Raw genomic sequence first — 93,587 nt, 5'->3', positions numbered from 1 at the left:
GGCTCAAAGGCCGGGCTTTTCATTCAAGCAACTGCAATCAAGCGCCGTATACCGGCAGCTTCTTGCAGATGGCCTTGACCTTCTCACGAACAGCATCAATCACTGCTTCGTTGTTCAGGTCAGCCAGGATGTCGCAGATCCAGCCAGCCAGTTCCTTGCACTCTGCTTCTTTGAAGCCACGAGTGGTCACAGCCGGAGTGCCGAAGCGCAGGCCGGAGGTGACGAACGGCGAACGTGGGTCGTTCGGTACCGAGTTCTTGTTCACGGTGATGAAGGCTTTGCCCAGAGCGGCGTCAGCGTCTTTACCGGAGATGTCTTGCTTGATCAGCGAGAGCAGGAACAGGTGGTTCTCAGTACCGCCGGACACCACGTCAAAACCACGCTCGATGAACACGCCGGCCATGGCCTTGGCGTTTTTCACCACTTGCTGCTGGTAGGTCTTGAACTCAGGCTGCAGGGCTTCCTTGAAGCAGATCGCTTTAGCGGCGATCACGTGCTCCAGCGGGCCACCCTGGCCGCCTGGGAATACGGCGGAGTTCAGCTTCTTCTCGATCTCGGCGTTGGCGCGAGCCAGGATCAGGCCGCCACGTGGACCGCGCAGGGTCTTGTGGGTGGTGGTGGTCACGACGTCAGCGAACGGAACCGGGTTCGGGTAGACGCCAGCGGCGACCAGACCGGCCACGTGGGCCATGTCGACGAACAGGTAGGCGCCCACTTTGTCGGCGATTTCGCGGAAGCGTGGGAAATCCAGGATCTGCGAGTAGGCAGAGAAACCGGCCACGATCATTTTTGGCTTGTGCTCAACGGCCAGGCGCTCAACTTCGTCGTAGTCGATCAGGCCGTTGCCGTCGATACCGTACTGAACGGCGTTGTACAGCTTGCCGGAGGAGGAAACGCTGGCGCCGTGGGTCAGGTGACCGCCGTGGGCCAGGCTCATGCCCAGGATGGTGTCGCCCGCTTGCAGCAGGGCCAGGTACACGGCGCTGTTGGCTTGGGAGCCGGCGTGTGGCTGGACGTTGGCGTAATCGGCGCCGAACAGTTCCTTGGCGCGGTCGATGGCCAGCTGCTCAACGATGTCGACGTACTCGCAACCACCGTAGTAACGCTTGCCCGGGTAGCCTTCGGCGTACTTGTTGGTCAGAACCGAACCTTGAGCCTCCATTACCGCAGGGCTGGTGTAGTTTTCCGAAGCGATCAGCTCAATGTGCTCTTCCTGGCGCACGGCTTCTTGCTCCATGGCGGCAAAGAGATCGGCGTCGTACTTGGCAATAGTCAAATCACGGCTGAACATGGCGGTCCTCAAGGATCGGGGGCAGAAAAGAAGCGCATTCTAACCCAATGGGTTTTAGATGGCATATGAAAGGACATCATGTCGCGGACAAGCGGGGCTCATCTGGGGATGGGTGGTGTTTGTGCGGCCCCCTTCGCGAGCAAGCCCGCTCCCACATTCAATCGGGTTCCTTCAGGGGGAATGCGGTCGAGTGTGGGAGCGGGCTTGCTCGCGAAGAGGCCATCAGCATCACAGCAGGATTTCAATCGAACATGAACAGCGCATCATTACTGAACTGCGCCTCAAACCGGTTCGCCGGCATCGGTCGCCCGAACAGGTAGCCCTGAACCTCATCGCAACCGTGCTCCCGCAGGAAGTCCAGCTGCTCATGGGTTTCCACACCCTCGGCGATCACCGCCAGGTTCAGGCTGTGGGCCATGGCAATAATCGCCCGGGCGATCTGCGCATCCTGTTCACCCGACGGCAGGCCGTCGACAAAGGTGCGGTCGATCTTCAGCACGTCGATGGGGAATTGCTTGAGGTAGTTCAGCGATGAGTACCCGGTGCCGAAGTCGTCTACCGCAATGCTCAGGCCGAGGTTTTTCAGGCTGGCGAGAATCTGCATCGCCTCGTTGACCTCGCGCATCAGGATACTTTCGGTCAGCTCCAGTTCCAGGCACGCCGGCGGCAGGCCAGTGTCCTTGAGGATGGTGGCGATGCGCTCGCCCAGTTGCCCGTCGGAGAACTGCCGGGCCGAGATGTTCACCGAGACCTTGGGCACCCGCACCTTGTTCTGGTGCCAGGTCTTGAGTTGGCGGCAGGCTTCGCTGATTACCCAGTCGCCCACGTCCACCACCAGCCCCAACTCCTCCAGCACCGGGATAAAGTCCCCCGGCGGCACCAGCCCGCGACGGGGATGGCGCCAGCGCAGCAGGGCTTCGGCGCCGGTCAGGCGTTTGCCGTCGCCGCTGAACTGCGGCTGGTAATACAGCACGAATTCATTCTGTTCCAGAGCGTGGCGCAGGTCGCTTTCCAGCTCCAGACGCTCCAGGGCGCTGGCGTTCATGTCGGCCTGGTAGAACTGGAAGTTGTTCTTGCCGCGTTCCTTGGCGTGGTACATCGCCGTGTCGGCGTTCTTCATCAACTGGCTGAGTTCGTTGCCATCCTGCGGGCTCAGGGCGATGCCGATACTGGCGGTCACGAAGAACTCGCGGCCTTCCAGCACGAATGGCTTCACCAGGCTGGCAAGAATCTGCTCGGCCACGTGAATCGCACGGTTCAGCGCCATCTCACGGTTGACCCGCGGTTGCAGGAGCAAGGTGAACTCGTCGCCACCCATGCGTGCCACGGTGTCGTCTTCGGCCACGCAGCCCAGCAAGCGGGTGGCCATTTCCTTGAGCATGCGGTCGCCGGCGGCGTGGCCCAGGGAATCGTTGATCGGCTTGAAGCGGTCGAGATCGAGGAACATCAGCACCACCCACGACTTTTGCCGTTCCGCCGACTGCAACGCGGTGTGCAGGCGGTCCTGGAACAGCGTGCGGTTGGGCAGGTGGGTCAGGGCGTCGTAGTAGGCCAGGCGGTGGATCCGCTGTTCGCTGGCCTTGCGCTCACTGATGTCACTGAAGAAGCACACGTAGCTGGCCAAGTCGCCTTCGTCATCGAATACGGCGGTAATCCCGACCCAGGCCGGGTAATGCTCGCCGTTGCGGCGCTTGAGCCACACTTCGCCTTCCCAGGTGCTGTGCTGGTGCAATTGCTTGAGCACATAGCGCAGGTGGGCTTCCTGCTGTTCGTCGACGGTGAGCATGTTCGGCAACTGGTCGAGCACGTCCGCCACCGCATAACCGCTGACCCGGCTGAACGCTTCGTTGGCCTGCACGATATAGCCGGCCGGGTCGGTGATCAGGATCGCCGAAGTCGAGTGTTCGAATACCGTGGCCGCCATGCGCAGGTCTTTTTCCGCACGGCGTTGCTGGCTGATGTCGCGACCCACGCCGAGGATGCCTTCGAACGCGCCGTGCTCGTCCCACACCAGCACCAGGCGCAGTTCGATGGGGACCTTGCGCCCGTCGGCCCGCAGGCAGTCAAACAGGAACAGTTGGGTCTGCACGTCGTTGCGCAAGGCCGCCAGGGATTCAGGTTGGTCCAGGGCGCGGCTGACTTGCTCTACCAGGCTGTAGATGCCCGTGAGTTGCTGCGGGTTGGCGATGGTCGATTGCCAGCCGTTTTCGAAGATCCAGTCCACGTCGTAGCCCAGCACCGCGTTCACCGAAGGGCTGACGTAGTTCAGGGCCAGCTTGCTGTCGGTGGAGAAAATGACGTCGCTGATACTTTCGGCCAGCATGCGGTAGCGCTGTTCGCTGTCGCGCAGGGATTCGCTGGCTTCGATCTGGTCGGTGATGTCCTTGGCCACGCCGATGATGCGCGTGACCTGGTCGGTCTTGTCCCGGGCCAGGGCCTGTTCGCGGATATCGAAGCGTCGCCATTGGTTGTTGCGGTGGCGAAAGCGCAACTGGCACTGCAGTTGGCTCAGGTAGCCGGCCTGGCGCTGTTGCAGGCGCAGGTCGTGGTAGTGCTCGGCGTCTTCGGGGTGCAGCAGGATTTCCCAGAAATACTCGCCCATCTGCTGCAACTCGGGCTTGTTGTAGCCCAGGGTGTGGCCCAGGTGGTGGTTGCTGAAAATCATCCGCTGGCTGATCACGTCTTGCACATACAGGTGATCGGGCACGGTGCGCACCACGTCCGACCAGAAACCCTCGCGCTCCACCAGCGATAATTCGATCAGCTTGCGGCTGGTGATGTCGCTGATGCTCAGGATCACTGCCTTGAAGTCGTCCTGCTGTTCCGGCAGGCGCATCACCAGCCACAGGTATTGGTCGTTGCCTTCAACGTCGCTGAGCTGGATTTCCAGTTCGAGCTGTTTTTGTTGGGTCAGTACCGCGTCGATCACCTGATTGCCGATGGCGGTGGGGCTCGACGGGCAGGCGTCGATCAGGCGCTCCCAGGCTTGTTCGCAAGAGGCGACATTCAGCAGGCGCACCGCCACCTGATTGACCTCGGTGATGCGTAGCTCCTTGAGCAGTTGCTGGCGTTGCTCCGGGTTGTCTTGCAATAACTGTTGCAGTTGCTCGCAGGTTTGCAAGTGGGTCTTGTCGAAGAACGCGCGCAGGCCCGACAGGTCGAGCACGCACAGGGCCACGCCGGTGCCTTCGAAAATATCCTGATAGCGTCGGCGCCCCTCGTGCACCTGGCGCTGGCGGCGGCGCATGTTCAACAGCACGATGACCGGGATCAGCGAGAAGGCCAGGCCCAGCAGGCATTTGCCGATAAACGCTGGCAGCAGTTGTTCCAGCACGGCGGCGCGGTCGAACAGGCCACGCAGTTGCCAGTCGCTTTTGCTCAGGGGCGTGACCAGTACACTCTTGTTCAATTCGTCCGGGGTCAATGCCGAGGCCCATTGGGCCGGCATACCGCTGTCACGGCTGACCACGCGGTGGTTGAGGCGGTTTTCGATGACCCACATCGGCCGCTGGCCCTGGCCGTCCTGGCGGGTCAGGTTGGCCAGGTAATTGGGCGCCAGGCGCAAGGCCCAGTACATCTTGGTGCCGCCGCTGGGCTGGTGCAGCAGCAGGTAGATGACAGTGCCATCGTTGTTGTTGCTCAGGTAATAGGACTGGGCGTGGCTGCGCTTGACCAGCTCTTCGAGCCAGGCGCTGTCCTGGCTGTCACTGGCGCTGTCACTGATCATCGCGCCGCTGGGGGCGAGCAAGGCGACGCTGCGCAACTCCGGCAGGGAGCGTTGCAGGGTGCGCATCAGGATTTGTTGCTGTTCGGTGTCCCGCGGCGGCTCGACGATCGGCAGCAGGTTCAGCGCGATCTGCGCACTGAGGGCCATGTTCAGGCTGATCTGTTCGGCCAGGTCGGCGCTGTAGTCGATGGTGTATTGCTGCTGGTTTTTCTGGTTTTGCTGCAGCTGGTCCAGCAGTTGCCAGAACAATAACGCGAGCAGCAGCAGCACCAGCGTCGCCAATGCGCCCTTCAGGGTTCCGTGCAGGGGCGCTCCCGGCGCTATATGAGCGGCGCGCAGGGGAGTTGGCGGCGTTACGTTGGACAAACTGTGATCCTGCGGTTTGGCTGGACTGGCGCGCGACGTGCACTATAAGCCGGACGCCCGGAGGGCGGCTAGCATGCCTTGTGTTGTGGCAAAGTGCCAGCCCCGCTTGGCTGGACTGCCCATGCGCATTCAGGTAGCTTTGCCGGTTACGCGAGGGCGTTCCAGCCCCAGACAATCAGGCATCTACCGTACGCAGGCATTGATAGACATCAACGGCCCGCGCGGCGCATGGCCTGGCACGGGTTTCGCCCGCTTAATTCATCAGTCACTGACGCTAGGTTCACCATGGCTCAATACGTCTTCACCATGCATCGGCTGGGAAAAGTTGTTCCGCCGAAGCGGGAAATCCTGAAAAACATTTCTCTGTCCTTCTTCCCGGGCGCCAAGATCGGCGTGCTCGGCCTCAACGGTTCGGGTAAATCCACCCTGTTGAAAATCATGGCCGGCGTCGACACCGAGTTCGACGGCGAAGCCCGCCCGATGCCCGACCTGAACATCGGCTACCTGCCACAGGAACCTATCCTGGACCCGACCAAGACCGTGCGTGAAGTGGTCGAGGAAGCGGTCAGCGTGATCAAGAACGCCCAGGCGCGGCTGGACGAGGTCTACGCGGCCTACGCTGAAGAAGATGCCGACTTCGACAAACTGGCGGCAGAACAGGCCAAGCTCGAAGCCATCCTGCAAGCCGCCGACGGTCACAACCTGGACCGCCAGCTGGAAGTCGCCGCCGACGCGCTGCGCCTGCCGGCGTGGGACGCCAAGGTTGAACACCTGTCCGGTGGTGAAAAGCGTCGTGTGGCCCTGTGCCGCCTGCTGCTGTCGGCCCCCGACATGCTGCTGCTCGACGAACCCACCAACCACCTGGACGCCGATTCCGTCGCCTGGCTGGAGCACTTCCTCCACGATTTCCCGGGCACCGTGGTTGCGATCACGCACGACCGGTACTTCCTGGACAACGTTGCCGGCTGGATCCTCGAGCTCGACCGTGGCGCCGGTATCCCTTACGAGGGCAACTACTCCGGTTGGCTGGAAGCCAAGTCCGACCGTCTGGCGGCCGAATCCAAGCAGCAGTCGGCCCATGAAAAGGCCATGAAAGACGAGCTGGAATGGGTGCGTAAAGGCGCCAAGGCACGTCAGTCGAAATCCAAGGCCCGTCTGGCGCGTTTCGAAGAGATGCAGTCCCAGGAATTCCAGAAGCGTTCCGAGACCAACGAGATCTACATCCCGGCCGGTCCGCGCCTGGGTGACAAGGTCATCGAGTTCAAGAACGTCTGCAAGGGCTACGGCGACCGCGTGTTGATCGACAACCTGTCGTTCTCCATGCCTAAAGGCGCCATCGTTGGCGTGATCGGCGGTAACGGTGCGGGTAAATCCACCCTGTTCCGCATGCTGATGGGCAAGGAACAACCGGACTCGGGCACCATCGAAGTCGGCGAAACCGTGCAACTGGCCTGTGTGGATCAGAGCCGCGACGACCTCGACGGCAGCAAGACGGTGTTCCAGCAGATTTCCGACGGTTCCGACCAGATCCGTATCGGCAACTACGAAATCCCGTCGCGCACCTATGTGGGCCGCTTCAACTTCAAGGGCGGCGACCAGCAGAAGTTCGTCAGGGACCTGTCCGGTGGTGAGCGCGGTCGCTTGCACCTGGCCCTGACCTTGAAAGAAGGCGGCAACGTCCTGCTGCTCGACGAACCGTCAAACGACCTCGACGTTGAAACCCTGCGTTCCCTGGAAGAAGCCCTGCTGGACTTCCCGGGCGCCGCCATTGTGATCTCTCACGATCGGTGGTTCCTTGACCGCGTGGCCACTCACATCCTGGCGTACGAAGACGATTCCCAAGCGGTGTTCTTCGAAGGCAACTACACCGAATACGAAGCCGATCGCAAGAAACGCCTCGGCGAAGCAGCTGCCCAGCCGCATCGTGTACGGCACAAAAAACTGGCCTGATTCGGGTTGGTGGTATGAAAAAGCGGAGCCTTCGGGTTCCGCTTTTTTTTGCGTGTTTTCAGGTGGACCGCGTCGTCCGCATCGCAGGCAAGCCAGCTCCCACAGTTGACCTCATTGTCTTGGATGTGATCGATCAAATGTGGGAGCTGGCTTGCCTGCGATAGCGGGTTAACTGTTGGTGCAAGGCCTGGATTGAAATCCTCATTAAGGTGCAAAAACCGCCTGTATTTATATCTAGTGCACCATTTAAATTCACAAAAGCGACATTTCGCCCTGTCACGGTGCGACATGAATTGATAAAGTCCGGGACAAATCTCCTTTAATGACAATAAATTTGCCGAGACTTTTCATGATCGAATCCGTTGAATCCTTCCTTGCCCGCCTCAAGAAACGCGACCCCGACCAGCCGGAATTCCACCAGGCCGTGGAAGAAGTCCTGCGCAGCTTGTGGCCGTTTCTTGAAGCCAATCCCCATTACCTGACCTCGGGCATCCTGGAGCGCATCTGCGAGCCGGAGCGTGCGATTGTATTCCGGGTGTCGTGGGAAGATGACCAAGGCAAGGTACGAGTCAACCGCGGGTTCCGGATCCAGATGAACAGCGCCATCGGCCCGTATAAGGGCGGGCTGCGCTTCCACCCATCGGTAAACCTGGGCGTGCTGAAATTCCTCGCCTTCGAACAGACCTTCAAGAACTCCCTGACCTCACTGCCCATGGGCGGCGGCAAGGGCGGCTCGGACTTCGATCCCAAAGGCAAGAGCGACGCCGAGGTGATGCGCTTCTGCCAGGCGTTCATGAGCGAGCTGTATCGCCATATCGGCTCGGACGTGGACGTGCCCGCCGGTGATATCGGCGTGGGCGCCCGAGAGATCGGCTTCCTGTTCGGCCAGTACAAGCGCCTGAGCAACCAGTTCACCTCGGTGCTGACCGGCAAGGGCATGAGCTACGGCGGCAGCCTGATCCGCCCGGAAGCCACTGGTTTTGGCTGTGTGTATTTCGCTGAGGAAATGCTCAAGCGCAACGGCGAGCGTGTCGAAGGTAAGCGTGTGGCCATTTCCGGCTCCGGTAACGTCGCCCAGTACGCGGCGCGCAAGGTCATGGACCTGGGCGGCAAGGTGATTTCCCTGTCCGATTCCGAAGGCACCCTCTACTGCGAAAGCGGTTTGACCGAAGAGCAATGGTCAGCGCTGCTGGAGCTGAAAAACGTCCAGCGCGGGCGCATCAGCGAACTGGCTCCGCGTTTCGGCCTGGAATTCCGTGCCGGCAAAGCACCGTGGGAACTGGCCTGCGACATCGCACTGCCCTGCGCCACCCAGAACGAACTGGACGCCGAAGCGGCGCGCACCCTGTTGCGCAATGGCTGCGTGTGCGTGGCCGAAGGCGCCAACATGCCCACCACCCTGGAGGCTGTGGATACCTTTATCGAGGCCGGCATCCTGTTCGCGCCGGGCAAGGCGTCCAATGCCGGCGGTGTGGCGGTGAGCGGGCTGGAGATGTCGCAGAACGCCATGCGCCTGCTGTGGACCGCTGGCGAAGTAGACAGCAAGCTGCACAACATCATGCAGTCGATCCACCATGCGTGCGTGCACTACGGCGAAGAGAACGGCCGGGTCAACTACGTGAAGGGCGCCAACATCGCAGGCTTCGTGAAAGTCGCGGACGCGATGCTCGCCCAGGGCATCGTTTAACCCTCGGGTTCGATGCGCAGGATTTCGATCAACTGATCACCGACGGGGCGCCTCCACAGCACCTCGTCGCCCACCTGTGCACCCAGCAGCGCGCGGCCCAGGGGCGAACCCCAGTTGATCAGGCCCACCGTGGCATCGGCCTGGTCTTCACCCACCAGTTGAATACGCTGCTCTTCGTCCTGTTCATTGGCGAAAGTCACCCAACTGCCGATCTGCACCTTCTCGGTAGAGGTCGCTGGCGCCACTACCTGAGCGCTTTGCAGGCGCTGGTTGAAGTAACGCAAATCCCGCTCAAGGTCGGCCTGGCGCTGTTTATCAGCCTGCTCGCCGTTGGCGGACTCTTCGCTGTGCTCGCTTTGTAACTGCGCCACTTTGGCCTGCAACTGCGCAAGCCCACGGGCAGTGAGGTGATTGGGCTGCTCGCTGACCTGGCGTTCCACCGGCTGGCTGGCCTGGGCAGCGGCGCTGTCTTCGTTGACGAAAGCTCGACTCATGGCGTTCTCCTGCTATGGAGTTTGGGCCATGGTCGCAGGGGTTAAGTTTCGCTGGATGTCTGAAAGCGACCTATTGCGAGCGATAGGCCCGTGCGGCGTCGCGGTCCTTTTCCTGCTGCCAGGCGCGTTCGCGGTCGTCCCAGTGGCGGTTCTTGTAGTCGTTCAGGTCTTCGTTCTCGCGCATGGCCTTGCACTGGCGAAAGCCATCATCCCAGCCTTCGGCATAGGTACGGTCTTTCAGGTAGCGAGGGACGTTCTTGCGGAATTCCCCTGTGATCACCCCGGCGGCCTGGCGGCCGCTGCTGCATCCGTCGTCGTAGCCGTCGGCGAAAGCGGGTGGGTAACCCTTGGCCAGTAAGTCTTCATGGGTTGATTGGCAACCCGATAGCAGGGCCAACAGGCCCAGCACTACAGCGTACCGCCACATCGCTTGCTCCCTGGCCGTTGAACGGCTGATGGGGGAAGTGTAGGAGTGGATTCGTTCGGGGTATGTGAAACGGATGTGAGAAATCTGTGTGACGCTGCTTCTTCGGGCGATCACGCATCCCCTGTTCAGGGTATTGGGATATTCCAGAGAGGGTGAGGTGTCTGGTTTTGGGGCTGCTGCGCAGCCCAGCGGGAGCAAGCTCCCTCGCCACAAGGTTATTTTGTGTGGTTCAGTCTGGTGTCAGCGCGGCGTGCTCTGCGAGTTCTTGCTGGATGAACGCTGCAATCATCGCCCGATAGACGTGCTCTGTGACGTCCGGGTTTGCGCCTACGGTGTGAGAGAGATCGCGAACCTTGGCAATCACCTGCTCAACCCGCTGCGGGGCTTTCACGCCGTCACTGTCTTTTTTGAAGCGCGCAGCCTGGGAAACGAAGCCGCCCCGTTCGGCCAGCAGCGTAACGATCTGGTGATCAAGGCGGTCGATGTTTTCCCGGACTTGCTCGAGGCTGGTGCAATTAACGGCCATGTGGGTTGAAGCTCCTTTTAGTGATCGTTCCCACGCTCTGCGTGGGCATGCCGCCCTGGACGCTCTGCGTCCGCTTTTAAAGGTCGTGACGCGGAGCGTCACAGGATGCATCCCCACGCGGAGCGTGGGAACGATCTACGGCTCAGGGATTAATAGTGATACCACTTCACTTCCAGCATCACTTCGTTCACCGGTGTCGCGAGGTGGCTGTATTCCCGTTGCGCACTCAGTCTCAGCCCCAGGTTGCGCGACAATTCCCACTGTTGATTCAGGCTGATACTGCGCCGCACCTCGCCATTGGTGAAGAAGTCACCCTTGGCTTCCAGGCTCAGGTTGCCCAGCGGGTTTCTCCACAGCACGCCAGTGTTGAAGCCAGCCGCCGGGGAGATGGCTTCACCGAAGTCACTGTTGTGTTCCACGCGCACGGTGCCAAGGGCGAAGCCGAGCATGTCGTCGCGCAGTTGCCAGGTGCCGCCGGCGCCGCCATTGACGTGGCTGACCAGGGTCTCGTCGTCATGCTTGCCCGGTACGCGCTCAAGGCCTCCGGTCACTTGCCACGACCAGGGTTGCAGCAGTTCGTTGCGCGGGGTCAGTGAGCGAATGGTCGCCAGGTCCAGTTGCTGTAACTGCCAGTGGTTGCCTTCGTACTGGCGCAGTTTCATTTGCAGGATTTCGATCTGCGCGCCCAGGGGGAAGCCTTCGGCGTTGTCATTCAGGTCGTGGTAGGCCATGCGCAGGCCGTATTCGCCGAAGGCCTTGTCGCCCCGGGTGCCGATGCCGGCTTGCCAGGTGCGGGATTCGTGGCCGTCTTCGGGCAGGCCGGGGCGTTCGATCTTCAGGTCCGGCGCCGGGTTCTGGTTGATCGCCCGCAGCAGTTCGAAGCTGCGCTGGGAACGTTCGGTGTCGCGCTCCAGGCCGTTGGCGCGGTAGCGGCCAAGGCGGTAGGCGGCGTCGATGATCAAGGCCTGGCGGTCTTTGGCGATGGCCTTGAACGCCGGGTCCTGCAGTTGTTTCTGGTCGTCGCTGATCTTCAGCACCCATTGCTGCTCGTCGCTGTCCAGCGGCTTGGCGCGTTCCAGCAGCTCCCGTTCACGGGAAGGGCGGTAATCGATTTTCTCCACCAGGCCGGCTTCTTTCACGGCTTTTACCGTGTCGGTAGGGATCGCGGTCAGCGGGAATTGCTCGGTCAGCCGCAGGCTTGGACGGGCTACTTGCAGCAGCTCCAGCAGGCGATAGGAGCAGTTTTCGTCGAAGAAGAAGTAGTCGAACTGGATCTGCTTGAGTTCCCACACGTGCTCGACCATGCGCTCGGTCTCGACCTGAGTCAGGTTCAGGCGGTATTCCCACAGGTCGCGGTTCTCCAGGCTACGGTATTCCGAGAGCTTTTCCTGATAGGGCACCAGCGCGAACAGGCCGGGATAGCCGCCCATCAGGCCCTTCCAGGCGTAGAGGATGCTGTTGTCCGAGCCTTCGATGTAGGCGCCAAAGTTGATCGCGTAGCTGAGCAGGGCAGTGTTGTTGCTCTGCACGTCAGCCTGGTCGATACGCAGCAGGGTATGGCCAAACATCGACGACGGGCTGTTGAGGTAGGCCGCCGGGAAGATCATTACCGCGCTGTGGGGGGCGACGTCCTTGAACCATTGCTTGAACTCCTTGCAGTCCAGCGCCGGCAAGTCCGTCAGGTGCAACTGGTCCTTGAGCCAACGGGTACGTGCCGGGTAGACGCATTGGGCGTGCTTTTCGCCGAGGCTGGCCGGGGCATACAGCGCCTCTACCGTGGCCTTCAGCTCCTGGTCCGGATGGTGGGCACCATCGGGGGCGAGGAAGAATTTCTTGTCGCTGACATAACTGCGCCAGCCTTTGAACTTGCCGGACTCGTAATGCCCCAGCGAAAGCCAGAAGGGGTCGTTGGCCAGTTGCTGCAAACGTTGATCATCAAGGTGCGGCGCCGCATATAGCGGGGCGCAGGCGAAGAGTGCCAGGTAGGCAAGGCGTTTGAGCATGTGGGCAACTTAAGTCGAGATAAAAAGACCCAAAGGGGAGGCAGGTCCAAAAATAATAAAACCCGTGCCCCGAAAGGCACGGGCGGGTCGAGCTTAAGCCTGGGTAGCGTATTTCGCCAGACGGGTGTCGCTTTTCAGTACAGCCAGGGTGTTGTTGTGCACGTCATCAGCAGTTACGTCAGCCTTGCTGAAGATTTGCTGGAAGTGCTCGTGAGTCACGGCGGCAAAGTGCTCGCGGTCTTCAGGAGCAACGCCCAGTACCACGGCGTAGGTAGTCAGCGCTTCGCCGTTACCCTTGGCCATGTCTTCGGACAGCTCGTTCATCATGCCATTCATGGCAATCCACGATTTGCCACCGTAGGTCAGCTTGCTGTTGGTGTTGCAACCGTTGGTGCCCGAGGTCATGCCGAAAGTGGCGTTACCCGAGGTACCGTTGGTGGTGGAGGCCAGGAAGTGCGCCGGAGTGCCGCGTTGGCCTTCGAACAACATGTTGCCCCAACCGCAGTTCGGGCCACCTGGCGCTTCAGCCATTGCATTGAGGGAGACGACGGTGAAGAGAGTACCGAGAAGGATCCGTTTCATAGCTTTGTTCTCTTTGTGTGCAAACCAATGGACAAGGGTTCAGGTGCCTGACAGCACCCTAGGGGTCGGTTATTAGTCCAACCCGCAGCAGGTTGGAGTTTAGGCACGATCCAAGGGTTCCGTGACTTTTTGTGAAACAAGCCGGAAACACTCGGTTTTTTTGCAGCCCCGAACACGGGTCTATGCTTTCCCTAAGCCGTCCTTGCCAGCCGGCCCAACCCGGCGCCAGAATGCCGTTATCTGCCCCGCCTGATGTAAGGAAGCCCGATGCCTGATCCTGTTGCTGCCAGCTTGCGTCTAGCGCCCGAAGCGCTGACTCGTCCTTTTTCCGCTGAACAGTTCAGCTTCTCGACCACCAATGATTTGGAGCCCTTTCGCGGTGTGCTTGGCCAGGAACGTGCGGTCGAAGCCTTGCAGTTCGGCGTGGCGATGCCACGCCCCGGTTACAACGTATTTGTGATGGGTGAGCCCGGTACCGGGCGCTTTTCGTTCGTCAAACGCTACCTCAAGGCCGAAGGCAAGCGCCTGCAGACCCCGGCCGACTGGGTCTACGTCAATAATTTCGATGAGCCTCGCGAACCCCGCGCGCTGGAGCTGCCTGCGGGCGGTGCTGCTGCGTTCATCTCCGATATCAACGGCCTGATCGACAACCTGGTCGCGACCTTCCCGGCCGTGTTTGAACACCCGACCTATCAACAGCGTAAAAGCGCCATCGACCGCGCCTTCAACCAGCGCTACGACCGTGCCCTGGATGTCATCGAGCGCCTGGCCCTGGAAAAGGACGTGGCGCTGTACCGTGACAGCACCAACATTGCCTTTACCCCGATGCTCGACGGCAAGGCCTTGGACGAAGCTGAGTTTTCGCAGTTGCCGGAAGCTGACCGCGAGCGCTTCCACACCGATATTTCCGAACTGGAAGAACGCCTCAACGAAGAACTCGCCAGCCTGCCCCAGTGGAAGCGCGAGTCCAACAACCAGATGCGCCAGTTCAACGAAGAAACCATCACATTGGCCTTGCAGCCATTGTTGGCGCCGCTGTCCGAGAAGTATGCGGAGAACGCGGCCGTTTGCGGTTACTTGCAGGCGATGCAGGTCTACCTGCTGAAAACCGTGGTCGAGCAGTTGGTGGACGACGCGAAAACCGATGCCCAGGCCCGCAAGTTGCTGGAAGAGCAGTATTGCCCGAGCCTGGTGGTGGGCCATCCGGTCAACGGTGGTGCGCCGGTGGTGTTCGAGCCGCATCCGACCTACGACAACCTGTTCGGCCGTATTGAATACAGCACCGATCAAGGCGCGCTCTACACCACTTATCGCCAATTGCGCCCGGGTGCGTTGCACCGTGCCAACGGCGGTTTCCTGATCCTTGAAGCCGAAAAGATGCTCAGCGAGCCGTTTGTGTGGGACGCCCTCAAGCGTGCCCTGCAATCGCGCAAGCTGAAGATGGAATCACCGTTGGGCGAACTGGGCCGCCTGGCCACGGTGACCCTCAACCCGCAAGTGATCCCGTTGCAGCTCAAGGTCATCATCATTGGTTCCCGCCAGCTGTACTACGCGTTGCAGGACGCGGATCCGGACTTCCAGGAGATGTTCCGGGTGCTGGTGGACTTCGACGAAGACATCCCGATGGTGGATGAAAGCCTGGAGCAGTTCGCCCAGTTGCTGAAAACCCGCACCTCGGAAGAAGGCATGGCGCCGTTGACCTCGGATGCGGTCGCGCGGCTGGCGACCTACAGCGCGCGGCTGGCGGAGAACCAGGGGCGCTTGTCGGCGCGTATCGGTGATTTGTTCCAACTGGTCAGCGAGGCGGACTTCATTCGTCACCTGGCGGGCGATGAGCGCACCGACTCCGGGCACATCGAGCGTGCACTCAAGGCCAAGGCCACGCGCACCGGGCGGGTGTCGGCGCGGATTCTCGACGACATGCTCGCCGGGGTGATCCTGATCGACACCGCCGGTGCGGCGGTGGGCAAGTGCAACGGGCTGACAGTGCTGGAAGTGGGGGACTCGGCATTCGGCGTGCCGGCGCGGATCTCTGCATCGGTGTACCCGGGCGGCAGCGGCATTGTGGATATCGAGCGTGAAGTTAACCTCGGCCAGCCGATTCACTCCAAGGGCGTGATGATCCTCACCGGTTACCTGGGCAGCCGGTATGCCCAGGAATTCCCGTTGGCGATCTCGGCGAGTATTGCCCTGGAGCAGTCCTACGGGTATGTCGACGGCGACAGCGCCTCCCTGGGCGAGGCGTGCACCTTGATCTCGGCGCTGTCGAAGACGCCGCTCAAGCAGTGCTTTGCCATCACCGGCTCGATCAACCAGTTTGGCGAAGTGCAGGCGGTGGGCGGGGTCAACGAGAAGATCGAAGGCTTCTTCCGCCTCTGTGAAGCCCGTGGGCTGACCGGCGAGCAGGGGGCGATCATTCCCCAGGCCAACGTCGCGACGCTGATGCTCGACGAGAAGGTGTTGCAAGCCGTGCGCGACGGGCAATTCCACGTCTACGCCGTGCGCCAGGCCGACGAGGCCTTGAGCCTGCTGGTGGGTGAGCCTGCGGGTTCGCCCGACGAGGAGGGGCAATTCCCCGAAGGCAGCGTCAATGCGCGGGTGGTGGAGCGTCTGCGGGCGATTGCCGAGATGATCAGTGAGGATGATCTGAAGGAAGCCGAGAAGGAGCTGGCGCAGGAGGCGTTGGCAGAAGCAAAACCGGTGTAATAACTACCGAAGGGGCCTGTTTTCAGGTCCCTTCGGCATATTTTTGACGCCGTCGTGACGGCAGTCGTCCGTTGGTCCCCCGGCCTTGGTTTGTACCGGGTTTCTTCTATTCTCAGCTCAAGGGATATCCACAGGAGTCGCTGGATAGAAACAGTCTTGCCCTGCGAGGCTGAATACCGGATCTACCGAGGGTCGCCGCCATGTCGCGCAACCTCTGCCTCACCCGCCAGTGCCTGGGCCTGGTTACTCGTATCGAATGTTCCATTCGCCCTCTCGCGGGGGATACCGGGATGTGGACCTTGTTGTTTGCTGCCGGAATGACCGGTGAACAGCCTTCCACCATCAAGTCCCAAGGCCCGTTTCACGGACCTTTCGTGGCACAAACCATCCTTGATTCGATTGTCGAAAGCCTGACCCTGCACGGGTACGAACTGGCGGACGACCCGCAGATCTGGTGCCTGCACTTGCAGGCGCACTTGCGACAGCTCAATGGCGGGCGGCAGACGGTGCTAAGCGATATCCGCTGACCGCACTCCCCGTAGCAGCTGTCGAGCGCCAGCGAGGCTGCGTCGGCCGCACCGCCGACATCGTGTCTGACTCAGCGCCCCGTTCGCACCCGACGCAGCCTCGCTGGCGCTCGACAGCTGCTACGGGGGCGGGGGGCTATGGCTTGGGGGCAGGGGCCGCCTCGGGTTTGTCCAGCTTCACCTCAAACCCATATTGCACCGTGTCCAGACCGGTGCGCTGGTAGGTTTCCAGCGTGGTCGGCTGGCCATAAAAGTAATGCACATCGAACAGCGCCGTGCCGTACTCCTCGGCCCGGTGGCTGACGCCGAGAATTTCTTTCAAGTAGTTGCCGCTGGCATCCTTGGCATAGAACCGCCAGCTATCCGACGGGAACAGCTTCTGGTCGACAATCAGCGCGTTGTCCTTCAGCTCCAGGCCCTTGGGCAGTTGCCCGGCCGTGAGGCTGCCTTTTTCGATGGTGGCCAGGAACAGTGGCATTGACCCGACGGCAAACCCGGGGTTTTCGGGGAACAGGTTCAGGTCATAGGTGATGGTGCCGCGCCCCGGGTCGACCTCGTAGGCTTCGGCGGGCAGTTCGATCGGCTCGCCGAGCTTGCCTTCGTCGTTGGCGGTGAGGAAGGTCACGGGGGCATCGCCGCCGCCCCGGTCTTCGCCCAGCAGGTCGTCGTTGAAGGTGTAGGGGTGATCGAACTCGATGTGTGCTGCGCTGGCGTCATCCACCGATTGGTTGATGGTGACGCTTTTCTTCAACTGGTCTTCAGAAAGCGTGGCGTCCTTGAGCCAGTCCGAAGCCTGGTCGTCATACACAGTGACGGGCATCGGCAACGGTTGTACGGTCTTCTCCAGGCTGTTCTTGTCGAAGCGCCGTACGGGCAGGTCCAGGTCCTTGCGGGTCACCGTCGCCTGGGAAAAGTCGAGGACGCTGACTTGCACGTTGTCGATCAGGCCGTTGAAGTACACCTTGGTGTAGTGGCTGTTCTGCTTGTGTTCGAAGGCTTTCTGTTCGTCTTCCAACTGTTTTTCAAAGGCGTCGGACCAGGCCTTCTGCTTTTGCATTTCGGCCAGTTGTTTCTCGTAAAACGCCAGTTGGGCGGCGTTCTCGTTGATTGAGCCCGAGCGCGAGAGAAATTTCCCGGTGGTGTCGCGAGCCTGCACCAGCAGCGGGTTGGGCGATTCATCCACGACTTCCGGTGCCAGCGGGGCGCTGTTGGTCAGTTCGATTTCGGCGTAGTTCTTTTCGAGGGTCAGCAGCGTGACCGTGACGTTGTCTTCAGTGCGTTTGCGGCCCACGTCCTTTTTCGACAGGTCGAAGGTGAAGACTTTACGCGGCGCGATGACTTCCACCTTGCCCTTGAGTGTGACGGGCTGCGGCTGGCTCTTGTTTTCAGTCTCAATGCCTTCGATGAACGGGTAGGTCACCGTCAGGTCATCGGGGTTGGTCAGGTTTGAGCTGGTGGGGCTCAGTTGGATACCCGGGTCGGTTTCCGACCATTCCGGCTGGAAGGGGATGACCTTGTTGTTGCTCAAGGTCACTGACTGCCATTCCAGGCCGTGGGGGAAGGGGAATTGGTCGGGCATGTTGAAGTTGAACGGGAAGATCGGCTGCAGGTCCGTCAGGTAGTCCGAATGGGACGCCTTGCGCAGGACAAACAGGCCATTGATGTAGGTGTCCACCAGGGCCTGGGGCGTGGGGTAATGCTTGAGCAGTGCCAGGGCGTCTTCGCTGTACTCGGCCTCGATGGGCTTGGTGGCGAGCTTGGCGCGTGCCCGCTCCAGCAACAGCAGCGAGCCACCGAGTTCGGACACGGCGTCCTTGAGCTTGGGGTCCTGGATCGCGTCCAGGGACTGTTCGAACTTGGCGGTTTTCTCTTCAAGGCTGGCTTGCTTGTGTTCATCGCTTGGGGAGCAACCGCCGCCCACCAGCAACGCCGCGCACAGGCCAATGCTGGCCAAAGGGGATCGCACATCCATTATCTGAGTTTTCCTGTCCGACATCATCGAGCCGAGTTGATGAGCTCGACACTAGCAGAAAAAATCTTTTACAGATGCCGTACAGATCAGTTTTATCGACGGTTTCTGGCGTTTGGGTGCGGCTGGTATACTCGCCGCCATTTTTAGCCAAGCTGTGTGAGATTCAATGGAACGCTTTATCGAAAATGCAATGTATGCCTCACGCTGGCTGTTGGCGCCGATCTATTTCGGGTTGTCCTTGGGGCTGCTGGCACTGGGGCTGAAGTTCTTCCAGGAAGTGTTCCATGTGATTCCCATCGTGTTCACCATGAGTGAGTCGGATGTGATCCTGGTGCTGCTGTCGTTGATCGACATGGCGCTGGTGGGCGGCCTGCTGGTGATGGTGATGATCAGCGGCTACGAGAACTTCGTCTCCCAGCTGGACATCGACGAAAGCAAAGAGAAGCTCAACTGGCTGGGGACCATGGACTCTTCGTCGCTGAAGATGAAGGTCGCAGCGTCCATCGTGGCGATTTCGTCGATCCATTTGCTGCGGGTCTTCATGGATGCCAAGAACGTCGATCCCGAGCATTTGAAATGGTACGTGATCATCCACATGACGTTTGTGGTGTCGGCGTTTGCCATGGGTTACCTGGATAAAGTTACCAAGCATTAATTGCCGCCCGACGCTCCCCGTTGCCCGGGTGCAGGGCTCATCAAGGGCGTGGCTTGTGTGCTAGTCTGCTCGCCCTTTTAGTTTGGACGACACCTGTGTCGTCCTACAGCGGAGCCTTTCCATGTCCGAAGTTAATCTGTCCACCGACGAAACCCGCGTGAGCTACGGCATTGGCCGTCAGTTGGGCGACCAGCTGCGCGACAACCCGCCACCGGGCGTCAGCCTGGACGCGATCCTGGCTGGCCTGACCGACGCTTTCGCCGGCAAGCCTAGCCGTGTGGACCAAGAGCAAATGGCCGCCAGCTTCAAGGTCATCCGCGAAATCATGCAAGCCGAAGCTGCTGCGAAGGCTGAAGCGGCTGCTGGCGAAGGCCTGGCTTTCCTGGCTGAAAACGCCAAGCGTGACGGCATCACCACCCTGGCTTCCGGCCTGCAATTTGAAGTGCTGACTGCCGGTGACGGCGCTAAGCCGACCCGTGAAGATCAGGTACGCACTCACTACCACGGCACCCTGATCGACGGCACTGTGTTCGACAGCTCCTACGAGCGCGGCCAGCCTGCAGAGTTTCCGGTTGGCGGCGTGATCGCCGGCTGGACCGAAGCCCTGCAACTGATGAATGCCGGCAGCAAATGGCGCCTGTACGTGCCGAGCGAACTGGCTTACGGTGCTCAAGGCGTTGGCAGCATCCCGCCGCACAGCGTTCTGGTGTTCGACGTCGAACTGCTCGACGTTCTGTAAGACCTTACCTGCAGGAGCGAGCCTGCTCGCTCCTGCAGTGTTTTGCGCGGTTGCTCATGGATGAAACTTGCCATTGAGATCCGTCACTGGGCGCAACGCCCGGGCATAGCAGAACAGAAACAGATTTCTCACCACTTCCTTCAGCACACCAGGTTCACTGGAACTCAGGCCATTGACGTCCAGGTCGCCCTGATCCTGCAGTTCGCTCAACGCTTCTTCTTCCAGCACTGCGCAGACTTCCCCGGTTTCCCGATGGAGGATTCGCAGGTAAGGGTGTGGACGGTCCAGCCAGGCATCGATCAAATAAGTCATGGAAGCATCTCCTTGATGGGTTTCAATGAGAATAATTCTTATTCGTAGAATAGCAAGTCCCTATTGGCGATTTCCGGACTTTTCTGTGTGGATATTGTTTTTGATCAAAAGGCCTGGCCTTTTGCCGCCAGTGCGGAAGTGACGCGGGGGAGGGTGAAGCGCCATCCCGTGCAGGGCACGAGATGGAGGCCGCCGGTTCAGACCTTGCGGACGAACTCGGACTTGAGTTTCATCGGGCCGATACCGTCGATCTTGCAGTCGATATCATGGTCGCCATCGCACAGGCGGATGTTCTTGACCTTGGTGCCGACCTTGACCACCAGTGATGTGCCTTTGACCTTGAGGTCCTTGATCACGGTGATGGTGTCGCCGTCCTGCAGGACATTGCCCACAGAGTCTTTCTTTACGGATTCATCGCTGGCAGCCTCGGCTTCGCCACCGACGGTCCACTCATGGGCGCATTCCGGGCAAATCAGCTGGGCGCCGTCTTCGTAGGTGTATTCGGAATTGCATTTCGGGCAGGGTGGCAACGTGCTCACTAAAGCTCCTTTGGTTTCAGGATGGCTAAAAAGCGCACATTATATAGGGTTTTAGCCGGGCAGGGTGCAGCAACGCCAGAGAACGCTGTGGGAGCTGGCTTGCCTGCGATTGCATCACCGCGGTGTGACAGACAAACCGAGGTGCCTGCATCGCAGGCAAGCCAGCTCCCACATGAAGCAGAGCAGAATCAGTGAGTGCGGGCGACCGCGAACTCACTCAGCTCAACCAGGGCGTCCCGGTATTCGCTGGCTGGAAGGGCTTCCAGGCATTGGATGGCACGAGCGACGTAGTCACGGGCCAGTTGCGCGGTGTATTCGAGGGAGCCCGAAGCTTCCACGGCTTCGCGGATGCTTTCCAGGTCTTCGATCCCGCCTTTCTGGATCGCCTTGCGCACCAGGGCGGCCTGTTCCGGCGTACCTTCGCGCATGGTGTAGATCAGCGGCAAGGTCGGCTTGCCCTCGGCCAGGTCGTCACCGACGTTCTTGCCCAGGGTTTCGGCGTCGCCGCGGTAATCCAGCAGGTCGTCTACCAGTTGGAAGGCTACGCCCAAGTGATCGCCGAAGGTGCGCAGGGCTTCGCTCTGCTCGGGCGTCGCTTCGCACAGGGCCGCGGCGCTGTGGGTCGAGGCTTCGAAGAGCATCGCGGTTTTGCCGCGAATCACTTCCATGTAGGTCTCTTCGGTGGTGCTGGCGTCGCGAACCTTCGACAGTTGCAACACTTCGCCTTCGGCGATGATGCGCGTGGCCTGTGAAAGAATCTTCATCACCGGCATCGAGCCCAGCTCGACCATCATTTCGAACGAGCGCGAGTACAGGAAGTCGCCCACGAGTACGCTCGGCGCGTTGCCCCACATCGCGTTGGCCGTCTCGCGACCACGGCGCATGCCGGACATGTCGACCACGTCGTCATGCAGCAGGGTGGCGGTGTGCAGGAACTCGATGGTCGCGGCCAGCAGGCGCAGATCATCGCCTTCACGGCCCAGGGCCTTGCCACACAGCAACACTAATAAAGGACGCAGGCGTTTACCGCCGGCCGACGTAATGTAGTCGCCAATTTTGGAGACCAGCGGCACTTTAGAAGTCAGCTGCTTCTTGATGATGCCGTCGACGGCGCTAAAATCGTCCGCCACCGCGCGGTAGAAAGCTTGGGGTTGCATCAGCGACAGTCGCTCCAGAAGGGTTGCGCGGCATGCTAGGACCCGCGTCCCCTAGTGTCAAGGCGCGATAGACGGCCACTTGCAACACCTCCATAGCTTGCGTACAATCGCGCACCCTGAACTTCCTGGGCAGCACCTGCCTTACGCAATTGCATTCGGGACGTCCATCCCATGCAGCCATGCCAGCCAATACCTCTTCTTATAAAGCGCTGGGTGAGCAGGATTATCGGAGAAATACCATGTCGTACGCAGTAATTGTTACTGGTGGCAAGCAATACAAGGTCGCCCCAGGTGAATACCTGAAGATCGAGAAGCTGGAAATCGCTACTGGCGAATCCGTCACTTTTGATCGCGTTCTGTTGGTCGCCAATGGCGATGACGTGAACATCGGCGCTCCAGTTGTTGCAGGCGCTACCGTTGTGGCTGAAGTGATCTCCCAAGGTCGTCACGATAAAGTCCGCATCATCAAGTTCCGTCGTCGTAAGCACCACATGAAGCGTATGGGCCACCGCCAGTGGTACACCGAGATCAAAATCACCGGTATTCAGGCTTAATTTCAGCCTAATTCCTCACTAGGAGAATTGACTCATGGCACACAAAAAAGCTGGTGGTAGTACCCGTAACGGTCGCGACTCAGAAGCCAAACGCCTTGGCGTGAAGATGTATGGCGGCCAGGTTATCATTCCGGGCAACATCATCGTGCGTCAGCGCGGCACCCAATTCCACGCCGGTTACGGTGTTGGCATGGGTAAAGATCACACTCTGTTCGCTAAAATCGACGGCGTGATCAAGTTTGAAGTAAAAGGCGCTTTCAACCGCCGTTACGTGAGCATTGTCCCGAAGACTGAAGTCGTCGCGGCATAATTACGTAGTTGCTGGAAAAGCCCTGTCTCGCGACGGGGCTTTTTCGTTTGTGGGGTGAGTCTCTTGCAAAGCTGTTTGTGATGGGCGAAAGCAGTGGATTTGCGGTCGTTGCTTGAGGTCGCTGCGCTCATTTTTGCAAGAGTCTTATGTCTTGGTTTCTTAAGCTCGTCCGTGTGGCGAGAGGCGTTTTGTTATGAAGTTTGTTGATGAAGTTTCGATCCGAGTAAAAGCTGGCGACGGCGGTAACGGTTGCATGAGTTTCCGTCGGGAAAAATTCATCGAAAACGGTGGTCCTAACGGTGGTGATGGTGGTGATGGCGGTTCGGTCTACATGATCGCCGACGAAAACCTCAACACCCTGGTGGACTACCGTTACACCCGGCACTTTGATGCCGAGCGTGGCTCCAACGGCGGCAGCACCGACTGCACCGGTAAAAAAGGCGAAGAGCTGGTACTGCGGGTTCCGGTCGGCACCACCGTGATCGACTCCGCAACCCAGGAAGTCATCGGCGACCTGACCAAAGCCGGTCAGCGCCTGCTGGTGGCTCATGGCGGCTGGCACGGCCTGGGCAACACCCGTTTCAAATCCAGTACCAACCGTGCACCACGCCAGACTACGCCGGGCAAGCCTGGCGAACAGCGTGACCTCAAGCTGGAAATGAAGGTACTGGCAGATGTGGGCCTGCTGGGCTTGCCGAACGCCGGCAAAAGTACATTCATTCGCTCGGTGTCTGCTGCCAAGCCGAAAGTCGCCGATTACCCGTTCACCACCTTGGTGCCAAACCTGGGTGTGGTCAGTGTCGATCGCTGGAAGAGCTTCGTGGTGGCGGACATTCCGGGCCTGATCGAAGGTGCTTCCGACGGCGCGGGTCTGGGGATTCGTTTCCTCAAGCACTTGTCCCGTACCCGTTTGCTGCTGCACCTCGTCGACATGGCGCCGTTGGATGACACCAGTGCGCCGGACGCCGCTGAAGTGATTGTCAGCGAGCTGACCAAGTTCAGCCCGTCTCTGGCAGAGCGTGATCGTTGGTTGGTGCTGAATAAGTGCGACCAGATCCTCGAGGAAGAGCACGAAGAGCGCGTCAAGGAAATCGTTGATCGCCTGGAATGGACGGGGCCTGTGTACGTGATCTCGGCCATTGCCAAAGAAGGCACTGAGCGCCTGACTCGCGACATCATGCGTTACCTCGAAGACCGTGCCGACCGCCTGGCTGCCGACCCTGTCTACAAGGCAGAGCTGGCCGAGCTGGATCAGCGCATCGAAGACGAAGCTCGTGCCCAGTTGCAGGCGCTGGATGACCAGCGTGCCCTGCGTCGCAGTGGCGTCAAGTCGGTCCATGACATCGGTGACGACGATTGGGACGAAGAAGACGTGGATGATGAAGATGGTCCGGAAATCATTTACGTGCGCGACTGATTCGTTGCAGTAAACTTAAGCGCCGCTCAATCGAGCGGCGTTTTGGTATCTGGAAATCGGTAGTCACGAATAACGTTATGGGCGGCGCTGGGTCGCGCGGCCCTCTATCTAAGGTTGAAGATGATGCGGAGCAAGGTGACAGGTGCGCAGCGTTGGGTCGTTAAGATCGGTAGCGCGCTGCTGACGGCGGATGGCAAGGGGCTGGATCGTGCGGCCATGAGCGTCTGGGTGGACCAGATGGTGGCCTTGCATGAGGCTGGCGTCGAGTTGGTGCTGGTGTCGTCCGGGGCGGTTGCCGCCGGTATGAGCCGCCTTGGCTGGACCGCGCGACCCAGCGCGATGCACGAGTTGCAAGCCGCTGCCGCCATTGGTCAGATGGGCCTGGTGCAGGCCTGGGAGTCCAGCTTTGCCGAGCACGGTCGCCATACGGCGCAGATTCTGCTGACCCATGACGACTTGTCCGACCGCAAGCGCTACCTGAATGCTCGTAGTACGCTGCGCGCCTTGGTTGAACTCAAAGTGATCCCGGTGATCAACGAGAATGACACCGTGGTGACTGACGAGATTCGCTTTGGCGACAACGACACCCTGGCGGCCCTGGTGGCTAACCTGGTTGAGGCCGATTTGCTGGTGATTCTCACGGATCGCGACGGCATGTTCGACGCTGATCCGCGCAATAACCCTGAGGCGCAGCTGATTTACGAGGCGCGTGCCGATGATCCGGCGCTGGATGCGGTGGCTGGCAGTGTCGGTGGTGCCCTGGGGCGTGGTGGTATGCAGACCAAGCTGCGTGCGGCACGGCTGGCGGCGCGTTCTGGTGCGCATACCATCATCGTTGGCGGTCGGATTGAGCGGGTGCTGGATCGACTCAAGGCGGGCGAGCGCATCGGTACGCTGCTGTCGCCTGAGCGTGGCATGCTGGCGGCGCGCAAGCAGTGGCTGGCAGGGCATCTTCAGACGCGCGGTACCCTGGTGTTGGATGCTGGTGCGGTTTCAGCGTTGTCCCAAGGCAACAAAAGCCTGCTGCCGGTGGGTGTAAAACTGGTCCAGGGCAGCTTCCGCCGTGGCGAGATGGTGGTGTGCGTGGCGCCGGACGGTCGCGAGATTGCCCGTGGCCTGGCCAACTACAGTGCCCTTGAGACGCAGAAAATCATCGGGCAATCGTCTGATGCGATTGTCGGTCTGTTGGGTTACATGGCTGAGCCGGAGCTGGTTCACCGGGATAACCTGATTCTGGTTTAAGTAAAAAGGAATTCTCGATGCGCGTGATGAAGGGGTTGCTCGGTTTACTGCTGGCGATGCCGTTGCTGGCATCGGCCGAAGAGATTGGCCAGGTGTCGACGGTGTTCAAGTTTGTCGGCCCCAATGACCGGATTGTGGTCGAGGCTTTTGATGACCCGAAGGTGGATGGCGTGACGTGCTACCTGTCCCGTGCCAAGACGGGTGGGGTGAAAGGTGGCCTGGGGTTGGCTGAGGATCGCGCTGAGGCGTCGATTGCTTGTCGTCAGGTGGGCGCGATTCACTTCAAGGGTGAGCTGAAGGACGGGGATGAGGTGTTCAAGGAGCGCACGTCTCTGGTGTTCAAGACCATGCAGGTGGTGCGTTTCCTCGACAAGAAGCGCAATACCCTGGTGTATCTGGTCTACAGCGATCGCTTGATCGAAGGCAGTCCGCAGAACGCGGTGACGGCGATTCCGATCTTGCCGTGGCCTACTGCGCAGTAAGTCTCAAGTAGGGCCGGCATGCCGGCTCTTTTTTTGGCTTGCTCAAATTGCAGGCAATAAAAAACCGACCCTGAGGTCGGTTTTTTAACAAGCTTATCGCTTAGGCTGCAGCAGCAAGGTTCAGAGCCTTGATGTGGCCATTCAGACGACCTTTATGGCGAGCAGCTTTGTTCTTGTGGATGATGCCTTTATCGGCCATGCGGTCGATAACTGGCACAGCCAGAACGTAAGCAGCTTGAGCTTTTTCAGCGTCTTTTGCGTCAATGGCTTTAACTACATTCTTGATGTAGGTACGAACCATGGAACGCAGGCTGGCGTTGTGGCTGCGACGCTTCTCAGCCTGTTTTGCACGTTTTTTGGCGGAAGGTGTGTTGGCCACCGTCGAGCTCCTCGAAAGACTTTTTAGGAAATAGCAAACAAAATAGGCCGCGAATCATGCCGATGAGTTGAAGTCTTGTCAAGGGCGTGTGATGCGAACTGCTGAGTGGTCGATCTTAAGAGGCGGGTGATTTATTTCCGGCGCTTGACCTGTAAACTCGCGAGCTTTGGCTCTGTGCTTGTTGCAGGCGCGGAGTATCGCATATGTGGGCCGTTTGTTCGCCTGCTCTTTATCTATAGGCAAAAACTCTTTCAATGAACCTGCTCAAATCGTTGGCCGCTGTCAGCTCTATCACCATGATTTCCCGGGTCCTGGGGTTTGTGCGTGACACGCTGCTGGCACGCATTTTTGGCGCCAGCATGGCCACGGATGCCTTCTTTATTGCCTTTAAACTGCCCAATCTGCTGCGGCGGATCTTCGCCGAGGGGGCTTTTTCTCAGGCCTTCGTGCCGATTCTGGCGGAATACAAGGCGCAGCAAGGGGAGGAGGCAACCCGCACCTTTATTGCCTATGTTTCGGGTTTGCTGACGTTGGTGCTGACGTTGGTGACCATCGCCGGGATGCTTGCCGCGCCCTGGGTGATCTGGGCCACGGCCCCCGGTTTTGCCAATACACCGGAAAAATTCGCCCTGACCACTGACCTGTTGAGGGTGACCTTTCCTTATATATTGCTGATTTCCCTGTCGTCCCTGGCCGGGGCGATCCTCAATACCTGGAACCGTTTTTCGGTGCCGGCCTTCGTGCCGACCCTGCTTAACGTCAGCATGATTATTTTCGCGCTGTTCCTGACGCCGTATTTCGATCCGCCCGTGATGGCCCTGGGTTGGGCGGTCCTGGCCGGTGGCCTGGCGCAACTGCTGTACCAGCTGCCGCACCTGAAGAAGATCGGCATGCTCGTGCTGCCGCGCCTGAACCTTAAAGACACCGGGGTCTGGCGGGTGATGCGCAACATGCTGCCGGCAATCCTGGGGGTTTCCGTCAGCCAGATCTCGCTGATCATCAATACCGCCTTTGCCTCGTTGCTGGTCTCGGGCTCCGTATCGTGGATGTACTACGCCGACCGTCTGATGGAGCTGCCGTCCGGCGTACTGGGCGTGGCGCTCGGCACCATCCTGCTGCCAACGCTGTCCCGCACCTATGCCAGCAAAGACCGCCACGAGTACTCGCGGATTCTCGACTGGGGCCTGCGCCTGTGCTTCGTGCTGGTGCTGCCGTGCGCCGTGGCCTTGGGGTTGCTCGCTGAGCCGCTGACGGTTGCGCTGTTCCAGTACGGTCAGTTCACCGCGTTTGACGCCTCGATGACGCAGCGTGCGCTGATCGCCTATTCCGTCGGCCTGCTGGGCATTATCGTGATCAAGGTGCTGGCCCCCGGCTTTTATGCTCAACAAAACATTCGTACGCCGGTAAAGATCGCGATCTTCACCCTGGTGGTTACACAGCTGCTCAACCTGGCGTTTATCGGTCCGCTGAAGCATGCGGGGCTGGCGCTGGCAATCAGTGTGGGTGCCTGCATTAATGCCGGGCTGCTGTTTTATCAGCTACGCAAACAGAAAATGTTCCAGCCTCAGGCAGGCTGGGGTTCGTTTGGGCTCAAGTTGGTGGTGGCGGTGGGCACGATGGCCGCAGTGCTACTGGGGCTGATGCACTTCATGCCTGCCTGGGATCAGGGCCATATGCTGGAGCGCTTCATGCGCCTCGGTGCATTGGTGGTCGCTGGCGTGGTGGTGTACTTCGGCATGTTGCTGCTGATGGGCTTCCGTTTACGGGATTTCAATCGCAAGTCGCTGAGCTAGAGACTTTTCGTCGATAAGGCGGTTGTTTTATCGATTCGCGCAAATGGCCTGCGCTGTTGCCTGTCGTCCGGGGCCGGGTGTGGTTATAATCGACCACTTTATGAGCAAGAAGCGCGTTATGCAGCTGGTTCGAGGTCTCCACAACCTGCGCCCCCAGCATCGGGGCTGCGTCGCCACTATTGGCAACTTTGACGGTGTTCACCGTGGCCACCAGGCTATCCTGGCCCGTCTGCGTGAGCGTGCGGTTGAGTTGGGCGTGCCCAGCTGCGTGGTGATTTTTGAACCACAGCCCCGTGAATTCTTTACCCCGGAGACGGCGCCGGCGCGTCTGGCCCGACTTCGGGACAAGCTGCAATTGCTGGCTGAAGAAGGCGTGGACCGTGTCCTCTGCCTGGCTTTCAACCAGCGCTTGCGCAGCCTCAGCGCCGCCGAGTTCGTCGACCGTATCCTGGTGGATGGTCTGGGCGTGCAGCACCTGGAGGTCGGCGATGACTTCCGTTTCGGTTGCGACCGGGTAGGGGATTTCGATTTCCTGCAACAGGCCGGCGTTACCCAGGGTTTTACCGTCGAAGCCGCGCAAACCGTCGAACTGGACGGCCTGCGCGTGAGCAGTACCCAGGTGCGTAACGCCCTGGCCGCTGCCGACTTCGCCTTGGCCGAGCGTTTGCTCGGTCGCCCGTTCCGGATTGCCGGGCGGGTCCTGCACGGCCAGAAGCTGGCGCGCCAACTGGGCACGCCAACCGCCAACGTGCAGCTCAAGCGCCGTCGTGTGCCACTGACCGGGGTTTACCTGGTGAGTGTCGACATCGACGGCCAATCGTGGCCCGGAGTCGCCAATATAGGCGTCAGGCCCACGGTTGCAGGTGATGGCAAAGCCCACCTGGAAGTTCACCTTTTGGATTTTGCCGGTGATTTGTATGACCGGCGTTTGACGGTGGCTTTCCACCAAAAGCTGCGTGAAGAGCAGCGTTTCGCCTCCCTGGAGGCGTTGAAAACGGCGATCAATGCGGATGTCGCCGCCGCCCGTGCACTAGCCGCACCTAGCGCCCATCGCTAATGAAGAGCCTTAAATGACCGACTATAAAGCCACGCTAAACCTTCCGGACACCGCCTTCCCAATGAAGGCCGGCCTGCCACAGCGCGAACCGCAGATCCTGCAGCGCTGGGACAGTATTGGCCTGTACGGAAAGTTGCGCGAGATTGGCAAGGATCGTCCGAAATTCGTCCTGCACGACGGCCCTCCTTATGCCAACGGTACGATTCATATCGGTCATGCGCTGAACAAGATTCTCAAGGACATGATCGTTCGCTCGAAAACCCTTTCGGGCTTCGACGCGCCTTATGTCCCGGGCTGGGACTGCCACGGCCTGCCGATCGAACACAAAGTCGAAGTGACCTACGGCAAGAACCTGGGCGCGGACAAAACCCGCGAACTGTGCCGTGCCTACGCCACCGAGCAGATCGAAGGGCAGAAGTCCGAATTCATCCGCCTGGGTGTATTGGGCGACTGGGCCAACCCGTACAAGACCATGGACTTCAAGAACGAGGCCGGTGAAATCCGCGCCTTGGCCGAGATCGTCAAGGGCGGTTTCGTGTTCAAGGGCCTCAAGCCCGTGAACTGGTGCTTCGATTGCGGCTCGGCCCTGGCTGAAGCAGAAGTCGAGTACGAAGACAAAAAGTCCTCGACCATCGACGTCGCCTTCCCGATCGCCGACGAAGCCAAACTGGCTGAAGCCTTCGGCCTGGCGAGCCTGGCCAAGCCAGCCTCCATCGTGATCTGGACCACCACCCCGTGGACCATCCCGGCCAACCAGGCGCTGAACGTGCACCCGGAATTCACCTACGCCCTGGTGGACGTCGGTGACAAGCTGCTGGTGCTGGCTGAAGAGCTGGTCGAGTCGTGCCTTGCCCGCTACAACCTGCAAGGCTCGGTAATCGCGACCACCACCGGCTCCGCGCTGGAACTGATCAACTTCCGTCACCCGTTCTACGACCGTCTGTCGCCAATCTACCTGGCCGAGTACGTTGAACTGGGCGCTGGCACCGGCGTGGTTCACTGCTCGCCTGCCTATGGCGTAGACGACTTCGTGATCTGCAAGCAGTACGGCCTGGTCAACGACGACATCATCAATCCAGTGCAAAGCAACGGCGTCTACTCGCCGTCCCTGGAATTCTTCGGTGGCCAGTTCATCTTCAAGGCCAACCCGGCGATCGTCGACAAGCTGGCTGAAGTCGGTGCGCTGCTGCACACCGAAACCATCACCCACAGCTACATGCACTGCTGGCGTCACAAAACCCCGCTGATCTACCGCGCCACCGCGCAGTGGTTTATCGGTATGGACAAAGAGCCGACCAGCGGCGAAACCCTGCGCAAGCGTGCGATCAAGGCGATCGAAGACACCAAGTTCGTTCCGGCCTGGGGTCAGGCGCGCCTGCACTCGATGATCGCCAACCGTCCGGACTGGTGCATCTCCCGCCAGCGTAACTGGGGCGTGCCGATCCCGTTCTTCCTGAGCAAGGAAAGCGGCGAGCTGCATCCACGTACCGTCGAGCTGATGGAAGTGGTGGCCCAGCGTGTTGAACAAGAAGGCATCGAAGCCTGGTTCAAGCTGGACGCCGCCGAGCTGCTGGGCGACGAAGCGCCGCTGTACGACAAGATCAGCGACACCCTCGACGTGTGGTTCGACTCCGGTACCACCCACTGGCACGTATTGCGCGGTTCACACCCGATGGGTCACGAGACCGGCCCGCGTGCCGATCTGTACCTGGAAGGTTCCGACCAACACCGTGGCTGGTTCCACTCCTCGTTGCTGACCGGCTGCGCGATCGACGATCACGCCCCGTACCGCGAGCTGCTGACCCACGGTTTCACCGTCGACGAGAACGGTCGCAAGATGTCCAAGTCCTTGGGCAACGTGATCGCGCCGCAAAAGGTCAACGACACCTTGGGCGCCGACATCATGCGCCTGTGGGTTGCCTCTACCGATTATTCGGGCGAGATGGCCGTGTCCGAGCAGATCCTGCAGCGCAGCGCCGATGCCTACCGCCGGATCCGTAATACCGCACGTTTCATGCTCTCGAACCTGACCGGTTTCAACCCGGCCACCGACATCCTGCCGGCCGAGGAAATGCTCGCCCTGGACCGTTGGGCCGTGGACCGTACCCTGTTGCTGCAGCGCGAGCTGCAAGAGCACTACGGCGAATACCGCTTCTGGAACGTCTACTCGAAGATCCACAACTTCTGCGTGCAGGAGCTGGGTGGTTTCTACCTCGACATCATCAAGGACCGCCAGTACACCACTGGCGCCAACAGCAAGGCACGCCGTTCGGCGCAAACCGCGCTGTACCACATCTCTGAGGCGCTGGTGCGCTGGATCGCGCCGATCCTGGCGTTCACCGCCGATGAGCTGTGGGAATACCTGCCGGGCGAGCGTAACGAGTCCGTGATGCTCAACACCTGGTACGAAGGCCTGACCGAATTGCCGGCTGACTTCGAACTGGGCCGCGAGTACTGGGAAGGCGTGATGGCCGTCAAGGTTGCCGTGAACAAGGAGCTGGAAGTGCAGCGCGCGGCGAAGGCCGTAGGCGGCAACCTGCAGGCCGAAGTCACGCTGTTTGCCGAGGAAGGCCTGACCGCCGACCTGGCCAAGTTGAGCAACGAACTGCGCTTCGTCTTGATCACGTCCACCGCCAGCTTGGCACCGTTTACTCAGGCTCCGGCGGACGCCGTGGCGACTGAAGTCCCGGGCCTCAAGCTTAAAGTGGTCAAGTCGTCCTTCGCCAAGTGCGCCCGTTGCTGGCACTGCCGTGAAGATGTCGGCGTGAACCCTGAGCATCCGGAAATCTGCGGTCGTTGCGTCGACAACATCTCTGGCGCTGGCGAGGTTCGTCACTATGCCTGAAGCCAGTCGTTTTGGACGCCTGGGCTTGCTTGTGTTGAGCGTGCTGGTGCTGGTCATTGACCAGCTCAGCAAGGCTCACTTCGAGGGCGCCCTGGAGATGTACCAGCAGATCGTGGTGATTCCTGACTACTTCAGCTGGACCCTGGCCTACAACACCGGCGCTGCGTTCAGCTTCCTGGCTGACAGCTCCGGATGGCAGCGCTGGCTGTTTGCCCTGATCGCCGTAGTGGTCAGTGCCGTGCTGGTGGTCTGGCTCAAGCGCCTGGGGCGCAACGACACTTGGCTGGCCGTCGCTTTGGCGCTAGTGCTGGGTGGCGCATTGGGCAACTTGTACGACCGTATTGCGCTGGGCCATGTGATCGACTTTATTCTGGTGCATTGGCAGAACCGCTGGTACTTCCCGGCGTTCAACTTTGCCGACAGCGCCATCACCGTCGGTGCAATCATGCTGGCGTTGGATATGTTCAAAAGTAAGAAAACCGGAGAGACCGTTCATGACTGAACAGGTATTGGCTGAGCAACGCATCGGCCAGAACACGGAAGTCACTTTGCATTTCGCATTGCGCCTGGAGAATGGCGACACGGTCGACAGCACCTTCGACAAGGCCCCGGCGACCTTCAAGGTCGGCGACGGCAACCTGCTGCCGGGTTTCGAAGCGGCACTGTTCGGTTTCAAGGCCGGCGACAAGCGCAACCTGCAGATCCTGCCGGAAAACGCCTTTGGCCAGCCCAACCCGCAAAACGTGCAGATCATCCCGCGTTCGCAGTTCCAGGACATGGAGCTGTCGGAAGGCTTGCTGGTGATCTTCAACGATGCGGCGAATACCGAACTGCCGGGTGTGGTGAAGGCCTTTGATGACGCGCAAGTGACCATCGATTTCAACCACCCGTTGGCCGGGAAAACCTTGACCTTTGATGTCGAAATCATCGACGTTAAAGCGCTGTAACTAACGAAATCGGCCTACTGTAGGCGCGAGCTTGTTGTGGCGAGGGAGCATGCTCCCTCGCCACACAAGTTCTCTCCTACAGGGCAAGACACGAGGCACAGCATGCAAATCAAACTCGCCAACCCCCGTGGCTTCTGCGCCGGCGTGGACCGGGCGATTGAAATCGTCAACCGCGCCCTGGAAGTCTTCGGTCCGCCGATTTACGTGCGCCATGAAGTCGTCCACAACAAGTTCGTGGTCGAAGACCTGCGCAGTCGCGGTGCCATCTTCGTTGAAGAGCTGGACCAGGTGCCGGACGACGTTATCGTCATTTTCAGCGCCCACGGTGTTTCTCAGGCTGTACGCACCGAAGCTGCTGGCCGTGGCCTGAAGGTATTCGATGCTACCTGCCCGCTGGTGACCAAGGTGCATATCGAGGTCGCGCGCTACAGCCGTGATGGTCGTGAATGCATTCTGATAGGCCACGCCGGTCACCCGGAAGTCGAAGGCACCATGGGTCAGTACGACGCCAGCAATGGCGGCGCGATCTACCTGGTGGAAGACGAAAAAGACGTCGCCGCGTTGCAGGTGCACAACCCTGAGAAGCTGGCCTTCGTTACCCAGACCACCTTGTCGATGGATGACACCAGCCGTGTCATCGATGCGTTGCGTACGCGCTTCCCCGCGATTGGCGGGCCGCGCAAGGACGACATCTGCTACGCCACGCAAAACCGCCAGGATGCGGTCAAGCAATTGGCCGACGAGTGCGACGTGGTGCTGGTGGTGGGCAGCCCAAACAGCTCCAACTCCAACCGTCTGCGGGAACTGGCCGAGCGCATGGCCACCCCGGCTTACCTGATCGATGGTGCCGAAGACATGCAGCGCGGCTGGTTCGATGGCGTCGAGCGCATCGGCATCACGGCGGGTGCCTCGGCCCCGGAAGTGCTGGTGCGTGGCGTTATTCAGCAACTGCAGGCCTGGGGCGCCACGGGCGCTGATGAACTGGCGGGCCGTGAAGAAAACATCACTTTCTCCATGCCCAAGGAGCTGCGGGTTCGTTCGCTGCTCTGAGTCCCAAGGTGCCAGCGTATCCCCGGCACAGCGCCTGCTCGGTTTTGTTACTGCGCAGGCTGATGCGCCCGCTGGCCGCCAGCACTATTTGATACAGGCTCAGTTGCTGGTCCGTCGCACACACGTGAACGGTGCCGGCGCTGAAAGCCCCTGCGGAGAGCAATGGTTCACCCAGGCCGCTGAAGCGTATCTGGGTTCTCACCGGCGTATTTCCCACAATCGGTATCTGGCCATTGTCCTGGCGCTCCAGCAGCACCGGGTTCTGATCGTCCAGATGGCCGCGACCGTTCAGGTCCAGTATTACCCTCCATCCCCGGCTCCAATCATCATCCAGCGCATGGATAACCACCGTGCGATTGCGCGCGATGGCTTCCGTACGGGCGTAACGCACCCCTCCGGCGAGGGATTCGGCGGCGTTCTGTCGTCGTTGCGACTCAAGCAACCCCTTGAGGCTCGGCACTGCCAGATTGGCCAGGATGCCGCTCAGGAACAGGCCCAGAATTAGCTCAATCAGCGAGAAACCTCGTTGTGTCATATGCCGTCCCTCCGTGGACGCGGTGTGCTTTTTTCAGTCAGTGCCGGATGGCAGACATAGTTATAGCGCCCAGGCTGGGGCGTTGAATGATGGCCATCCTGTCCAAAGTATTTCCCATTGTTCCGGGGTGCAGCGCTCAGACGAGACCGGCGCTAGTCTTGCCTCGCACCGCAGATTTTCCGCTGCCTTTGATGACCTTCGACACGGATGACGATGGTAATGAACGCTTGCTCCGTAACACCTCGCCACCAACCGACCCAGGCCGGGATGACCCTTATCGAGGTCCTGGTATCTGTGCTGATCCTTGCCGTCGGCCTGCTGGGGGCTGCGGTGATTCAGCTCAATGCGCTGAAATACACCGACAGTTCCAGGATGACCAGCCAGGCCAGTTTCATCGCGTACGACATGCTCGACCGGATCCGTGCCAACTCGGGCGCTGATTACTCCTGGGGGCAGAGCGAGCGTGCGCCCCCCAGTACTTCTGTCGCGAGTGTCCGTGATCTGGACCTGCACGATTTTGAAGCCAACATCGCAGGATTTGCGGGGGAGAGCGCCAAGGGTTCGGTTGCGGTCAATCAGCGAGAGGTGACCATCAGTATCAGTTGGGACGACTCCCGTGGAGCCAAGGCTCAAGGCGCCCGGGAAACGTTCACCCTGACCAGCCGGGTCGCCGTCGACCCGAGGGGGTTGCCATGACCGGCGCTGCTCGCGGTTTCAGCCTGGTGGAGTTGCTGCTTGCATTGGCTCTCGGCCTGCTGCTGATCATGGGGGTGACCCAGATTGCGCTCAGCTCCCGAACCACTCATGCCAGCCAGCGCGCGGCTTCGTTGTTGCAGGATGATGCACGGTTTGTCCTGGGCAAACTGATTCAGGAAATACGCCAGGCAGGCATGTTTGGTTGCCTGTCCACCGCATCAATCAGCAACGCTCCCGCAGGGTTCGACCGCCCCATCGGTTGGAGCTCTACCGGCAACTCTCGGTCCCTGACACTGGTGACCGCTGACGTCGGAGAGGGCGGCAGCAAGCCTGACTGGACGGTGCTTTCCGATTGCACCGGTTCTGCCCAGGCCTATGGAGGAAGCCCGCCGGCAGCGGCACCCGGGCAGATCCGCTTTCCACTGCGCAAGCTGACTTACACCTTCGAAGGCGGGCAATTGAGGCTCAGCACACTGGCAGCCCCGAGCAAGGCGGTACTGGTGGATAACGTGGGGGCTTTCGATATCAGTTTCGGGGTGGCCGGGAAGGCGGGTTCAACGGTTGTCAGCCGATACGACCCTAGCCCCGGTGACGAGTCGCTTATACGCAGTGTGCGGGTTCTGCTGACGCTTCAAGACCCAAATGGGCTCGTGAAAGACCAGACCTACAGCGTTGTAGCTGCGCTACGTAATCGTCTGGAGTAGCTCGTCCATGGGTTATAACCGCTCTCGTTCGAGGCAGGCAGGCATGGTTTTGCTGATCAGCCTGGTGTTCCTGCTGTTGTTGGCGCTCCTCGGGGTATCTTCGATGCAGGGGGCCATCTCGCAAGAAAAAATGACCGGCAGCGTTCGACAGCGCAATCAGTCGTTTCAGCTGGCCGAAAGCGGCCTCAGGCTTGGAGAGTCCGTGGTGCAGGCGCCTGGTTTTGCCCTGCGTCCTTGCCACTCAACTGTTGCGTGTGCACCCCCTCCCGAGTCGGTTTCGGTAGTGGGACCAGGGACGAACCCCGTGTCGGCTGTCACGTGGGTGGGGATGAAAGATGGCGTTTACGGTATTCAAAACCTGGGGCAGGGGATGGGCTTGGCTCATCTCCCGGCAGAGACCCAAGCCACCCTTTATCGAGTGACGTCGGTGGGAATCAGCGGTCATTCGCGTTCCGTCCTGGAGACGGTGTATGCGCGCGTGGGCAGCGGCGCCGGTGAGCGTTTTCGACGAATCATGTGGCGACAACTTCAATAGGTGAGCAGCACGATGAGCAAGGATTGCACTGGTTTCACCCTGATCGAATTATTGGTCGCCGTGGCGATCATCGGCCTTCTGGTTAGCGTCGCCTATCCCGGCTATACGAGCCATATGAAAAAGGTCTATCGCGCCGAAATTGCCGGGTTGCTGACCGAGCAAGCTCAGCACCTTGAGCGTTATTACTCGAGGAATGGCACTTTTATTGATGCAACTGGCGTCATCGCCGGCAACGATCGCTATAGAATCACTCCTGCATTGAACCCTCAGGATTTCGTTCTGCTTGCCACGCCCGCAGTTGACTCGGTGATGGCGGGCGATCCCTGTGCAGCCTTCAGCCTCACCAGTGCCGGTGCGCGAAGCAATCCGGGCGCCGCGCCTGATATGACGCACAAGGCGTGCTGGGGGCAATGATGAGGAAGCTGGACGATTGGGCGCCGGGCGTGCCTTTTTCTTTTTATCGGCTGGATCGAACAATGGCTAAGCAACAGCAAGTAGTGGTTGTGGGTGGTGGGGTAATCGGCTTGTTGACGGCGTTCAACCTGGCGTCCCAGGGGCAGGTGGTTGTGCTGCTGGATCGCTCCGTGGTCGGGCAGGAGTCTTCCTGGGCTGGCGGCGGTATTGTTTCCCCGCTGTACCCATGGCGCTATAGCCCGGCGGTGACTGCACTGGCGCACTGGTCCCAGGATTTTTACCCGCAACTGGCAGCGCGTCTGTTCGCGGCTACCGGCGTTGACCCGGAAGTCCACACCACTGGCCTGTATTGGCTGGACCTGGAGGATGAGGCCGAGGCGCTTGCCTGGGCAGCCCGCGAAGGGCGCCCGCTGAGCAAGGTGGATGTTTCCGCTGCCCATGACGCGGTACCGGTGCTGGGTGCCGGTTTTTCCCAGGCGATCTATATGGCGGATGTGGCCAATGTGCGTAATCCGCGGTTGGTCAAATCCCTCAAGGCGGCCTTGTTGGCCCTGCCGGGAGTGACGATTCACGAGCAATGCGCGGTTCAAGGGTTTATTCAGGAGGGCGGTAAGGTTGTCGGGGTGACTACGGCGCTCGGGCCGATCCGTGGCGATCAGGTCGTGCTTGCTGCCGGAGCCTGGAGCGGTGAGTTACTGGGTAGCCTTGGGCTGGTATTGCCCGTGGAGCCGGTCAAGGGGCAGATGATTTTGTACAAATGCGCGTCGGACTTCCTGTCGTGCATGGTCCTGGCCAAGGGGCGTTATGCGATTCCCCGGCGAGACGGTCACATCCTGATCGGCAGTACTCTGGAGCATGAGGGGTTCGACAAGACGCCCACCGATTCCGCACTGGAAAGCCTGAAAGCCTCTGCTGTAGATCTGATTCCTGCCCTGGCCGATGCCGAGGTGGTGGGGCATTGGGCCGGCTTGCGGCCCGGGTCGCCGGAAGGCATTCCCTATATTGGCAAGGTGCCAGGGTTTGATGGGCTATGGCTCAACTGCGGGCATTATCGCAACGGCCTGGTGCTGGCGCCGGCGTCCTGCCAATTGTTTGCCGATTTGTTGCTGGAGCGTAAGCCGATCATTGATCCGGCGCCGTACGCGCCAGCAGGCCGGATCAACGCTGGATAGATTTCGGCCCTTGCTCGAGATGCGCCTGGGTGCAATACCATTCCTGGCGCTGGCTCAAGGCGCGATCCTGTGGCAGGTGAAGGCCGCAGTGGGCGCAACGAACCATTTGGATCGGGCCTTGCTCGCTGGGCCGCTGCTGTTTGGCGGCCGGGCTTTTGAATTTGCGCCAAAACCATACCGCGGCAGCAATAACGGCGATCCAGAACAGTAGACGAACCATGGTGGGCAGCTTCTCGACAAGGAATGCGGCAGTTTAGCCAAGGACGTGACAGGCGCACAGCGCAATTTTGCGCAATAAAAAAGGGAGCTCAAGAGCTCCCTTTTTGCATCGCGGTCAACAATCAGTCAAAGACACCGAAAGTCATGTAGCTGAACCACGAGCGGTCTTCGTTGTTGCCCAGGGCTTGAGGCCCTTGCTCTTCGATCACGTCGCCGTTTTCGTCACGAGGCTTGAGGTCCGATGGAATCGAATCCTTGGCGTCCTGGTATTGCTTGATGATGTCCTGGTTGGCGCGGGTTTCGCCCGGCGGCAGCGGTGGACGGGACTCGATCAGGCCCAGGGTGTACTTGCTCAGCCACGAACGGTTGTCCGCTTCGGCAACCTGTGGCACGAACTGGCCATCCTTCAGGCTTGGGTGGTCCGGGTAGTTGAGCTTCAGGGTTTCCAGGCTGGTGGCCGCCAGGGCGTCCAGGTGCAGGCGCTGGTAAGCCTCGGTCATCACGGCCAGGCCGTCACCCACCGATGGGGTTTCCTGGAAGTTTTCCACCACATAGCGGCCACGGTTGGCGGCAGCGACATAGGCCTGACGGGTCAGGTAGTAGTCGGCTACGTGGATCTCATACGAAGCCAGCAGGTTGCGCAGATAGATCATGCGCTGCTTGGCGTCCGGCGCGTAGCGGCTGTTGGGGTAGCGGCTGGTCAGCTGGGCGAACTCGTTATAGGAGTCGCGGGCAGCGCCCGGGTCACGCTTGGTCATGTCCAGCGGCAGGAAGCGTGCCAGCAGGCCAACGTCCTGGTCAAACGAGGTCAGGCCCTTGAGGTAGTAGGCGTAGTCGACGTTCGGGTGCTGAGGGTGCAGGCGGATAAAACGCTCGGCGGCGGACTTGGCAGCTTCCGGCTCGGCGTTCTTGTAGTTGGCGTAGATCAGCTCGAGCTGGGCCTGGTCGGCGTAGCGCCCGAACGGATACCGCGACTCCAGTGCCTTCAGCTTTGCCGTGGCGCTGGTGTAGCTGTGGTTGTTCAGGTCGGTCTGAGCTTGTTGGTACAGCTCGACCTCGCTCAGGTTTTCGTCGACGACTTCCTTTGTTGACGAGCAAGCAGCAGTCATGGCGAGGATGGCGATCAGCAGCAGGTGTTTCACTTGCATGGCGGCTTGCGTCCCTATGACGGCCGCTGTCTTGGGCGGGGCCGTCCTGTTATGATGAGCGCCCCTTGGAAAGCCTCGGGGCAAAAGACGCCGTATTTAACCACAAGCGCGCAGCCGAAACCAAAGGCTGTGCCACGCCTAGTCTGAGCATGTCCGATAAAATTGAACTTCGCGCAGAGGTGCCGTCCGAATTGGGCGGCCAACGCCTCGATCAAGTCGCCGCACAATTATTCGCTGAGCACTCGCGCTCGCGCCTTTCCGCCTGGATCAAAGACGGCCGCCTGACTGTGGATGGAGCGGTTATCCGCCCGCGAGACATAGTCCATGGTGGTGCGATTCTTGAGCTGACTGCCGAGCAGGAAGCCCAGGGAGAATGGATCGCCCAGGACATTGAACTGGACATCGTCTATGAAGACGACGACATCCTGGTGATCAATAAACCCGCAGGCCTAGTGGTTCATCCGGCCGCCGGGCACGCTGATGGCACCCTGCTCAACGCCTTGTTGCACCACGTGCCGGACATCATCAATGTCCCGCGCTGCGGCATCGTGCACCGCTTGGACAAGGACACCACTGGCCTTATGGTGGTGGCCAAGACCATTCAGGCGCAGACGCAGTTGGTCACACAACTGCAGAGCCGCAGCGTCAGCCGGATCTACGAGTGCATCGTGATCGGTGTAGTAACCGCAGGTGGCAAAATCAATGCCCCGATCGGTCGCCACGGCCAGCAGCGCCAGCGCATGGCGGTGATGGAAGGCGGCAAGCAAGCTGTCAGCCACTACCGTGTGCTCGAGCGTTTCCGCTCCCACACCCACGTGCGGGTCAAGCTGGAAACCGGTCGTACCCACCAGATTCGGGTGCACATGGCGCACATCAACTTCCCGTTGGTCGGAGATCCGGCCTACGGTGGCCGCTTCCGTATTCCGCCGGCGGCCAGTGCAACCATGGTTGATTCGCTGAAAACCTTCCCGCGCCAGGCACTGCATGCACGCTTCCTGGAACTGGATCATCCGACGAGCGGTAAGCGGATGAGCTGGGAATCGCCACTTCCAGACGATTTTGTCTGGTTGTTGTCGCTGCTCAAGCAGGATCGTGAGGCGTTTATCGGATGAGTGACTGGCTGATTCCTGACTGGCCCGCGCCGGCCGGGGTGAAAGCCTGCGTCACTACCCGTGCGGGCGGCGTCAGTGTGGCGCCGTTCGACAGCCTCAATCTCGGCGATCATGTCGAGGACAGCGTCGAAGCCGTTCTCGAAAATCGTCGTCGCCTCACCGATGCCTTCAATATCCAGCCGGCCTGGCTGCGTCAGGTTCACGGTGTGGTTGTGGTTGAGGCTGATCCTGGCCGAACTGCTGAAGCCGATGGCAGTTGGACCAGCACCCCAGGCATCGCCTGCACATCAATGACGGCTGATTGCCTGCCTGCCTTGTTTTGCAATCGCGCCGGCACCCGCGTCGCGGCTGCCCATGCCGGTTGGCGTGGCCTGGCTGCGGGTGTCCTGGAAGCCGCCTTTGAAAGCCTGGATGCCGAGCCTTGTGAAGTGCTGGTTTGGCTGGGCCCGGCCATCGGCCCGCAAGCCTTTGAAGTGGGCCCGGAAGTGCGTGAAGCCTTTATACGGCAACTTCCGGAAACGATTGGGGCGTTTGTCCCCAGTCAGAACCCAGGCAAGTTCATGGCCGACATTTACCAATTGGCCCGCCTGCGTCTTGCAGCCCGCGGCGTCACGGCTGTGTACGGTGGCGGCTTCTGCACCGTGACCGATCCCCGTTTCTACTCCTACCGTCGCAACGCGCGCACCGGTCGGTTTGCCTCCCTTATCTGGCTGGAACGCTAGACTCTCCTGACCTGCGTCAACTATCCGTAGCTTGAATCTTCCAGAATCCACCCCATCTATAAGGGTATCTGGCAGGTTTCTTCATTCAGGATGTGTTTGTTCATAGCTCCGGCCTGCTCAAAAGGAAGGTGACTAATGCGTATTGATCGTTTAACCAGCAAATTGCAGTTGGCTTTATCTGACGCCCAATCTCTGGCGGTTGGCCTGGACCATTCAGCCATTGAGCCTGCGCACTTGATGCAAGCGCTCCTGGAGCAGCAAGGCGGTTCCATCAAGCCTTTGCTGATGCAGGTGGGCTTTGACGTCAACAGCCTGCGCAAGGAGTTGAGCAAAGAGCTCGACCAACTGCCGAAAATCCAAAATCCTACTGGCGACGTGAACATGTCCCAGGATTTGGCGCGCCTGTTGAATCAGGCAGACCGCCTGGCCCAGCAGAAGGGTGACCAGTTCATTTCCAGTGAAGTGGTGCTGCTCGCCGCGATGGACGACAACAGCAAGCTCGGCAAATTGTTGCTGGGCCAGGGCGTGAGCAAGAAAGCCCTGGAAAATGCCATCAACAATCTGCGTGGCGGCGAAGCGGTAAATGACCCTAACCACGAGGAGTCTCGCCAAGCGCTGGACAAATACACCGTCGACCTGACCAAGCGCGCCGAAGAGGGCAAGCTCGATCCGGTGATCGGTCGTGACGATGAGATTCGTCGCACCATCCAGGTCCTGCAGCGTCGCACCAAGAACAACCCGGTGCTGATCGGCGAACCTGGCGTTGGTAAAACCGCCATTGCCGAAGGCCTGGCCCAGCGCATCATTAATGGCGAAGTGCCGGATGGCCTTAAAGGCAAGCGCCTGCTGTCCCTGGACATGGGGTCGCTGATTGCCGGTGCCAAGTTCCGTGGCGAGTTCGAAGAGCGCCTGAAATCCCTGCTGAACGAACTGTCGAAGCAGGAAGGGCAGATCATTCTGTTTATCGACGAACTGCATACCATGGTCGGCGCTGGTAAAGGCGAAGGTTCGATGGATGCGGGCAACATGCTTAAGCCAGCACTGGCGCGGGGTGAGTTGCATTGCGTCGGTGCGACCACGCTGAACGAATATCGCCAGTACATCGAGAAGGATGCGGCCCTTGAGCGTCGCTTCCAGAAAGTACTGGTGGAAGAACCGAGCGAAGAAGACACCATCGCCATCCTGCGTGGCCTGAAAGAGCGGTATGAGGTCCACCATAAAGTCGCGATCACCGATGGCGCGATCATTGCGGCGGCGAAATTGAGCCATCGCTACATTACCGACCGTCAGTTGCCGGATAAGGCCATCGACTTGATCGACGAAGCGGCCAGCCGCATTCGGATGGAGATCGATTCGAAGCCCGAAGTGCTGGACCGTCTGGATCGGCGCCTGATTCAGCTGAAAGTTGAGTCCCAGGCCCTGAAGAAAGAAGAGGACGAGCCGGCGAAGAAACGCCTGGAAAAACTCCAGGAAGAAATTGTTCGCCTGGAACGTGAGTATTCGGACCTCGAAGAAATCTGGACCTCGGAAAAGGCCGAGGTGCAGGGTTCTGCGCAGATCCAGCAGAAGATCGAGCAGTCCCGTCAGGAACTGGAAGCCGCCCGTCGTAAAGGCGACCTGAACCGCATGGCCGAGTTGCAGTACGGGGTGATCCCGGACCTGGAGCGCAGCCTGCAGATGGTCGACCAGCACGGCAAGCCTGAGAACCAGTTGCTGCGCAGCAAGGTGACCGAGGAAGAAATCGCCGAAGTCGTCTCGAAGTGGACCGGTATCCCTGTGTCGAAAATGCTCGAGGGCGAGCGCGACAAGCTGTTGAAGATGGAAAGCCTGTTGCACCAGCGCGTCATCGGCCAGGACGAGGCGGTGATTGCGGTGTCCAACGCGGTACGGCGTTCACGGGCCGGGTTGTCCGACCCGAACCGTCCGAGCGGCTCGTTTATGTTCCTCGGCCCTACCGGTGTGGGTAAAACTGAGCTGTGCAAGGCCTTGGCCGAGTTCCTCTTTGATACTGAAGAGGCCATGGTGCGGATCGACATGTCCGAGTTCATGGAGAAACATTCCGTGGCCCGCTTGATCGGGGCGCCACCAGGCTATGTGGGCTACGAAGAGGGTGGTTACCTGACCGAGGCGGTACGGCGTAAGCCTTACTCGGTGATCCTTCTGGACGAGGTCGAAAAGGCCCACCCGGATGTGTTCAACGTGTTGCTGCAAGTGCTGGAAGATGGCCGCCTGACGGACAGTCACGGACGTACCGTGGACTTCCGCAATACGGTGATCGTGATGACCTCCAACCTGGGCTCGGTACAGATCCAGGAACTGGTGGGTGATCGTGAAGCCCAGCGCGCAGCCGTGATGGACGCGCTGACCAGCCACTTCCGGCCGGAGTTCATCAACCGGGTCGATGAAGTGGTGATCTTCGAGCCTCTGGCGCGGGATCAGATCGCGGGCATCACCGAGATCCAGTTGGGCCGCCTGCGCAGCCGTCTGGCGGAGCGCGAGTTGTCTTTGGAGCTGAGCCGCGAGGCGTTGGACAAGCTGATCGCCGTCGGTTACGACCCAGTGTATGGCGCACGGCCGTTGAAGCGTGCGATCCAGCGCTGGATCGAGAACCCGCTGGCACAGCTGATCCTGTCGGGCAGCTTTATGCCGGGCACCAGCGTCGAGGCGACGGTGGAGAACGACGAAATCGTCTTCCACTAAGCTCGAGTGGTACTGCTATAAGAAGAGGCCCCGCATCGCGGGGCCTTTTTTTTCGATAGGGCGTTGAACTGTAAGGCAAAGGCTTGTAAAGTGCGCCCCGCAGCAACGTCAGCCCAACGGTTTCTTCTCCCCAAGGAGAAATCAGAAAGAAGCGCAAATCATTGTCTTAAAAGCAATTTAAAGGGTTGACAGGGGTTTTTAAGATTGTAGAATAGCGCGCCTCAGAGACACTAACGTAGCGATACGGAAGCGTCGAAGAGAAGGTAACAAGCAACAACGTAACACTTTGAAATATGTAGTTCCGTGATAGCTCAGTCGGTAGAGCAAATGACTGTTAATCATTGGGTCCCAGGTTCGAGTCCTGGTCACGGAGCCAATTTCAAAACCGGGGTATAGCGCAGTCCGGTAGCGCGCCTGCTTTGGGAGCAGGATGTCAGGAGTTCGAATCCCCTTACCCCGACCATATTTGGGTCGTTAGCTCAGTTGGTAGAGCAGTTGGCTTTTAACCAATTGGTCGTAGGTTCGAATCCCACACGACCCACCATTTTTGAGACCAGTTAACGCTGGAATCGAATCTTAAGATCAGAGGCCAAAAGCGCTGATCGAAGAAGGCGACTGAGAGGTCGCCTTTTTTTTACCGGGGTATAGCGCAGTCCGGTAGCGCGCCTGCTTTGGGAGCAGGATGTCAGGAGTTCGAATCCCCTTACCCCGACCATATTAAAAATCCTCGTATCGAAAGATACGGGGATTTTTTTTGTGCGCGGAATCCTGGCCGCACCACAAAACAAGTGTGGGAGCGGGCTTGCTCGCGAAAGTGGTGTGTCAGTCAGTACATCTGGCACTGAACCACCGCTTTCGCGAGCAAGCCCGCTCCCACACTAACCGAGTCCTATCCGGGAACGTCCTGTCAGTGCAGTTTCAGGCGCGGCTCAGTGCCTCGCCCGATCTTGCTCCCCAGCATCAGCATCGCTGTGCGGAAGAAGCCATACAGCGCCATTTGGTGCATGCGGTACAGCGACACATAAAACATCCGCGCCAGCCAGCCTTCCAGCATCACGCTGCCGGTCAGGTTACCCATCAAGTTACCCACAGCCGAAAAACGCGACAGCGAAATCAGCGAGCCATAGTCGGTGTACTTATACGACGGCAGCTCCTTGCCCTCGATCCGCAGTTTCAGCGACTTGGCCAGCAACGACGCCTGTTGGTGAGCCGCTTGGGCCCGTGGCGGCACATTGCGGTCGGTGCCGGGTTGCGGGCAGGCGGCGCAGTCACCGAAAGCGAAGATATTTTCGTCGCGAGTGGTTTGCAGGGTCGGCAGCACTTGCAGTTGGTTGATGCGGTTGGTTTCCAGGCCATCAATGTCCTTGAGGAACCCTGGCGCACGAATGCCGGCGGCCCAGACCTTGAGGCTGGCCGGAATCACTTGGCCGCTGCTGGTGATAAGGGCGTCGGCCGTCACTTCACTCACGGCGGAGTTGGTCAGGACGGTCACCCCAAGTTTCTCCAGGGTTTTATGCACAGGTCCGCCAATACGCTCCGGCAGGGCGGGCAACACCCGTGGGCCGGCTTCGATCAGGGTGATGTGCATGTTTTCCGGCTTGATCTTGTCCAGGCCATAGGCAGCCAGCTCATGGGCGGCGTTATGCAGTTCAGCGGCCAGCTCGACCCCGGTGGCACCGGCGCCGACGATGGCGACGCTGATCTGCTCCACCACATCCGTCTGCCCGGCGTGGGCGCGCAGATAGTGATTGAGCAACTGCTGATGGAAACGCTCAGCCTGCTTGCGGGTGTCGAGGAACAGGCAGTGTTGCGCCGCGCCCTCGGTGCCGAAGTCATTGGTGGTGCTGCCGACGGCGATCACCAGGCTGTCGTAGTCCAGCACCCGCGCGGGTACCAGTTCGCGGCCTTCTTCGTCGAGAGTGGCGGCCAGCTGGATTTTTTTCTGCTCGCGATCAAGCCCGCTCATGCGCCCCAGTTGGAACTCGAAGTGGTTCCATTTTGCCTGGGCAACATAATTGAGTTCGTCTTCCGAAGAGTTCAGCGAGCCCGCCGCCACTTCGTGGAGCAGGGGTTTCCAGATGTGGGTGAGGTTGGCGTCCACCAGCGTGATGCTGGCGGTGCCGCGCTTGCCCAGAGTCTTACCCAGGCGGGTAGCCAACTCCAGGCCGCCGGCGCCGCCGCCGACGATAATAATACGATGGGTCATGGGGATATCTCGCAAGGCTAAAAGAAATCGGTGCGGTTACCCGAGCGAGCGCAAGGCAGCTCATAGCGTCAGGTAACTCAAAAGGCGGCTCAGCAAACCCAGGCCGATCACTGCAACCAGCACCACGGCAAGGAGCAGCCAGGGCCGGAAAGGCTTGCGCTCGACTTGGTTCTGGGACAGTTGCAGGTACTCTTCGACATGCTGTTGGTCGTCGGGGTTCAGGCGGCTGGTCATAAAGGCCTCGTCAGGTAGACGTAGCTAAAGGGCGCCACGTTACAGTCAGGTGATTGGCGGCATTGCCAGAAGCATAGCCGCTGACCCGATCACAGGCTGATGCCCACATCAAACACTGTGCTGCGCCCCAGATTGTTGCGCAAGAAGTCCGGTGCGTCCGGATGCGCGAACAGCACACGGGCAAACGTCGGGCCCACGAGGGACAGCGAGCGCCAGCCCTGGCGCAGGTACTCGGTGGGAGGCGGGAAATGACTGTTGAGGTCCAGTACTTCGCGCTTGAGGCTGGCGAAGGCAATGAGGTCCAGCTCCCCCAGGTCCATCCCGCGTTCTTTATAGTTGTGGGCCTTCTTGCGCAGGGTGGGCGCCAGGCGCAACAGGAATTCGTGGGCGGGAATGCGCCGGGGCTTGGCTTCTCGCCGAACCAGTTGGCTCAGGGAGAACGCGCTGCGCCGCCGCAGCAGTTCGTCGCGCCATTCATCGTTCAGGCGCCGGCCTTCATCGAGTACGAAAAACACTTCGAAACTGGCGTCGCGAAACAACACGTCCGGCGGCTCTTGCCCGGCGGCGTGGAATTCTTCAGCGCGGTAGGGCACGTTCAAGCCTTGTAGCAGGCGCTGGCAGACCCATCGCTCACGCTCCCATTTGCGGGCATTGGACAGGAACGCGTTGGCTTGTTCGGCCGCTACGGTGAGCAGGCGCAAATAATCTGAGTCATCCATGTCACCAGCTTAGCGTCCAAATGATGACCGCAGGAAGTCCCGCGTCAAAAGGTCGGTGTAGACTGGCCATTCGACAGTTTCCCGTGGCATGAGGAGTATGCAGTGAAGTTTTTTGTGGTGCTGTTTTTGAGTCTTTTGCCCGTATGGGCCCAGGCCGTCGAAGTGGGTGAGCGTGTTGCCCCCTGGACCTTGCTTGACCAGTTCGACCAGGCCTACACCCTGGATGACCAGGCGCAAATCTTGCTGGTGGCGCGCAGCATGGACGCCGCCAAAATCGTGGACGCGGCGCTGCAGGGTCAGCCCAAGGGTTATCTGGAAGCACGGCACACGGTGTTTCTCGCCGATATCCAGCGTATGCCCCGGCTGATTGCGAAGATGTTCGCGGTACCGGCCATGCAGGCCTACAACTATCGCGTCATGCTCGACCGTGATGCCCGTGTAACCCCGCGCTATCCAGTACCTGTGGATAAAGTGCTGTGGCTGCAACTGGATCACGGGAAGTTGGTGGCGCAGCACGAATACGATTCCGCCGCTGAACTGCGCCAGGCCCTGGAGCAGGTGCAGCCGTGATCAGCGCAGCGGTGCTGGCGCCGGAAACCCTCAGTATCGGCTGGCTGCTGTATGCGCCGGTGGTGATGTGGGCGCTCCTGCGTTCGCCCTGGGTCGAGCTGTTTGCCGACCGGCGGCGCCAGCACTTGCTGTTTGGCACAGTGTTCGCGCTGTTTATGTTGTGGCTGGTACGCCGGGATTTCGATACAGGGGTGTCCTACCACTTCATCGGCATGACCGCCGTGACCTTGCTGCTTGATTGGCCCCTGGCGATCGTCGGTGGTTTTGCCGCACAGCTTGGCCTGGTGTTGCTTGGTCGCCAGGACCTGGCGGCCGTCGGCATCAACGGCATGCTGCTGGTTCTGTTGCCGGTGCTGGTCACCGAAGGTTGTGCGCTGCTGGTGGAGCGGGCGAAGCCACGCAATCCCTTTGTGTATATCTTCTGTTCGGGTTTTTTCGCCGCCGCGCTGTCGGCCTTGCTGTGCTTGCTGGCGGGCCTGGGTTTGCTGTGGTTCGACGGCCGTTTCGCGATGCCGGAGTGGATCGAGGATTTCGTCGGCTACCTATGGCTGATCATTTTCCCCGAGGCCTTTATCAACGGTATGGTGATCAGCGCTCTGGTGGTGTTTTGCCCTGAGTGGCTGGAGACATTCAACCGCACCCGCTACCTCTCGGCGCCGTGGAAGGATGACGATCCGCGGCCTTGATCCAGGTCAAATGCCGCACACGCCAGTGGTCGCATGCTCTGCAAAATTTCCAGGAGCACGGAATCATGAGTGTGTACGAGTGGGCACGGCAGGAGTTACGCAGAAGCCAGGACGCGGCGCAGGAAATCGGCTTTGACCCGGGCTTGACCCTGCGCGCCATGCTCAGTGCGGTGGTGCAGCAGAGCAAGGGCGTGCGCAGTTTTGAAGACCTGGCCGACGAGCTGCAATACCTTGCAGAGAATCTCGACGACCAGCAGGACTATGGCTTTATGCGGCCTTAGTGTTTGGGCTGAAAATCTTCGGAGAACAGTTCGTCCTCGGCGTCCGGGCTGACCGGGATCTTGTGTTCTTCCGACGCCCAGGCGCCCAGGTCGATCAGTTTGCAACGGTCCGAGCAGAACGGGCGGTTGGGGTTTTCCGCTTTCCATTCCACGGGTGCGCCGCAGGTTGGGCATTCGACGGTCAAGGGTTGGCTCATGATCGGCCTCCACGCAAAGTAAGGTAAAAGTGGTGCAGTCGCTCGACCTCGGCATGCAGCCGGGCCAAGTCCTGGTCATTGACCAGTACGTCATCGGCATGGCGCAGGCGATCTTCGCGGGTGGCCTGGGCCTTGAGAATCGCCTGTACCTGATCTTCGCTGATGCCATCGCGCTGCAGGGTACGCTGAATCTGCAACGATTGCGGCACGTCGATCACCAGCACCCGCTGGGTCATGGTGTACTGGCCGGACTCGATCAGTAACGGTGACACCAGAATCGCGTAAGGCGATTTGGCACGCGCCAGGTGGCTGCGAATCTCCTCGGCGATCAGCGGGTGCAGCAGCGCCTCCAGCCAGAGGCGCTCGCCGGGCACTTCGAAGATCAGCTTGCGCAACGCCCCGCGGTCCAGTTGCCCGTCGGGTCGCAGCACGCTCGGACCGAAGTGCTCGGCAATCTGCGCCAGGGCCGGGCGCCCAGGTTCGACGACCCAGCGCGCGGCGTGGTCGGCGTCGATCAAGTCCACGCCAAGCCGTACGAAGTGTTCGGCTGCCGCGCTTTTGCCACTGCCGATGCCGCCAGTGAGGCCAAGAATCCAGGGTGTTGCAACAGGAGTGGTCATCTGAAACCGACAGACTGCAAATAGAAGTCGGTTATTTGACCACCCCAGAGCAATGCAATCCAGCCGGCAATTGCCAGATACGGACCAAAAGGCATTGGAACCGATACTTGGGATTTGCGCAGGCGCAATAGAATCAGGCCTCCCATCACGCCCACCAGGGACGACAGCAGCAGCGTCATCGGCAGGATCTGCCAGCCGCCCCAGGCGCCGAGCATGGCGAGCAGCTTGAAATCCCCGTAACCCATTCCATCCTTGCCGGTGATCAGCTTGAACAGCCAGAACACCGACCACAGGCTCATGTAGCCGGCTACCGCGCCCCACAGCGCATCGGGCAATGACACAAAAGCGCCAAAGCTGTTGAGGATCAGGCCCAGCCATAGCAACGGCAGCACCAGCACGTCCGGCAGCAACTGGTGGTCTACGTCGATCAGGCTCATCGCCAACAAGCCCCAGCTAAACACCATTGCCGCGCCGGCCGCCCAGCCAAAACCGAAATGCCAGGCGACAACCGCCGAGATCAACCCGCACGCCAACTCGGTGAGCGGATAACGTGCGCCGATAGGTTGATGGCAACTCGAGCAGCGCCCCTTGAGCAGCATGTAGCTGAGCAGCGGAATATTCTCCCAGGGGCGAATCGGGTGATTGCAGTGTGGGCAACAGGAGTTGGGGCGCATCAGGTTATAGGGCGCCGCGATGGGCTCGGCGGGAAGGCCAAGGACTTCATGGGCCTGGGCTCGCCATTCGCGTTCCAGCATTTTCGGCAGGCGCCATACCAGCACGTTGAGGAAACTGCCGACAATCAGGCCCAGCACCAGCGCGCCAGATACAAACACCCAGGGTTGATAAACAAGAATCTCAGTCAGTGGTGTGCTCAAAAGGCTGTACCGAGTTGAAAGATCGGCAGGTACATGGCGAGCACCAATGCCCCGACGATGCCCCCGAGTACCACCATGATCAGCGGCTCCATCAGGCTGGTGAGGTTGTCCACCAGGTTGTCGACGTCGGCCTCGTAGTGGCTGGCTACTTTTTCCAGCATGTTGTCGAGGGTGCCCGACTCCTCGCCGATCGCGGTCATCTGGATCGCCATGCCTGGAAACAGGCCGCTTACGGCCATGGATTCATTCAGTTGTGTCCCGGTGGATACGTCGTGCCGCATACGATTGATTGCCTGTTTGAACAGTCCATTACCCGTAGCGCCGGCCACGGAATCCAATGCTTGCACCAAGGGTACGCCAGCTGCAAAGGTGGTCGAGAGCGTGCGGGCGTAGCGGGCGATCGCCGATTTTTTCAGCAGTGTGCCTGCCACCGGGGCTTTCAACAAACGGGCATCGAGCCAGTGGCGAAAGCCTGTTGACGAGCGATAGGCTTTGCGCAGTCCGGCGAAACCGGTACCCGCGACCAAAATCAGTACCCACCAGTTGTGCTGCATGAACTCCGACAAGCTGATGACCCCCAGGGTGAAGCCCGGTAGCTGCGCATCCACACCGGCAAACAGGCCCTGGAACTGTGGCACAACGTGAATCAGCAAAATCGCACTGACAAGGGTGGCGACTGCCAGCACCGTCATGGGATAGGTCATTGCCTTTTTGATTCTGGCTTTCAGTTGCTCGCTTTTTTCCTGGTGGGTGGCGACTCGTTCCAGTAGCGCTTCGAGTGCCCCCGCCTGCTCCCCCGCTGCAATCAGGTTGCAGTACAGCTCATCGAAGCAGCGTGGCTGTTTCTGCAGGGCGATAGCCAGGCTACTGCCGGCGGCGATGTCCTGTTTCAGGCTCTGTACCAGCGCCCGCATATGACGGTTTTCGAAGCCATCGGCGATGATATCCAGTGCTTGTAAAAGCGCAATGCCGGCCTTCAACAGCGTTGCCAACTGGCGGGTGAAGAGGGCGATGTCCGCAGGCTTGACCAACGGAGCGAGTCTCGGCCAACCCGCGGATTTTTTGCGTACGCGGCCCGGATTAATGCCCTGTTGGCGCAGCAGTGCCTTGATCAATGCAGGATTGTGACCGCTGGTTTCTCCAGATACCTTGCGCCCTTTGCGGTTGACGCCTTCCCAGGCATAGATCGCTGAAACATCATTCATTTCGCAGTTCCGCACACAGACAGTGGAAGATTTATAGCTTAGTCAGGTGACGGATTCGGGCAGGGCCGCCTTGAGCGAAAAAATGTCAGTTTGTGCGTCTTGTTCAGCATTGGCTGCGCGGGGGTGAGTACACTGGCGCGGTTGCCGAGACGGGGTGCAGGATGCGCCTCGCGATAGGTTTTATTCTGGAGAGTGAATGTGATGCGTCAGAAAGGTTTTACCTTGATCGAATTATTGATCGTCGTGGCAATTATCGGAATTTTGGCCACCATCGGCCTGCCCATGTACACCAAGCACCAGGCCAAGGCCAAGTTCACCGCTGGGCTGGCCGAGGTCTCCGCGTTGAAGGCGGGCTTTGAAGACACACTGAACCAAGGTACGCCACCAACCCTGGTGTTGATTGGCGGGACCAGCCCAACGGCCAACTGCAGGATTGACGTGACCGGCGACATCGCCACCGGCGCTGGCACGATTGCCTGTGAAATCCTCGACGCACCCGCGCCGGTCCTGGGCAAAGTCATCACCTTGACCCGTAGTGCGACGTCTGGCTGGAAGTGCACCACCACGGCAGAAGACCAATACGCTGCCAAAGGTTGTACTTCCGGCGGCGCCTGATCCGAAGGTCGTCTACTGTTTACGCAGCAATGGAGAGCGTGTGCGTAAACCGCTCTACAGCCACCACAAGGAAGTAGAAATTGCCGATGACGTTGTCTGTTCAGCAGCGAGGGAACACATTCCTTCTCGTGGTGATGTGTCTGTTGACGCTGGCTATCTGCGCGCCGTTCAGTAGTCATGACTGGCAACGTGCAGTGCAGATATCAGTGGCGCTCTGTGCGGTGGTGTATGGGCTCTGCCTGCCGCAGGCAGAGCGATGCGTCGATAGGCCGACAGTGCTCGGGGTGTGGCTGATTGGGTTGGCGGGCCTGGTTTCGGCGCTGTTGGCCCATCAGCCGCTCTGGGCGTTGACCGAACTGGCGCTGCTCATCAGTTGCGGCGCCATTGCCGTGGCTTTCTGCCGGGCCAGGCGCAATGGAGATGAGTCCCTGGACCGCGTCTTGATCCTGTTCGTATTGCTGTTGTGCATGATTAAAAGTGTTCAATATCTGCACGCAGGTGTCCTCGCCTTTACCAGCGGCGAATCAGTTGTAGACCCCGATTTGCTGTTGTCCGGATTTTCCAATAAGCGCTTCTACGGTCAGTTGCAGACCTTCACCCTGCCACTGCTGGCACTTCCCTTGCTGGTTTCAAACGTCGCTCGTCCAGCGCGGGCCGCGGTGTTTGCGTTGCTCTGTGTGTGGTGGCTGATCGCGATCAGCGGTGGTACCCGCGGCACGTGGCTCGGCATGGGCGTTGCGGGCTTCGTCTTGATGTTTTTGGGGCTGCATGGTCGCCGCTGGGTGGTCTGGCAGTTGGCCGCACTGGCCTGCGGTTTGTTGCTGTACTGGCTGGTGTTCAGCGTGTTGGCAAGGTACCTGGGGATTGAAATTTCCAACGCTGCCGTAGACCGACTGACTACCAGTTTGTCCGGGCGTGGACCTATCTGGTGGCAGGCCTGGCACATGATTCTTGAGCGTCCTTGGCTGGGGTTCGGGCCGATGCATTTTGCCGACATCGCCAACGACATTGCCGCTCACCCTCACCAGGCGATTCTGCAGTGGGCCAGCGAATGGGGCGTACCGTCGACGCTGTGCGTGATTGCGCTGGTTGCGTGGGCAGGTTGGGCAACCGTGGGTGTGTTGCGTGAGCGTGCGTTGTCATTGGCGCCCGTGGACCTGCTGCGCCTGTGCCTGTTTGCCTCGTTGATCGGCTCACTGACTCAGGCACAGGTGGATGGAGTGATCGTGATGCCGGTATCGCAACTCTGGCTGGCGCTGGTGGTCGGGTGGCTGATGGCATTGCATGTGTGGCGCATTCCATCGGTCGCCCCGGTACTGGCGTTGTACCGCGTGTGGATGGCAGCGAGTGTCGTAGCCGTGGGCGTGCTGGTATTCGTCGCGATTCGTGACGTGCCCCACCTCACGGAGCGCAGCGAGCACTACATGGGCCTGAGCAACGGTCACCTGCAGCCGCGCTTTTGGGTGCAAGGTGTGATTGCCCTCGAAAAGCAGTGAGTTGCCGGACGTCCAAGGCAGTGCTAGCTTTAGCCCACCGCCCGTGTAGCTCAGCCGGTAGAGCAGCGCACTCGTAACGCGAAGGTCGCAGGTTCGATTCCTGTCTCGGGCACAAAGGCAACACAGTTTTCAGATGATCCCAGAATGGTTCTGAAGGCCAGACGAACCGGTATTCATGCCTGTTCTTTTGTATCTGCGCGACCTTGATGACCCAGATGCATCCCCATTCCTCGATCTAAGAGAACGACATGACCACACAAGAAATGACCCAGGAAGCGCGGCACGAAGCAGCCCTCAAAAAGTACGTCGCGGAGTCGCCGGAACTGCTGGATGAGATCAAGGACCTGAGCGCCGATGATCAAAGGGACCAGATCCAATGGGCATTTGAGGATGAGGCCGAAGCCCAGGGCTTGCAGCCGTGGGAATTGACCCTGAAGTACACCTCCACCCCCGAGGCGTTCGAGGCGGCGCGCCTGGCGTTGCACAAGGAAGCGGCCGAGGTGCTGGGTGTCGACTGGAACGAGTATTGCGGGATGAACAACCTCGCGATCTGATACGAGCTTAATGTGGCGAGGGAGCAAGCTCCCTCGCCACAAAAGCTAGCGCTTACATTTAACGGTGTCTCAGAGACTGAGCCGCATCGACAAATCCACCGCCTTCACATCCTTGGTCATCGCCCCGATGGAGATGTAGTCCACGCCAGTTTCAGCGATGGGCAGCAGGGTGCTTTCGTTGATCCCGCCACTGGCTTCCAGCTTGGCTTTGCCGCCGTTCAGGCGCACCGCTTCGCGCATATCATCGAGGCTCAGCTCATCCAGCATGATGATGTCGGCGCCCGCCGCCAGTGCTTCGCGCAGTTCCTCCAGGCTTTCCACTTCGATTTCCACCGGCTTGCCCGGGGCGATCTTGTGGGCGGCGCTGATGGCCTGGGCAATGCCGCCACAGGCTGCGATATGGTTTTCCTTGATCAGGAACGCGTCGTACAGGCCGATGCGGTGGTTGTGGCAACCGCCGCAGGTCACGGCGTACTTCTGCGCCAGGCGCAGGCCGGGCAGGGTCTTGCGGGTATCCAGCAGCTTGACCTGGGTGGTGGCGACAAAATCCGCCAGGTATTGGGCACGGGTGGCAACGCCTGACAGCAACTGCAGGAAATTCAGCGCGCAACGCTCGCCACTGAGCAGCGAACGGGCCGGGCCTTCGAGGTGAAACAGCACCTGGTTCGGGCTGACGCGCTCACCGTCGCGCACCTGCCAATGCACGGCGACGCGTGGGTCCAGCTGGCGAAACACCGCTTCCACCCAGGCCGTTCCGCTGATGACGGCGGCATCGCGAGTGATGATCGTGGCCTTGGCCAGGCGTTCGGCCGGGATCAGTTGTGCGGTGATATCCCCACTGCCGATGTCTTCCAACAGTGCGCGACGCACGTTGGCTTCGATTTCGGCGGTCAGGTCGGCTAGACGAAGATTGGGCATGACAGGCTCCACAAACAAAGTGCCTGGATTATAGGGGCAGGGCGGGCCTGAACCCAAGGCGACAGGTGCCACTGGCGCTGCTCATTTACCCAGTGATCACAGAGTTTGCTGGCGCAACAACCCTCATTTGCAAGATAATCTCGCGCCTTGCAATTGGCGTCATAGCTTTGACGTCGCCGTGATAGTCTGTTTTTCGCAGTGCTCCGGGGTACTTTGCCCCGTTGCCGCACCGATCTTCACACACTCGAATACCGCCGTTTCAGGAGGCCAGGATGCACAATGACGGGAAGGTGGTGCCGATCAATAAGGCACGGGCGACGCCGTCACCGCTCGCCCGCCTGCCGGTGGTATTGCTCCAGGTCCGTGACAAGGCGGCGCAGCAACTCAGGCAGGGATTGCAGGAGCTGTTTGATAACGCCGACGACACGCTGTTCGAAATGGCCGAAAAGTCCCGCAGCAACGTCGATCACGGCATTTTTTTTGAGGCCATGCGCGACTTGCGCCTCAAGCGCAAGAATTTCGAGCGCGGCTTCATGGAGCAGCTCTACGAGGCGTTTGCCAATCTTGGCAACGTGGAGCGGGGTGAGCTGCAGTTGATTCCGGTGGTGTCCTACGCGGCGGTGCCCGGCGTATCCGGCGATGAGCTGGAAAAAGCCGTTGCCCTTGAGGCCATGCTGGGCAAGGTGCTGCGCCGCGATGGCCTGGCCCTTGGGCAGTTGACGGCGCGTTTGAGTGCGTTGCTCGACAAGCACATGGATGATCGGGACAACCCTCTGGGCCCGGCGATGCTGTGTGCGTTCTTTCTGCAAGCGGGACGCAGCCTTGGCGTAGAAATTCGGGTCAAGCTGATCATCCTCAAGCTGTTTGAAAAATACGTTCTCAGTGACGCTGATCTGTTGTACGGCGAAGCCAATCAATTGCTGATTGCCACCGGCGTATTGCCTGAGCTCAAGGCGGTACCCTCGCGGCGTGCGGTCGCCACCGCCGATTTGCCTGAGGACACCCCACCGACTACCGGCCATCCCGCAGACGATAGCGGGCAGGAAGTCTTCGCGGCGTTGCAGGAATTGCTGACTGCGGTGCGCGGCAGCGTGGCCCCCACCCTTGAGGCCAGCGCCGAGACCCAGCCAATCTCCACCCGTGACCTGCTGCGCCTGCTCTCGCATTTGCAGCAATACGTGCCTGCGCCCGAGGTCGAGGATGACTTCGACCTGCGCAACCAGCTCGAACAATTGCTGACCCGGGTCAGCGTCAAGAGCGGCAAGTCGCGGGTGGTTGAGGACGCCGACGAGGACGTGATCAACCTGATCGCCATGCTCTTCGAGTTCATTCTCGATGACAGCACGGTGCCCGAGTCCCTCAAGGCCCTGATCGCCCGCCTGCAGATTCCGATGTTGAAAGTGGCGGTGCTCGACAAGAGCTTTTTCAGTCACGCCAACCACCCGGCGCGGCGCCTGCTCAATGAAATCGCGGCGGCGGCCATGGGCTGGAGCCAGCGCGACGATTATCAGCGCGACAGCCTGTACCTGCACATCGAGCAGGTAGTGCAGCGGTTATTGAACGATTTTGTGGATGATCCGGCGATCTTTTCCCAGCTCCTGACGGAGTTCACTGCGTTTACCCATGACGAGCGGCGCCGCAGCGAATTGCTGGAGCAACGTACCCGTGATGCGGAGGAGGGGCGCGCCCGTACTGAAATCGCCCGTCAGCGGGTGGCTGAGGCCCTTAATCTGCGGCTGATGGGTAAAGTGCTGCCCGAGGTGGTGGTGCAGTTCCTGCAGCAGGCCTGGAGCCAGGTGCTGTTGCTGGCCTGCCTGAAGCATGGCGAGCGTTCGCCGCAATGGGCGGGCGGGTTGCGCACCATGGATGAGTTGATCTGGAGTGTCGGCCTCAGCGAAGACACCGAAGCGGGTCGGCACTTGCTGGAACAGTTGCCTGAATTGCTCAAGGCCCTGCGCGACGGGCTAAGCGGCGCCGCGTTTGATCCTTTCATCACCCGGGAATTTTTCACGCAGTTGCAGACGCTGCATGTCCTGTCTTTCCGGGGCAATCCAGATGGACAGTCTTTGCTGTCGCAGGTTGAGGTGCGGGAGGCATTCGTCCTCAGCCCTGCAGCACCGGCCGTTTCGGTGAGCCTGCCGGAAGATGACCCCGACCTGCTCAAGGTTCGCCAACTGCGAGTCGGTTGCTGGGTCGAATTCCAGGAAGACGCTGAAAATACCCTGCGCTGCAAGCTGACGGCGATTATTGCGCCCGGCAATACCTGTATTTTCGTCAATCGAACCGGCCTCAAGGTCCTGGAAAAAAGTCCGGTTGAACTGGCATTGGAGTTCAAGCGCGGCGCGGTGCGAACCCTGGATGATGCACTGCTGTTTGACCGTGCCCTGGCCTCGGTGATTGGCAATCTGCGCCAACTTCATCGCGCCAAGTGATCGCAACCGGACAGCGGAACGCGGCATACTGAGGCACCCCAGCCTCGTTCAAGGAACCTGTATGCAGTTGGACCCCGCCAGCGGTTGGTGCCAGGGCATCCGTCATTGCCCTTCGCCCAACTTCAACGAGCGCCCCGGTGGCGAGATTTCCCTGTTGGTGGTGCACAACATCAGCCTGCCACCGGCGCAATTCGCCACCGGCAAGGTGCATGAGTTTTTCCAGAATCGTCTGGATGTCACGGAACATCCCTACTTTGAGGGTATTGCCGACCTACGGGTTTCTGCGCATTTTCTGATTGAGCGTGATGGCGCGGTGACGCAATTTGTTTCGTGCCTGGACCGTGCCTGGCACGCCGGCGTATCGAGCTTCGAGGGCCGTGAAACGTGTAACGACTTTTCCCTGGGAATTGAGCTGGAAGGTACTGATGACCTGCCTTTCACCGATGCTCAGTATCAATCCCTGATCGCCCTGACGCGCCAGTTGCTGGCGGTGTACACGGGCATTACCCGCCAGCGCATTTGTGGCCATAGCGATATCGCCCCGGGACGCAAGACCGATCCCGGACCCGCTTTTGATTGGGCGCGCTTTCGCAGCGCCTTGCAGGATGGAGGACACGCACAATGAGTTTTCTGGTGTTGGTGTTGGCGGTATGGATCGAGAAATTCTCGGCCCTGCGCCAGCGTATACAACGTGATGGTGGTTGGCTGCGGGAGCTGGCCAAGCTGGAATCAAGCGCCAGCCTGGGCAAACGACCATGGCTGATTCTCGCGCTGCTGGTGCTGCTGCCGGTGGCGTTGCTCGCGCTGTTGCTGTTGGTGCTGGAACCGGTGGCTTATGGATTGTTGGCGCTGCCGGTGCATTTGCTGGTGGTGATCTACAGCCTGGGCCGTGGCGATCTACTGGCCGGATTGGGTCCGTTCCGTGATGCCTGGCGCCGGAGTGACCTGCAAGCGGCCGAACATGTGGCCGAGCGCGACTTGAGCATCAGCGCCGACAGTGGCGAGCAACTGCTGGAGTGGGTCCAGGGCCATCTGTTATGGCAGGCCTACCAAAGCTTCTTCGCGGTGATTTTCTGGTACTTCCTCCTCGGGCCGGTGGCTGCCTTGGCCTACCGGTTGCTGGCGCTGGCGACCGAGCACAGCCAGAACCCGTTAGTGGCCGAGCGTGCCGGGCAATTGCGCCATGCATTCGACTGGTTGCCGGTACGCCTGTTGGCGGCGAGTTTTGCCCTGGTAGGCAACTTTGTGGCGGTCGGCCGGGTGATGTTGCATGAGTTGTTGAGCTGGGACATCAGCGCGGCGCAACTGGTAGAAAAGGTGGGCCTGGTGGCCGCTGAAATCCCGCCGCCGGTGGTGGGACCTGACGGTATCAACAGCCTCGACCGTATCTGGGAATTGCTGCTGCGCGCCGCCGTGCTGTGGTACGCCGGCTTTGCCATCTGGACTGTGCTGCCCTGATCCACACCGGCAGGGGCGAGCAACTCGCTCCTGCCGTTAACCTTAAGTTACAAACCTCCTTTTCGAATTGAGCTATACAGACAGAGCGCCAAATAGTGGCTATCTGCCGCCGCCCTGCGCCCTCAATAAAAATAAAAGAAAAGGGAGTTCACCTGTGAAGAGCTTGCTCTATCCCGCCGTCGCGTTCATGAACCGCCTGACCTTCGGCATGAAGTTCAGCCTTATCAGCGTGCTGTTCCTGTTGCCGATGCTGGCCACCAACTATTACCTGGTGCGCGACTCCTGGCGTGAATTCCAGGGCACCCGTGTCGAGCTGCAAAGCCTCGACCTGCTGGGCAGCAGCCTGGCCCTGCGCCGCGACCTGGAAACCCTGAACAACCAGGTCCAGATCAACGCAACCCTCGGCCAATCAGGCAAAGCCGGTGATATAGAAAGCCAGATCGTCGCCCTGGAAGAGAACCTGCTGCAGCGCCTGCAAGGCTTCCACGCCCTGTCTGCCGACCCCGAGCAAGCCGCCGCCTTCGAAGCCAAGCGCGATGAAATGATCGCCGCCTTCAAGGCCCAGCAACAGGAAACCTCGCTGCTCAGCAAAAGCGCGCTGATCGGCAAGCTCCTCAACCAGGCGCAGATGCTCAGCCAAATCATCGCCAGTCAGTCGGGCTTGAGCCGCGACCCTCAGGGCGACCTGCGCCAACTCAGCGAACTGATCACCAGCGTCACCCCGCACGTCACCCAAACCCTGGGCGAAGGCCGGGCAATGGGCGCTTATTCGTTGGGTCAGGGCTTTCTCAACTCGTCCTCCAGCACTCGCTTTGACGAATTACTGCAGCAACTGGAAAAACTCCAGGCCGAATACGGGCTGAAACTGCAAGATGCCCTCGGCTCCAGCAAGCCCGCCCACGCAGCCTTGGCGAGCCTGGCCGATGCGAGCAAGGCGAGCCTCAAGCAAGGCAGTGAGCTGTTCGAAGAGCAGGTCGTCGTGGCCGAAACCCTCGACGCTCCATGGCAAGGCTTCTACGACGAAGTCAGCAATTTGATGGCCAAGACCTATCAACTTGACGACGCCACCCTGACCTTTCTTGAGCAGCAACTGGAGCAACGCCTGTCAGAAAACCGCACGCACATGATCGGGTTGGTGGCGGCCCTGGCGTCGGTGTTTTTGCTGATCTTCTATTTGTACGCCGGTTTCTACGCCTCCACCCGCACCACCTTGCGCCGCCTGGGGGCGACGATGGACAAGGTGGCGGCCGGTGACATGACCGTTACCTTCATTGCCCACAGCCGCGACGAACTGGGGGATTTGGGTCAGGTGTTCAACGCCACCGTGGCCAAAATCCATGACCTGATCGAGCGGGTAGGGCACACCGTCAACCAGGTCGAACACCAGGCCGGGCAAGTGGAATCGGTCTCGGCCAGCAGCAATCAGGCCGTGTCCGGCCAGCGCAGCCAGATCGAGCAAGTGGCAACTGCCATGAACCAGATGTCATCCACCGCCCAGGAAGTGGCTCGCAGTGCAGCGGCGGCGGTCAGCAGTGCCCACAGCGTCAACGATGAAACTGTCAGCGGCCGCGGCCTGGTGCAGTCCCAGCAAGGCAGCATCGCGGCGTTGGCCTCGGAGATCGATCAATCGGTGCGGGTGATCAACCAGTTGGCCATCGACAGCCAATCCATCAGTCGCGTGCTGGAAGTGATCAAGAGCATCGCCGAACAGACCAATTTGCTGGCGCTGAATGCCGCCATTGAGGCCGCGCGTGCCGGTGAGCAAGGACGCGGTTTCGCCGTGGTAGCCGATGAGGTGCGCACTTTGGCCCGGCGTACTCAGCACTCCACCGAGGAAATCGAGCAGATGATTGCCAAGCTCCACAGTGGCGTCGGCGCAGCGGTGAAGGCCATGGGCACCAGCCACGAGATGGCCAATGGCACGGTGGGGCAGTCGGAGAAAGTCCAGCAGGCCCTGGAAAATATCCTCGGCGCGGTAGGCATGATCGTCGACCAGAACCAGCAGATTGCCGCCGCCGTCGAGCAGCAGACTGCCGTGGCCCATGATATCGATCAGAACATCGTCGAGATCAACCGTGCGGGAGAGCATGCGGCGCAGGGCGCGCACCAGACCGAAGAGGCCAGCCGGCAGTTGTCCTTGCAAGTGATCGAGCTGAAGCAGTTGATCGGTGCCTTTCGAGTGTGAGGGCTGGCCGTAGGATTACTTCTTGGATGGCGTAGCATTTGTCTTGTTTTTGGCGTTGATCTTTTCCCGCTGTCAAAATGGGTGAGAATTTGTCTGATCCATTTACGCGGAGGTTCGGTGATGACCGCTGCAATTGTCGGTGTCAGAGGGCATTGCGTCCTTTGCGATATGTCCTTTGAGCTCAAGCCCTGGCAGCTCAATGCCATTGCTATCCATGAACCCTTTGAGTGCCCGTATTGCCACAAAGGCGTGGAACCGAGTTGCCCCAAGCAGTTGAAGCAGTTCAAGTCTCTGGACAACCTTGGCCTGTTGCGTCCGAGCATGATCGTGCTGACCAGCGTGGCGCTGCTGGTGGCGTTGGTAGCCGAGTGGATAGGGCTGATCAGCGTGACCGGGCAGCTCAATGTCTCGCTGATGGCGGTGCTGATTTACTGCCTGACCTTGCGATACGCCCGTCACCGGCAGCGGATGACGCTGACGCTGCGGGAGGTAAAAGGCCTACCAGTTAAACAGCTCGCAGGCATTGTGGGTACTCGCCTCGGCCAACGTTGATGGGCTGATGCCCATGCGCTCCGCCAGGGCGGCACAGATGTCTGACAGATGTTCAGGGCTGTTGCGCTGGCCGGGGTACATGACGGGCGCCATGTCTGGTGAGTCGGTTTCCAGCACCACGCTTTCCAGCGGCAGTCGCGCGATCACCTTGTGCATGCGCAGGGCTTGCGGCCACGTCGCCGCGCCGCCCAGGCCCAGTTTGAAACCGAGCTTGATGTACTCGCGGGCCTCTTCCTGGCTGCCGGCAAACGCGTGGATGATGCCGCCCCGTGGCAGACGAATGCGCTTGAGGGTGGCGATCACGGCGGCGTGGCTGCGGCGCACATGCAGCAGGGCCGGCAGCTGGAAATCCACTGCCAGCTTCAGTTGGGCTTCAAACAGGCGTTGCTGGCGTTCGCGGTCCAGCTGTTCGAGGAAGTAATCCAGGCCGATTTCGCCCACTGCGCACAGTTGCCGGTGGCCGTTCAGGCGGGTGAGCCAGTCGCCCAGTTCCGTCAGGTCGGCGGGGCGATGGTCGTCGAGATACACCGGGTGCAGGCCGAAGGCGGCGAATAAATCCGCGTCGCTTTGCACCAGGTCCCACAAGCGTTGCCAATTTTGCTGATAGACCCCCAGCACCACCATCCTGCGCACGCCCAACTGGCGACTGCGGTTCAGGACCTCGGCGCGATCAGCGTCGAAGTCCGGAAAGTCCAGATGGGTGTGGCTGTCGGTCAGCTCCACACCGCTTACTCCGAGTGAATCCGCTGCTTGAACGTGCGGCCGATGGCATGCACCCCTGGCGCGTAGTGCTGTTCTTCAACGGCCGCCAGCGCCAGGCGCAGCGCGGTGTCGGCGATCAATTGATGCTGCTGGGCCATGGCGTTCACCGGCAGCGGCAGGAAATCCAGCAACTGCGTGTCGCCAAACGTCCCCAGGCGCAGCGGGCGGGATTTGAGCGGGAAGTCATGCAACGCATCAAACACCCCTTGCAGCAGGACGTAGGACGTCGTCACCAGCGCGTCAGGCAAATGCCCCAGGCTTTGCAGCAATTGCTCCATCAACTGTCGGCCACAATCGCGGCTGAACGACTCGCCTTGTTCGATCAGCACTTCACCGTTGAAGTCTTTCAGCGCTTCCTTGAAACCAGTGGCACGCTCCTGACTGATGCTCAGCTCTGGCCGGGCGCCGATCAACACGATCTGCTTGGGCAGCGGTTGCAGCAGGCTGCTGGTCAATTGCTGGCAGGCCTGGCGATCATCACTGACCACCGAGCAAAACTGCGTAGACTCCATGACCCGGTCGATGGCGATCACCGGCAGGCCCTTGGCTTGCAGCTCGCGGTAGCTGTCATCGCTGGCCGGCAGGCAGCTGGCCACAAACAACGCATCGCAACGGCGGGCGCGGAACAGTTGCAGCAATTGCCGTTCACTGTTGGCGTCGTCATCGGAACTGGCGATCAGCAGTTGATAGCCACGCGCCCGGGCGCCTTGCTCCAGGAGCTTGGCGATACGTGCGTAACTGGGGTTTTCCAGGTCTGGCAGGATAAAACCCAGGGTACGGGTATGCCGGCTGCGCAGCCCGGCGGCCTGGGGGTTGGGCGTAAAGCCATGTTCTTCAACCACGGCACGCACCCGTTCGACGGTTGCGCTGCTGATCCGTTGCTGTTCGGCCTTGCCATTGATGACGTAGCTGGCGGTGGTCACAGACACACCGGCAATGCGCGCGATATCACTGAGTTTCAAACCGGGATTTCCTTGTTTTTTAGAGCTTGCCCCGACACTTTGTCCAATCGTAACCGATTACTGCAGACGACCATTGTCGCAACTCAACAGCCGAGTGGCGCTTCAATCATGGGAAATTAACGCGTAATCTGCCATAAATTCTAGATTAAACGTTTCAGCAAGCGTATTTTTACGATTATCGCGACGAACGTGGTCCTGCCAACTGACCACTCAGTCAATTTTTTCGAACGCATTTGCACTGATTTATTCAAAATAATACCTAGTGCGCACGCCGCACTAACTAGGAGAACGGCATGCTTGAGCTCACCCACGAGCAGATATCCATGGGCCAGACGGCTGTGGATAAGTCTGCTGCCTTGCAACTGCTCGCTGAAAAACTGGTGGCCGATGGCCTGGTCGCCGAGGGTTACCTCAGTGGCTTGCAAGCGCGTGAAGCCCAAGGCTCGACCTTTCTCGGCCAAGGCATCGCCATCCCCCACGGTACTCCCGAAACCCGCGACCAGGTGTTCGCCACCGGCGTGCGCCTCCTGCAATTCCCCGAGGGCGTGGATTGGGGCGATGGCCAGATCGTTTACCTGGCGATCGGCATTGCCGCCAAATCCGACGAACACCTGCGCCTGCTGCAACTGCTGACCCGAGCCCTCGGCGAGACTGACCTGGGCCAGGCCCTGCGCCGCGCCAGCTCCGCCGAAGCTTTGCTGAAACTGCTGCAAGGCGCACCGCAGGAGCTGGCGCTGGACGCACAGATGATCGGGTTGGGCGTGTCGGCTGATGATTTCGAAGAGCTGGTGTGGCGTGGCGCACGCCTGCTGCGCCAGGCCGATTGCGTAAGCAATGGGTTTGCCGCCGTGCTGCAACAAGTCGATGCGCTGCCCCTGGGCGATGGCCTGTGGTGGCTGCACAGCGAGCAGACGGTGAAACGTCCCGGCCTGGCCTTTGTCACTCCGGACAAACCGATGCGTTACCTGGGCCAGCCATTGAGCGGCCTGTTCTGCCTGGCCAGCCTCGGCGAGGCTCACCAGACCTTGCTCGAACGCCTGTGCGCCTTGCTGATCGAAGGCCGCGGCCAGGAACTCGGCCGCGCCACCAGCAGCCGGGCCGTGCTGGAAGTGCTCGGCGGTGAACTGCCGGCCGACTGGCCCAGCGTGCGCATCGCCCTGGCCAACGCCCACGGCCTGCATGCGCGCCCCGCGAAGATCCTCGCGCAATTGGCGAAAAGTTTTGACGGTGAAATCCGTGTGCGCATCGTGGATGGTGATGTCAGCGCGGTGTCGGTAAAAAGCCTGAGCAAGTTGCTGAGCCTTGGCGCACGGCGTGGCCAGGTGCTGGAGTTTGTCGCTGAGCCAACCATTGCCGGTGACGCCTTGCCCGCCTTGCTGGCGGCAGTGGAAGAAGGTCTCGGTGAAGAAGTCGAGCCGCTGCCAGCGGTCAGCGCCCAGCAGGTCGTCGTCGATATCGAACCCGTGATCAGCGCCCCGGTATCCGGCAGCCTGATCCAGGCCATCGCCGCCGCCCCCGGCATTGCGATTGGCCCGGCGCATATCCAGGTGCTGCAACCTTTCGAATACCCGCTGCGCGGTGAGTCGCCAGTGATTGAGCGCCAACGCCTGCACGCGGCATTGACCGACGTGCGCCGGGATATCCAGGGCCTGATCGAGCGCAGCAAATCCAAGGCCATCCGCGAGATCTTCATCACCCACCAGGAGATGCTCGACGACCCGGAACTGACCGACGAAGTCGAGACGCGTCTCAAGCAGGGCGAAAGCGCCGAAGCCGCCTGGATGAGCGTGATCGAAGCCGCCGCCAAACAGCAGGAATCGCTGCAGGACGCCTTGCTCGCCGAGCGCGCTGCTGACCTGCGTGACATTGGCCGCCGCGTGCTGGCGCAACTGTGCGGTGTCGAAACCGCCCAGGAGCCGGACGAACCCTACATTCTGGTGATGGACGAAGTGGGCCCCTCGGACGTGGCGCGCCTGGACCCGGTGCGTGTTGCCGGCATCCTCACCGCCCGTGGCGGCGCCACCGCCCACAGCGCCATCGTCGCCCGTGCCCTGGGCATTCCCGCGCTGGTGGGTGCAGGCCCGGCGGTGTTGCTGCTGGCCTCGGGCACGCCGTTGCTGCTGGATGGCCAACGCGGTCGCCTGCATGTCGACGCCGACGCCGCCACCTTGCAACGCGCCACCGTCGAACGCGACACCCGCGAACAACGCCTGCAAGCCGCCGCCGCGCAACGCCATGAACCGGCGCTGACCCGCGATGGCCATGCCGTAGAAGTGTTCGCCAATATCGGCGAAAGCGCCGGGGTTGCCAGCGCAGTCGAGCAGGGCGCCGAAGGTATCGGCCTGCTGCGCACCGAACTGATTTTCATGGCGCACAAACAAGCGCCCGACGAAGCCACCCAGGAAGCCGAATACCGCCGGGTACTCGACGGCCTCGGCGGTCGGCCACTGGTGGTGCGCACCCTGGATGTGGGCGGTGACAAACCGCTGCCTTACTGGCCGATCGCCAAGGAAGAAAACCCCTTCCTCGGCGTGCGTGGTATCCGCCTGACCCTGCAACGCCCGCAGATCATGGAAGCGCAATTGCGTGCGCTGTTGCGCTCGGCGGACAACCGTCCGCTGCGCATCATGTTCCCCATGGTCGGCAGCGTGGATGAGTGGCGCCAGGCCCGGGACATGACCGAGCGCCTGCGCCTGGAAATCCCGGTGGCCGACCTGCAATTGGGGATCATGATCGAAGTGCCGTCGGCCGCGTTGCTGGCGCCGGTACTGGCCAAGGAAGTGGACTTCTTCAGCGTCGGCACCAACGACCTGACCCAGTACACCCTGGCCATCGACCGTGGCCACCCGACGCTGTCGGCTCAGGCTGACGGCCTGCATCCGGCCGTGTTGCAACTGATCGACATCACCGTGCGCGCCGCCCATGCCCATGGCAAATGGGTGGGGGTGTGCGGCGAGTTGGCGGCCGACCCGTTGGCGGTTCCGGTGCTGGTCGGCCTGGGAGTGGATGAGCTGAGCGTGTCTGCGCGCAGCATCCCCGAGGTCAAGGCACGGGTACGTGAATTCAGTCTGAGCGAGGCCCAAGGCCTGGCCCAAAAAGCTCTGGCGGTGGGTTCCCCCGCCGAAGTGCGTGCGCTTGTGGAGGCCGTGTAAATGGCAAGGATTTTAAGCCTGACGCTGAACCCGGCGTTGGACCTGACGGTGCGCCTGGCGCGCCTGGAACCGGGTGAGGTCAACCGCAGTGAGGCGATGATCACCCATGCTGCCGGCAAGGGCGTGAACGTCGCTCAAGTGCTGGCGGACCTTGGCCATCAGGTGACCGTGGGCGGCTTTCTTGGCGAGGACAATCCCCAAGCGTTCGAGATGCTGATTGCCCGTCGCGGTTTCACCGATGCCTTTATTCGCGTACCGGGCGAAACCCGCAGCAATATCAAGATCGCCGAACAGGACGGGCGGGTCACGGATGTCAACGCCCCGGGCCCGCTGGTCAGCGAGCAGGCGCAACAGGCACTGCTTGAGCAGTTGGCGCGGATTGCTCCGGGACACGACGCTGTTGTCGTGGCCGGCAGCCTGCCACGCGGCATCACCCCTCGGTGGTTCCAGGGCCTGCTGCAGCAACTGAAAAACCTCGGTTTGAAAGTCGCCCTGGACACCAGCGGCGAAGCCTTGCGTGCCGGATTGAACGCCGGTCCATGGCTGGTCAAACCCAATACTGAAGAACTGGCCGATGCCCTCGGTCATGCCACGGATGCTGTCAGCCAACTGCATCGGCAAGGTGTTGAGCATGTGGTGGTCTCCGACGGTGCCGCAGGCGTGAGCTGGTACAGCCCGGATACCGCGCTGCACGCCACGCCACCCAAAGTAACGGTGGCCAGTACCGTAGGCGCCGGCGACTCGCTGTTGGCCGGGATGCTTCACGGTTTGCTCAATGGCGATACGCCGGAGCAGACCCTGCGCCGCGCCACTGCCATTGCCGCGATGGCGGTCACGCAAATCGGCTTTGGCATCACCGATGAGGCACAGCTTGAGACTTTGCAGAGCGGCGTCCACGTGCGACCGCTGACAGAACAATAAGAGGGTTGGTCATGAAGTTAGCCATTGTTACTGCCTGCCCGAACGGCATGGTCACCAGTGTGCTGTGCGCCCGCTTGCTGGACGCCGCCGCCCAGCGCCAGGGCTGGAGCACCAGCGTCGAAGTGGTCGATGTGCAACACCCGGAACGTCAATTGTCGGCGGCCACCATTGAAGCCGCCGAGTGGGTGTTGCTGGTCAGCAGCACGCCGGTGGACATGCAGCGTTTTGTCGGCAAACGCGTATTCCGCAGCACGCCGGCCCAGGCGCTGCAGGATGTGGACGCGGTGTTGCGTCGCGGGGTCGAAGAGGCTCAGGTGCAGGAGGCTGATGCGGCACCGGCGAAAAGCACGCCGCGTATCGTCGCGATCACCGCGTGCCCGACCGGCGTCGCCCACACCTTCATGGCTGCCGAAGCGTTGCAGCAAACCGCCAAGCGCCTCGGGTATGACCTGCAGGTGGAAACCCAGGGTTCGGTGGGCGCCCGAACGCCGCTGAGTCCCGAGGCGATTCGTGACGCCGACGTGGTGCTGTTGGCCGCCGATATCGAAGTCGCCACCGAGCGCTTTGCCGGCAAGAAAATCTATCGCTGTGGCACCGGGATCGCGCTCAAGCAATCCGAGGCGACCCTCAACAAGGCGCTGGCCGAAGGCAAGCAGGAATCCGCTGCCAGTGGTGCGGCCGCCAAACCGGAGAAGACCGGTGTCTACAAACACCTGCTCACCGGCGTGTCGTTCATGTTGCCGATGGTGGTGGCGGGCGGTCTGCTGATCGCCCTGTCGTTCGTATTCGGCATTCATGCCTTTGAAGAAAAAGGCACCCTGGCTGCTGCACTGAAAACCGTCGGCGACCAGGCCTTCATGCTGATGGTGCCGCTGTTGGCGGGTTATATCGCCTACTCGATTGCCGACCGTCCGGGCCTGGCTCCCGGCATGATCGGCGGTCTGCTGGCCAGCACCTTGGGCGCGGGGTTTATCGGCGGGATCTTCGCCGGTTTCCTGGCCGGCTACTGCGTCAAATTCATCAGCCGTGCGATCCGTTTGCCCCAGAGCCTCGAAGCCCTCAAGCCGATCCTGATCATCCCGTTGCTGGCGAGCCTGTTCACGGGCCTGGCGATGATTTACCTGGTGGGGCCGCCGGTGGCGAAGATGCTTACCGGCCTCACGGATTTCCTCAGCACCATGGGCACCACCAACGCCGTGCTGCTGGGCATCTTGCTGGGCGGCATGATGTGCGTCGACCTGGGCGGGCCGATCAACAAGGCGGCCTACGCGTTTTCCGTCGGCCTGCTGGCGGCGCAAAGCGGTGCACCCATGGCCGCGACCATGGCCGCCGGCATGGTGCCGCCGATTGGCATGGGCATCGCCACCTTCCTGGCGCGGCGCAAGTTCGCCCAGACCGAGCGCGAAGCCGGCAAGGCCGCGTTGATTCTCGGCATGTGCTTTATCTCCGAAGGCGCAATTCCGTTTGCCGCCAAGGACCCGCTGCGGGTGATTCCGGCGAGCATCGCTGGCGGCGCGCTGACCGGTGCCCTGTCGATGTACTTCGGCTGCAAACTGATGGCGCCTCATGGCGGGTTGTTTGTGATGCTGATCCCGAATGCGATCAACCATGCGCTGCTGTATCTGCTGGCGATCGTGGCGGGGAGCGTGTTGACCGCTGTGGTGTATGCTTTCCTCAAACGCCCGGAGACCGTAGAGCTTTCTGTCGCACCCGCCCAGGCATAACTCGGTTCATGTGGGAGCTGGCTTGCCTGCGATGCAGGCACCTCGGTGTATCAGCGTAACCGAGGTGATGCGATCGCAGGCAAGCCAGCTCCCACATTTGATCTTCGTTATGAATAAGGTCTGTGTCATATCCCCTTCATCCCTTCATGCTTAAGTTTCCCTTTTGCTGCTCGAGAGGGAACCTGCATGAGCCACTTCAATCTCGGTCGCCGCCGCGTGATGCAAGCCGTTGGCGCCGGCCTGTTGTTGCCGGGCCTCGCGCCTGCGGTGATCGCCTCGGTCAAGGATCGCCCGCAACTTACCGACGGCGTGCAATCCGGCGACCTGCTGGGTGACCGCGCGATGATCTGGAGCCGCAGCGACCGCCCGGCGCGGATGGTGGTGGAGTGGGACACCCGTAGCGTATTCAGCAACCCGCGTAAATTCGTCTCGCCCCTGGCCGACAGCCGTACGGACTTCACCGCCCGTGTCGAACTCACCGGCCTGCCTGTCGACCAGGCGATTTTCTACCGTGTGCACTTCGAAGACGCCCAGACCGGCGTGGCCAGCCAGCCCTGGTTCGGCCACCTGCGCAGCGTGCCGCAACAGCGCCGGGACATCCGCTTTGTGTGGAGCGGCGATACCGTTGGCCAAGGCTTCGGCATCAACCCGGACATCGGCGGCATGCGCATCTACGAAGCCATGCGCCTGCGCCTGCCGGACTTCTTTATCCACAGCGGCGACACCATCTACGCCGACGGCCCGGTGCCCGCGCAACTGACCACCGAAGACGGACGCATCTGGCGCAACATCACCACCGAAGCCAAAAGCAAAGTCGCTGAAACCCTGAATGAATACCGGGGCAACTACCGCTACAACCTGATGGATGAAAACGTACGCCGCTTCAACGCCGAAGTGCCGCAGATCTGGCAGTGGGACGACCACGAAGTGATCAACAACTGGTCGCCGAGCAAGCAACTGGATGAGCGTTACACGACCCGCGACATCAATACTCTGGTGGGCCGTGCGCGCCAGGCCTGGCTGGAATATTCACCGATGCGCCGGCAAAGCGCCGATCAGGGCGGGCGGATTTATCGCAAGCTCAGCTACGGCCCTTTGCTGGATGTTTTCGTGTTGGACATGCGCAGCTATCGCGGGCCGAACGACGACAACCTTGGCGGCGAAAAACCGTTTCTTGGACGTGAGCAACTGGACTGGCTCAAGCGCGAATTGAAAGCCTCCCAGGCGCAGTGGAAAGTCATCGCTGCCGACATACCCATTGGCCTCGGCGTACCCGACGGTGAGGTCAGCCCTGGCGTGCCACGTTGGGAGGCCATCGCCAACGGTGACCCGGGACCGGCTCAGGGACGAGAATTGGAGATCGCCGAATTGCTCGCGTTTTTGCGGGCGCAGCAGGTGCGTAATCACGTGTGGCTCACGGCGGATGTGCATTACTGCGCGGCCCATCATTACCATCCGGATCGGGCGGCGTTCCAGGATTTTGAGCCGTTCTGGGAGTTTGTCGCCGGGCCACTGAATGCCGGGAGTTTCGGGCCTAATCCGCTGGATAAAACCTTTGGGCCGGAAGTGGTGTTCGAGAAGGCACCGACGGTGCAGAACAGCTCGCCGTTTGCCGGGTTCCAGTTTTTTGGCGAGGTGCAGATTGATGGGCAGACGGCGGAACTGACGGTGATTTTGCGGGACCTGGATGGGGTTTCGGTGTTTGAGCAGAAGCTGCAGCCTGCCTGACTTGGAATGCAATTAAACATGTGGGAGCTGGCTTGCCTGCGATAGCGGAGTGTCAGTCAATAATTTTTAACTGATACACCGCCATCGCAGGCAAGCCAGCTCCCACAGTAGACCTTCATTGTCTGGAGGAAATCAGTACACATCCCGGCGATAACGGCCCTGCTCGATCAAGCGTTCGACGGTTTCGCTGCCCAGCACCTCGTGCAGCACCTGATCTACACCCGCCGCCATCCCCTGCAAACTGCCGCAGACGTAAATCGCGGCGCCCTCGGCGATCCATTTACGCAACACATCCGCTGACTCACGCAGGCGATCCTGAACGTAGATTTTCTCTGCCTGGTCCCGGGAAAACGCCAGGTCCAGCAATGCCAGGTCACCGCTGGCCAGCCAGCCTTGCAGCTCGTCCTGGCAGTGGTAGTCGTGGGCGATATTGCGTTCGCCAAACAGCAGCCAGTTGCGCTGCTGACCGTCGGCAATTCGCGCCTTGAGCAAACTGCGCAACCCGGCGAGGCCGGTGCCGTTACCCAGCAGAATCATCGGCACGGGCTCGGTCGGCAGATGGAAACCACTGTTGCGCCGCAGTCGCAGGCTGATGGTCGAACCCAACGGTGCGTGTTCGGTCAACCAGCCGGAACCCACGCCCACGCTGCCATCGGGGTGACGTTCCTGGCGCACGATCAGATCCAGCACGCCGTCGCTGGCAATCGAGGCGATGGAGTATTCGCGCATGCTCAACGGCACCAGTGCATTGACCAGCGCCTGGGCATGCAGGCCTACCAGGTGTGCGCGGTTGTCCGGTAGCTGACGACTGGCCAAAGCCTGGTCGAGGGTGTGTGCCAGGCCGTCGATCACCACACCTTCGCTGCCCGCCAGTCCCAGGCCGTCGAGGAAATGTTCGATGGCCCATGGGCAATTACGCGGCAGCACTTCTACCAGGTCACCGGCCAGCCAATCCCGTGGGGCTGGCGGGGTGAGCCCGAGCAAATAGACGCCGGAGCCGCTGCTGTCTGGATTGAGCAAGGTACGATGCTTCAGGGTCCAGTTTTCATAGGTCGTGCTGGCCCATGCTGCCGTGGGTGCATGGCCGGTCAGTTGGCCCAGTTGTTGTTGCCAGTGCAGCAACGCATCGGTGTCGCCGCTGTCGACTTCCACCGGGGCAAACAGCGGGTTGCCGCCCTGGTTGGTCAGCCAGAAATGCAGGCGCCGGGCGAAGCCGCAGAAGTGTTGGTACTGGCGATCACCCAAGGCCAGCACCGAGTAGTTCAAACCCTTGAGAGAGAGGTCCTGGCCGAGCACGCTGCGTTCGAAACCACGGGCGCTGTCCGGTGCTTCGCCGTCGCCGAAGGTGCTGACCACAAACAATGCATTGTTCGCCTGGCGCAAATCTTTCTCCCTGACGCTGCCCAGCGATTGCACCTTCACCGGCAAACCGGCGGCCTGCAATTGGCCGGCGGTCTGCCAGGCCAGTTGCTCGGCAAAACCGCTCTGGCTGGCAAAACCGATCAGCCAGGCAGGTGCGTTGCTGTGGTTGTTCGTCAGGCCTTTACGCGCATCGCGCACCTGGCGTTTTTGCGGCGGCGATCCAGGTACAGCAGCCAGCCGGTGATAAAGAACAGCGGCATGAGCAGCGCGGTGATGGTCAGGATGATGCGGCCGGCCAGGCCGAAATAGCTGCCGGTGTGCAGCGCATAGATGCTGGTCAGGATCTGTGCCTTGAAGCTTTTGCCGGCGTAGGTGTCATGGGATTTGACCTCGCCGTTGGCCGGGTCGAGGTTGATCTGGTTCAGTGCGCGGTCGTGAGGTGAGGTCTTCAGCAAGTAGTAGACGGTGGCGGGTTGCCCGGCGACCGCCGGCATACGGATGTTATAGCTGCTCAAACCGGGCCCGGCGTTGCTGTAGATGCTGCTCCAGATCGCATCGTAATTGGCCACCGGCGCAGGACCTTCCGGCGCCGGACCGCGCTTGCGCACGCGTTCGTTTTGCGGAGCGTCGGACATCAGTTTGGTCAGGCCATTGCTGTACCACTCGTAGGACCAGAACAGTCCGGTCAACGCTGCCAGAAGATAGAACAACAGGCACCAGGTGCCGAACACCGAGTGCAGGTCCCAGTTGAAACTGCGGCCTTTTTTGCGCCAGTCCAGGGTCAGCCACGCACGCCAGCTTGCCACTTGGCGCGGCCAGCGCAGATACAGGCCCGAGAGGCAGAAGAACACCAGGATCAGCGTGCAGGCACCGGTGATTTGCCGGCCGGTGTCGCCGATGGCGAGGAAGCGGTGCAATTGCAGCACGAAGCCGAAGAAGTCCTGGCCGACGGCGTCGCCCAGGTAGTCGCCGGTGTACGGGTCGAAGTAGCGCATCTGTCCACGACGTTCACCGGGCGGCGGGGTGAACCAGACCTTGGCGGCGTCGGTGCTGTCGGGTTGCACCGTGAGCATCGACACCGCTTTGCCTTCACGGGCTTCCAGGAGGCGCACCAGTTCAGCCGGCGGCAGTACACCGGCTGGACGCTTTTCCACCGTCAACACCGTCGGGTTCAACGCCTCGATGATTTCATCCTGGAACGACACCGTCGCGCCGGTGATCCCCATCAAGGCCAACACCAGCCCGGCGGTAATGCCGAAGAACCAATGCAACTGGAACAGGGTTTTCTTCAACACGTCGTGCGGCCTCGTCATCAGGTTAGGTGTTTCACGGCGCGCATTATGCCGCGAGTTGTCGAGAAACATTCTTTTTTACACGCAAAAACCCCACGCATCCGATGCGTGGGGTTTTTTCGGTGATTTGTATCGATTTAGAAATGGAAACTGGTGGTCAGCATCGCCGTACGACCCGCTGCCTGGTTGGCGAAGTGTGCCGCATAGGCTTTGTCGTAGTAGGTCTTGTCGGTGAGGTTCTGCACGTTCAACTGCAGGTCGACGTTCTTGCTCAGCTTGTAACTGGCCATGGCGTCGTAGCGGGTGTAGGACGGCACGTAAACGGTGTTGCCCGCATCGCCGTAGACTTCGTCGACATAGAACGCGCCGCCGCCGAGGGTGAGCTTCGGTGTCACGTCATAGGTTGTCCACAGGCTGAAGGTGTTCTTCGGCGTGTTGGGCATCTGGTTGCCTTTGTTGGAGCCGGCGCTGACGACGCCGTTACGGCCGTTCAAGCCAGTGTCCACCAGCTCGCTTTTCAGGTAGCTGTAGCCGGCGAACACTTGCCATTGATCGGTCAGCTTGCCGCTGGCGGACAACTCCAGACCGTCGACGCGGGATTCGCCGCCGTTTTCATAGGTCAGCGCGTCCACCAGGATGCGTGTGTTTTTCTTCTCGGTGCGGAACACCGCGGCGGTCAGGGACAGGCGATCGTGGAACATGTCCCACTTGGTGCCCAGCTCGTAGTTGACGGTTTCTTCGGGTTTCAGGTCGCTGGTCGCGGCACCGGCAGACAGCGGGTTGCCGTCGGCGCCTTCACCCACCAGGCCGCCGGCAGGCGAGGCCGAAGTGGCGTAGGAGGCATAAATGCTGCCGTTTTCAACCGGCTTCCAGACCAGGCCCGCCTGCCAGTTGAAGAATTGGCTGTCGTTCTTGATCTTGCTGCGGGCCTTGACGGTGGCGGTCGGCACCGCATTGGTGTTGGCCACGGTGTCGAAGGTGTCGTAGCGCAGGCCGACGTTCAGCAGCCATTTCGGGTCCAGCTCGATGGTGTCGAACACATAAGCGGCACGGCTGGTGGCCTTGGTGTTGGTGCCGTTGTAGTTGCGCGCAATGCTGCCGGTCCAGGCATCGTCCGGGTTCGGGTTGCCCAGCGAGGTGCACTGGCCGCCTTTGCCGGGCGCCGTGCAACCGGGGTTGCTGTTGGGGCTGACGGTGTAGCCGCTGTAGCGGGTTTCTTCGCCGGTGAACTCAAGCCCGGTGGAGTAGGTGTTCTTGAAGCCCAGTGCCTGGAAACTGCCAAACAGATCGGTCTGGTTGGTGGTGGTCTCGGTGGTGGACACGCGGGTGTTCGCGCGGCGCCAAACGGTGCCGAACTGGTTGACGTTGTGCTGGCTGTCGTCGGGTTGGGTGACGATATAGTCCTGGCCGGTGTTGCCGTGGCGCAGGGTGTTTTTCAGCGTCATGTTGTCGTTCAGGTCGTGCTCGATGGAGAACGTGCTGATGTCGGCGCGGGTCTTGCGGAAGTCGCGATCCTTGAGACCGTAGAAGTTGTTGCTGTCGCCACCGTCGGTAGGCTTGTCATGCACGTGGGCAGCTTTTGCGCCGTTGTTGCTATACCCATACGGAATCCCGGAATCCGGCAGGTCGTCGCTTTCCATGTGGTAGTAGCTGAGGTTGACCCGGGTCGGAGTGCCCAGGCCGAAGGTCAGCGACGGCGCCACGCCCCAGCGGTCGTAGTTGACGGCATCACGCCCGGCGACGTTCTGTTCGTGGCTCATCAGGTTCAGGCGAAACGCCGCGCTGTCGAGGAACTGACGGTTGACGTCGAGCACATAGCGGCGGGTCTGGTCGGAGCCGTAGGTGAAGCCACCGTTGGTGAAGTCCCGCGCCTGTGGGGTCTTGCTCACCAGGTTGAGGCTGCCGCCGGCCGAGCCGCGACCGCCGAAGGACGAGTTGGGACCTTTGCTGACTTCGATGGACTCGATGTCGAAGATCTCGCGGCTCTGGCCACCCGTGTCACGCACGCCGTCGAGGTAGGTATCGCCCTGGGCGTCGAAGCCGCGAATGAACGGACGGTCGCCCTGCGGGTTGCCGCCTTCACCGGCGCCGAAGGTAATCCCCGGCACGGTGCGCAATGCGTCCTGCAACGAGGTGGCGGCGGTGTCCTTGAGAACTTGCTGCGGCACGACGGTGACCGAGCGCGGGGTGTCTACCAGCGGCGCGGTGTACTTCTGAGAAGAGGCTTTTTCGACCTGGTAGGACGTGCTGTCCTGTTCCTGGCCGGTGATGCTGGTGGCTCCCAGGGAAATGCTGTTGCGCTCGCCTTTCTGCTCGGTGTCTTCAGCGGCTTGCGCCAGTTGGGCGGCAGAGCTGGCGCTGATGGCAACGCCGATGGCCGAGGCCAGCAGACGCGGTGAACTGGCAGGTATTTTTATCGAAGTGCGCGGCATGAAAGTGTCCTTTCCCCAAGGAGGTGAGGCCGCGGAATATAGGGAGAACAAGACTTTATATCAATTGCGATACATTACTATTCGCACTGAATTTACGTTCTTTACACTTTTTGCTTACGGTTTTTACATTCTCGTTCGTCTATTGCGCGGCAGTGGGGTTGTACACAGTCAATAAGAATCACTACCATTGGCGCCTCACTGTTTTCAGGTAATGCCTACATGTTGCTGCACATTCCCGGCCTGTTCTCTCGCGAGGAAGTGCTGCGCATCCGCGAAGCCCTGACGCACACCGAGTGGGCCGACGGCAAAATCACTGCCGGGCATCAATCGGCCAAGGCCAAACACAACCTGCAACTGCCGGAAGGCCACCCACTGGCACAGGAAATCGGCGCGGCGATCCTTGATCGGCTGTGGAAAAATCCGCTGTTCATGTCGGCGGCGTTACCGCACAAGGTCTTCCCTCCGTTGCTCAACTGTTACACCGCCGGTGGCAGTTTCGACTTTCATATCGACAATGCCGTGCGCCAGTCCAAGGGCAGCCACGAGCGGGTGCGCACCGACCTTTCCTCCACGGTATTTTTCAGCGACCCCGATGACTACGACGGCGGCGAGCTGGAAATCCAGGACACCTTCGGCCTGCAGCGGGTGAAGTTGCCGGCGGGCGACATGGTGCTATACCCCGGCTCCAGCCTGCACAAAGTCAACGCCGTGACCCGTGGCGCGCGCTACGCCTCGTTTTTCTGGACCCAAAGCCTGGTGCGCGAAGACAGCCAGCGCACGCTGCTGTTCGAGATGGACGGTGCGATCCAGCAACTGAGTCGGGACGTGCCCGACCACCCGGCGCTGATCCAGCTCACCGGCACCTATCACAATCTGCTGCGCCGCTGGGTTGAGGTCTGACCATGGGCTTTTTATTGCGCCGTGAAGAAGTCCTCAACGTTGAGCAATTGCAGGCTATGCTCGACGATTCCCCGGTGCGCGCCGCCCAGGCGATTTTGATCGCGGCGAAAGAGGGTGTTGTGGATGCCCAGGCGCTGCTCGGGCAAATCCTGCTGGAAGGCCGCGGCATCGAACGCGATGAAGCACTGGCGGTGCGCTGGTTCCGGATCGCGGCCCACGGTGGGCATTTGATGGCGCGCAACATGCTAGGGCGTTGCCTGGAGCATGGTTGGGGTGGTGGGGCAGATGCCGTGGCGGCGGCCCGGGAATATCGGCTGGCGGCCGAGGCCGGTCTGGATTGGGGCTTGTACAACTACGCCAACCTGCTGGCGACCGGGCGCGGGGTTGCCGAGGACCATAACCAAGCGCTGGAGTGTTATCGACAGGCGGCGGAACTGGGCCATGCCAAGTCGATGAACCTGCTGGGGCGTTATCTGGAAGAAGGGCAGTTCTGCCCGAGGGATCTGGAGGCTGCGGTGGCGTGGTATCGCCGGTCAGCAGAAGGCGGGGATTTTCGCGGGCAGTTCAGTTATGCGGCGGTGTTGGCGGACCGGGGCGAGATAGAAACGGCACTGGAATGGTTGCGCAAGGCCCTGGCGGGCGGGAATTTGAAGTTCTTGCGGGTGGCGCACAAGGCGTTGTCTGCCGCCAATGATCCGCAGATACGGGCGATGGCCGAGATTTATCAAGAGCATGCGATTGAACTTGATCGTTCCCATGCTCTGCGTGGAAATGCCGCCCTGGACGCTCTGCGTCCGCTCTAAGGGCGTGACGCAGAGCGTCACCGGATACGTTCCCACGCAGAGCGTGGGAACGATCAGGGCGTGCGTTTACAGGTAGAACGATTTCAACGGCGGGAAGCCGTTGAACTCAACAGCGCTGTAGCTGGTGGTGTACGCACCGGTGGACAACCAGTACATCCGGTCGCCAATCGCCAGGTTCAGCGGCAGGCCGTACTTGTAGTTCTCGTACATGATGTCGGCGCTGTCGCAGGTCGGGCCGGCGATGACCACTTCTTCCATCTCGCCTTTCTTCTCGGTCCAGATCGGGAACTTGATGGCTTCGTCCATGGTTTCGATCAGGCCGGAGAATTTGCCCACGTCGGTGTATACCCAACGCTCGACGGCGGTGCGGGATTTACGCGCAACCAGTACCACTTCGCTGACCAGGATGCCGGCGTTGGCGATCAACGAACGGCCCGGCTCCAGGATGATTTCCGGCAGGTCGTCACCGAAATCTTCCTTGAGGAAGCGGATGATTTCCTCGGCGTAGGTTTCCAGGCTGTTGGTGCGGGTGATGTAGTTGGCCGGGAAGCCACCGCCCATGTTGATCAGCTTGAGGTGGATGCCGTCTTCTTCCTTCAGACGCTCGAAGATCACTTTGACCTTGGCAATCGCCGCGTCCCACACGCTGATGTCACGCTGTTGCGAGCCGACGTGGAAGGAGATGCCGTAAGGCACCAGGCCCAGGTCGCGGGCGAGGATCAGCAGGTCCATGGCCATGTCGGTCTGGCAGCCGAATTTGCGCGACAGAGGCCAGTCAGCCGTGGTCGAGCCTTCGGTGAGAATACGTACATACACTTTCGAACCCGGGGCGGCCTTGGCGATGTTACGCAGATCGGCTTCGGAGTCGGTGGAGAACAGGCGCACGCCCTTCTCGTAGAAGTAGCGGATGTCCTTGGATTTCTTGATGGTGTTGCCGTAGCTGATACGGTCAGGGCTGACGCCGCGGTCCATGACCTTGTCCAGCTCGTAGATCGACGCGATGTCGAAGCTCGAACCCTTGTCTTTGAGCAGGTCGATGATCTCGACGGCCGGGTTGGCCTTGACGGCGTAATACACCTTGGCGAATTCGAAACCGGCGCGCAGGTCATCGTAGGCCTGGCTGATCATCGCGGTGTCGATCACCACGAACGGGGTTTCCTGGGTGTCAGCGAACGCCTTCATTTTGTCAAAAGTGGCGCGCGCGAAATAGTCTTCGACCTGGATCGACATGCTGGGAACTCCTACTGGCAAACTAAATTGATCAATGGGTGCAAATGAACGTCCTCCGTATCCCCACTTTGGTTCGCCTACTTCCCAAGGCATGTCGCCGAAAGCAAAAAGGCCATGGGATCAACCGCTTCCCTTGGCCTTGCTGTCTCGTCGTCAGTACTTGAGCCGGATGGATCGTTTCCAGCATGGACGTTCGGCGCGAACTTTAGGACGTGAGGGGCTATAGATCAACTAAAAATGTCGCGTTTTTGCACGCGTTCGTCGTGAGGCCGTGTGCAGCTACTTATGTAACCGACCGGTATGACGGATTGATGTTCCCCGGGAGGGGTAATTCAGAAGGATTTGTGCTGCCTTCATCGCGGGCAAGCCCGGCTCCCACAGGGGAATGCATTCCAACAGATGAATGCAATTCAATGTGGGAGCCGGGCTTGCCCGCGATAGCGGTCTATCAGGCCAGCGCAGTCTCGGCAGGCGACACGATACTGGTCTTGCCCCCACGGGACTTACCGGAACTCAGGTACTCGGCAATCGACTCCTGGGTCACTTCCCCCAGGAACACCCGCTCCGCATCCATCACCGGCAACCACGAGCGGTTGAACTCGTACATGCGCGACAACAGGATGCGCAAATGCTCGTCGTACGCCGCCGTGGCGTTGAACTCGCGCAGGTATTGGCCGCAGGTACCGGTCTGACGATGCAGGTCGCGACGTCGCACATAACCCAGGGCTTTGTTCTCGGCGTCGGTCACCACCACGTAGCGACGGTCCAGTTCGTCCATCTGCTCCAGGGCGTCCGCCACTGGCGTCTCCGGGCTGACCGACGGCGCGTTATCCGCCGCATCTTCAGCTTTCACCAGCAACAGGCGCTTGAGGGTGCTGTCCTGGCCTACAAAGTTGCTGACGAATTCGTCTGCAGGGTGGGCCAGCAGGGTGTCCGGGTGGTCGATCTGCAGCAGCTTGCCGGCGCGGAAGATCGCGATCTTGTCACCCAGCTTGATGGCTTCGTCGATGTCGTGGCTGACCATGATCACGGTCTTGTTCAGCGCACGCTGCATCTCGAAGAATTCGTTCTGGATCATCTCGCGGTTGATCGGGTCGACCGCGCCGAACGGCTCATCCATCAGCAGCAACGGTGCATCCGCCGCCAGGGCGCGGATCACGCCGATCCGCTGTTGCTGGCCACCGGACAGTTCACGCGGGTAGCGATGCAGGTACTGCTTGGGCTCCAGCTTGATCATGCTCATCAATTCGCGGGCGCGGTCGTGGCATTTCTGCTTGTCCCAGCCCAGCAGCTTGGGCACCACCACGATGTTTTCTTCGATGGTCATGTTCGGGAACAGGCCGATCTGCTGGATCACGTAGCCGATGTTGCGACGCAGGGTCACTTCATCCAGGTCGGTGGTGTCTTCGCCGTTGATCAGGATCTTGCCGGAGGTCGGCTTGATCAGGCGGTTGATCATTTTCAGCGTGGTGCTTTTGCCGCAGCCCGATGGGCCGAGGAACACGCAAATTTCGCCTTCGTTGACGGTCAGGCTTACGGAATCAACGGCGGTGATGGTCTTGCCGTTGCTTTGGAAGGTCTTGGTCAGGTTTTGAAGTTCGATCATTTGAGCAGTCCTTTTGGAGTCAGCGTGCGTTGCAGCCATTGCAGAAGCAGGTCGGCGAAGATGGCCAGGAGACTGACCAGTACGGCGCCAACGATCAGCATCGACATGTCGCTGCGGCTGATGGAAGCCAGAATAAGTACACCCAGGCCACCGGCGCCGATGGTGGCGGCGATGGTCATCACACCAATGTTCATCACCACGGCGGTGCGCACACCGGCGAGGATCACCGGTACGGCAATCGGCAGCTCGACCATGCGCAGGCGCTGGCCGAAGGTCATGCCGATGCCTTTGGCGGCTTCGCGGATGCCCGGCTCGACGCCAGTGAGGGCGAGGTAGGTGTTACGCATGATGGGCAGCAGGGAATAGAGAAACACGGCGGTGATCGCCGGCATCGGCCCCAGGCCCTGGCCGAACTTGGAGTAGAACGGCAGCAGCAGGCCGAACAAGGCAATCGACGGCACGGTCAGCAGCACCGTGGCGCTGGCTTGCAGTGGGCCGGCGAGGGTCGGGAAGCGGGTCATCAGCACGCCCAGGGGCACGCCTACGACGATTGCCAGGATCACTGCAATGCCGACCAGGGTGATGTGCTGCCAGGTCAGATGCAGGACTTGGGCCCAATCAAGATGGGAAAAGGCGTTCAGGAATTCCATGTCTTCTCCTCTTAGTTGATCGGATGCTGGCGCAGAAAATCTGCGGCCACGGCGGACGGGCTTTCATGGTCGACGTCGACCCGCGCGTTCAGCTGGCGCATGGTTTCGTCGTCGAACAGCGCAGCCAACGGCTTGAGATCAGCGGCCAGTTGCGGGTGGGCATCGAGGTAAACCTGACGCACCACCGGCGCGGCGGTGTAGTCCGGGAAGTAATGCTTGTCGTCTTCCAGCAGCTTCAATTTGAAGGCGTTCAGGCGACCGTCGGTGGTGTAGACCAAACCGGCAAACACTTGGCCGTTACGCAGCGCGGTGTAGACCAGGCCGGCGTCCATCTGCCGGGTGTTTTTGCGGGTCAGGTTCATGTCGTACAGCTTGACCATGCCGGCCATGCCGTCGGAACGGTTGGCGAACTCGGTGTCCAGGGCCACCAGGCGGTTTTCCTTGGTTTTCTCGGCCAGTGCCGCGGTCAGGTCGCTGATGCTGTTGATCTGCGGGAATTCCTTGGCCACGTTCTCTGGCAGGGCCAGGGCGTAGGTGTTGCTGAATTTCGAAGGGGACAGCCATACCAGGCCTTTTTTCGCATCGAGTTCTTTCACTCGGGCGTAGGACTGTTCGCTGTCGAGCTTCTCGTCGACATGGTTGTAGGCCACCAGCGACACACCGGTGTATTCCCAGATCAGGTCCAGTTGCCCGCTTTCCTGGGCACTGCGCGCCAGGTTGCTGCCCAGGCCGCCGGTCACACGGGTGTCGTAACCCTTGGTGCGCAGGTACTGGGAAGTGATTTCGGCGAGCAGGGTCTGTTCAGTGAACACCCGGGCGCCGATGCGGATGACCGGTTTTTCAGCGGCTTGCGCAAACCCTGCGAACAGCAGGACGCAGCTCAATATCAATGTCAGTTTTTTCATGTGAATTCCTGTTTCAGGCCTAAGACGGGGCCAAAGCCTTAAGACGGACGCAACCCGCGTTCCAGCCAAAGGCGGCTGGCCATGGTCACCAGACCGTCGAGCAGCAAGGCCAGCAGCGCGGTGCACGCGGCGCCGAGCAGCAGTTGCGGCTGATTGTTCAGGGCGATGCCGGGGAAGATCAGGCTGCCCAGGCTGTTGGCGCCAATCAGGAACGCCAGGGGCGCGGTACCGACGTTGATCGCCAGCGCGACGCGCACACCGCCGATGATGATCGGCACGGCGTTGGGCAGTTCCACGCGAAACAGCACCTGGCGCGGCGTCATGCCGATGCCGACGGCAGCTTCTTTCAGGGAACCTTGAACGTTTTTCAGGCCTTCATAGGTGTTGCGCACGATGGGCAGCAACGAGGCGAGGAACAGCGCGAAGATCGCGGGGCCGCTGCCGATGCCAAGGACACCGAGGGCGATGGCCAGTACGGCCAGGGGAGGGACAGTATTGCCGATGTTGAAGATCTGCATGAAGCGTTCTGCGCGCCCGACCATGTTGGGTCGGCTGAGCAGGATACCGGCGGGAATCCCTACGATCAGGGCGGCCAGCATTGAAACAAGGACGAGGATCAAGTGAGCTTGCAGGTAAAACAACAAATCGTCGCGGTACAGTTCGATCGTGTTGATGCCAATCCAGTGGACCAGCAGGGCCAGGAGAGCGACGACAACCGCTCCTCCTATCAGCCCTTTGCCATAGCGAATAGCCACAGGCGGACTCCTTTTTTCTTTTGTCGGCGAACACATTTCCGAGCGGCAATGCCATTCCTGGCTGTCGGCGAATGTGGTCGCGAATAGCAGCTCGCCCCTACCGGCAACGCGGTATGCGGTCGAGCCATGAGCGCAGCCTCGTCAGGCTAACTTGCTGATTTTTCAGCCCCTGTTACGAGTGCGATAGCAGGGGAGTGGACGTCTCTACCTTTTAAAAGGTTCCATACTTGGCAGCAATTAGCCACCCCCAATGGGGTGAACGGTGGTCTGTAACCCCGGGTTTGCGCTATACTCGCCGCCCTTTTTTGACTCACCTGCCAGGCGATTTCCCATGACCCACCAGGCCGCCGAAGTCGCGAAACGCCGCACTTTCGCCATTATTTCCCACCCCGATGCCGGTAAAACCACCATCACCGAAAAGCTGTTGCTGATGGGCAAGGCGATCGCGGTGGCCGGCACGGTGAAATCCCGTAAATCCGACCGCCATGCCACCTCCGACTGGATGGAAATGGAAAAGCAGCGTGGTATTTCCATTACCACGTCGGTCATGCAGTTCCCGTATCGCGATCACATGATCAACCTGCTCGACACCCCGGGCCACGAAGACTTCTCCGAAGACACCTACCGCACCTTGACCGCGGTTGACTCGGCGCTGATGGTCCTCGACGGCGGTAAAGGCGTTGAGCCACGTACCATCGCGCTGATGGACGTCTGCCGCCTGCGGGACACGCCGATTGTCAGCTTTATCAACAAACTCGACCGTGACATCCGCGACCCGATCGAACTGCTGGACGAAATCGAAGCCGTCCTGAAGATCAAGGCCGCGCCAATCACCTGGCCGATTGGTTGCTACCGCGACTTCAAGGGCGTGTACCACCTGGCCGACGACTACATCATTGTGTACACCGCCGGCCATGGCCACGAACGGACCGATGTGAAAATCATCGAGAAGCTCGACTCCGACGAAGCCCGCGCCCACCTGGGTGACGAGTACGACCGGTTTGTCGACCAACTGGAACTGGTGCAGGGCGCCTGCCACGAGTTCAACCAGCAGGAATTCCTCGACGGCCAGCTGACGCCGGTGTTCTTCGGTACCGCCCTGGGCAACTTCGGTGTCGATCACGTGCTCGACGCCGTGGTCAATTGGGCTCCCAAGCCGCTGGCCCGTGTTGCCAACGAGCGTACCGTTGAACCGGTGGAAGAGAAGTTTGCCGGCTTCGTGTTCAAGATCCAGGCGAACATGGATCCCAAGCACCGCGACCGTATCGCCTTTATGCGCATCTGCTCCGGCAAATACGAAAAAGGCATGAAGATGCGCCACGTGCGCACCGGCAAGGACGTGCGCATCGGCGACGCCCTGACCTTCTTCTCCTCCGAGCGTGAGCAACTGGAAGAAGCGTTTGCCGGCGACATCATCGGCTTGCACAACCACGGCACCATCCAGATCGGCGACACCTTCACCGAAGGCGAAGCGCTGGGCTTCACCGGTATCCCGCACTTCGCCCCGGAACTGTTCCGCCGCGTACGCCTGCGTGACCCGCTGAAATCCAAGCAACTGCGCCAGGGTTTGCAGCAGTTGGCGGAAGAGGGCGCCACTCAGGTGTTCTTCCCGGAGCGCAGCAACGACATCATCCTCGGCGCCGTCGGTGTGCTGCAGTTCGATGTGGTGGCCAGCCGTCTGAAAGAGGAATACAAGGTGGAATGCTCCTACGAGCCGATCACCGTGTACTCCGCGCGCTGGATCGATTGCAGCGATAAGAAGAAGCTGGAAGAGTTCAAGATCAAGGCCGTGGAAAACCTCGCGATCGACGGCGGTGGTCACCTGACCTACCTGGCCCCGACCCGGGTCAACCTGGCGCTGATGGAAGAGCGCTGGCCGGATGTGAAATTCCGCGCGACCCGTGAGCATCACTAAGGGTTAGGGATATAAGAGAGGGCGAAGCTGTGATGGCTTCGCCTTTTTCTTTGGCTGCTATCCGGGTTGTTTCATTGGCGAAAACTTCAGTTCGGGACTAGCTTGAAGCAAGGCGACGGCGGACAGCTGTCGTACGCAATTCAACTCCTGACTGGGCGGAATTCGACCATGAGTATCTTTCAACGTGTGGTGCTGTTGCTCAAAGTGCTGGTGATGTTGTCATTGGGTATGTCTTCCGCGTGGGCCACGACGGCGGTGCAGAGCCATGGCACGGGTTTTGTGGCGGTGAAGACGGTGCAGGCGGGTGGCTTGCAGTTGGCCAAGAGTGAATCCGAGCCCGGTGACGAAAACCAGGGCGGCTCCAAGGACGATGACGATGCCGAGAACCCGGACAATGACGGCGAAGACAGCGACACCTACAACGATGGGGACAGCGATACGTAAGTAACGCGGGCAAAAGAAAGCCCCTCTTGCCGGACAGATGCGCTATCCGACAAGAAGGGCTGTAGAACACTGGAATGCTCTGGACTCACCCTCCAGAGCATTTTTTTTGCACGTCAGACCACAAATTGCTCCGCGTAGTGGCAAGCCACCTGGCGGTTGTCCAGTGGTCGCAGCACCGGTTCATCGGTGCTGCACAGCTGGGTCGCGTACGGGCAGCGCTTGTGGAAGGCGCAGCCAGACGGCGGGTTCAACGGGTTGGGCAGCTCGCCGACGATCTTGATCTTCGGCTTGTTCGGGTCCGGATGAATGGTCGGGGTCGCCGACAGCAGCGCCTGGGTGTACGGGTGCAGCGGGCGTGCGTAGATGTCTTCCTTCGGGCCCACTTCCACCGGGCGGCCGAGGTACATCACCATCACGTCATCGGCGACGTGTTGCACCACCGCGAGGTTGTGGGAGATGAACACGTAGGCGGTGTTGAACTCCTGCTGCAGGTCCATGAACAGGTTCAGTACCTGGGCCTGGATCGACACGTCCAACGCCGAGGTCGGTTCATCCGCCACCAGCACTTTCGGTTGCAGCATCATTGCCCGGGCCAGTGCGATCCGCTGGCGCTGGCCACCGGAGAACATGTGTGGGTAGCGCTGATAGTGCTCAGGGCGCAGGCCTACTTGCTTCATCATCGCCTGGACCTTTTCGCGGCGTTCGGCGGCGGACAGGTTGGTGTTGATCAGCAGCGGCTCGCCCAGTTGGTCACCGACTTTCTGACGTGGGTTCAGCGAGGCGTACGGGCTCTGGAACACCATCTGCACGTCTTTGCGCAATTGCTTGCGCTGGGCCTTGTCGGCGCCGGCCACTTCCTGGCCGGCGATTTTCAGCGAGCCGGAAGATGGCTCTTCAATCAAGGTCAGGGCGCGGGCCAGGGTGGATTTGCCGCAACCGGATTCGCCCACGACCGCGAGGGTCTTGCCGGCTTCCAGCTCGAACGACACACCGTTGAGCGCACGCACCAGGGCGTGGCCCTTGAACAGGCCACGGGACACTTCGTAGTGACGGGTCAGGTCGCGGGCGGTAAGTACGACGGCCATTACGCCACCTCCTGATTCAGCGGGTAGAAGCAGCGGGCAAGGCTGTTGCTTTTCGGGTCAAGGCCCGGGCGTTGGGCGCGGCAGGACTCCTGCACATACGGGCAGCGTGGCGACAGCAGGCAACCCTGCGGGCGGTCATAACGGCCGGGCACGATACCCGGCAGCGTGGCCAGGCGCGTGGCGCCCAGGCTGTGCTCGGGAATCGCCTTGAGCAGCGCTTCGCTGTACGGGTGCGCCGGGATGTCGAACAACTGCGGCACCTGGCCGACTTCCACGGCTTGGCCGGCGTACATCACGCACACGCGCTGGGCGGTTTCGGCCACCACCGCGAGGTCGTGAGTGATCAGCACCAGGCCCATGTTCTGCTCTTTCTGCAAGGCCAGCAGCAGGTCCATGATCTGGGCCTGGATGGTCACGTCGAGTGCAGTGGTCGGTTCATCGGCGATCAGCAGTTTCGGCTCGCCGGCGATGGCCATGGCGATAGCCACACGCTGGCTCATACCACCGGACAACTGGTGCGGGTAGGCATCCATACGGCTGGCAGCGCCCGGGATTTCCACCTTTTCCAGCAGTTCGATGGCACGCTTGCGTGCTTGCTTGCCGGACATTTTCAAGTGCAGACGCAGCACTTCTTCGATCTGGAAACCCACGGTGTAGCTGGGGTTCAGGGCGGTCATCGGGTCCTGGAAGACCATCGCCAGGTCTTTGCCGACGATCTGCCGACGCTGACGGTTGCTCAGCTTGAGCATGTCCTTGCCGTCGAAGTTCAGGGCGTCGGCAGTGACGATGCCGGGGTGCTCGATCAGGCCCATCAGCGCCATCATGGTCACGGATTTACCCGAACCGGACTCGCCAACGATCGCCAGTACTTCGCCTTTGTCGACGGAGATGTCGAGGCCATCGACCACCGGCACGGCGGTCTTGTCGCCGAAGCGGACATTGAGATTCTTGATTTCTAGCAGTGACATGGGAATCTCCTCAGGCGGCATTCTTGAGTTTCGGGTCCAGCGCATCGCGCAGCCCGTCGCCCATCAGGTTGATTGCCAGCACGCTGAGCAAAATGGTCAAGCCAGGCAGGCTCACGACCCACCAGGCGCGTTCGATGTAGTCGCGGGCCGAGGCCAGCATGGTGCCCCACTCAGGGGTTGGCGGTTGTACGCCAAGGCCCAGGAAGCCCAGGGCGGCAGCATCGAGAATCGCCGAGGAGAAACTCAGGGTGGCCTGAACGATCAGCGGTGCCATACAGTTCGGCAGCACGGTGACGAACATCAGGCGCGGCAGGCCGGCGCCAGCAAGGCGGGCGGCGGTCACGTAGTCACGGTTCAGTTCGCCCATCACCGCAGCGCGGGTCAGGCGGACATAGGACGGCAGCGACACGATCGCGATGGCGATCACGGTGTTGATCAGGCCAGGGCCGAGGATCGCCACAATGGCTACAGCCAGCAGCAGCGACGGCAGGGCCAGCATGATGTCCATCAGACGCATGATGGTCGGGCCAAGCAGGCGCGGGAAGAACCCGGCGAACAGACCCAGCAGGATCCCCGGGATCAGCGACATGACTACCGACGACAAGCCGATCAGCAACGACAGGCGCGAACCCTGGATCAGCCGCGACAGCAGATCACGGCCCAGTTCGTCGGTGCCCAGCAGGAACTGGATCTGCCCACCTTCCAGCCAGGCCGGAGGGGTCAGCAGGAAGTCACGGTATTGCTCGCTCGGGTTATGCGGGGCCACCCAAGGGGCGAAGATCGCGCAAAACACCACCAGCAACATGAACAGCAGGCCGGCAACGGCGCCCTTGTTCTTGGAAAAGGCTTGCCAGAATTCTTTGTACGGGGACGGGTACAGCAGGCTTTGATCGACTGCTACCGCGGGAGTAGGTGTGGTCATGGTCATGATCTCAGCGCTGGTGACGGATGCGTGGGTTGGCGAAGCCGTAGAGGATATCCACCACGAAGTTCACCAGAATCACCAGGCAGGCGATTAACAGGATGCCGTTTTGCACCACGGGATAGTCCCGTGCGCCAATGGCTTCGATCAGCCATTTGCCGATGCCGGGCCACGAGAAGATGGTTTCGGTCAGGACGGCGCCGGCCAGCAACGTGCCGACTTGCAGGCCGACCACGGTAAGTACCGGGATCAAGGCGTTACGCAGGCCGTGGACGAACACCACGCGCGCCGGCGACAGGCCTTTGGCCTTGGCGGTGCGGATGTAGTCTTCGCGCAATACTTCAAGCATCGACGAACGGGTCATCCGGGCGATAACGGCCAGCGGGATGGTACCGAGCACGATGGCTGGCAGGATCAGGTGGTGCAGGGCATCCCAGAATGCGTCCGGCTCGTCAGCCAGCAGGGTGTCGATCAGCATGAAGCCGGTGCGCGGCTCGATGTCGTAGAGCAGGTCGATCCGTCCCGACACTGGCGTCCAGCCCAGGCTCACGGAGAAGAACATGATCAGGATCAGGCCCCACCAGAAGATCGGCATCGAATATCCCGCCAGGGAGATGCCCATCACCCCATGGTCGAACAGGGATCCTCGCTTCAAGGCCGCGATCACCCCGGCTAACAGCCCCAGGATGCCGGCGAACAACAGGGCGGCCATGGACAGTTCCAGGGTCGCGGGGAAAAGTGCGGTGAATTCAGTCCACACGCTGGTACGGGTACGCAGGGATTCGCCGAGGTCGCCGTGGGCGAGCTTGCCGACATAATCCAGGTATTGCGCGTAAAGCGGTTTGTTCAGACCAAGGCGTTCCATTGCCTGAGCGTGCATCTCGGGGTCGACTCGTCGTTCGCCCATCATGACTTCGACGGGGTCGCCAGGGATCATGCGAATCAACGCGAACGTCAGCAAGGTGATGCCGAAAAACGTGGGGATCAATAACCCCAATCGGCGGGCAATAAAACTAAACATCTTGTTGTGTACCTCAATCAGCCGGTTAGGCAGGTTCGGCACCGTCAATGTCGACGGTGCCGAGCGTCTCTTATCTACTTCACCTGGGTGGTGGCGAAGTTATTTGTAGTCAGAGGGCTTTGGGTAAAACCTTCGACGTTTTTACGCATGGCGGTGAACATTTTCGGGTAAGCCATGGGAATCCATGGTTGGTCCTTTTCGAAAACGTCCAGTGCTTGTTCATAGAGTGCAGCGCGTTGGGTGGGTTCAGCGATGGCGCGCGCCTTGTCGATCAAGTCTTGAAACTCTTTGTTACACCAGCGGGCGTAGTTTTCGCCGTTTTTCGCTGCATCGCAACTCAAGTTCGGGGTGAGGAAGTTATCCGGGTCCCCGTTATCCCCCGCCCAGCCGGCGGAGACCATGTCATGTTCGCCATTCTTGGCGCGTTTGAGCATTTCGCCCCATTCCATGACCTTGATGTTCACTTTCAGGCCGATTTGCGCCAGGTCCGCCTGCATGCGCTGGGCGCCGAGCATCGGGTTGGGGTTGGTCGGGCCGCCGCCGTTACGGGTGAACAGCGTGAACTCGGTGCCTTCCGGTACGCCGGCTTCCTTGAGCAGGGCGCGGGCCTTGTCCAAGTCACGCGGCGGGTTTTTCAGCTTGTCGCTGAAGCCCAGCAGGGTTGGCGGGTATGGGCCGGTGGCATCGATGGAGTTGCCTTTGCCGTACAGGGATTCGTTGTAGCCTTTTTTGTCGAACGCGATGTTGATCGCGTGACGCACCCGCGCGTCGCTCATGTACTTGTGGGTGGTGTTCAGGGCGGTGTAGCTGGTGGTCATGGCCGCCAGTTCCGCGACTTTCAGGTTTGGATCAGCCTTGGCATTCGGCACGTCATCGGGCTTGGGATACAGCGCGATCTGGCATTCGTTGGCCTTGAGCTTTTGCAGGCGCACGTTGCTGTCGGTGGTGATGGCCAGGATCAACGGGTCAGCCGGCGGCTTGCCACGGAAGTAGTCCGGGTTGGCCTTGAAGCGCACTTGGGCGTCTTTGGCGTAGCGCGAGAAGATGAACGGGCCGGTGCCGATGGGCTTGGCGTTCAGGTCATCGGTCTTGCCGGACTTGAGCAACTGGTCGGCGTATTCGGCGGAATGAATCGAGGAAAACGCCATGGCCAGGTCGGCCAGGAACGGTGCTTCAGGGCGGGTCAGGGTGAAGACCACCGTGTGGTCGTCGGTCTTCTCTACGCTCTTGAGCAGTTCCTTGAAGCCCATGCTTTCAAAGTACGGGTAGCCCACGTTGGACTTGTTGTGCCACGGGTGATTCGGGTCCAGCTGGCGCTGGAAGCTCCAGAGCACGTCGTCGGCGTTCATGTTGCGCGTGGGTTTGAAGTAGTCGGTGGTGTGGAACTTGATGTCGTCACGCAGGTGAAAGGTGTAGGTCAGGCCATCGGCACTGATTTCCGGCAGGTCCTTGGCCAGCGCCGGGATCACTTCGGTGGTGCCGGGCTTGAAGTCCACCAGACGGTTGAACATGGTTTCGGCCGCGGCGTCGGCGGTGACAGCCGTGGTGTACAGGACCGGATCGAAGCCTTCCGGGCTGGCTTCGGTGCAGACGACCAACGGTTTGGCCGAGATGCCGACAGCGACGCTCAACAGCGCAGCGGCAATGGCAGCTTGTAACGGGAGCATTTTCATCTAAGAGCCCTCTGCAATCGATTGGACCAGACAAGCGTAGGCGGCGGGCCCGTCCTGAGCTCGCCGCCTACCTGGCGCTGATTAAAGAATGTTGAACGGGATGGTGGTCACCAGGCGGAACTCACGCAGGTTGCCGTCAGCCTGGTTGGCGCTGGCACGGTGAGTCACGTAGGTACCACGAATGGTGGTGGCCTTGAGTGCGCCGCTCTGGATCGCGTAAGCCGCGCCTACACCGTATTCCTGGTGCTTCTCGCCGTCCTGGGCCTGAATGCCGTTGTAGGCAAAGCCAGCCCGGCCGCCGTCGCCGGTGTAGTGAGTACCGTCGATACCCCAGCCGCGAGCCGAGTAGATGTTGAACTTCAGGCCCGGCACGCCGTATTCGGCCATGTTGATGCCGTAGGCGATCTGGAAGGACTTCTCGTTCGGACCGTTAAAGTCGGACGTCAGGGAGTTGGCCAGGTAGATGCCGTTGGTTTCGTGCAGGTAGTCGAAGTACTCGTCGCCGTTCACGGCCTGGTACGAGAAGGTCAGGCTGTGAGCCTGGTGGGTCAGGCCGAACGACAGCGAGTAGGTGTCGTTGTCGATCTTGCCCATCAACTTTTTGCCTTCGTCGACGGTTTTGTAGTAGTTCAGGCCGGTGGTCAGGGACAGGGTCTGGCTGTCACCCAGCTCGTGGGTAGCACCGAAGTAGTACTGGTTCCAGAAGTCTTCCACGTTGGCGGCGAACAGGCTGGTCTTCAGGCTCTTGAACGGCTGGTAGTTGACGCCCAGGGTGTTGACCTTGTCGGTTTCCTGGCGACCGTTGCCGTATTCGGTACGGAATTTCGACAGGCTCTGCTCGGTCCGTGGCGAAACGCGGTCAAACACGCCGCCCTGGAACGACAGGTTGCTGAACTCTTCGCTGTTGAAGCTCACACCTTCAAAGCTCGAAGGCAGTGCACGGTTGCCGATGGTGTCGACGATGCCGCTGCTGAAGTTCTGGCGACCGGCGGTCAAGGTGGTGTTCGAGACACGGAACTTGACGTTGGCCAGACCCAGTTTGCTCCACTGGTCTACAGCGTCGCCGTCGGAATCAGCCAGGGTACGGTTGGAGCCGCCCTTGATGTCGCGCTTGCTGCGGTCCAGGACCAGAGCGTTGTAGACCGCCACTTCAGTGCTCACGCCAACGGTGCCTTGGGTGAAACCCGAGGTAGCGTTGAGGATGGTGCCTTGCACCCAGTTGGTACGGTAGTTGTCAGTACGGGCTTCGCCGTGCTTCTGGTAAGTGAACTTGCTGCCACGGAAGCGTTGTTCGTTGGAGAACCAGTTACGGGTTGTACCGCCCAGGCTTGCTCCATCGATAAAGCCTTTGGCCTCGCTTTGGGCGCTGGTGCCGGCCAATGTGGTTGGAACGAAGTCCTGGCTTGCAGGTTCAGCGTAGGCGGTAGCCGTGATGCTGCTGATGGCCAGGGCCAGTAGCGCGGTGCTGCTCAGTTTCATGGGTGAAGCTCCTTTGGTTCTCTTTTTAATGCCGGTCTTTTTAGGTGAACCGGCTATTGGGTGTGTAACTCGTTCAAGCCTTTGCAAACGTTTGCCCAAGGGTAAAACCCGAAATAAGGCTGCACGTTTGCAGCAAGGCGAGTGCTCGCCCTGCGCAATCCGGTTATCTTTTTATGGGTTGATGCTGACGCCCGAGAACACGTTGCGGCCGAAGGGGCTGACTTTGAACCCTTCGACTTTGGCGCTTAACGGCTGGTTGACCGTCGAGTGGGCGACTGGCGTGATCGGCACCTGCTGCTTGAGCAGTTGCTGCGCCTGTTTGTACAGAACAGTCCTTTGTTCGCGGTCGGTCACGACCTTGGCTTGCTTGATCAGCTTGTCATACGCCGGGTCACACCACATGGAGTAGTTGTTCCCGCCGATGGCGTCGCAGCTGTAGAGGGTGCCCAGCCAGTTGTCCGGGTCACCGTTGTCGCCGGTCCAGCCGATCAGGCTGATATCGTGCTCGCCATTCTTGGTGCGCTTGATGTACTCGCCCCATTCATAGCTGACGATCTTGACCTTGAGGCCAATCTTCGCCCAATCGCTTTGCAGCATTTCGGCCATCAGCTTGGCGTTGGGGTTGTACGGCCGTTGCACCGGCATCGCCCACAGGGTGATCTCGGTGCCTTCCTTCACGCCGGCAGCCTTGAGCAGTTCCTTGGCTTTTTCCGGGTTGTAGGCGGCGTCCTTGATGGTGTCGTCGTAAGACCACTGGGTCGGTGGCATGGCGTTGACCGCCAGTTGCCCCGCGCCCTGGTACACGGCGTTGAGAATGCTCTGCTTGTTTACCGCCATGTCCAGGGCCTGGCGCACTTCGAGCTGGTCGAAGGGTTTGTGCCGCACGTTATAGGCGATGTAGCCGAGGTTGAAGCCTGGCTTGGTCAGCAGTTGCAGCTTCGGGTCGGCCTTCAGGGCTTCGACGTCGGCCGGGCGCGGGTGCAGGGTGATCTGGCATTCACCGGCCTTGAGCTTTTGCACCCGCACCGACGCGTCGGTGTTGATCGCAAAAATCAGCTGGTCGAGCTTCACGCGGCTCGGGTCCCAGTACTGTTTGTTGCCGGTATAGCGAATCTGCGAGTCTTTCTGGTAACGCTGGAATACGAACGGCCCGGTGCCGATCGGCTTCTGGTTGATGTCGCTGGGCTTGCCGACCTTGAGCAAGTGGTCGGCGTATTCAGCCGACAGGATCGAGGCGAAGCTCATGGCGATGTTCTGGATAAACGCGGCGTCGACCGTGTTCAGGGTCATCACCACGGTGTGCGGGTCGGTTTTCTCGACCTTGGCGATGTTCTTGTTCAGGCTCATCCCGTTGAAGTACGGGAACTCGGTGGGGTAGGCCTTGCGGAACGGGTGTTCGG

Annotated in this window: 82 protein-coding genes, 5 tRNA genes and 2 pseudogenes (1 of these 89 only partly in view); 50 read left to right on the top strand and 39 right to left on the bottom strand. The window is 60.4% G+C overall.

The window, feature by feature from the left end; all coding sequences use genetic code 11:
* Positions 1-37 precede the first annotated feature (37 nt).
* Both glyA and JFU58_RS07615 read right to left on the bottom strand, forming a co-directional pair.
* A complete protein-coding gene (gene glyA / locus JFU58_RS07620) occupies positions 38-1,291 on the bottom strand; it encodes a serine hydroxymethyltransferase (RefSeq protein WP_063027005.1) in 1,254 nt (417 codons plus the stop codon).
* Between the two features lie 241 nt (positions 1,292-1,532).
* Positions 1,533-5,384: a sensor domain-containing protein gene (locus tag JFU58_RS07615; protein ID WP_063027006.1), complete on the bottom strand. Its 3,852-nt coding sequence runs from the start codon at positions 5,382-5,384 to the stop codon at positions 1,533-1,535.
* Positions 5,385-5,669: 285 nt separating this feature from the next.
* On the opposite strand from JFU58_RS07615, the gene ettA reads away from it, so the two are divergent.
* Entirely contained in the window at positions 5,670-7,334 is a 1,665-nt protein-coding gene (ettA, locus tag JFU58_RS07610; RefSeq protein ID WP_201140162.1) for an energy-dependent translational throttle protein EttA, read from the top strand.
* Between the two features lie 349 nt (positions 7,335-7,683).
* Positions 7,684-9,021 carry an NADP-specific glutamate dehydrogenase gene (gdhA, locus tag JFU58_RS07605; RefSeq protein ID WP_201140160.1) on the top strand — a complete coding sequence of 446 codons (1,338 nt, stop codon included), beginning with the start codon at positions 7,684-7,686 and terminating at the stop codon, positions 9,019-9,021.
* Here the strand turns inward: gdhA and JFU58_RS07600 are convergent.
* The 5 genes from JFU58_RS07600 to JFU58_RS07580 form a co-directional block, all read right to left on the bottom strand.
* The gene (locus JFU58_RS07600) at positions 9,018-9,515 is read right to left on the bottom strand and encodes a GreA/GreB family elongation factor (RefSeq protein WP_201140158.1); all 498 of its coding nucleotides are present in this window, start codon (positions 9,513-9,515) and stop codon (positions 9,018-9,020) included. The two genes, gdhA and JFU58_RS07600, sit on opposite strands and share 4 nt — an antisense overlap.
* 70 nt (positions 9,516-9,585) lie before the next feature.
* Positions 9,586-9,942, bottom strand: a complete 357-nt coding sequence (locus JFU58_RS07595) for a hypothetical protein (RefSeq protein ID WP_177026207.1) — start codon at positions 9,940-9,942, stop codon at positions 9,586-9,588.
* Between the two features lie 229 nt (positions 9,943-10,171).
* Positions 10,172-10,468 carry a chorismate mutase gene (locus JFU58_RS07590; RefSeq protein ID WP_017477817.1) on the bottom strand — a complete coding sequence of 99 codons (297 nt, stop codon included), beginning with the start codon at positions 10,466-10,468 and terminating at the stop codon, positions 10,172-10,174.
* 149 nt (positions 10,469-10,617) lie between these two features.
* The gene (locus tag JFU58_RS07585; RefSeq protein ID WP_017477816.1) at positions 10,618-12,471 is read right to left on the bottom strand and encodes an Lnb N-terminal periplasmic domain-containing protein; all 1,854 of its coding nucleotides are present in this window, start codon (positions 12,469-12,471) and stop codon (positions 10,618-10,620) included.
* 93 nt (positions 12,472-12,564) lie between these two features.
* Positions 12,565-13,053, bottom strand: a complete 489-nt coding sequence (locus tag JFU58_RS07580; RefSeq protein ID WP_017477815.1) for a DUF3015 domain-containing protein — start codon at positions 13,051-13,053, stop codon at positions 12,565-12,567.
* Between the two features lie 267 nt (positions 13,054-13,320).
* Here JFU58_RS07580 and JFU58_RS07575 point away from each other — a divergent pair, with 267 nt between their 5' ends.
* On the top strand, positions 13,321-15,759 hold the full coding sequence (locus JFU58_RS07575) for a Lon protease family protein (protein ID WP_017477814.1): 2,439 nt from the start codon (positions 13,321-13,323) through the stop codon (positions 15,757-15,759).
* 200 nt (positions 15,760-15,959) lie between these two features.
* Positions 15,960-16,286 (top strand): PA4575 family protein, encoded by a 327-nt coding sequence (locus JFU58_RS07570; RefSeq protein WP_003215849.1) that lies wholly within the window; start codon positions 15,960-15,962, stop codon positions 16,284-16,286.
* Positions 16,287-16,422: 136 nt separating this feature from the next.
* On the opposite strand, the gene JFU58_RS07565 is transcribed toward JFU58_RS07570, so the two are convergent.
* A complete protein-coding gene (locus JFU58_RS07565; RefSeq protein ID WP_063027016.1) occupies positions 16,423-18,258 on the bottom strand; it encodes a hypothetical protein in 1,836 nt (611 codons plus the stop codon).
* Positions 18,259-18,424: 166 nt separating this feature from the next.
* Here JFU58_RS07565 and JFU58_RS07560 point away from each other — a divergent pair, with 166 nt between their 5' ends.
* Together JFU58_RS07560 and JFU58_RS07555 are read left to right on the top strand one after the other, a co-directional pair.
* The gene (locus JFU58_RS07560) at positions 18,425-18,913 is read left to right on the top strand and encodes a TIGR00645 family protein (protein ID WP_003215853.1); all 489 of its coding nucleotides are present in this window, start codon (positions 18,425-18,427) and stop codon (positions 18,911-18,913) included.
* Between the two features lie 121 nt (positions 18,914-19,034).
* The gene (locus JFU58_RS07555) at positions 19,035-19,652 is read left to right on the top strand and encodes an FKBP-type peptidyl-prolyl cis-trans isomerase (RefSeq protein WP_017477811.1); all 618 of its coding nucleotides are present in this window, start codon (positions 19,035-19,037) and stop codon (positions 19,650-19,652) included.
* A gap of 54 nt (positions 19,653-19,706) precedes the next feature.
* Here the strand turns inward: JFU58_RS07555 and JFU58_RS07550 are convergent, their stop codons facing one another.
* The 3 genes from JFU58_RS07550 to JFU58_RS07540 form a co-directional block, all read right to left on the bottom strand.
* Positions 19,707-19,964, bottom strand: coding sequence for a PA4570 family protein (locus JFU58_RS07550; RefSeq protein WP_003215856.1), 258 nt, complete (start codon positions 19,962-19,964; stop codon positions 19,707-19,709).
* Between the two features lie 197 nt (positions 19,965-20,161).
* Positions 20,162-20,503, bottom strand: coding sequence for a zinc ribbon domain-containing protein YjdM (locus JFU58_RS07545; protein ID WP_063027018.1), 342 nt, complete (start codon positions 20,501-20,503; stop codon positions 20,162-20,164).
* A gap of 188 nt (positions 20,504-20,691) precedes the next feature.
* Positions 20,692-21,660, bottom strand: a complete 969-nt coding sequence (locus tag JFU58_RS07540; RefSeq protein ID WP_003215860.1) for a polyprenyl synthetase family protein — start codon at positions 21,658-21,660, stop codon at positions 20,692-20,694.
* A 239-nt stretch (positions 21,661-21,899) separates the two neighbouring features.
* Here JFU58_RS07540 and rplU point away from each other — a divergent pair, with 239 nt between their 5' ends.
* The 5 genes from rplU to JFU58_RS07515 all read left to right on the top strand — a co-directional run bounded on the left by rplU (position 21,900) and on the right by JFU58_RS07515 (position 25,665).
* The gene (gene rplU / locus JFU58_RS07535) at positions 21,900-22,214 is read left to right on the top strand and encodes a 50S ribosomal protein L21 (RefSeq protein WP_003176051.1); all 315 of its coding nucleotides are present in this window, start codon (positions 21,900-21,902) and stop codon (positions 22,212-22,214) included.
* Between the two features lie 34 nt (positions 22,215-22,248).
* On the top strand, positions 22,249-22,524 hold the full coding sequence (gene rpmA, locus JFU58_RS07530) for a 50S ribosomal protein L27 (protein WP_003215862.1): 276 nt from the start codon (positions 22,249-22,251) through the stop codon (positions 22,522-22,524).
* A 193-nt stretch (positions 22,525-22,717) separates the two neighbouring features.
* Complete coding sequence (gene cgtA / locus JFU58_RS07525; RefSeq protein ID WP_003215864.1) at positions 22,718-23,941, top strand: Obg family GTPase CgtA; 1,224 nt, start codon at positions 22,718-22,720, stop codon at positions 23,939-23,941.
* A 123-nt stretch (positions 23,942-24,064) separates the two neighbouring features.
* Positions 24,065-25,183, top strand: coding sequence for a glutamate 5-kinase (gene proB / locus JFU58_RS07520; protein WP_201140157.1), 1,119 nt, complete (start codon positions 24,065-24,067; stop codon positions 25,181-25,183).
* A 17-nt stretch (positions 25,184-25,200) separates the two neighbouring features.
* Positions 25,201-25,665: a CreA family protein gene (locus JFU58_RS07515; protein ID WP_063027020.1), complete on the top strand. Its 465-nt coding sequence runs from the start codon at positions 25,201-25,203 to the stop codon at positions 25,663-25,665.
* Between the two features lie 100 nt (positions 25,666-25,765).
* Here the strand turns inward: JFU58_RS07515 and rpsT are convergent, their stop codons facing one another.
* Positions 25,766-26,044, bottom strand: coding sequence for a 30S ribosomal protein S20 (gene rpsT, locus JFU58_RS07510; RefSeq protein WP_003215870.1), 279 nt, complete (start codon positions 26,042-26,044; stop codon positions 25,766-25,768).
* 254 nt (positions 26,045-26,298) lie between these two features.
* Between rpsT and murJ the strand changes: the two genes are divergently transcribed.
* The 6 genes from murJ (at position 26,299) to ispH (ending at position 33,736) form a co-directional block, all read left to right on the top strand.
* Positions 26,299-27,837 (top strand): murein biosynthesis integral membrane protein MurJ, encoded by a 1,539-nt coding sequence (gene murJ / locus JFU58_RS07505; RefSeq protein WP_063027022.1) that lies wholly within the window; start codon positions 26,299-26,301, stop codon positions 27,835-27,837.
* Between the two features lie 118 nt (positions 27,838-27,955).
* The gene (gene ribF, locus JFU58_RS07500; RefSeq protein WP_076014011.1) at positions 27,956-28,894 is read left to right on the top strand and encodes a bifunctional riboflavin kinase/FAD synthetase; all 939 of its coding nucleotides are present in this window, start codon (positions 27,956-27,958) and stop codon (positions 28,892-28,894) included.
* Positions 28,895-28,907: 13 nt separating this feature from the next.
* The gene (gene ileS / locus JFU58_RS07495) at positions 28,908-31,739 is read left to right on the top strand and encodes an isoleucine--tRNA ligase (RefSeq protein ID WP_201140155.1); all 2,832 of its coding nucleotides are present in this window, start codon (positions 28,908-28,910) and stop codon (positions 31,737-31,739) included.
* Positions 31,732-32,241: a signal peptidase II gene (gene lspA, locus JFU58_RS07490; protein ID WP_003215877.1), complete on the top strand. Its 510-nt coding sequence runs from the start codon at positions 31,732-31,734 to the stop codon at positions 32,239-32,241. Before ileS ends, lspA begins: the two co-directional genes overlap by 8 nt.
* 7 nt (positions 32,242-32,248) lie before the next feature.
* Positions 32,249-32,686 carry an FKBP-type peptidyl-prolyl cis-trans isomerase gene (gene fkpB / locus JFU58_RS07485; protein WP_003215879.1) on the top strand — a complete coding sequence of 146 codons (438 nt, stop codon included), beginning with the start codon at positions 32,249-32,251 and terminating at the stop codon, positions 32,684-32,686.
* Between the two features lie 102 nt (positions 32,687-32,788).
* Positions 32,789-33,736 carry a 4-hydroxy-3-methylbut-2-enyl diphosphate reductase gene (ispH, locus tag JFU58_RS07480; protein ID WP_063027028.1) on the top strand — a complete coding sequence of 316 codons (948 nt, stop codon included), beginning with the start codon at positions 32,789-32,791 and terminating at the stop codon, positions 33,734-33,736.
* Here ispH and JFU58_RS07475 read toward each other — a convergent pair.
* The gene (locus JFU58_RS07475; protein ID WP_063027030.1) at positions 33,690-34,271 is read right to left on the bottom strand and encodes a GspH/FimT family pseudopilin; all 582 of its coding nucleotides are present in this window, start codon (positions 34,269-34,271) and stop codon (positions 33,690-33,692) included. The two genes, ispH and JFU58_RS07475, sit on opposite strands and share 47 nt — an antisense overlap.
* A gap of 219 nt (positions 34,272-34,490) precedes the next feature.
* On the opposite strand from JFU58_RS07475, the gene pilV reads away from it, so the two are divergent.
* The 5 genes from pilV (at position 34,491) to thiO (ending at position 37,792) form a co-directional block, all read left to right on the top strand.
* Positions 34,491-34,967 (top strand): type IV pilus modification protein PilV, encoded by a 477-nt coding sequence (pilV, locus tag JFU58_RS07470; protein ID WP_063027032.1) that lies wholly within the window; start codon positions 34,491-34,493, stop codon positions 34,965-34,967.
* The gene (locus JFU58_RS07465; protein WP_063027034.1) at positions 34,964-35,671 is read left to right on the top strand and encodes a PilW family protein; all 708 of its coding nucleotides are present in this window, start codon (positions 34,964-34,966) and stop codon (positions 35,669-35,671) included. Before pilV ends, JFU58_RS07465 begins: the two co-directional genes overlap by 4 nt.
* 7 nt (positions 35,672-35,678) lie before the next feature.
* Positions 35,679-36,206 (top strand): pilus assembly PilX family protein, encoded by a 528-nt coding sequence (locus tag JFU58_RS07460; protein WP_093204942.1) that lies wholly within the window; start codon positions 35,679-35,681, stop codon positions 36,204-36,206.
* Positions 36,207-36,218: 12 nt separating this feature from the next.
* Positions 36,219-36,620: a type IV pilin protein gene (locus JFU58_RS07455; protein ID WP_063027038.1), complete on the top strand. Its 402-nt coding sequence runs from the start codon at positions 36,219-36,221 to the stop codon at positions 36,618-36,620.
* 62 nt (positions 36,621-36,682) lie between these two features.
* A complete protein-coding gene (gene thiO, locus JFU58_RS07450) occupies positions 36,683-37,792 on the top strand; it encodes a glycine oxidase ThiO (RefSeq protein ID WP_201140154.1) in 1,110 nt (369 codons plus the stop codon).
* Here thiO and JFU58_RS07445 read toward each other — a convergent pair.
* Together JFU58_RS07445 and JFU58_RS07440 are read right to left on the bottom strand one after the other, a co-directional pair.
* Positions 37,779-38,012 (bottom strand): PP0621 family protein, encoded by a 234-nt coding sequence (locus JFU58_RS07445; RefSeq protein ID WP_081253077.1) that lies wholly within the window; start codon positions 38,010-38,012, stop codon positions 37,779-37,781. The two genes, thiO and JFU58_RS07445, sit on opposite strands and share 14 nt — an antisense overlap.
* A 121-nt stretch (positions 38,013-38,133) precedes the next feature.
* Positions 38,134-39,159: an outer membrane protein assembly factor BamD gene (locus tag JFU58_RS07440; protein ID WP_063027044.1), complete on the bottom strand. Its 1,026-nt coding sequence runs from the start codon at positions 39,157-39,159 to the stop codon at positions 38,134-38,136.
* A 149-nt stretch (positions 39,160-39,308) separates the two neighbouring features.
* On the opposite strand from JFU58_RS07440, the gene rluD reads away from it, so the two are divergent.
* The 7 genes from rluD (at position 39,309) to JFU58_RS07405 (ending at position 44,408) form a co-directional block, all read left to right on the top strand.
* Positions 39,309-40,271: a 23S rRNA pseudouridine(1911/1915/1917) synthase RluD gene (gene rluD / locus JFU58_RS07435; RefSeq protein WP_003215899.1), complete on the top strand. Its 963-nt coding sequence runs from the start codon at positions 39,309-39,311 to the stop codon at positions 40,269-40,271.
* Positions 40,268-40,993, top strand: coding sequence for a peptidoglycan editing factor PgeF (gene pgeF / locus JFU58_RS07430; protein ID WP_063027046.1), 726 nt, complete (start codon positions 40,268-40,270; stop codon positions 40,991-40,993). The genes rluD and pgeF overlap by 4 nt, the downstream gene beginning before the upstream one ends.
* A gap of 135 nt (positions 40,994-41,128) precedes the next feature.
* Entirely contained in the window at positions 41,129-43,693 is a 2,565-nt protein-coding gene (clpB, locus tag JFU58_RS07425) for an ATP-dependent chaperone ClpB (protein WP_063027048.1), read from the top strand.
* Between the two features lie 300 nt (positions 43,694-43,993).
* Positions 43,994-44,069: transfer RNA gene (locus JFU58_RS07420), tRNA-Asn, on the top strand.
* 10 nt (positions 44,070-44,079) lie between these two features.
* Positions 44,080-44,156: transfer RNA gene (locus JFU58_RS07415), tRNA-Pro, on the top strand.
* Between the two features lie 5 nt (positions 44,157-44,161).
* A tRNA-Lys gene (locus JFU58_RS07410) sits at positions 44,162-44,237 on the top strand.
* A gap of 94 nt (positions 44,238-44,331) precedes the next feature.
* Positions 44,332-44,408 (top strand) — tRNA-Pro (locus JFU58_RS07405).
* A 192-nt stretch (positions 44,409-44,600) separates the two neighbouring features.
* Here JFU58_RS07405 and JFU58_RS07400 read toward each other — a convergent pair.
* The 3 genes from JFU58_RS07400 to JFU58_RS07390 all read right to left on the bottom strand — a co-directional run bounded on the left by JFU58_RS07400 (position 44,601) and on the right by JFU58_RS07390 (position 46,852).
* Complete coding sequence (locus JFU58_RS07400) at positions 44,601-45,899, bottom strand: NAD(P)/FAD-dependent oxidoreductase (protein ID WP_093204951.1); 1,299 nt, start codon at positions 45,897-45,899, stop codon at positions 44,601-44,603.
* A 60-nt stretch (positions 45,900-45,959) separates the two neighbouring features.
* Positions 45,960-46,133 carry a DUF3094 family protein gene (locus JFU58_RS07395; protein WP_010174986.1) on the bottom strand — a complete coding sequence of 58 codons (174 nt, stop codon included), beginning with the start codon at positions 46,131-46,133 and terminating at the stop codon, positions 45,960-45,962.
* Positions 46,134-46,222: 89 nt separating this feature from the next.
* On the bottom strand, positions 46,223-46,852 hold the full coding sequence (locus JFU58_RS07390) for a DUF1780 domain-containing protein (RefSeq protein WP_201140153.1): 630 nt from the start codon (positions 46,850-46,852) through the stop codon (positions 46,223-46,225).
* 102 nt (positions 46,853-46,954) lie between these two features.
* Here JFU58_RS07390 and JFU58_RS07385 point away from each other — a divergent pair, with 102 nt between their 5' ends.
* From JFU58_RS07385 to JFU58_RS07375, 3 genes are all read left to right on the top strand, one after another.
* Complete coding sequence (locus JFU58_RS07385) at positions 46,955-47,422, top strand: hypothetical protein (RefSeq protein WP_017477791.1); 468 nt, start codon at positions 46,955-46,957, stop codon at positions 47,420-47,422.
* Positions 47,419-48,108 (top strand): energy-coupling factor ABC transporter permease, encoded by a 690-nt coding sequence (locus JFU58_RS07380; protein ID WP_063027054.1) that lies wholly within the window; start codon positions 47,419-47,421, stop codon positions 48,106-48,108. The genes JFU58_RS07385 and JFU58_RS07380 overlap by 4 nt, the downstream gene beginning before the upstream one ends.
* A gap of 65 nt (positions 48,109-48,173) precedes the next feature.
* A complete protein-coding gene (locus tag JFU58_RS07375; RefSeq protein WP_003215917.1) occupies positions 48,174-48,389 on the top strand; it encodes a hypothetical protein in 216 nt (71 codons plus the stop codon).
* Here JFU58_RS07375 and yacG read toward each other — a convergent pair.
* Genes yacG through JFU58_RS07355 form a run of 4 tightly spaced genes read right to left on the bottom strand, consistent with a single transcriptional unit; the run spans position 48,386 to position 51,286 of the window.
* Positions 48,386-48,586, bottom strand: a complete 201-nt coding sequence (gene yacG / locus JFU58_RS07370; protein ID WP_063027056.1) for a DNA gyrase inhibitor YacG — start codon at positions 48,584-48,586, stop codon at positions 48,386-48,388. The genes JFU58_RS07375 and yacG overlap by 4 nt on opposite strands.
* Positions 48,583-49,206, bottom strand: a complete 624-nt coding sequence (coaE, locus tag JFU58_RS07365) for a dephospho-CoA kinase (protein ID WP_017477788.1) — start codon at positions 49,204-49,206, stop codon at positions 48,583-48,585. Before coaE ends, yacG begins: the two co-directional genes overlap by 4 nt.
* Positions 49,203-50,081, bottom strand: a complete 879-nt coding sequence (locus tag JFU58_RS07360) for a prepilin peptidase (RefSeq protein ID WP_373568946.1) — start codon at positions 50,079-50,081, stop codon at positions 49,203-49,205. The genes coaE and JFU58_RS07360 overlap by 4 nt, the downstream gene beginning before the upstream one ends.
* Entirely contained in the window at positions 50,078-51,286 is a 1,209-nt protein-coding gene (locus JFU58_RS07355; RefSeq protein WP_177026196.1) for a type II secretion system F family protein, read from the bottom strand. The genes JFU58_RS07360 and JFU58_RS07355 overlap by 4 nt, the downstream gene beginning before the upstream one ends.
* 201 nt (positions 51,287-51,487) lie before the next feature.
* Between JFU58_RS07355 and JFU58_RS07350 the strand changes: the two genes are divergently transcribed.
* The 4 genes from JFU58_RS07350 (at position 51,488) to JFU58_RS07335 (ending at position 53,951) form a co-directional block, all read left to right on the top strand.
* On the top strand, positions 51,488-51,901 hold the full coding sequence (locus JFU58_RS07350; protein WP_177026195.1) for a pilin: 414 nt from the start codon (positions 51,488-51,490) through the stop codon (positions 51,899-51,901).
* A gap of 86 nt (positions 51,902-51,987) precedes the next feature.
* Positions 51,988-53,397: an O-antigen ligase family protein gene (locus tag JFU58_RS07345; protein WP_177070224.1), complete on the top strand. Its 1,410-nt coding sequence runs from the start codon at positions 51,988-51,990 to the stop codon at positions 53,395-53,397.
* Between the two features lie 39 nt (positions 53,398-53,436).
* Positions 53,437-53,509 (top strand) — tRNA-Thr (locus JFU58_RS07340).
* A 136-nt stretch (positions 53,510-53,645) separates the two neighbouring features.
* Positions 53,646-53,951 carry a DUF6388 family protein gene (locus tag JFU58_RS07335; protein WP_008437299.1) on the top strand — a complete coding sequence of 102 codons (306 nt, stop codon included), beginning with the start codon at positions 53,646-53,648 and terminating at the stop codon, positions 53,949-53,951.
* Positions 53,952-54,020: 69 nt separating this feature from the next.
* On the opposite strand, the gene nadC is transcribed toward JFU58_RS07335, so the two are convergent.
* The gene (nadC, locus tag JFU58_RS07330) at positions 54,021-54,869 is read right to left on the bottom strand and encodes a carboxylating nicotinate-nucleotide diphosphorylase (RefSeq protein WP_063027064.1); all 849 of its coding nucleotides are present in this window, start codon (positions 54,867-54,869) and stop codon (positions 54,021-54,023) included.
* Between the two features lie 272 nt (positions 54,870-55,141).
* Here nadC and JFU58_RS07325 point away from each other — a divergent pair, with 272 nt between their 5' ends.
* The 6 genes and pseudogenes from JFU58_RS07325 (at position 55,142) to JFU58_RS07305 (ending at position 61,496) form a co-directional block, all read left to right on the top strand.
* Positions 55,142-57,301 (top strand): DUF1631 domain-containing protein, encoded by a 2,160-nt coding sequence (locus tag JFU58_RS07325; protein ID WP_201140152.1) that lies wholly within the window; start codon positions 55,142-55,144, stop codon positions 57,299-57,301.
* A gap of 61 nt (positions 57,302-57,362) precedes the next feature.
* The gene (gene ampD, locus JFU58_RS07320; RefSeq protein ID WP_017477781.1) at positions 57,363-57,926 is read left to right on the top strand and encodes a 1,6-anhydro-N-acetylmuramyl-L-alanine amidase AmpD; all 564 of its coding nucleotides are present in this window, start codon (positions 57,363-57,365) and stop codon (positions 57,924-57,926) included.
* Positions 57,923-58,759 carry a regulatory signaling modulator protein AmpE gene (gene ampE, locus JFU58_RS07315; protein ID WP_201140151.1) on the top strand — a complete coding sequence of 279 codons (837 nt, stop codon included), beginning with the start codon at positions 57,923-57,925 and terminating at the stop codon, positions 58,757-58,759. Before ampD ends, ampE begins: the two co-directional genes overlap by 4 nt.
* 187 nt (positions 58,760-58,946) lie before the next feature.
* Positions 58,947-60,038: pseudogene (locus tag JFU58_RS32570) on the top strand (methyl-accepting chemotaxis protein); the annotation flags it as partial.
* Entirely contained in the window at positions 60,015-60,944 is a 930-nt protein-coding gene (locus tag JFU58_RS32565; protein ID WP_371135982.1) for a methyl-accepting chemotaxis protein, read from the top strand. The pseudogene JFU58_RS32570 and the gene JFU58_RS32565, both read left to right, overlap by 24 nt.
* Before the next feature lie 120 nt (positions 60,945-61,064).
* On the top strand, positions 61,065-61,496 hold the full coding sequence (locus tag JFU58_RS07305; RefSeq protein ID WP_231988826.1) for a hypothetical protein: 432 nt from the start codon (positions 61,065-61,067) through the stop codon (positions 61,494-61,496).
* Here JFU58_RS07305 and JFU58_RS07300 read toward each other — a convergent pair.
* Positions 61,443-62,219, bottom strand: a complete 777-nt coding sequence (locus JFU58_RS07300; protein ID WP_093205085.1) for a TatD family hydrolase — start codon at positions 62,217-62,219, stop codon at positions 61,443-61,445. The two genes, JFU58_RS07305 and JFU58_RS07300, sit on opposite strands and share 54 nt — an antisense overlap.
* A 5-nt stretch (positions 62,220-62,224) precedes the next feature.
* Complete coding sequence (cra, locus tag JFU58_RS07295; protein WP_063027076.1) at positions 62,225-63,220, bottom strand: catabolite repressor/activator; 996 nt, start codon at positions 63,218-63,220, stop codon at positions 62,225-62,227.
* Between the two features lie 293 nt (positions 63,221-63,513).
* On the opposite strand from cra, the gene ptsP reads away from it, so the two are divergent.
* The 4 genes from ptsP to JFU58_RS07275 all read left to right on the top strand — a co-directional run bounded on the left by ptsP (position 63,514) and on the right by JFU58_RS07275 (position 70,745).
* Positions 63,514-66,372 carry a phosphoenolpyruvate--protein phosphotransferase gene (gene ptsP, locus JFU58_RS07290; protein ID WP_093205089.1) on the top strand — a complete coding sequence of 953 codons (2,859 nt, stop codon included), beginning with the start codon at positions 63,514-63,516 and terminating at the stop codon, positions 66,370-66,372.
* Positions 66,373-67,293, top strand: coding sequence for a 1-phosphofructokinase (gene pfkB / locus JFU58_RS07285; RefSeq protein WP_201140150.1), 921 nt, complete (start codon positions 66,373-66,375; stop codon positions 67,291-67,293).
* Between the two features lie 11 nt (positions 67,294-67,304).
* Positions 67,305-69,017, top strand: coding sequence for a PTS fructose-like transporter subunit IIB (locus tag JFU58_RS07280; protein ID WP_201140149.1), 1,713 nt, complete (start codon positions 67,305-67,307; stop codon positions 69,015-69,017).
* 186 nt (positions 69,018-69,203) lie between these two features.
* Positions 69,204-70,745, top strand: coding sequence for an alkaline phosphatase D family protein (locus JFU58_RS07275; RefSeq protein ID WP_201140147.1), 1,542 nt, complete (start codon positions 69,204-69,206; stop codon positions 70,743-70,745).
* Positions 70,746-70,877: 132 nt separating this feature from the next.
* Here JFU58_RS07275 and JFU58_RS07270 read toward each other — a convergent pair.
* A pseudogene (locus JFU58_RS07270) lies at positions 70,878-73,402 on the bottom strand (PepSY domain-containing protein).
* A gap of 134 nt (positions 73,403-73,536) precedes the next feature.
* The gene (locus JFU58_RS07265) at positions 73,537-75,831 is read right to left on the bottom strand and encodes a TonB-dependent receptor (RefSeq protein ID WP_201140145.1); all 2,295 of its coding nucleotides are present in this window, start codon (positions 75,829-75,831) and stop codon (positions 73,537-73,539) included.
* 219 nt (positions 75,832-76,050) lie between these two features.
* Here JFU58_RS07265 and JFU58_RS07260 point away from each other — a divergent pair, with 219 nt between their 5' ends.
* Positions 76,051-76,731, top strand: a complete 681-nt coding sequence (locus JFU58_RS07260) for a Fe2+-dependent dioxygenase (protein WP_063027088.1) — start codon at positions 76,051-76,053, stop codon at positions 76,729-76,731.
* A gap of 2 nt (positions 76,732-76,733) precedes the next feature.
* Positions 76,734-77,534, top strand: a complete 801-nt coding sequence (locus JFU58_RS07255) for a tetratricopeptide repeat protein (protein ID WP_201140143.1) — start codon at positions 76,734-76,736, stop codon at positions 77,532-77,534.
* 66 nt (positions 77,535-77,600) lie between these two features.
* Here the strand turns inward: JFU58_RS07255 and JFU58_RS07250 are convergent, their stop codons facing one another.
* The 5 genes from JFU58_RS07250 to JFU58_RS07230 all read right to left on the bottom strand — a co-directional run bounded on the left by JFU58_RS07250 (position 77,601) and on the right by JFU58_RS07230 (position 82,716).
* Positions 77,601-78,764, bottom strand: coding sequence for a type III PLP-dependent enzyme (locus JFU58_RS07250; RefSeq protein WP_003215969.1), 1,164 nt, complete (start codon positions 78,762-78,764; stop codon positions 77,601-77,603).
* A gap of 448 nt (positions 78,765-79,212) precedes the next feature.
* On the bottom strand, positions 79,213-80,370 hold the full coding sequence (locus JFU58_RS07245) for an osmoprotectant ABC transporter ATP-binding protein OsmV (RefSeq protein WP_008437274.1): 1,158 nt from the start codon (positions 80,368-80,370) through the stop codon (positions 79,213-79,215).
* Positions 80,367-81,020 (bottom strand): ABC transporter permease, encoded by a 654-nt coding sequence (locus JFU58_RS07240; protein WP_003215973.1) that lies wholly within the window; start codon positions 81,018-81,020, stop codon positions 80,367-80,369. The genes JFU58_RS07245 and JFU58_RS07240 overlap by 4 nt, the downstream gene beginning before the upstream one ends.
* Before the next feature lie 11 nt (positions 81,021-81,031).
* Complete coding sequence (locus JFU58_RS07235) at positions 81,032-81,925, bottom strand: glycine betaine ABC transporter substrate-binding protein (RefSeq protein ID WP_003215975.1); 894 nt, start codon at positions 81,923-81,925, stop codon at positions 81,032-81,034.
* A 38-nt stretch (positions 81,926-81,963) separates the two neighbouring features.
* Positions 81,964-82,716 (bottom strand): ABC transporter permease, encoded by a 753-nt coding sequence (locus JFU58_RS07230; RefSeq protein ID WP_233092015.1) that lies wholly within the window; start codon positions 82,714-82,716, stop codon positions 81,964-81,966.
* Positions 82,717-83,011: 295 nt separating this feature from the next.
* Between JFU58_RS07230 and JFU58_RS07225 the strand changes: the two genes are divergently transcribed.
* Together JFU58_RS07225 and JFU58_RS07220 are read left to right on the top strand one after the other, a co-directional pair.
* A complete protein-coding gene (locus JFU58_RS07225; RefSeq protein ID WP_017477767.1) occupies positions 83,012-84,595 on the top strand; it encodes a peptide chain release factor 3 in 1,584 nt (527 codons plus the stop codon).
* Positions 84,596-84,763: 168 nt separating this feature from the next.
* Positions 84,764-85,039: a hypothetical protein gene (locus tag JFU58_RS07220; RefSeq protein WP_063027094.1), complete on the top strand. Its 276-nt coding sequence runs from the start codon at positions 84,764-84,766 to the stop codon at positions 85,037-85,039.
* A gap of 113 nt (positions 85,040-85,152) precedes the next feature.
* On the opposite strand, the gene JFU58_RS07215 is transcribed toward JFU58_RS07220, so the two are convergent.
* The 7 genes from JFU58_RS07215 to JFU58_RS07185 form a co-directional block, all read right to left on the bottom strand.
* A complete protein-coding gene (locus JFU58_RS07215) occupies positions 85,153-86,124 on the bottom strand; it encodes a peptide ABC transporter ATP-binding protein (RefSeq protein ID WP_003215987.1) in 972 nt (323 codons plus the stop codon).
* Complete coding sequence (locus tag JFU58_RS07210; RefSeq protein WP_008437263.1) at positions 86,124-87,092, bottom strand: ABC transporter ATP-binding protein; 969 nt, start codon at positions 87,090-87,092, stop codon at positions 86,124-86,126. The genes JFU58_RS07215 and JFU58_RS07210 overlap by 1 nt, the downstream gene beginning before the upstream one ends.
* A gap of 10 nt (positions 87,093-87,102) precedes the next feature.
* Positions 87,103-88,014, bottom strand: a complete 912-nt coding sequence (locus JFU58_RS07205; RefSeq protein WP_010175067.1) for an ABC transporter permease subunit — start codon at positions 88,012-88,014, stop codon at positions 87,103-87,105.
* A gap of 10 nt (positions 88,015-88,024) precedes the next feature.
* Positions 88,025-89,035, bottom strand: coding sequence for an ABC transporter permease subunit (locus JFU58_RS07200; protein WP_003215992.1), 1,011 nt, complete (start codon positions 89,033-89,035; stop codon positions 88,025-88,027).
* A gap of 74 nt (positions 89,036-89,109) precedes the next feature.
* On the bottom strand, positions 89,110-90,708 hold the full coding sequence (locus JFU58_RS07195) for an ABC transporter substrate-binding protein (protein WP_063027096.1): 1,599 nt from the start codon (positions 90,706-90,708) through the stop codon (positions 89,110-89,112).
* An 81-nt stretch (positions 90,709-90,789) separates the two neighbouring features.
* Entirely contained in the window at positions 90,790-92,187 is a 1,398-nt protein-coding gene (locus JFU58_RS07190; protein ID WP_177026184.1) for an OprD family porin, read from the bottom strand.
* Between the two features lie 171 nt (positions 92,188-92,358).
* Positions 92,359-93,587 carry the 3' portion of an ABC transporter substrate-binding protein gene (locus JFU58_RS07185; protein WP_374106743.1) on the bottom strand. Its footprint extends 316 nt past the window's final position, so 1,229 of the gene's 1,545 nt are visible here — the last part of the coding sequence; its start codon lies off the right edge, out of view; the stop codon is at positions 92,359-92,361.

This window comes from Pseudomonas sp. TH34 (assembly GCF_016650865.1).
GTDB classification, from domain to species: Bacteria; Pseudomonadota; Gammaproteobacteria; order Pseudomonadales; family Pseudomonadaceae; genus Aquipseudomonas; species Aquipseudomonas yamanorum.
This window is presented reverse-complemented; position numbering and strand designations above follow the sequence as displayed.

Coding starts and splice junctions, on each gene's coding strand:
- glyA (WP_063027005.1), bottom strand. CDS start 1,291: ATGTTCAGCCGTGATTTGACTATTGCCAAGTACGACGCCGATCTCTTT.
- ettA (WP_201140162.1), top strand. CDS start 5,670: ATGGCTCAATACGTCTTCACCATGCATCGGCTGGGAAAAGTTGTTCCG.
- gdhA (WP_201140160.1), top strand. CDS start 7,684: ATGATCGAATCCGTTGAATCCTTCCTTGCCCGCCTCAAGAAACGCGAC.
- JFU58_RS07600 (WP_201140158.1), bottom strand. CDS start 9,515: ATGAGTCGAGCTTTCGTCAACGAAGACAGCGCCGCTGCCCAGGCCAGC.
- JFU58_RS07595 (WP_177026207.1), bottom strand. CDS start 9,942: ATGTGGCGGTACGCTGTAGTGCTGGGCCTGTTGGCCCTGCTATCGGGT.
- JFU58_RS07590 (WP_017477817.1), bottom strand. CDS start 10,468: ATGGCCGTTAATTGCACCAGCCTCGAGCAAGTCCGGGAAAACATCGAC.
- JFU58_RS07585 (WP_017477816.1), bottom strand. CDS start 12,471: ATGCTCAAACGCCTTGCCTACCTGGCACTCTTCGCCTGCGCCCCGCTA.
- JFU58_RS07580 (WP_017477815.1), bottom strand. CDS start 13,053: ATGAAACGGATCCTTCTCGGTACTCTCTTCACCGTCGTCTCCCTCAAT.
- JFU58_RS07575 (WP_017477814.1), top strand. CDS start 13,321: ATGCCTGATCCTGTTGCTGCCAGCTTGCGTCTAGCGCCCGAAGCGCTG.
- JFU58_RS07570 (WP_003215849.1), top strand. CDS start 15,960: ATGTCGCGCAACCTCTGCCTCACCCGCCAGTGCCTGGGCCTGGTTACT.
- JFU58_RS07565 (WP_063027016.1), bottom strand. CDS start 18,258: ATGGATGTGCGATCCCCTTTGGCCAGCATTGGCCTGTGCGCGGCGTTG.
- JFU58_RS07560 (WP_003215853.1), top strand. CDS start 18,425: ATGGAACGCTTTATCGAAAATGCAATGTATGCCTCACGCTGGCTGTTG.
- JFU58_RS07555 (WP_017477811.1), top strand. CDS start 19,035: ATGTCCGAAGTTAATCTGTCCACCGACGAAACCCGCGTGAGCTACGGC.
- JFU58_RS07550 (WP_003215856.1), bottom strand. CDS start 19,964: ATGACTTATTTGATCGATGCCTGGCTGGACCGTCCACACCCTTACCTG.
- JFU58_RS07540 (WP_003215860.1), bottom strand. CDS start 21,660: ATGCAACCCCAAGCTTTCTACCGCGCGGTGGCGGACGATTTTAGCGCC.
- rplU (WP_003176051.1), top strand. CDS start 21,900: ATGTCGTACGCAGTAATTGTTACTGGTGGCAAGCAATACAAGGTCGCC.
- rpmA (WP_003215862.1), top strand. CDS start 22,249: ATGGCACACAAAAAAGCTGGTGGTAGTACCCGTAACGGTCGCGACTCA.
- cgtA (WP_003215864.1), top strand. CDS start 22,718: ATGAAGTTTGTTGATGAAGTTTCGATCCGAGTAAAAGCTGGCGACGGC.
- proB (WP_201140157.1), top strand. CDS start 24,065: ATGCGGAGCAAGGTGACAGGTGCGCAGCGTTGGGTCGTTAAGATCGGT.
- JFU58_RS07515 (WP_063027020.1), top strand. CDS start 25,201: ATGCGCGTGATGAAGGGGTTGCTCGGTTTACTGCTGGCGATGCCGTTG.
- murJ (WP_063027022.1), top strand. CDS start 26,299: ATGAACCTGCTCAAATCGTTGGCCGCTGTCAGCTCTATCACCATGATT.
- ribF (WP_076014011.1), top strand. CDS start 27,956: ATGCAGCTGGTTCGAGGTCTCCACAACCTGCGCCCCCAGCATCGGGGC.
- ileS (WP_201140155.1), top strand. CDS start 28,908: ATGACCGACTATAAAGCCACGCTAAACCTTCCGGACACCGCCTTCCCA.
- lspA (WP_003215877.1), top strand. CDS start 31,732: ATGCCTGAAGCCAGTCGTTTTGGACGCCTGGGCTTGCTTGTGTTGAGC.
- ispH (WP_063027028.1), top strand. CDS start 32,789: ATGCAAATCAAACTCGCCAACCCCCGTGGCTTCTGCGCCGGCGTGGAC.
- JFU58_RS07475 (WP_063027030.1), bottom strand. CDS start 34,271: ATGACACAACGAGGTTTCTCGCTGATTGAGCTAATTCTGGGCCTGTTC.
- pilV (WP_063027032.1), top strand. CDS start 34,491: ATGAACGCTTGCTCCGTAACACCTCGCCACCAACCGACCCAGGCCGGG.
- JFU58_RS07465 (WP_063027034.1), top strand. CDS start 34,964: ATGACCGGCGCTGCTCGCGGTTTCAGCCTGGTGGAGTTGCTGCTTGCA.
- JFU58_RS07460 (WP_093204942.1), top strand. CDS start 35,679: ATGGGTTATAACCGCTCTCGTTCGAGGCAGGCAGGCATGGTTTTGCTG.
- JFU58_RS07455 (WP_063027038.1), top strand. CDS start 36,219: ATGAGCAAGGATTGCACTGGTTTCACCCTGATCGAATTATTGGTCGCC.
- thiO (WP_201140154.1), top strand. CDS start 36,683: ATGGCTAAGCAACAGCAAGTAGTGGTTGTGGGTGGTGGGGTAATCGGC.
- JFU58_RS07445 (WP_081253077.1), bottom strand. CDS start 38,012: ATGGTTCGTCTACTGTTCTGGATCGCCGTTATTGCTGCCGCGGTATGG.
- JFU58_RS07440 (WP_063027044.1), bottom strand. CDS start 39,159: ATGCAAGTGAAACACCTGCTGCTGATCGCCATCCTCGCCATGACTGCT.
- rluD (WP_003215899.1), top strand. CDS start 39,309: ATGTCCGATAAAATTGAACTTCGCGCAGAGGTGCCGTCCGAATTGGGC.
- pgeF (WP_063027046.1), top strand. CDS start 40,268: ATGAGTGACTGGCTGATTCCTGACTGGCCCGCGCCGGCCGGGGTGAAA.
- clpB (WP_063027048.1), top strand. CDS start 41,129: ATGCGTATTGATCGTTTAACCAGCAAATTGCAGTTGGCTTTATCTGAC.
- JFU58_RS07400 (WP_093204951.1), bottom strand. CDS start 45,899: ATGACCCATCGTATTATTATCGTCGGCGGCGGCGCCGGCGGCCTGGAG.
- JFU58_RS07395 (WP_010174986.1), bottom strand. CDS start 46,133: ATGACCAGCCGCCTGAACCCCGACGACCAACAGCATGTCGAAGAGTAC.
- JFU58_RS07390 (WP_201140153.1), bottom strand. CDS start 46,852: ATGGATGACTCAGATTATTTGCGCCTGCTCACCGTAGCGGCCGAACAA.
- JFU58_RS07375 (WP_003215917.1), top strand. CDS start 48,174: ATGAGTGTGTACGAGTGGGCACGGCAGGAGTTACGCAGAAGCCAGGAC.
- yacG (WP_063027056.1), bottom strand. CDS start 48,586: ATGAGCCAACCCTTGACCGTCGAATGCCCAACCTGCGGCGCACCCGTG.
- coaE (WP_017477788.1), bottom strand. CDS start 49,206: ATGACCACTCCTGTTGCAACACCCTGGATTCTTGGCCTCACTGGCGGC.
- JFU58_RS07355 (WP_177026196.1), bottom strand. CDS start 51,286: ATGAATGATGTTTCAGCGATCTATGCCTGGGAAGGCGTCAACCGCAAA.
- JFU58_RS07350 (WP_177026195.1), top strand. CDS start 51,488: ATGCGTCAGAAAGGTTTTACCTTGATCGAATTATTGATCGTCGTGGCA.
- JFU58_RS07345 (WP_177070224.1), top strand. CDS start 51,988: ATGACGTTGTCTGTTCAGCAGCGAGGGAACACATTCCTTCTCGTGGTG.
- JFU58_RS07335 (WP_008437299.1), top strand. CDS start 53,646: ATGACCACACAAGAAATGACCCAGGAAGCGCGGCACGAAGCAGCCCTC.
- nadC (WP_063027064.1), bottom strand. CDS start 54,869: ATGCCCAATCTTCGTCTAGCCGACCTGACCGCCGAAATCGAAGCCAAC.
- JFU58_RS07325 (WP_201140152.1), top strand. CDS start 55,142: ATGCACAATGACGGGAAGGTGGTGCCGATCAATAAGGCACGGGCGACG.
- ampD (WP_017477781.1), top strand. CDS start 57,363: ATGCAGTTGGACCCCGCCAGCGGTTGGTGCCAGGGCATCCGTCATTGC.
- ampE (WP_201140151.1), top strand. CDS start 57,923: ATGAGTTTTCTGGTGTTGGTGTTGGCGGTATGGATCGAGAAATTCTCG.
- JFU58_RS32565 (WP_371135982.1), top strand. CDS start 60,015: ATGACCGTTACCTTCATTGCCCACAGCCGCGACGAACTGGGGGATTTG.
- JFU58_RS07305 (WP_231988826.1), top strand. CDS start 61,065: ATGACCGCTGCAATTGTCGGTGTCAGAGGGCATTGCGTCCTTTGCGAT.
- ptsP (WP_093205089.1), top strand. CDS start 63,514: ATGCTTGAGCTCACCCACGAGCAGATATCCATGGGCCAGACGGCTGTG.
- pfkB (WP_201140150.1), top strand. CDS start 66,373: ATGGCAAGGATTTTAAGCCTGACGCTGAACCCGGCGTTGGACCTGACG.
- JFU58_RS07280 (WP_201140149.1), top strand. CDS start 67,305: ATGAAGTTAGCCATTGTTACTGCCTGCCCGAACGGCATGGTCACCAGT.
- JFU58_RS07275 (WP_201140147.1), top strand. CDS start 69,204: ATGAGCCACTTCAATCTCGGTCGCCGCCGCGTGATGCAAGCCGTTGGC.
- JFU58_RS07265 (WP_201140145.1), bottom strand. CDS start 75,831: ATGCCGCGCACTTCGATAAAAATACCTGCCAGTTCACCGCGTCTGCTG.
- JFU58_RS07260 (WP_063027088.1), top strand. CDS start 76,051: ATGTTGCTGCACATTCCCGGCCTGTTCTCTCGCGAGGAAGTGCTGCGC.
- JFU58_RS07255 (WP_201140143.1), top strand. CDS start 76,734: ATGGGCTTTTTATTGCGCCGTGAAGAAGTCCTCAACGTTGAGCAATTG.
- JFU58_RS07250 (WP_003215969.1), bottom strand. CDS start 78,764: ATGTCGATCCAGGTCGAAGACTATTTCGCGCGCGCCACTTTTGACAAA.
- JFU58_RS07245 (WP_008437274.1), bottom strand. CDS start 80,370: ATGATCGAACTTCAAAACCTGACCAAGACCTTCCAAAGCAACGGCAAG.
- JFU58_RS07240 (WP_003215973.1), bottom strand. CDS start 81,020: ATGGAATTCCTGAACGCCTTTTCCCATCTTGATTGGGCCCAAGTCCTG.
- JFU58_RS07235 (WP_003215975.1), bottom strand. CDS start 81,925: ATGAAAAAACTGACATTGATATTGAGCTGCGTCCTGCTGTTCGCAGGG.
- JFU58_RS07230 (WP_233092015.1), bottom strand. CDS start 82,716: ATGTGTTCGCCGACAAAAGAAAAAAGGAGTCCGCCTGTGGCTATTCGC.
- JFU58_RS07225 (WP_017477767.1), top strand. CDS start 83,012: ATGACCCACCAGGCCGCCGAAGTCGCGAAACGCCGCACTTTCGCCATT.
- JFU58_RS07220 (WP_063027094.1), top strand. CDS start 84,764: ATGAGTATCTTTCAACGTGTGGTGCTGTTGCTCAAAGTGCTGGTGATG.
- JFU58_RS07215 (WP_003215987.1), bottom strand. CDS start 86,124: ATGGCCGTCGTACTTACCGCCCGCGACCTGACCCGTCACTACGAAGTG.
- JFU58_RS07210 (WP_008437263.1), bottom strand. CDS start 87,092: ATGTCACTGCTAGAAATCAAGAATCTCAATGTCCGCTTCGGCGACAAG.
- JFU58_RS07205 (WP_010175067.1), bottom strand. CDS start 88,014: ATGACCACACCTACTCCCGCGGTAGCAGTCGATCAAAGCCTGCTGTAC.
- JFU58_RS07200 (WP_003215992.1), bottom strand. CDS start 89,035: ATGTTTAGTTTTATTGCCCGCCGATTGGGGTTATTGATCCCCACGTTT.
- JFU58_RS07195 (WP_063027096.1), bottom strand. CDS start 90,708: ATGAAAATGCTCCCGTTACAAGCTGCCATTGCCGCTGCGCTGTTGAGC.
- JFU58_RS07190 (WP_177026184.1), bottom strand. CDS start 92,187: ATGAAACTGAGCAGCACCGCGCTACTGGCCCTGGCCATCAGCAGCATC.